The organism is Polyangiaceae bacterium (assembly GCA_016715885.1).
GTDB lineage: Bacteria > Myxococcota_A > Polyangia > Polyangiales > Polyangiaceae > Polyangium.
The window spans coordinates 1-115,343 of record JADJXL010000024.1; the positions used below are offsets into that span (position 1 = coordinate 1).

Genomic DNA, 115,343 nt, shown 5'->3' on the forward strand with positions numbered 1-115,343 from the left:
ATCCCGGCGATATCGTCGAAGTGGACGAGGATCAGACGTATCCGGGAGGCGTCGTCTTCGATCGGCCCGGTACAGCGGCGCAAAAATCACCATTCGCGAATCCGCATCAATACGAAGAAAATCACGCGTTGACCGGAAAACAACACCATCGAAGCTGCGGCGAATCATTACCGTCTTCAGAAGGCTCGGTATGGGTGGTACGTCCCGCTTTGTTTTTATCATCGCGCGAATAACATCGTTCTACGTGATTCGGTGGTGCGGTCATCCCAAAGCAGGGCATCCTGGGGCCGACAACGACTCCGGGTCCTGCTGTCAGGCTCCACCGAAGTCCACCATTGCGGCGGAGGCACGTTCGACCACCAAATCTACATGCTACCAACGAGGTCGATTATCCCGGCTCCGTGTTCCGGATGCAGCATTGCTACGTGCATGATGCCAATGGTGGTAACTCGGTAAAATCGCGAGCGGAGCGCAACGAGACGTATTATAACTGGACCGAGGCGCCATGTACCACGAGCTCGGAGCTGATTGGGCCGGATCCTGCCGGGGAGTGTCGGAAAACACGGCGCGGGAGGACTCCGACGTCGTCGGCAACGTGCCGCGCAAAAGAAATACATTCGCCGTCGTCCGATTCGGGGGAGATGGGAACCGGCAGAGCAATGGTCGCTATCGCTTCGTGAACAACACCGTGATCACGCTGGGCGGCGGAAGCGCCCGTGTTTCGACTCTTCGACGGGCTGGAGAGCGCTTGAGGCCCATAACAACGTTTTTTCTCCATCGGCGGTTCTGTCAACATGGTCAGGAGGTCGAGGCGGACTGGAGCACTGGACGCAGCTCTTCGCGGGCAGCAACAACTGGGCAATCAATGGGAACGACGAACATCCCGGCCGATTGGAGCGGCACGATCCTGGGGACAACCCGGCTTCCTGAACATCGACGCCAATGACCTGTCATATCGACATGCAAAGTCGCTCGTCGATGCAGGTGCGAATGCGACATCGGGGCCACCCGGTCATGATTTTTCCTCAGCCGCTGGACAAACCGCTGTGGCATCCGCCGTCCCACACCGTCAAGCGAGCGGCGCAGCATCGTCACGGCCGAGCCCGGCGCCATCGATATCGGGGCCTGTGAATTCAATGCTGGTGGCGCTGGTGGGAGCGGTGGCGGCAGCAGCAGAAGCAGCAGTGGGGCTGGGGCGCAGGTGTGGGCGGTAATGGCGGCGGTGGCGGTGGGGGCGGTGATGGCGGTGATGGAGGCAGCGGAAAGAAGGCGGTTTCGGTGCGAGCGGTAATGAACCGGCGGCGTCATCGAGTTGCGGGTGCCCGTACGATGAGGGGATCCTACGGGGAAACGTTGCATGGGCGCTGTCCTTGTTGTCACTTTCAGCATTCGCGAGCAGGCGCAGGCGCAGCTCGTGATTTTGGTAGCGAAAGATCCCGGCCGTACAAGCGTGCGGTTCGAGCGGCAGGAGGATGTGCCGCAGGGGCTCGCTGCGGTCATTCTCATCACTGACGTTGGCGGTCGCGACCTCCGTGACAGACAGCGCATGCCCGCGGACGAGCGAATGCCGCAAGGGTGTGCGGCGGCTGCCCGACCAGGTCGAAGACGTCAGGGCGTGCCGCTGACGCCCCCCCATTGCCACGAATACAGCGCACGATGTCCCTCTTTGTCCTTCGGGCTCAGCGTCATCGTGGGCGAGCCCTTTCCGCAGAAAAACTGCATGACGGATTGAGGATCGTAATCGGTCAGCCTACGCCATTGGTTATTTTCGTAGCTACAGGCATTCACCTCGCCCACGTATTCGTGCCGGTAGCCGAGGATGTGACCCAGCTCGTGACGTAGAATTCCCGTCGAATGCCCTTCGGCCCGAAACCATGCCGGCATGATGTACAGGTACCGATGGCTGGCGAGCTCCCCAGGAAAAAAGGAAAGCGCGACATATTTCGTCGCAGGGTCGTACTTGACGACGAATGTCAGGTCATCGCCGGGTACGAGGCCTTTCTCACCGTCGCGCGGGTGTGGTTCGATGCGTAGACGGCAGTCGCGGCAAACAGCAACCCAATCGGAAGCTGCTTCTTGCAGTTCGCGCACGACGCGGTTGGCATCGAGTCCCCTTGTGGTGAACGAATCCCGATCGATCACGTACGGTGAGATGGCGGCTTTCCAATCCCAGAAATTCCAGCGGCCGTCTTTGATGTCGCCCTTCAATTTGATGGATTGCAAAGTTGCCGGGAGGAGCTTGCCAATCAAAGCTTTTCGTTTGTCGGCGCGCTCGTGCTTGGCCATCGCTCGCTTGATGCCGTGGAGGCGTTGTGCATCAGGGCCGCGGGTCGATGCGATGTAATGAGGGAGGTTTTCGATACCAAACGTCGCCTTCGGAAGACGAGCAACGGTCCGAAGGTGGGCAGAACGCTCGCGAGTTGCGCGATGTTTTGGGCATCAGAGGGATCGGCCATGGCTGCTTGATGCGCCTTGACGATGGGGTGTTGGTTCGCCCCGCATTGGACCCCCAGCATCAGCGCGCCGATGGCCAGCGCGCCGATGCTCGTTCGTGCAACCCGTTGGGTGATCATTGCGACGACCCTGAGAATTGGCTCACGCTCGTGCGGAGGAGGTTCACGAGCTCGGTCGACAACGTGACGCCTAAATAACCTCGAAAGAGAATGGTGTCTTGTGTTGGTGGCGCTTCGCCGGGCTGAAGAATCATGCCGGTTTCGTACGTATCCGCCAAGCGCAAGCCTTTGACGGCGGCAACGCCTCCACCAATGGCAAAACCTGAAATGGGCTCGAAGATGATCCCGGCATAGCCTTGCTCGGGCTTCGAGATGTTGAGATCGATGCCGATTTGCAGGCCGATCCAATCACCTGGTCGAGAGAAGTTGGGTTTGATGGCATGTTGAGGGTGACCTCCAGGGTAGATGTTCAGCGCGAGGGCTGTCTTGACCATGGTATCGGAGACCTGCGAAATGACTCGGTCGGACGAACCCGGCAGAGGGTTTGCGTAATAGTTGCGTTGTCCCATGATCACAACGGGCACCATCAATCCGAGATCGACGAAGTATCGGCCGCGTTCGACGGGGATGCTGAACGTTCGCTTGGAAATGAAGTCGCTGTCCGCATTCTCTTTGGACCGCAGCTCCACACGGAGAGATAGCATTTTCGCGGTGACGGTCATCGTCGTCTCCGCGATCACGGCGGGCGCGACAACTTCTGCTCCCGCGCCGCCAGATGCTCGTGCGAGCGAATCGGTGCTGGTGACACCATTGACGCTAACGCGCGTGAAGTTGGCCTTGTTGTTTGGACCAATCACTTTGATGACCAAGGTTTCGTCGGGCACGAGCTTGGGAATGGTTTCGTCGTCTTGAAAAAGATTGCCTTCGTTATCCATGCAGAAGATGAGGCGATCGCTGCACTTGGCATCGACAAAGGTTTTCCCGAGGTCCAGCTTTTCCGTTACCGGTGGACCGGCAGGGGTTGCCGATGACGCCGCGGGAGGAGCGGTGTTTGCCGATGGCACGTTGGTCGCGATGGGTGCGCTCGATGATGCAGCGGGCGGCGACGCGGACGCACTGCTTGCGGCCGACGAGCTATTGGCGACCGCGGGGGGCTTTTGGTTCGCTGGGGGGGTTTGTGCGTGGACGGCAGCGAGCGGCACGAAACACACGGCGCCAATGACGATGGCCACCGGAAGGCCGATGTTTCGTTCAGGATCCTTGACCGTATTCATATTCCACCTCCGCTACCACCATTGCCGCCCATTCCACCCGAATTGCCCCCGCTGCCCCCGCTGCCGCCACCGCCGCCCGATGAGCTCGATGAGCTCGATGAGCTCGATGAGCTCGATGAGCTCGATGACGACGACGCCGTCGAACTCGACGAACCATTGCCGCCGCTGCCGCCGCCCTCGTCGGGCTCATTCTCTTTTGCCGATGCGAGGCTGATTTTTTTGACGACGGAATAGACGCGTGTGCCGGTGATTTCGCAAATCAAGTCACCAGAAGGCTCTTTTGCAGGTTCGAGGGCTTCCTCCAGCAATTGCACTTCGAGCGATGCCTCTTGGTCGTCGGGGATCACGCTGAGCCGCGTGAGGGCGTAGGTATCGGCACCTGGTCCAAGCGGAATGCAGGATGCACGTTGGGCCGCGGTCTGTCCCGGCAGAACGGGGCCTTCTGCGGGTACGAACAGTCAATGTTTTGCCGCCGCGTGATTGAATGCTCACGTAACGACCGAGTTCCTCGGAACTTGGTTGAGCATCGTCGTTGCTCAGGGCAACGATGAGCAATGGCGCGTCGGACGTGGGTTCACTGCACCCAAGGATGATGCAAGCGATCAGGGGCAATCCCAAGAGCGGGATCATTCTCCTCATGGATTCCTCCAGCACGGCGAAGTCAGCGAGCTGCTTGGCTTCGGGGCATTCGGCGGAGATGCATTTGCATGCCGTGTGCCAATGGGCGCCTGTGTCGCCTCGAAGGGTGACCAAAGGCCGGACGTCGCAACTTGCGGAAAAAACGCGGGGCGGTTCGATGCATTGGCGTGGCCGAGGAATTGTCGGCGCAAAAGATGCGTGTAGCATGCAGGCCATGCGGGAGGTCGGTGTGCGTGGTTGCGCGTGGGGATTGGCATGGCGCCGACGGGCGGTGCTTCGGGAATGGCATGGCGCCGACGGGCGGTGCTTCGGGAATGGCATGGCGCCGACGGGCGGTGCTTCGGGAATGGCATGGCGCCGACGGGCGGTGCTTCGGGAATGGCACGGCGCCGACGGGCGGTGCTTCGGGAATGGCACGGCGCCGACGGGCGGTGCTCCGCCCTGCGCACTTCCGTGAGCGACGGACACCATCGTCGCAATCTGCAATTCTTCGCTGCGCTGTTCGAACCAACTCGAAACATCGTCGATTCGACTTCATGATTCCTTTGGGGGGAAGTCATGAACAGTCGACCTTACGAGCTCTACATTTCGCTCGATGCGCTACAGCAATCATGGCAGGCAACCACGGCGTGGGAAAACGAGGCGCATTTGCGAGCAGCCCTCGTGTCGCTCGAGTTGACGTTCTTGCTCATCGAAGAAACGTGGCGCGATACCCGACGATACGTACGCAAACGAGATCGAATCGACCGTTTGTGGAACAGCGCAACCATGCAAATTCGGCTCCTCGCCGACGTACTCGATAATGCACGTCCACCCGAAAGCACGTTTTCGACGTCGCCGTCGCATTCTACGAATTTATGTGTGCTCCGGACATTCGAGCATCCAAAGCGCAACGTGCGGCATTTTGTCGACGAATATGCCACGCTGCTCGACGAAGTGCCCATTCTGTTGGGATTGGAAGTGGAAATCGAACAATTCGCTGCCGCGTATGGTTTATCAATGCCATCCCGCTGCGCCGAGCGCTTGCAGTTGCCTTACGATACGTGGATCCAACCGGAGCGAATCGCCGCCATTTTCCGACGCCGTACGTTCAATGCCGAGGACCGCTTTGTTTCGCCACGACGCACCAAAGCATCGAATGCTGGATGTTCATCGTTCTGGGCGCATTGGCATCTGCCGAAACGTCGACCGAAAAACAGAATTATGCACAGGCCGCCATGGCGATCGAAAAAGCGACCAAAATCATGACTTATCTATCGGGCGCCATCATGATCCTCGAGACGCTGGTGCTGGCCGATTATCATCCGCTCCGCGTACGTCTTCGTGATGCAAGCGGCGCGCAATCACGCCAAATTGCCGATGCCATGGCCGCATGCCGGCGAATCGGCACGCAATTGAGCACGGACATGCAACGCCGCGAATTGTCTTTTTTGACCATGTACCAAGCTCCCGACGTTCATCCAACCGAACATGCTTTCGCGGAAGCGCTGACGACGCTCGAACATCGGTGCGCCTTATTCTTGTTCAATCATTATAAATTGGCCACGCGTATCCTGGGCTCGGGCAGCTTGGGTTCATTGGGGGTGGAAGTCGGAACGCTCGTGAATCGGTTCGTCGAACCCATGCATCCCGCTCTCGACCAAGCCCGTTATCGGTACAATGTCTTCACGAGTTTTGCGTATGGGCGCCATGCCGGCACCATGGTCAGCGAGCTCGAACGCGCCGACCCCGTATCGAGCCGTCTACCCGCCGCGGTCGATGAAAATCGCATTCGCGAAGTCACCAGCGTGTATTTCGCAGCCATGGAAACCATGGACATCGATCGTTGGGTTGCGCTGTTTTCGAAAAGTGGAACCGTCGAATCGCCCATTGGCAGCCGTCCATTTCGAGGTCATGCGGGACTTCGCGTCATGTTTCGCAATTTCATGAAAGCATTCGCGCCGAGCGTGGTCGTGACCGTACGCGCCGTCCGCATCGATGCTCCACGTGGTTATGCCGAAGTTGATTGGCAAATCGACACGTCTCATCAAAAAATGCCCATTACGTACGCGGGAACCGAATGTTTCCAATTCACGGCTGCTGGAGAATCGCACACGTCGTCGTACACGATGACCCCGAAGAAATTGCTTTGCAAATGTTGTCCCCGGAACGAACGACGCGCTTGTCCTTCGCAAAAAACATGAGTTTTTTCAACGAATTCGTTCGAGCGCTGCGCGAAGAGTCGGCAGTGTCTCCACGACGGCGAGATCGGCATCCAAACGGACGAGCTCTTTGGCCACGGCGCTACGCAATCCACACAAAACGACCTTGGTCCCCAGCAAACGAAGCGCCGCACACGTGCGCAAGAGATGACTTGCCGTCAAAGCGTCCACGTCGTCGAGACCGGTCAAATCCACGATGACGAGCCGAGTCGCTCGCTCGTGCACGCGCGTGAGCAATGCCTGGGTGAGCAATGCTTCGCGCTCGCGATCGATTGCGCCGATGATGGGCATCGCGACGACTCCATGCGCCACTTCGAGGATGGGCGCCGATAATGCCCGAATCGTCTCGGCTTGTTTTTCGACGACCGCCAACTGAGGTTCGAGCTCGCGCACGCTTTGGTTGTACACGTGCACCATTTTCTCGATGCGCGCCTCGTATTGCGCAGTCTCGTCCAATGCCGCCGCGAGATCTTGCTCGCGTTGACGCAATTTGGTCTGCGTTTTACGGAGCGTATGCGCGCATTGACGCAGGCGATCCAAAGTACATGCAATTCGGCCGGACCCGCGGTGAGCGCAGGGCAATCATCACAGGCGCCCATTGTATCGAGGAACTCCTCGAGGGACACGTTCGCCTGTGATGCAACTCCAAGCAAACATTCCGCGCAGCGCATCTTCAAGACCCGAGCAACACCACTGTGAATGTCGCGTCGTGACACACCGTCGTGTCGCGCACGGGGGAAAGCTCGCCATAGGTGTAAAATCCAACTTTGGGAATGGCAGCGTCGAGGGATCGAAACGCACGCCGTATTTCCTCTTGATACCTCGATCCGAGGATCAACTTGCGGCAAGCACAACCAAATATGAGGGCAACGTCGGGCTTGGGCACTTTCTCGAGGGCTTCATTCACGGCCATGCCGGCTGCTTCGAGCAAATCATCTTTGGTGGAACACGTCAGCCGGACCTTCGATCCGACCGCGATTTCGCTGCTCAAAAGCAATCCGCCGCGTTCTTCGTCGAGCTTGCGGACGACACGCACGACATTGGTGCGATCGTCGGAATCCATGTAATCGCCATCGAGGCTGGGTACGCACAAAAGGGGAAACTCGATGCCCACCATCTGCTGATCCCGCACGGTTTGTCCCAGAAATTCTTTGTAAATGCGCAATGCAGGCACACCATCGAGCTCGAGGATGAGGTTTTTTCCTTCCACACGCGTCACCGTACGCACGTTGCCGACGGGCTGAAAACCCGACTTTGCTGCAGTGGCAATGGTCATGTTGCCACGCAAGGCCAAAGCGACCGCGCCACCACTCAACACTTCGCGACCATGAATTTCGTACGTTCGCTCGAATGCCAGATGCTCGGCAGCCACGCCGCCCACGATTGGGAACTTCGTACCCAATACATCTTGCATTCCACGCACGAGATCCGCGGGACTCCCCATGATTCCGTCGGCAAATGTAATGAGGATATTCGGCTCGAATGCTTTGGCTCGTTTTGCAAGCTCGCGACCCGCAGCGCGGCCATCCGGCAACATATGGTCCACCTTGTAGGCAGCACAATCGATGTCGGTAAAACCCATTGCGGTGACCGACCCCGTGAGCGCTTCTTCGGCGTTGATTTCACCAAAACTCGAACACCCTACGACAATGGTATCGTCGGGCAATCGCCGGCCAAGTCCGTCCATGACGCTGCGCGGATCATGTCGGCTGGAGACGAAAAGAAGGATACAGCGCGGAGCTGCACCGAGCTCGAGAATCAACCCCTCGGCAACTTCTTTCCCAGCAATCGTCGATGATGGATGCACGATGGATACGGTCGCTACTCGCATGGTCATCCCCCCAAAAACCACAGCCATTTCGCGGACGACGACGACGCGCCCGGACTCTGCCATGGTCACACCAAGGTGACCGAAGCTCAATGGATGCGCAATGCTGAATTTTGGAAAATGGGAACAATCTGCAAGGCCACCGGAATGCCCGGGACACGTTCATTGCAATGCTTTGGACGTTTGCGCATGGCGGTCATATTGCGAACCGGCGAGAACCTCGGCTGCCATTTCGTTCATTGGTGGCGCCTCGTGCGTGTCGACCAGCGGCACGATGGGGGTAGACATGAGAGGCGCGAAAATGAGAACACGGCGTCGTCACGCCTGCGTACCCAAGGACACGCCCAATGCATTACTTCAACGTCCGATGCCTGAAGAAAACAGGCTCGGTGGTTCTCCTGCAAGCAACGCTCGTCCACCCCGACATCGACACCTTCGGCACCGAACGCCTCTTCGCCTGGAAACTACTTTCGGACTTCGTGTCGCCAGACGATGACGGCGATGACGTGACGCTCGCGCGCAAGTACATCAAGCACGTCGAGGTGGGGCCGCTCGCGCACGGCACGGTGAACAAGCGAGGGCGCGGCTGGTTCTCGATAACGCGTGCGACCGAAGATGTGGACGACGAGGACGCGGAACGTCCAGCCGTGGTGTACACGATCGAGGTGAGCGACCCGTCGCTGCTCTCACAGTTGGAAGAAGGGGACAGCGAGGAGAGCTTGGCCTACGTCGAGCACGACAAGGTGATCCTCGTGGAGACGAGCGCGGGGCCCGCGAATGCTCCGGGCAAAGCCAAGGCGAACAAGGCCAAGGCGAGCAAGGCCAAGGAGACGACGACCAGGGCGAGGAGCAAGGCCACCAAGGACGCCTCGGATCGGGCCGCGTCGCCGCGTGAGGTCAAGTCCTACGACGACCTGCGCAAGGTGTGCTTCGAGCTAATCCGTGACGGGCGCCACTGGCCGGATGCGATCATCGCCTTCCTGGTCCGGTGGGCCGAGGATGCCAGCGACGAGCAGGTCATGGCCTGGCTCGAGGAGCTCTCGGTGCCGGCACGGGCCGGCTCGGTCAGGTCGCCGGTCGGGTGGCGGTGCAGCGCGTGCTGGCCGGCAAGCTCGATTCGGCGCGGCGTTTCGTGGAGGCGGGCGAAGCCGCGCTGCCCGCGGAAGACAAGGCCGAACGCGCTCGCGCCATACAGGGCTCGTGGCCGCCTGGTGGCGTCTGGGCGACGGGGCCCGGGCCGAGCGGGCGTGGAAGGAGCTGTTGGCCGATCGCGAAAGCTACGTATCCGCGCAGGACCTCGGCTGGGTCGCCGCCTTGGGCGGCCAGGTCGATCGCTTCGTGGAGGTCGGCGAGATCGGTAGCATGTTCGACTACGCGACGACCGAAGGCCTCATGGCGCTCTACGCGGATGGCGCCGACGTGTTTTGTGACGCGATCGATCGGTGTACGAACAAGGACACCAGCGAAGAGCTCACCATGGCGCTGCTCCGTCGTGCGCTGAAGGATGGCACCCAGGGAGCGTTCATCGAGCTGGCGCTCCGATACCCCGACATCCTTCTGGGCCGCGGCGAAGGCGAAAGCTGCGTCACCGTTGCGCTGCAGTCGCTCGCGCAGGTGCGGCCTTCCGAGGCGGTGAAGCTGGCCCAGCGCGTGCTCGACGAAGAGCCCTTTTCCTTCGGCTATGGCGCGCACCCGCACGCATTCGCGCTCGTCGCGGCCCACGCACCGAAGGTGGCCGCGCGCTGGGCCGAGGGGCGCGAGGAATTGGCCGACGAGGACACCGAAGAGCGCTGGGCCTACTTCGCGGCGCTCGGTCGAACCGCCGAGGTTCGCGCGGCCCTGCCCAAGGTCAGCGACGGCGCGGTGCTGGTGAAGATCGCCTGCTCGACCCCCGATCGGCCGCTGGCCCTCGATGCACTGCGCGCCCACGTCGCCCATCGCCGAGTCAAGCTGGGCAACCTTGACCAGCCGGCGCTGCTCCGCCTCTGCGAGCTCGGCGAGCGAGCGCTGGTCGACGAGCTGCTCGAGCGGGAGCTGGCGCGGCTCGAACAGCTCAAGCCCAAGGACCGCGACTTGGACTGCCGCGTGTTCTGCCGGTATGCGGCGACGGTCGGCCGCGTCGACTTGGCCCTCCAGGCCTGCAAGCTCCCGACAAAGAGCGTCCGTTATTGCAGCGTCCAAGAGGCGGTGCACGGCTGTGCGACTGTCGGCGACTTCGCCGGTGCGCTCGCCGCGCTCGAGCTCTTCGACGACGACGACCACAAGCGCTCCGCCGTCACCATGAGCCTGCGCGTCACCGAGGCCGCATTCGCGAACGGGCCACGGGGCACGCCGTTCCGCGCTCTGTCCACGGACTGAAAGGGCGTTGAACAGAATCGACCGCCATTCGGGCAGTCAATTCGTACGGATTCAGCGTTACGAATCGCGTTATCCATTCTGCTGAATGACGGCAACGGCTTCTTCGCTCCGCCCGTATGTTATTGGGCGGGAAATGCCATCACGCGCCCATCCTCATTTGGCGGTCTCCATCGCACCCGCGCGTAATCGCTTGTTGTCACACTCGGACGGCCAGGGAAACAGATACGAAAGCGCCACACTGATCAGGATGCCATCCCGAAAACCCGGTTTTGATTCGAGGCTGCGCCCGAGCCACGCCCGGGGTTCATAAGGCGGTTCTTTTCCCTGTGGCAAGTTCGCTGGTCGCGGCCCCGGTCGCTGCCAGAAGCTCAGAGCCGCCACCCCACCATCCCCGGCTTTCCAATCGAATCCCCGAACTCCTCCCATACCCAGCACCGTCACATTTTGAGACCCGAAACGAGCCACATCCCCTGCCTCGCTTTTCAGTTCCCCCGCAAAAGCGTAATTGCTCCAAGAACCAATGGCGTCCACGTTCCATTCGCCTTTGGCATTCATTGCAGGCGACGCCCATTTGCAGCGCAACGCGAACCGCGGACCGTCGAATGCCGAAAACACCCGCGCGGTCTGGGTGGTGCGACATGCAGCCATCACCGTCCGACCTTCGATCTGGCCCCCAAACCCGAATCCGGTGCTCTCCGTGGCGCTCTCGGGCAACGCCAGCACGAACTTGATGCCATTCAACATCGTGTCCACTGTAACATCCCCCGTCACCACGCCCTCAGGAGCGTTTCCCACGCTCGACGACGCCTCTGTCCCGAGCACGCCTTCCGTGGCCGCACGCAGCTCGGCCAGTTGGGACAAGAATGCGCGGTAGTCTCGAATCAGCGCGTCGCCAAAAATCTTCTGCGTGGCCAATTCCCGTCGCAGCGGAGTTGCCGTGCCCGAAAGCCCGGCGACCTGGATGGAAGCCGAACGATCTTCCCCCAAGCCTTTCGGCTTCGGGGATTGCTCGGGATCACACTCGTAGGCATTAAAGCCCAAGGGGCCCTCGACGGTCAGCTCGGGCCCCTGGGACAGCCCCGGATCGAGCACGAACTGGCCGCCAGCGCAGCTCGAAATGCAAACGACTGCGCCTACGAGCCATCCCCACTGCAAGAAGTCTTTCACGCGACCACTCTCGCACGAGGCGAGGCGGGCGTACAGCCGGAACGTGGCGCCGCGAGAAAGATCTCCTACGTCGGGCTCCCGATCGTCATACGCGAACCTATCCGCCTGTCGCCGGCATAGCCGACTTCGCGGGCGGCGTGGGAGCGGAAACCGATGGAGGTGGCGAAGCTGCCGATGGCGCTGGGGTGGCGCCGGATGCTGGTGGCGAAGCTGAAGGTGGTGACGCGATGGCGGCCGATGCGGATACCGACGCTGCGGATGCCGATGCGCCAGCGCTCGTCGCCGTCGAAGGCGATCCTACGGAAGCCGGCGTATGCTTGGTCCGAGACCGAGGAGTGGCCATCGTCGACGCAGACGTCGACGCACTGGGGGCGGACGGCGCATGAGATGCTCGGTGATTCGACGGTGTCGTCGCCGATCCGGAAGACGGAGCCAATTCGACCGATTCCCCGTTTACGAGTCGCGTCCATATTCTTGTCCAGATCCATGGATCCATGACGAAGAACCCGCCGCCGATCAATGCAATGGTCATCGCAACCATGGCCGCCACGATGAGCCACCGCGACCGTTTCCGCGTGGATTTTGCACGGTAATTGGCCCACGGGCTACTCCTTGGGCGACCATCGCTGGGCATGATGATACGCTTTGGAGCTTCGTTTGCGCCGTCTCCCAGAACCTGCTCCCCTGTTTTGGAATCGAGCACGACCGGCGCGGCGGGGGCGGCCGCTTCCAATGCTTCATTGCGACTGGATGCATTGACGGTAATCGTGTCGTCGACCGCTTCCGACGACTGTCGAATGCTCGAATCCTCGACACGCGACACCACGGGCACGACCGATGCCGTTGCCAACGGCTGCAAAGCCGTCATCAATTCACGAACCGACTGGTACCGGTGTTCGGGTTGTTTTTCCAAGCAACGCAATACGATCTCCTCGAATTCAGGAGGAATGCCTTCGCGTAAGTGGCTTGGTGGAACGGGATGAGCGTTGAGCACTTTTTTCAGGATTTCCACCACGGTCTCGCCGGGAAATGGCATGTGTCCGGTGGCGAATTCATACAGAATGACCCCGAGTGCCCAGATGTCGCTGCGCGGATCCGTCGCGTTGTCCAGTCGTTCGGGCGACATATAGAGCGGGGAACCGACGAAATTGCCCGTTGCCGTCACGCTTGGCGTCTTGCTGGAGCTGTGATCGAGCTGCTTCGAGATACCGAAGTCGAGCACCTTGACGCACGGCGTTCCATTGGGCCGCCGGGTCAGAAACAGGTTCGACGGCTTGAGATCTCGATGCACGATACCCGCCGCGTGTGCTTCCGCGACGGCCTCGCATGCCTGAAGCACATAGAGAGCGGCCTCGTTGTAAGGGAAAAATTGACGTGCGCGCAAAACACCATCCAGGTCGTCCCCATCGAGGTACTCGATGACCATGTACGGCGCGCCGTTCTCGAGACGCCCGACATCGTGGACGCGCGCCACGTGTTCGCCCTTGAGCTTCGCACATGCGCGCGCTTCGTTCAGGAACCGTGTCACGGCATCACGATGCTCGAGCACCTCGGGCAGCATCAACTTGATGGCAAAAAGCTCGCCCAGCTCCTCGTGCCGCGCGGCGACGACGTACCCCATCCCTCCCTCACCAAGCACCTGCTCGACGCGGTATTTCCCCAGCAAAATCGTACCTGGCTGCACAGGTTCCATCATCGTCGTGCGCTTCGAAGTAACGAGTTGTCGCGACCGGGGCCATCGTACCAACACATGCGGCATCGCTGCAAGGAAAGGGATGAACGAGCGAGCCGAAAGAGTCGAGTGTACGGCCCCAGCCGGATGAGCCACGTTCGACAAGCTCGAAATGTGGCCCGCTCACTTCCGCGGGATCGGCATTCGGATTGACGATCCCCCCTGACCGAGAGCGATTGGCCCGAGGTCGATCGCGCAGCGCACTTTGCACGATAACGCAGATTCTGCAGGCGTCATGTTCGGCGATTGTTCGGTTTTCGAGCGTTTCCAGCCTGGCATGGCGATTGAAAACGGGTCGATCCGCAGGAGCGTCGAATCATGAACCGATCGTTTTTGCCGGCAGCCATCGTGAGCGCACTCCTGGTGAGCGCGTGCAGCGGACGTTGCGAGTACGATGCACGTATCATTACCGCGCGCGTCACCCTTTCCCCGCCTTCATCCGACGAACTTTATAATTGTATCAATGACCCCGTAGCGGTCGAGCTCACGTGGGACGGCGGGAGCGATTCATTCAGGACCACCAATTGGGAGAACCCACCACGCGCATGCATCGAATCACTTGGACTCGTCGACGGCGCGGAGGTGAGAATTCTACTTACGGAGAACACCGGTGGAGGAGGCGCGACATGGAATGGCCTCGTGATGTGCGAACCCTACACAGTGACCTTGATGGATATCGATCCCGCAGCTTGCGATGAGGCTTGTAATGCAGCGCCGGTATGCCCTGCGTCCCCACCCAAGGCCGGCGACCGTTGTTTTGCGGATGTGTTGTGTCATTACGGTTATCCCGTCGCCTGCGAGCCGGGACCAGGCACGAGCACGTATCACGAGTGCAGCAATGGCATCTGGACGGTCTCGGAGAAAGAGAATTGTGTCGTGTGTGGCGTATCCTGCGACCCACCGTGCCTCTATTGCGCAGACAAAGCCTTTTTCACTCCTGCCGAACCGGGTCCATTCTGCACGGACACATCGGAAACGCTCTATGCTGCATTGATGACCTGCACGTGTACGCCCGGCAATCCATGCGAACCGGTATGCAACACAGGGTATTGCGTCGGCGCCCCAATGACGGCGGAATGCGAAAACTGCCTCACGACGGTGCCGCAACCCGACGGCTGCCAGACGGAGTTCGAGGCGTGCATGAACGACCTCTGACTCGTGCAACTCGTGTCAACCACATAGAGAGAAAAAGCTCGCTGTTTACGTGGTGAACACGTCCGCCGCGGACGTGGCTGTCTTTGCGCGGAGCAGCCATCGCTGCAGGACGGCGGGATCATCGCAAGACATGAGGACTGCGCGAGCATTGTCGGGGCAATCGATCCCGCGCACGTCGAGCAGCGTGGAGATGGCGTCGCGTAATGCAGTAACGGCCTGGTTGGCCTTTGCCTCGGCCTCGTTGGCCTTTGCCTCCGCCTCGTCGGCCTTCGCCTCCAGATCCTCCACCATGCCCGTCAAACGGCCGATCAAATCATCCGACCCGAAGAGCTCGGCCATCCCCTGGAAAAACCGCAGCGTGCCGCCCTGAATTGCAAGGTCGAGCCCGAGCACCTGCGAGCTGTACCGGCCCCCTTGCGGAACGATGCGTGTATAACGCGCCGCTTTCGGTTCCTCGAGCCGGTATCCGTGGATCCTCTGCTGCGCGCGATCATAAATGAAATACTCGGGGATCCCGAGGCGCGCGTAACGCTCGACGTTGTCGACGAGATCCTTCCGTCGGTCACCCCTGTGCAACACCTCGAGCACGAAATCGAGCCCCCTGCCCTCGTCGACCACCACCCACGCCATCCGCTCGTCATCCTCGATTTGGGGCACATCGAGCACGGCAAGGACATCCGGGGAAAACGATTCCTCGCCGGGATAGAGGACCGCCATCTCCTCGGCCAAGTAGATGACGCGCCCCATCGTCTTGAAGTGCAACCCGAGCATGTCGATGGCCCGGACCTTGGCCTTCTTGTGAGGCCGCCCTTCGCTCATCATGCGGACGGGATCCGACAGGGCGTCGTTGACGTCGACAAGGAACCGCTCGCGCTCGTCCGGCGTCATCGAGCGCCAGGTTTCCTTGGTGGGGGCGATCGGAATCGGACGCGGCTGACCCGCTTGTGCGCGAACGTTGGTGGCCATCGGCCGCGAGCTTAGCAGACGGCTCGCGCGGCCGACACGTTTTTTCGATGACATCGCAGCTCGCGAACCGTGGCGTGCCCAGAAAAGCAACTCGAAGGTCTAGTTCGTTTTGTGCGTACTTGCCAACGAACACAGTGTTGACTCATGTCCGCTTGGAATGCGACACGGTCCAGCCATGCGCTTCGTCGCCCCAGGTCGTCACCTCGTCACCTCGCTGCTCCTCCTTCCGATTGCCTTCTTCCTCTCCGGGTGTACCGAGCGAGCCATGCCCACCGACGACCATGGGTTGTCGTGCATATTCGATTTTCGCGTGAACGAGACGGTTTGCCGTGGTGTGCCCGCGCGGAGCCGCGTGCAAGATCCTCCGCTCACTCGCACCAAAGAGCTCGTCCTGCGTGCCGTCTCTGCAAGCCGAGTCGACGCCACGCTGCTGCTCGACATCGAGCTCGAGGGGCGCTTTCGGAATGCCGCCGACCAGAACATCTACGTATTCATCGGTGCAAGCGGTCATGGTTCCACGCGTTATGCGCTCACCGCGGATCCCAAGTATTTCGACGATTTGTCCTACCCGGTGCGTGGTGCAGTCGAATTTCCCCATGGTAATGACGTACGTGTCGGCATCATGGCCCCCGAGCCGAGCAACTACACGCCACAGGTGTACGCGACGGATTTGGTCAAGGCTGATTTCGTCGGAATCGATGCGGGGATCGTGCAGACGACACGCGACGACGGGACGCTTCATTTCGAGATTCCGCTCGATCGATATTATGCGCTGAAGAATCAATCGATTCCCGAACGCATCGCAGCCACCGTGGCGACAGCGCGCGATTATGTGGGATTCGTCGATCAAATCACGACACGCGAGATCGGCTCCGGAGAAGCTTGCCGCGTGACCGAGCGGCCAGCACCGCCCATGGCATACCCAGACCTCGATCTGGGATCACACCATTTCGATGCGATCAAGCTCGTGAAGCGCGACGGCTTGTTTCGGGTGGAAATCGATACGGCGGCGCCCATTCGGGATTGGGGACAAACGAATGCGCATGTATTCTTCTTTCCCGCGCCTCCCTTTCGCTCGGCCTCGCCCCTCGCGGATCCGTCCGGCCAACTGCGATTTCCCTACAAATGGTCCTATTATTGCGGCGTGTATTCGCCGACTCGCATTTTTTGCAAAACGTCGCGAGGCCATGATTTCACGTTCGACCGAGCCTACGCCGAGCGCGACGAGCTCGAGGCTGCGGATGGCGTGCGTTCCCGGCAGGAGGATGGCAGGAAGATCGTCCTCGAGCTTCCTGCGGACCTCGAGCGCACGTGGCGGGCAAAGCAGGCGACGTTCGCGGTTGGCGTGCTTTTTGGGCAGAGACGGCAGCGGGCCGACGTCGTGGTATGGAATGGCCGACGACGCCGGCCCCCGTTGAGGAGCCCGTAGCTAAAACAAGTAGGAGACGATCTTGGGTTCGAGCAGGTGCGCGGCGTGCTTCTGATTGATGCGAGCGCCCGATGTCCACCCGGCGGGCAATGTCAGGAATACGCCCGCACAAAACTGTCGGGAAGGTTCGTCCAAGTAATTGAACCCGTTGGAGGCCCTGAAGAACTCGCTGGTCGTTACCGTCACGCCGGCAAGCTCTGGAGCACAGCCGCTCCACGTGCAATCGGTGCCCTTGAACCGCCTGTCGAGGATCACATTGGCTGGCGTGGGTGAACAGTAGCCCACGCCACAAATTGCGGGGTACTGCTGACCGCCGTAGGCCTTGTTCAGGTGCACGGTGGCAGCCTCAGGTACCCAATCCGGGAGGCGAGTGGCGAACGTGAGGCAATTCGTGCTCACATTGGAACTGTCGACGACCTGACAGCTCGACGAATGCGTCTCTTCAACGTGCGATATTTCGTCGTGCAAACCGAGGCAACGAAGGCGCGGGTCGCGAGCCTTCCCGGCGTGCGCCTCGTTTCACCGCCCGGTGAATGGGAGCTTTACGCATTCGACGATCCAGCGCCTGGTCATGCCGTCGTACCGAGCTTCGCGCCCGTGCTCACCTTCGCAACCTTCAGCGTCAAACCGCGCCCGGACGACAGCCTCGATTTCGTGCGGCTCGGCGAAGAAATGTTCGCCGCGGGTAGGCTCGATGTGCCTCTCGTGTCGTCCCCGTGCCGCGAAATCGACACGTGCGCCGATTGGAATCGCTTTCGCACGGCGCTCCTCATCGATCTCCGCTATCGCGACCGAACGCACGCGCTCGCCACCATCGAGCGATTCACGCGCGACCGGCACCTCGTACTCGTCGCGTCGGACGATCCGCTCGTCACCGACCTCGTGGCGCTTGCGCGGGAGCGCCAAACCATTCACATCGTCGAGCGTTCAGCCGCGCCCGAAAGCTCACGTGCCGCTCGCCTCGTTTGGACCCGAGACATGGTGAAACGCCTTCTCGACGTCATCGACGCCATTCGAGAACGCGTTCAAGATGGCCCGATCGTCACGAGTGCCACGATCGAGGGTGATTTCGTACGCGTCGAGCTCGACCGCGACCCGGATCGCGCGTTCCCATTATGGATTCGTCAAACTTATTTTCCGAATTGGACGACTCCATCGGGTGAACCGGTGTACATGGCTACCCCCACGTTCCAGCTCGTCTTCGCGACCAGCCGCGACATCGAGCTCCGTTTTTCACGCAGTCGAGCCGAATGGGCTGGTCGGTTGGCGAGCCTCATCGGATTGCTCGTCATCGCCGTCGTTTTTCGTTCGTCGCACAATTGATCGTATCCTCGATCATGGCGCGAGACACGGCGTTCAGCGGGCGGTTGAGCGTCATCTTGTACGTTGGATAAGCGACGACATCACGTTGCTCGAAATCGGGGAGCACTTTCTTGACGGCTGCGCCATGCACCGCGATGATGCTCGACGTGCCCGGGGGCGGTTCGTAGTTGCCCGGAGTAAAGTGGTACGAAGCCCACAAGCCATCGTCTGGCGATGCTGCACTGCCGAGCAGCCCGCCTTGTCAGCCCGCCGTGCGTGCGTCATGCGTGCGCACGGTGGAAATTTCATGGGTGCCGCCACCACGGCTGAGGTGCCTGCTTCGCTTCCGGCCGAGGTGGTGCTAAGGTTCGCCCGCGAGCACGTCGAGCCATGAAAATTCCCTACGCCAAATGCGATTTTGCGGCCATCCGTCGCAGCGGGTCCTTTTACGTCGACAAGACCCCGTTTTTCCCGCACCTGGAGAACGCCGGCGGCGAACATCTGATCTTCCTGCGGCCACGCAGGTTCGGCAAATCGACCCTGATCAGCACGCTCGAAAACTACTACGACATCGCTCTTGCCGACAAATTCGACGAGCTGTTTGGCGGACTGTGGGTCCACGAGCACCCGACGCCCGAGAAAAACAAGTATCTCGTTCTGCGTTTCGATTTTTCCCCGGTGGCATCCGAGGGGACCGAAGCGGACATTCGCAAGAGTTTTGCCGTGCAAGTCAAGGCATCGATCCGGTCGTTCATCTGGCGGTACGAAAAACTCCTTCCCAGGCTGGCGACGCTGGAAGCAACGGTCCGATCGGACGAGGAAGATACCGCCGCGCTCATGACGGAGCTCTTTACGGTCGTCCGCGACGCCGAGCACCAGGTCTATTTGCTGATCGACGAATACGACCATTTTGGCAATCGGCTGCTTTCGGACGGCTTGATCGACACCTACCAAGGCATCGTGCGCAGCTCGGGATTCGTGCGGAGCTTTTATGCCAATTTGAAGGCATTTACAATCACGAGCACGCTGGCGCGGATGTTCGTCACGGGCGTGTCGCCCATCATGCTGGACGACTTGTCGAGCGGGTTCAATATCATCACGCACGTGTCGCAGCACGATGCGTTGAATGCCTTGGCTGGGTTCACGACGGCGGACGTCGAACGCGCGGTGGACCTGATGCTCCGGGACAGGCCCGACTTGGCGGCCGATCCGCGCATTGGTGATCGCAAAGCGCTGCTCGAAACGCTGGAGCGGTATTACGACGGGTATCGATTTTCGGTGTACGCGCAGGACAAAATGTACAACTCGACGCTGGTCCTGTATTTCGTCGGCCAGGTCTTGGCGACGGGCAGGTACCCCCGGCAAATGCTCGATTTGAACGTGCGTACCGATTATGGGCGCCTCTACGGCATTGCTCGAAATACGAGCGGTCAAGAGACCGGCACACGGGAGCTGTTGGAAGAGATCTTGACGAATGAATCGGTCACCAGTCCCCTGGTCGAGCAATTCGGCACCAGGATGCTTTTTGGCCGAGCGCAAATCGTGTCGCTCTTTTACTACATGGGGATGCTGACCTTCTCCGCTGATGCGATGACCAGCTCGGATCCCAAGCTCGTCATCCCCAACCGCGTGATGCGCGAGTTGCAATGGAGTTACATCGCGTTTGCCATGGCCGATCACGAGGGCTTGCAAATCGACTTGACCGATGTGTCGAGCGCGCTCCGGAAGATGTCGGTGGACGGCGAGATTCAACCCTTGCTCGACTTGTTCCACAAGCAGGTCCTTGGACGCATCAGCAATCGGGACCTCATCCAATTCGATGAAAAAACGATGAAGCTGATGCTGTTTGCGTATTTGTCGCAAACCAATTCGTTTTACTTGATGAGCGAAAAAGAGGTCACGCAGGGTTATTGCGATTTGTTGCTGGCGCTCCGAGGCAATGCATCGGCGGCCAAGTACGCGTGGATCATCGAGGCGAAATACGTGAAGACCGACGCGACGGACAAGGACATCGAAGCTGCAGTTGCAAAAGGTTTTGCGCAGATCGAGCGGTATGCGGCGGACGCGGACTTGGTCAAGATGCTGACGCTGGGCAACCATTTGCGAGCTGGCGTCTTGGTGTTCGTCGGGACGAAAGACGTGCGCTATTGGGCGTGGGAGACGGCCGCATCGAGCGCTTTGCGATCATAGAAACCATCGACGGTTTTCGAGCAGACGAATGTTTCCCGACCTTCCATTCTTCCTCGCACTCGTGTACAATCGCCCGCGTGGAACTACGTGCGGGTGATCGCATCGATCGATATACGCTGGTCCGGCCGCTGGGCAAAGGCGGGCAAGGATCGGTTTGGCAAGTCGTCGATCCGCTCGATGAAGGCTCGCTGCGCGCACTGAAGATCGTGCAGCTTGCGGATGCGGGTCAAGCGGCCTTCGTGCGAGCTCGGCGTGAAGCCAAAATCCTGGCGCACTTGACGCATCCGTCGCTGTGTGCGTGTTACGGGCTCTTTGAAGACTTGGATCGCGGCCTCGTCGGCGTCGTGCTCGATCTCGTCCAAGGTCGTCCGCTCGATGACCTCGTGCACGAAGGCCGGCTCGATCAAGCCCAGCGCATGGCCATTCTGCGCCAAGTGGCGGAGGTGCTCGCGCATGTACACGCAGCGGGTTTGGCGCATCGGGACTTGAAGCCGGGAAACATCCTCGTGACCGACGGCTTTTGGAGTCGGCCGGATTTGCCGGGCACCGTCAAGCTCGTCGATTTCGGCATTGCCGTGCCCCTCGGCAATCCGCAAAAGCTCACGTCGGTGGGCGGAGTGATTGGGACGATTCCGTATTTGTCGCCCGAGCTGTTCGATCCGCGGGGGCGAGCTTCGTCCGAAGAGAGCTGCGCGCGAGATGTGTTTGCGTTTGGCGTGATTGCGTATGAGCTGCATTTCGGTGGGCATCCGACGGGACTTGGGCATTCGGCGTCTTTCGAGGTCGTGGCGCAGCGTTATCGCGAACTGCTTTCGGGAGCGCGGGCGTGGCCGCCGCGAAGCATGCCTGGGGCGTGGGGTTTGGCGATGAATGCTTGCTTGGCCTTGCGACCGGAGGATCGACCGCGCAATGGAGGCGAATTGCTGGAGATTTTGCGGACGGGCCGCATGCCTGCGCGGCCCGTGATTTCCCGCACGGAAACGCATACGCCAGCTCCGGGGTCATTGTCGCCGAGCTCGCCGCGGGTTGGCAGATCAATGACTCCCGCGACGGAGCCGATGACGGCGCCGATGCCCATGGTTTCGCCCGGTCCGCCTCCGCCACCGGTCCACGAGCGTCCTGTGGCAAAGTCGATTCACGGGCCGCTGTATGCGTTGGCGCTGGCCATCGTGGCGCTCGCGGCCGTCATTTATTTCAAGGATGCGGGCAAATCGACGGATGCCGAATCACCGCTCATTCCGCTGCCGCAGGCGACTTCGGTGGCGCAATCGCCGGAGCCCCCGGCACCGGCAACGAAGCCTGGGTATGAACGTGCGACCTCCCGTCCAGAAGCAGGGGGAATGTTGCGGCGGTCCGGAATGCAAGGAGCCGCAGAAAAATATTAAAAATACCTATTGCGAGCACACCGAGAAAACGAAGTGTACACGGTGCAACTCCGGCCGGTCGTACGTGCCGGAGCGTTGTGCCAAACCCCTCGACCCCAATCGATCCTTCATGCTTCGACTCGCGAGCGTACAAGCAAACTCGCTCGGCGCCAAGGTTTGCTTTTGGCGGGCAACGGATCCTCAGACCAGCGCCAAATGCGTGCGCAAACGCGACGCTTCCGACATTGCTGCCCCCAATCGCGGCGTGGCATACGTCGAACGGCTACCGGTGACGACGCGGGATCTGTTGGAGGGCAATTTGTACGTAGAGGTCGAGGAGGGCGGACACGTCTCGGCGCGGGGCAAAACCAATACCTCGAAAAGCTTGTTGGTTTCCACGTTATGCGTGGGACTGAGCCGGAAGTTCGGCAAAGACAACACTGAAATAAAATTTTATCTCGACGATCCATGACCACGACGACCACCCACGACCATCGCGTTCCTCCTCCGCCCGATGCAAAACCAGGCGAGCCCGTACTGATTTGCGTCTTTCCCATGCTCGTGGTGTTTCCGGTGCCAAGCTCCGGTAATACCATCGGGCGCAAGGACTTCGCCGACCGCGGAATCCTCGACAAGGAAATCTCCAGCCGACACTTGCGCTTCTCGCGGCTCGGCGGCGTGCATAAAATCGAAGACGTCAAATCCCGCAATGGCACGTTCGTCAATGGTCATGCGATTGGCGCGGAGGAGCCTGTCGAAATGCCCGAAGGTGCCGTGGTTCGAATTGGCTGCTCGCTCTTCGTCTTTCGCAGCTCGTTTACCGGCTCTTTTCAGCCGGATGCTCCTCTCGGCGAGCTGGTCAGTCCTTTCGGATTGCGGAGTTTGCGCCAAAACCTCGAGAAACTCACGAATCAACAGGGGCGCAGCGTGCTCATCGAGGGAGAGACGGGGACGGGCAAGGAGCTCGTCGCCGAGCAGATTGCCATCCTATTGCGCGGCAAAAACAAAAGCTTCGGGCCGGTGAACGTGGCAGCGATTCCCGCTTCGGTGTTCGAATCGCATCTGTTTGGGTGGAAAAAGGGGGCCTTTTCAGGAAGCGAAGGAGGTGGCGAAGGGGTCATTCGGGCGCACCGGGGAGGGACGGTATTTCTGGATGAAATCGGCGAGCTGTCGCTCGATTTGCAGCCGAAAATCCTGCGGCTCCTCGAAAAACGCGAAGTGTGGCCGGTAGGTGAAAGCAAGGCAATCAAAGACATCGACGTGACATTCGTGGCGGCGACGAATCGGCCGCTCGATGCCATGGTGGAGGCGGGCACGTTTCGATTGGATTTACGGTCTCGGTTCGCGCCGCGCCTCTACATTCCGCCGCTGCGCGAGCGCCCCGAGGATATCTTCGCCATTCTGCAAACGCTTTATCAACGTCGTAAAGAGACACTGGAGCCGGAGGGCATCGAAATCGAGGCGCTCGAGAGGCTCTTGCTATTTCCGTGGAAGGGCAACGTGCGGGAGCTCGACTTGCTGGTGACGCATCTAACGCCGTCGCGAGAATTGCGGTTGCGAGCGATCGCCGAGGTGCTGGGGCCGAGCGCGGATGATTTGGGCAAGCGTCCGCTGACGCGGGAGCTGGTGAATCGGGTGCTGCGGGAATGCAGAGGTAATCAGATGGAGGCGGCGCGGCGGCTGGGAGTGGATCGGGCGAAGCTTTTGAGGTTGCTCAAGAAGGTGCAGGCCGAGGGCTGAGTGAGCGGGCTTCTCGCCACGCCGAACATTGAGCCTCATCGAGCTACCCGAGCAGCTTTCCGAACGCGACCCGTCGAAATCCAGTCCATTTTCTTCGTGCTTGCCAACGAAAACAGTTGACCATCCCGCAAATTCCGTGTGTTCTTGCATCCCACACTCGCGAGGTGCACGATGTATACGGAAGAAGATCGTCGACGTCTGCTCGAGTCACGCCATGATATCAGCGCGGTCGCAAGCCCCGTCACGTTGACTCCCAATGCAACATATCAAATGGCCATCGTCGCATCTCGCGACGAATTGGCCCAGGAACGCGTTTCCCTGCAATCAGCCGCGGGACGCGTCGTCCGAGAGCGCGGCGAAACCGATGCCGAACGCGCCAAGCTCGCCGATTCCATCGCGGCCCTCGTGCGTCGCTATGCATTCGTGCGCGGTAAAGTTCAAGATGCTTTGCTGAACGTCGATCCGGACGTCGCCATCAATGCGACCGAAATCGAACGCCGCAAACGTCTCGTCGATCGGACGTTCCGTTTGTCGCAATCGGACCTCGAGCGACTGTCACAAGGTGACATCATCGAATTCGTCGGTACGGTCGTCGAAGCGCTGGGAACCGAACCGGACCTCGTGCCGCTCGGTTATGCCGATTCTTTCGGCGCCGTTCATCAATCGGCCAAGAATGACGCCCAGGAATTCAGCCGGGAGACCAAGGAAGACGCGCAAGCAATAACTTTGCTGCGTGCAGCGCGCGATGCTTTCGACCGAGCGGCCTATGCGCATACATTGCTCGTCGAATCGATCCTCGTTCGGCACAATCGCAAGGAAGAGCTCGGCCAATTCATTCTCAGCCGCAATGCGTCCTATGCCGCTCGTCGCGCCGCCCGCGTGCCCCTGAGCGACGAACCCGGTGGCGGCGACGTGGATGCCCCCCTACCCTCGCCGACGTGACCCTGAACCATCATCGGCGTTGAACTCCTGTTGTCTCCAAGATGACCAGATGATAGACCTCGATGGTCATGAAACAGGCCGCGCGCAAGTCTCCTGCTCCTCCCCCTCGTCCTCGACGGCTCGGCATCGCGGAAGCCAAGAGCCGGCTTTCCGAAATTCTTCGCGATGCGGCTGGAGGGCCAACCATCATTCATAGTCGCGGTCGCGATGTCGCTGTCGTCCTCGCCGTCGAAGAATACGATCGCCTCACGGCAGGGCGAGGCAGCGGAGAACCAGCCGGCGCACGGTTTCTCGAACGCGTGGAGGCACTGAAGCAGCAACATGACGGTGGTGTCGAGGACTTCGCGCCCGAGCCAATGTCGTGATGCAGCGCTGGCAAGCGCAGAGATCGAGGTTGAAGCGCGTCGGCAAGGCCGTTCGGTCGAACATCGCGATTTGCTGATTCTCGGAACGGCCAAAGCGCATTCATTGGGAATCGCCACGAGAAACGTCGCTCACCTCCACGGGCTCGGCATTCCGATCTACGATCCCTTCGAAGACGCTCATATCCTGTGAGCGAGGGGAAGCTGAACAGCTGCGCGCCCCAAATGCTCACGTAACCACTCGCTTCCCTGGTCCTTGTTCTGCTAACTTCGCTTGCCATGAACAAGGATCAACTCGTTCGACTTCTCTATGCAGCCATCTTCATGCCCGCCACATTCACCATCGCTTCGTGCACCGAATGCCCGTACACCGAGGTCGTGGAGAGCAAGAACGTGCAGCTCGATGCAGCCGCCGCATGCGACGCCGCACAATTCGTGACCTTCGGCTACTTTGGGTACGGTTTGCAGTCGTCAGCCTGCACGGACCTCTGTGGGAATGCCAAGTACAATCGTTGTCACCTCGAGTATCAATACATCCAAGCTTATGAGGATGCGAATCCATCGGGTGCAGGCGGCGGAGGGGGCGGCGGAGGCGGACCCACCTGTCCCATGCGAGGGGCCTCCGTGACTTGTGAAGTGACCGAATCGGGAACGGAATACACGACGGAGTGTGCCGTTCCAGGGCGGCGCCCCGCGGGCCTCGTCGAGATGACGCTGGATACTCGAGCGATCGGGCGATACTTCGCGACTTCGGCCTATTTCGAGGCAGCCGCGGTCATTGCTTTCGAAAAGCTTCGCGCCGAATTGGAGGACCTGGGTGCCCCGAGCGATTTGTTGAACGATCTGGCCGATGCCGCTCGCGAAGAGGTGCGCCACGCCGCGCAAATGACGCATTTTGCCGAGCGTCATGGGATTCGCGTGGAGAATCCGGTGGTCGAGCCTGTTGCCAAGCGATCGGCGTTCGACATTGCATTGGAAAACGCCGTCGAGGGTCTCGTCAATGAGACATTCGCCGCAGCGACGGCATTGTTTCAGGCCGAATATGCGGAGGACCCGGAAATCCGCGCAGCAATGGCGCGTATTGCCGACGAAGAGTGTGGGCACGCAGCGCTTGCGTTGCGAATTGCCGCATTCCTCGACGGTCACCTCGATCCGATCCAGCGCGAAATCGTCGAATCACGGAGACACCAGGCCATTGAAGCCCTTGCAGGGTCGTTGCAGGAGCCGAGCCCCGACGTGCGGCGATGCGCCGGTGTTCCGACGATCGCGGAAGCGACGGGATTGGCTCGACGATTGCGCCGGAGCATCTGGGGGGAAAACGTGGCGGCGAAATACCGTGGCAATGACGTGAACCCCCTCATCGACGGATGATCAACGCGACGGCGGCTGAGGAGGCATTTCCGAAAAGACGATGACGAGTGTCCCGGAAAAACTGGACTTTCCCTCATCGCTCGACTACCAGCCTCTTCGTGGGCCAACTCGACCAGTTCGCCAAACGAAAATTTGCCGAAGAAACCCCCGCCGCCACTCGCGGGGCCATTGCCTTTCAGGTTGGTCCCGAGCTCGGTTTGTCCGACGTTCGTCTCGACGGACTGCTCGTCGTGAAAGACCCGCTGCTCGTCGATGCACTGATTCCACCATGGTCGCTCGCAGCAACACACGGCGAAGTCGTGCTCGAAATCAAGATGCCGGGTGATCACGTCGATTTGCAAGCAAAAGAGCGTGCGCTTTTGCGAAGGCAAGCTCGTCAGGTCAAACGCGTCGAGCATCCAGACGAACCTTTTCGAGGTCAAGTCCCCTTATGGTTCGTCGCGCCGATCCTTCCAGGCTGGATTCGCGAAGTGCGCCAAATTCGTTCGGTTGCACAAGGTTGCTATCGCATCGAGCCTGCTTCGTTCGACTTCTTGTGGATCGCTGCCAACGAGCTCCCGCTCGCGGACGAGCTCATTCCCTTCCTCGTCGCTCGCTCGGGACGACCCCTCCAAGAGTTTGCCCGTTGGGTCGCCCGACGAAAACCTTCCACCTGGGTCGTCGATCTGCTAGACTCCCTTCCCATGGGGATCACGTTCGAAGAAGTCATGGACTACTTGCAGAACACGCCGGCACGCGATCCGCAAAGCCGCCGACTCTTCATCAAGAAGTACTTCGGCTTCATCGCCCCAGACGTCATCGAAGAAATCCGCAACGATGGCCACGACGCTGGGCTCGCACCGTTGGTGCACCTGTTCGAGCGGCGCCTTGCACGACGCTTGTCCGACGACGAGCATGCGATCCTGCGCAAACGTCTGAAGGCCGTGGGACCCGAGCGCTTGGGTGATGTCGTCCTCGACCTGTCACCCCAAGAGCTCGCTGTGTGGCTGGCCGATCCAAACGCCAAGTAGCATCGTTCAGCGGCGGCGGCCAGTCCGTCACCGGGGCGACGTCGAGCAGCGCGGCAAAACGCGCCCGGTCATCCAACTCGGCGCGGGTAAGCTCGATCGTGCAGGGATGAGCTCCAGACGTGGGGTGCGGACACGAAACGGAGCTGCCATACGTTTTGTCTCCATCGACGTTCGAATGATGGTGCAGGCGCTCGCATGAGCGACGTTTTCGCCGTGGGCACGATGTTCGGATTGGTGCGGCTCACGAAGGCACGTGAGCGGGGATTACGGCAACGTGCCCGTGAAAACCCTCACGGTGAACGTGCCCGAGCAGTCGTCGGCAGCGGTGCCCGAAACATGCCGAGCGCCGAGGACGACGGTCTGCGGAACGCCGGCTGTTACCGCAAGTGTCGTTTCTGCGCTGAAGGATTCCGAGAAGTCGATTGAGGTCGGCACTCCGCCGGGAATGCGGATGACGCCCCATTCCTGCACGGGTGTGTTGAACACCGTGGCCAGAGTCGGGCCGATGCCGATATTGACTTCGCTCGTGCTCGCGGCGAGACCGATGACGTTGCACCAGCCTCGAGCTGAAAGGAGCGCCGTTCCACTCACGGGGGGCGTAAATGTGAGCGTCGCCAGTTGACCATTCCCGCCGCCCGTAGCGGGGACGTTGGCGAATGAAAAGGTCACACGCTTCATCAATGTTGGGCCGGCGGGTCCTTGCGGACCCTGAGGACCCGTCGCACCGGTTGGACCCATCGCACCAGTTGGGCCCATCGCACCGGTTGGACCCGTCGGACCCATAGCACCCGTGGCACCTTGCAATCCCATCGGCCCGATTGCACCGTCGATGCCTTGCGGGCCGGTTGGTCCAATCGGTCCCATTTCGCCTTGCGGGCCGGTTGGTCCTACAGGCCCCACGAGTCCCGTCGAATCGCCAATCCATTTGCCTTGGTCGTCGATGATCGTGGTCCCATTGATGGAAATGCTATTCGGGTGGATATCGCCAACGGCATCGCCTGCGACGAGCGCATAAGGGACGCTGCGAATGGTCGCTCGAGGAAGCATTTCCGGATCCGAACCCACGGTAATGCCCATTTCGAGCGAAGGATTGTTCCACACGTCGGCCGGGAACGGCGCTTTGCTGCCCAGCGCGATCGAGTAGTAGCCGTCGTCGAACGTGACCGTATGCGATTCGCTCCAGACCTCGGTGCCACCGGCGTCGTAAATGCGAAATACCATGGTCGTCGCCGAGGAGATCGGCTGTCCATCGGCATTATAAAGACGGCCCTGGTGCGTGAGCGTTTGCGGCACGTCGGCCCATGCGACGTTGGCGACGCCGAGCGTCGTCGCCAGGGCAGCCACCGAGATCATCGAAAAAAACAAGCTATTCTTCATGGCAAGCTCCCATTGGCTCCAATGAGCCCTCCCTGCAGTCGATACCCTGGCGAAGACGATTTCGATTGGTTGGTCGTGGATTGCCCAAACGTCCACTCGAGCCGATAACCGGGGCTTTTCGATACGTTGCCCGCGGTGACGAAGTCTTGTCCCGGTGGCCCGTAATTGACCATGCCACCCGTTCCTCCCGAGCCGCCCATGCCTCCCGAGCCGCCCGAGCCTCCCGAGCCGCCCATTCCACCGCTGCCGCCTTCCCCTGCAGAGCCTCCGCTGCCACTTCCGCCCGTCGTCGTCGGGGGGGGTTCGTCGCTACAGCCGGCAAAGACAAGGGTTATTGCGGCCATGATGGCTGCCAATCCCATTGCACGTAACATCCTGCCTCCTGAATCGAAGCGCGTTAGCACGAACCATACCGTACGCATTACGGGGCAATGAGAGCGGACGATGCTTTGTGCGAGCGCACGATATGCGTGCGAGCGCAGGGAATGCACGACCATCGTCGTGGCGCGATTGCGGCGGCGCGGTTTCGATTTAGGGTGCCGGGTGGAGTTCGAATGGCCCCATGCCGCCTTGACCCTGAACCGCCGTCGTGTCGCCATCATCACCGTCTGATGTCCGCTGATCAGGGCAAGTTCCGTGCCGATTTGCCGTTCTTGTCTCGGAAATCGACCATGTTGACGTCTGCATGACCAAAATTTGGCAGGAGAACGCCTGATCGGAGAGGTGAAACATCGTTGCCGAGGGTCGACAACGCCAAATCGGACGAGTGAGATGGCGATCCTTGCGGCCGGATCGCGTGATCAGGCGTCCTCGAGGGCGAAGGGGTGGCGGAGGAACGGCGGATCGGACGGGTGAGGGAGCGATTTGCCATTGTCCGGAGCGAGATTGTCGTAGATCTCCGTAACATCAAGTCTAACGTGGGAACGCTGCACATTTACCGGCCTACGCCCAAATTCCTCTCGCCAACGCCTCTGCTCTCGCGATCTCCAGAATGTGGATGGTTGTCGGTGAGGCGCGAGCGGGTGGTATGATGGGCTTGGCAAGCAGCAAACGACGCAGTGAGCTGCACGCACGGCTGAGTCGTCGTCTGTACGTGCATGAGCATGCCTTGACAAGAACTCAAAACCGAGGTTTCGTAAGTACACGAGGAGCCACGGCCGATGTACGCCCATAAAATTCGAGTCATCGTCGAGCCAAGTGCGGATCTCGTCGTAAAACTTCCGCCCGACTTTCCATCCGGGGTCGCGGAAGTGATAGTTCTCTCGGAAATCGCCTCGAACGTTGCGAGTCCCGCCGAAACACCGTCGGCTTCCGGTGCAACCCGGACCGAATTGCTGGAGAAGCTCGCGCAACGCTTGCCGCAAGATCCTGCGCTCGGCCGGATTGTGTTTTACGATGATCCTGTAGCTCCCCTGGACGAGAGCGATTGGCCCGAGGTCGATCGGCCATGAAATTGTTGCTCGACACGTGCGTCTTGTTATGGCTGATGGGCGACCGGGAAAAATTATCGAACGAGTGCATACGCGCATTGTCCAGTGAGGATGCGGAGCTTTTCGTTTCGGCAATCAGCGCTTTCGAAATTGCCGTCAAGGTCCGTAAAGGGAAACTCGTATTGCCATTGTCGGCACGTGAATGGTTTTCGGCAGCATTGCGAACACATCGAATCGTCGAGCGACCGATTACGTCGGCCATTGCCGCATTTTCATGCGAAGTGCCTCTTTCACATAATGACCCCGCCGACAGAATGATCGTCGCGACAGCAATGCTCGAAGGTTTGACGTTGATCACATCCGATAGCCTCATTCAATCGAGCCCAGGCCTCTCGATCATCTGGTGAGACGTCGAACCTGGCGAATACCACCCCACCGTGACGCGCACGATAGTTCGTCATCCGCCCATCCGTCGACTATGGTCCGCCGCGTGCGACCTCGGTTTTCACTCGTAGTGCTCCTGTTTCTCGTCTCGGGCTCCACCGGCTTGCTCTATGAGGTCGCGTTCGGAAAGCTGCTCGGGTACGTCTTCGGCGCCACCGCGTACGCCATCAGCACCGTGCTCGCGTCGTTCATGGGCGGCCTCGCGCTCGGCGCTCACATCGGCGGCAAACACGCCTCCAAGCTCGGCAAACCGCTCGCCGCGTACGGCGTGCTCGAAATCATCGTCGGCATCGTCTGCGCCGTCTCGCCCGTCGCGCTCGAAGCACTCACGCGCGTGTACGTGTCACTCGCGCAAAACGCGCCCGACTCGCTCGCCACGATCACCGCACTACGCGCCGCAATGGCCGTCGGCATCGTCATCGTGCCGACCGTCGCCATGGGCGCAACGCTGCCAATCCTGTCGCGCGTCGTTGCTGGTGAAAGAGAATCGGGCAGCGAACGCCGCTTGTCGATTCTGTACGCGATCAACACCGCCGGCGGAGCCCTCGGTGCACTCACGAGCGCCTACGCGGTCCTGCCTGCACTCGGCGTGCGCGGAACGATCTGGGCCGCCGCCATCACCAACATCGTCATCGGCACGATCGCGCTCATCGTCGGCAAACGCAGCTCGAGCGCAGCGCACGCATCGCTGGAGGTCAAACCTTCCAAGGATGAACCAGTTGTCGTAACAAACGCACCCGATCGCGAAGGCACGATGCTCGCGTTCGCGTTCGCGTCGGGGTTTGTCGTGTTCGCCGCTGAGGTCGTCGAGACGCACCTGCTCGCGCTGCTCATCGGCAACAGCGCCTACGCATTTGGCCTCATGCTCGCCGTGTTCCTCGTGTGCCTCGCCGTCGGAGCTGCCCGATCGCACGCATTCGCCGCTCGTCACGGCGACCGCGCCATGGCGCTCGGTCTCGGAGCTGCAGCGCTGTCGCTGGCCCTCACGATGCCGCTTTGGGCCGAGCTTCCGCGCTTGTTTCTCTTCGCCGGCAAACACGTCCATTCGTGGGCCGGACGCGAAATCGTTCGAGCCATCGCGGCGCTCGCCATCCTCGTCGTGCCCACGGTTTTTCTTGGAACAACCTTCCCACTGCTCCTCAGCCGCGTTGCAGCTCGGCACGACGTCGCTGTACGCGTCGGAAGACTCACCGTCGCCAACACGATCGGCACCATTTTCGGCTCGATCCTCACCGGCTACTTCGTTCTTCCGCTGCTCGGTTCGCAAGGGACGCTCGTCGCCGTCACCGCGCTGCTCGCGATCGCCGCCGTTGCTGCGTACCGCGTGTTCGCGGACAAACCCATCACGGAACCCCGCGGATTCGCGCTGCCTGCCGTTGCAACGGTCATCGTCATCGTCGCTCCCACGTGGAACATGGCTCGGATGACCAACGGCGCGAACGTCTACTTCACCGCTGGTCCGCCGCCGGATTCGATCGACGCCATGTGGGAGGACGTTCATGGCGGCGTCACCAGCGTCGCGCGAAAAGGCGACGTGCTGACGCTCTACACGAACGGCAAGTTCCAAGGTGACAACGGACCCGAGATGCCTGCGCAGCGGCGTTTCGCGCACTTTCCGTCGATGTTCGTGAAAAACGAAGACCGCGTGCTCGTCATCGGCCTCGGCACCGGCACGACGCTCGGCACCATCACGGCGTACCCGTGGAAACGCATCGAAGTCGCCGAAATATCGCCGTCGATCGTCGACGCGTCACGAAAGTTCTTCGCGGGACCGGCGCGCAATTCGCTTGCGGATCCGCGCGTCGTTCTCGCGCATCAGGATGGGCGCAACCATCTGCTCGTTTCTCCTGGAAATTACGATCTCGTCACGATGGAGCTGACGAGCGTGTGGTTTGCGGGAGCCTCGAGCCTGTACAGTCACGAATTCTACGAGCTGGTCCGCGCACGATTGGCCAAAGGCGGGATTCTCCAGCAGTGGGTGCAGCTTCATCACATCCGACGCCGCGAGCTCACAGCAATCGTGCGCACGCTGCGCGGCGTGTTTCCCCATGTCGCGCTGTTCGTCGGAGGCGCTCAGGGCATCCTCGTCGCGGGCATGGAGCCGCTCGTCGCTTCGCGTGAGCGTCTCGAGCGCCTTTCGACGGAGCCGGGCATTCGCGAAACGTTGAATGGCGCGCCGATGCTGAGTTTGTTCGACGAGCTGGTCGCGTCCGAGGAGGATCTCGATCGGTTCATTTCCGAAACACCGGACAAACCGTTCGTATCGACGGACGACAACTTGTTTCTCGAATACGCAACGCCGAAAGGCAACGTGCTCGATTATCACCAGTCGCTGCGAGAAACGATCGACATGCTGATGGTTTACAAGACGAAGGATGCCATCGCGCGGCACGTTGGTCCGTGAGGCTTTCGAGAAGTATCTAGAACGACGTCACCACACCACGGTGGTCGGCAAACTGGTGCCCATGGTCGTGCCATTGCCGAGCTGACCGGTACCATTGCCGCCCCAGCATTGCACCGTCGCGTTTGCATCCGAATGCCACACGCAGGTATGCCAGTCGCCCGCTGCGATTCCGACCGCGCCAGGTTTGTTCATCGCGGCCTTCGGGAGCGGCTGCGAACCGGGCGTCACTCCGGCGCCAAGCTGCCCATCCGCGCCGCCACCCCAACAGAGCGCCACGCCGTCCTTGTCCAATGCACACATGTGCAACACACCACCGGCGAGCCATTGGATATCGGCCAGGCCAGCGACTTGGGTGGGGTTCGGTTGGTCCACCGTCGTCCCGTCGCCGACTTGACCAAACGAATTGCTACCCCAGCACGATACGCTTCCCGCGACCGAGCGTGTGCAACCGGCATAATGGCTGAGCTCGATTTGCGCTGCATTCGCGATCCCGGGGACGGGCGACGGCGTGAGCTTCTTGACCCCCGCGCCCGACGTCCCGTCGCCGAGCTGCCCCGTAGATCCATCGCCCCAGCATTTTACTGTCTCATCCTGAAGCAATGCACAGGTGTGCCTGCCGCCTGCTGAAATGGCCTTCGCCGTGGTCAAATCGACGACTGCGACGGGCGTCATGGAATTGGAGACGTTGCCCGTGCCAAGCTGGCCAAATTGATTCAGGCCCCAGCACATTGCAGAATTGTTGGTGAGCCACGCGCAGGTATGTGAGTGGCCCCCTGTCACACCGGCAACGTCCGTAATTCCTGCGATGTTTACTGGAAGCGGGCTACTCGTGAACGTCCCGTCGCCAAGCTTGCCGAAGCCATTGTGCCCCCAGCACTTCGCAGTACCGTCGGCAAGCGTCGCGCAAGTATGCTCGGGTCCCGATGCGAGATGCACCACAGAAGTGAGATTGAGCACCGGCCCAGGCTTTGGGCGCATGGTACCGGCGCCGATCGTCCCGTCACCCAGTTGCCCGTATTCGCTCCCGCCCCAGCACCGAACCGTGCCGTCGGTCAGCAGCGCGCACGAATGCGAGTTGCCCAAAGCCATTTCGGCGACCTTTGTGCACGCGTCACCATTGCAACCAAGCGCGCAGGCTTCCGAAGCTCCCCACTGCCCAGCCGAATCACAGGTCTCTTGCCCGTCGTTCATGCAGCGCGTGGTCCCTGGCGTGCACACGGCCATGGCGCCCCCTTGCCCTCCTTGGCCGCCCTGACCCCCTTGCCCTCCTTGACCCCCTTGCCCTCCTTGACCCCCTTGCCCTCCTTCTCCTGCTTGGCCTCCCTGGCCGCCTTGGCCTGCTTGGCCGCCTTCGCCCCCGGCGCCGCCTTGGCCTGCTTGGCCGCCTTCGCCCCCGGCGCCGCCTTGGCCTCCCTGGCCCCCCGTATTCGTGCTCGCCGACGAGCCACAGCCCGTCAATACAACCGCAACAAGTGTGAGCAAGCAACGGTACATGCAAAACATAAGTATTCTCCTTACATCAACGACGCAACGTGCATCGATGCGTGATCGTCTCGTGGCGCCCGAAATGGCGCTCGGTCATTTCGATTCTGAATCCGATGCCGTCGGCCCATGATTGAACACATACACGATTCGGCGTCCTCGCCGAAATGAGAATTTTCAAATTCGCCTTCCTCGAAGCCGAAAATGGTGTTCCGTACCGTATCGGAACGGCATTACCCAATGAGATGCCCGCCTCGCCCAAGCAACCACCATCCTGCGTCATGCAATGCCGCCATGTTTTGCCAACAACATACCTCATTGCAGGCATCATTGTGATTGACACAACGCGATGGCGCCGTGGTAGACTTCCGATTCATGTCCACGTTCAGCCAAGCCGAGGCCGCCGTACGTCGCGCGATCATCGCGGCAAGCGACGGCTTGATTGATCGCCGCGCACTCGTCGAGCTCATCGCCATGGCCGCCATCGCAGGCGAACACGTGCTCGTGATAGGTCCACCGGGCACGGCGAAAAGCGAAGCGGTGCGACGTATTGCTTCGAGCCTCGGGGGCACGTACTTCGAATATCTACTTGGACGATTCACCGAACCGAGCGAAATCTTTGGTCCCGTGAGCCTGAAACGGCTCAAAGACGGCGTCGTCGAGACCGAAACGGCGGGCATGTTGCCCGAAGCCGACATTGCATTCCTCGATGAAGTGTTCCTCGGCTCGACGGCGATTCTCAATACGCTGCTCGGGATTCTGAACGAACGCCGATTTCGGCGCGGTCACACGTCGATTCAATGTCCTTTGCGCGTATGCGTGGGCGCGTCCAATCGATTGCCCGAAGACGAAACGCTCGCGGCCTTTGCCGATCGTTTTCTCGTGCGCGTCTTCGTCGGCCCCATTGGCGATTCACGCCTGGAAGAATTGCTCGACGCGAGCTGGCAGCAGTGGCAGCCGGAAAAAGGGAAAATCGCATCCATCGACGATATCGATGTTTTGTCTCGTGCGGCTCGCAGCGTCGATGTGACGCACGTTCGTTCGGCATTGGCGCAGGCCATTCGGATCGTGCGAGGTGTGGGCGTCGAATTGACGGACAGGCGAGCGGCCCGTGTGCAAAGGCTCGTGGCTGCTGCGGCCGCCATTGCGGGAAAAAACCGAGCCGATGAACGAGACTTGTGGCCCATCGTGTACGCGATTCCCACGGAAGCAGGTCAGCAGCTCGCACGAAATGCATTGCGTGATTTGTTGGCCTCGTCGGAAAACACGAGCTTGTCGGCAGCGGCCGAAGAGGGGTCATCGGGTCCGAAAGCGCGTGCGAATCGAATCGTCGCGCACGCTCGCGGGTTGCTCGATACGGCTGCAAGCACGGAAGACAAGGCGGCATTTCGGCTAAAATTGGAAGGCGTGGCTCGAGAAATCGACGCGGGATTTTCGCCCACGACCATGCCTCCCGAGCTTGCGGAAGTCCGTTCACGCATCGTCGCTGCATTGGCCTCTGCAAAATGAACGCGGGTTTTGTCACGTGGTCCGATCGCGAGCCTCCGCTCGTCGCGTGCGCTGTCGCGGCACAGGGCAGCGTCGCGAAAGAATTGGCGAATCGGTTGCTCCATCTCGACGACGCGGCGCTTTTGCGACTTGCGGGCGTTGCGGGGCCAAACACGATCGTCCTTTTGGGTGACGAAGCGGATTTGCCGTGGGTGGATGGCGTTTTGTATTTGGGGCGCGATCCATTGGCGCCGTCGTTGCTCTTGCCGACCCGAATGGAGCCGCTCGTGCCCACGGCCAATTTGCTCGAACGTGCAATGAAACATCGCTTTGAAACGTTATCGCCTCCGCTGGCGATTCTGCCTGAAACGCTGACGGTCATTTCTTGTAACAAGGCATTGCGCTTGCGACGCGACCGCATCGAAGCGTTTCTTTCGGAGGGAAAACGCTGATGGATTTGCCTCGCGCGTTATTACCTTGGAGACAATCGTTATCGATTTTCCCAGAGGATTTGGCCATTGCGCTCGGCGGCGTCATCGACAAGCTCGCGCTGCTGATTGGTCCGCTCGTGTCGCCGGACGGCGGAGGGCGCGGTGAACCGGATGGAGTCGACGGCGTTGGCCGACGCGGATCGTTCGATCGGCTTTTGGCGACGGAATGGGCGCTTGCGGAAGAAGCGCCGCTCGAATTTTTGCGCCGGGTGAGCACGGGGGAGCTGTCGTTTCTCGACATTGCGCACAAAAAACCCGCAGTCGCAAGGCAATGTGTCGCGCTGTTCGACGTGGGCCCGGATGGGCGCGGCGGGCCGCGCATCGTGCACCTTGCAGCGCTCATTTTATTGGCACAACGTGCACGGGACGGCGGCGCGAGTTTTTCATGGGGCTTCTTGCAAGATGAATCTGGTGAATTGGTTTCGGACGTCAATGAAGAGAGCGTTCGCAAGTTGCTGAAGGCATCGAGTAATCGCCGGATGGTCATCGACGATGCCATGCGCTTTTATCAGGCATTTCATGAAGAAGAGCCCGAAGTGTGGTTCGTTGGGAGCCCGAGCACGACGCAGGTCATTTCGGAAATATCTCCGCATCGTGTCGAAGTCGAGGACAGTTTCGACCCAGACAAACCATTCGATGTCATCGTGAATGTTTTTGGCAATCAGAAAAAACCTCGATCGGTTCGATTGGAATTGCCTCCCAAGCAGGAGTCGGTGCGGCTCATTCGGGATCCGTTTCAAGTTGCGCGCGTCACGCCGCAGAAGTCGAAAACAAGCATCGATCCGCGTACGAACATCGTTTTCTGCCGGACCAATCGAAAGCTTTTCTTGCGCGGAAGCGAGGGCGAATTGCTGACGATTCCGATCCCGAATTCTCCCAATGCGACGGAAGTGCCCAAGCCGCGTGTTTTTCGGCCGCCTTCGGGCCAATGGATCGTGGGCGTAGGACGACATCAGAAGTCCAGTACGCTCGTCGTGGCTGCGCAAACCGACGACGCGCTCGTGCTGCATCATCTGTCGAAGCGAGGGTGCACGTCGATGCGTCACGAGCAATATCGTACGCTCGCAGGCACTTCCGTGCCCAACGCTCAGTATATCTTGCCCGTAGACGTCGCCTCGCGTGAACGACCAAAACTCGGTACACTTTTTTTCGTGGATGACACCAGCGGGTTTTTGTACAACGAATATGACGAAGTTTTTTCATTCATGCACGAGAAGCATACCGCGATAGTGCTATCCAATACTGCCCGCGCAGCATTCGAGCATGACTATCATTTTTGTATCTTGTGCAGAGTATCGCAGACGTTGATGCGTTCATTTCCGCCCAAACCACGTGACGACATCTTCCTGAATGTTCCGTTCGACAACGCGATCGTGGCGCCTTCTGGTCATTTCGGCCTGCAACGCGGCAATGAAGCTTGGATTTTCATGGACGCGGCGGGCAAGAGGCTAAGCTCCAAAAGAATCGAGGACGGTCATACCTTGCTCGCAATCGTCGATGCGGCGCAGCCCTGTTTTGTTTCGCTGGACGAATCGCGCACGCGAATCGTGCTTGTCGGTGGGGAACGCCCCGAGACGTGGGTCAATTCGCCCGTACCCATTCGAGCCGCAACGGCAAATGTGCGCGCGTGGCTGGCCGCATTCATCACGGAGGAAAACGAGCTGTGCGTGTATTCGCGCGAGCACAATACGCTCGTGCTTCGCCTGCGATTGGGTGAACCATGAAACCGCGGCGGCTTTTGCATCGAGGCACCGTGCAAGCGTCGGCATTTTGGATCGATGAATCGGTCATTGGCACCGAAGTCGCCCGGCGCCGGATCCTCGAAATGCGCGGCGTCGAAGAAGTGCGGCGTTTGGCGGGCGGGCTCTTCGTGCGCCTGCTGGCGCCTGCATGGGTCGCCGCCTCTCATGCGCCAGGCGTGCCGCTCGTCTTTTGTCGCGGCATTCTCGTAGGAGCGCCGCTCGATCCAGACGAGCTCGATATGCTGGCGCCCACTGCAGATGCGATTGTTTTGGTGCGCGGCGGGGAGACCATCGTCACGACGCTCGAATCGTCTGCGCCCGAAGATTTGGCAACATGGATTGATCTTTCCGATTGGCACGCTGAAGACGTCAAACCGCTTGGCAAAGTGCTAGCTCGGCCGCTTTTGGCGCCACCAGCAAAAGAGATCGACCCGCGCAAGGTTGCTGGAATTGGTCCGCCATCGCCGGAAGCGCTCGCGTTCGCCGAATCATTGGCCAAGGGGCACCAATCATTGGCAACGACAACCAAACCAGGGTTCGCGTCGTCGCTTCTTGGCTCCTTCTCTGCTGTTCTGTCGTCAATGGCAGCATTGCTTGGACGCAAGCCGAAGCGCGTTTCGAGCAATCATACGCAAAGCCGAGCGCTCGTTGCAAGGCCCTCGGAGCGTGAACCGAAGGAAAATTGGACGGACAAACTACGCATGGCGCTGAATACGGCGGCAGCGAAGTTTCTCTTATGGGCAGGGTTTGCGTCGTCGATTGGTCGTCGTCAAGCAGATTATTTGGCAAAAACGTTTTCGATGTTCGACTCGGGGGACCTCGATGAAGCATTGCGACATGCCATTCCACTAGGTGATGGAACGGGCAAGCCCAAACCGCTGGCGCTCGGCGTGCCCACGCCTCGAACGGACCTTTCCATTCACACGACCAGGGGCGAAGCATCTTCGACGCTCGGGTTTGGCGGGAACATATTCGAGGAATTGCGTATTCGTTATCGAAAGGCAATCGAGCAACTGGAGAAGCAAGGGCGAATCAAGGAAGCTGCGTTCGTTTTGGCAGAATTGCTCGGTGCGAGCGAAGAAGCGGTTTCCTTTTTGGAAAAACACCACGAATACCAATTGGCTGCCGAGCTTGCCGAAGGGCGCAATTTGGATCCGGCGCTCGTCGTTCGTCAATGGATCCTTGCTGGTGATCGTGATCGAGCTCTTTTGCTTGCACGTCGTACGGGTGCGTTTGCTGCGGCCATCGCGCGACTCGAACAATCGCATCCTCATCATGCCGAGGTATTGCGAGTATTATGGGCCAATCAATTGGCCTCGTCGGGCGCTTACGCGGCGGCGGTTCAAGCCATCTGGCCCGTCGAAGTGGCGCGGCACATCGCGCGCGATTGGATCGAGCGGGGCATCGAGGTCGGCGGGGTTCCCGGAGCGCGCCTTTTGGCAACGAAAGCGTGGCTCGTGCCGGAAGAGTTCGATTCGGTCGTTTCCATCGTTCGAGCATTGCCGCGGGACGAATCCGAAGAATCGATCGCCACGTGGACGGCGCTCGGTCAATCGGTTCTCACGAATCCGTCGTCCAAGACGATGCGCATTCTCGCGCGAGCGTGCGTCCGCGCACTTCTCCCGCACGAGAGCGACCGCAATACGAGAACGCTCGTCGAAAAGCTCACCACGGCCGCAGAAGATGCCGTGCTGCTCGCGGATATTCGTCGACAAGCGCCGAGCGAGACGCATGTACCCAACGTTCGGTTGTGGATGGCTGCGTTATCGGATGTCGGGAAGGCTCGAACCCAGAACGAGGACGGTTATCTCATGGCGATGGTGGAAGAATCGACGTGCACTCCGCACGCGAACATCGTCCAGGAACGACCCTTGCCGACGCGAGGTGCGCTTTTCGCCGTCGCGGATGGGATGGGCGGCTATAGCGCTGCCGAAATCGTCGATTTGGCATTCAAGACGCTTTCCCGGTCGGTGCAAAGTGCAAATTTCAGCCCGGAATCGATCGGCACGAACCTCGTCCGCGCAGTCGAAGATGCGAGTGCCGCCATTTATAAAAAGACAACCGATGATCGAAAGTTTTATGGGTGTGGATCCACCATTACCGCGACTCGGCTTTTTGGTGACGTGCTTTGGGTTGCCCAAGTCGGGGATACTCGGGCATACATCTTCCGCGATGAAAAAATCAAATTGATCACGAAGGACCATTCACTCATCAACGAATTGATCCTTCAGGGACAACTCTCGGCCGAAGAGATTGAAAAGTTCGAGCACAAAAGTATCATCACGCGAGCGCTGGGGATCGTCGAACGGGCGAAAGTCGATCTTTATCGCGTGCGATTGCTCGATGGAGACCGCATTCTCTTGTGCACCGATGGCGTGCACGGAATGATCGATGACGCTGCCATCGAAGCGTCGCTGCGGGACGCGCCGCATGAAAAGCGCATGGCCGTAAAGTTGATGAAGGATGCCATGGTCATAAAAGGAAAAGTTTACGACGCAGGCGCCGACGACAACATGGCAATGGTGATCGCGGATGTCCGCATTCGAAATGCTCGCGCGGCTGATTCGCGCGAAGTGATTGTCGAACAGATCGAAGTCGAAGTGGAGGAAAAACCGGCGCCGACCACACGCATCATTACGCGAGCTGCGACCGACATCGGGACGATACCCGTTTACGATGCAGTGGTTTTACCGGGCGGACGGTTGCTCGTGGCCCTGGGCGAAGCGGGCGTACGAATGCTATCGCCGGAAGGGAAAACGCTGGTGCAATTCGATCAGCCGGCGCAGCGGCTCGTCATTTCGGATCATGGTGATCGAGCGATTGCGATAACCCCTCGCGGCCGCTCGTGTCGCACGGCGCGAATCGATCTCGTACGAAAGCGTGCGCAGCGATGGATCGACGCAACGCTTCATGAATTTGCAAGCAATTTTGATGGGTCCATGTGGTTTGTTTCAAACAATGAGGGTATTTACGCGATCGACGCGCTCGAGGAGAATTTTCAATCGATTTGGGACATGAGGGAGCCGGGCAGTTGCCCGGACATGGTGGCAAGATCTGCAAATACAGCGAGTTTCTATAGCGCGCACGAATTTTGGACGCTCGAGCTACCGTCATTCCGATTGCGTGCACGACGCCCTGTCCCCATTGAAGACGGACATTCTTTCATCAACCTGGAGCTCGCCGCGAATGGGACCGCCATCTGCACGCTCATCCATGGAGATACCAAACGACGCAGCTTCGCCGTCCTCCATGCCCACGAGACGAAGTGGTCCACTCTGGGCGAGCACGACGCGGGCGATTTCCCGAGTTTAGCAATCGATGATTTGGGGCATTACGGGGCCTTCTGCTTCGACACTGACCGCGATTGCATCTTGAAAGTGTTCGACCTTCGCGACAAGCGATTGCTGCTCGAAATGCACCTCGAAGCTGCTGCCAAGGTGCACATTCGTTTTCAAGCAGGGAACCTCGTCGTAGGCGACGCATCGGGGCGCGTGCTCGTCATCGACGTCGCGCGCGGCAAGGTCGTCAGCGAGTGGCGCGTGTAGCGACGCGATCGTTTGCACACAAACTATTCGCTCGACGACGAACCCCGATCGTTCATCCTCGAAGCATCGGACAAACGTTCGTCGAGACAAACTAGCTCGAATCGATCACTTCGGCTTGCCTTGCGTCGGATCGATCTCGATCTGCCCGCCGGGCACCTTCTTCACTTCGTTGCCCGTCGGCTTCCACTTCAACGTCGGCGGGGCCGCCGCCGGTCCTCGCTTCTTGCGCTCTTCTTCCTCGCGCTTGCGTTCTTCCAAGCTCGGGACGTCGAGCACGAGGCCGCCCGCCGTGGGATCTTTGCCCAGGTACGGTTTGCCATCGATTTCGGCCACGTGAAATTCGGTGCGCCGGTTCTCCGCTCGTCCTTCGGCAAGTTCGTTGGGGCCCAAAGGTTTCGATTGGCCAAACCCCACCGCCAAGAGGCGCAAGTGATTCACGCCGTTGTCCACGAGCCAGTTGCAGACGGAGAGGGCGCGCTGCGCGCTGAGCTCTTGGTTCTTTTGTTCGTCCCCGCGATCATCGGTGTGCCCCTCGATGCGAAAGCGTGTGACTTCGGGATGATCGTTGACGAACTGAAGGAGCGTCTTCAGCACCTTCTCGCTCTCGCCGTACTTGTGGATCGTGGCGCTGCCCGTATCGAAAACGATCTTGCCCTGAATGTAGATCTGGCTCTGGCCTTCCTTCGCGGTCCAGGGTTTCTCCGGGTACCACTTGGGCAAATTGCCATTCAATTCCGCCTTGGGAACGGGCAACGGATCCAAACGGTTGCTCGAACATCCCACGGTCAAAAGCGCAGCGAGCGCCAGCGAACTCACGAGTGAAGAGCGGACGAGGCGGGCGAGATTCCGGTTCATGGGCGATGCCAGCGTGGCCCATTGTGCCTGCGTTTCGCAAGTAGCTCCTTGAGCCCTTCGAATTGCTGCGCGCAGAGCTTGTATTTCGCGGCTGTTCCATGCACCGTCGAGGGCACGTACGGAGGCTGCCATGGCGCTGTCCGGTAAGTTGGAAGTCACGATCAAGATTAACCAGCTCCCGTCGGAAGTTGCGACGACGAAGAACGGCTGGAAAGAGTTTCAGATCGACTTCGGCGGTCGCAGTGCGGTCGTCGCGATGCGCCCGCGCTTGTGGACGCGCATCGAGACTGCGGGGCAAACGTTTCCGCATTGGATCGCCGTGATCACGGGTCAGATGGGCGAGGATGTGTCGAAGGGCTGTTTCCGGCTGCTCGAACCGAACGTACAGGTGTTCGAGTACACGCCGAAAACGCCAGCGCCTCAGCCCGCGGCTGCCGCACCAGCCGCACCGGCCGAAGCAGAGCGCAAAGAGACTTGATGCGACCTCGTGGCTACCGCAGCCACGCGTTGTGATCCATCCTTGGCGCATGGCTCGATCAGCCGCGATTCAAGACAAACTCGTTCGCCTGCGTGCTCGGCTCGCAGAGCTGAAGTCCGTTCTCGTGTGTTATTCCGGCGGCGTGGACAGCGCGTTTGTCCTGGCCATCGCACACGAGGTCCTCGGTGCGCGCGCCGTCGGGATGACCGCGGTCTCGCCAAGCCTTGCGCCGCGCGAACGCGAAGAGGCCATCGAGATCGCGAAGCTCATCGGAGCCGATCATCGTCTCGTCGAGTCACGCGAGATCGACGATCCAGCGTACGTCGCAAACAACCCCGATCGCTGCTTTCACTGCAAGAGCGAGCTGTATCGTATCGCCACGGAGAAGCGCATCGAGTGGGGGCTCGACGCGGTCTTGAACGGCGTCAACCATGACGATCTTGGCGACTACCGTCCCGGCATCGAGGCCGCGAAGCTCGCGGGCGTGGCAAGTCCTCTCGTCGACCTGGGTTTTACCAAGGAAGACGTCCGAGCTGGAGCGGCGGAGATGGGTTTGCCCATCTGGGACAAACCGGCGGCGGCGTGTTTGTCAAGCCGCATTCCGTACGGCACGAGCGTGACGCGTGAGAGGCTGGATCAGATTGGTGGTTTGGAGGCGGCGCTGAAGGCGCTCGGATTTCGGCAAGTGCGCGTGCGGTACCACGGCGAGCTTGCACGGATCGAGCTGTCGCTCGAGGAAATCGCGCGAGCGACCGAGCCTGCATCACGCGACGCGATCGTCGCAGCGGGCAAGAAACACGGCTTTCGTTACGTGACGCTCGACCTCGGCGGATATCGCATGGGCAGCCACAACGAAGTGCTCGTGGGGAAGAGTTTGCGCGTGTTGAGCTGAAAGGTTTGTCCCGATGGGCAGGTTCAATCACCTTGCTACGCAGCCGGCGCGAGGCGTCGCGGACATGATTCGTTGGCGCATCGTCGAGCCGATCAAAGGCAACGCCGCGCCCAAGGATTCGACGTCGGGTCCGGTGACGCGTCCGCACGACAAGGACATCGTTGCGAGCGCCGATGCGAGCCTCGTGTGGATCGGTCACGCGAGTTTTTTGTTGACGCTCGGGGGCAGACGCATTCTGACGGATCCGGTGCTCGGCAGGCGCGTGGGGCTCATCGAGCGGCTTTCGGCGCCGGGGATTCCGATTGGCGAATTACCACCGATCGATATCGTGCTCGTGACGCACAATCATCGTGATCACTTGGACCCGTGGAGCATTCGCCGAATCGGCGATCATCCGACGTACGTGGTTCCCGCAGGAAATGGCGGGCTGATTCGTTCGATCGTGCGTTCGGCCAAGGTCGTCGAGCTCGATTGGTGGGAAACGACGGGAATTGGTTCGGTCGAAGTGATGCTCGTTCCCGCGCGTCATTGGTCGATGCATTGGCCGTGGGATCGTAATGAAGGGCTTTGGGGTGGATACGTCATTCGCGGTCCCGAGGGTACTGCGTATCATTCGGGGGATACGGCGTTTTGGGATACGTTCGAAGAAATCGGGCGGCGTGCGGGTGGAATCGATTGGGCGATGCTCCCGATTGGAGCGTACGAGCCGCGGTGGTTCATGGAGCCGCAGCACATGGACCCGGATGAAGCGGCGGCGGCGGCGCGGCTGCTTGGCGCGAAAAACTTCGTTGCGATGCATTGGGGAACGTTCAAATTGACGGACGAACCCATTGCCGAGCCACCTTCGCGCGCGCGAAGTGCGTGGGCGCGCGAGGGAGGTAAAGAAGAAAGTCTTTGGATATTGGATCCAGGTGAAACGCGACACTTGAGGTGAACCGTGCGGCGAGACTTGAATCGAGGCTGTGCGGCGTGTCGATTGCGTTATTCGTCGCTTTTGACGCATTGCCCGGTTTGTCGCGCGCCGGCGCTGACCGTTGTTGATGCGACGAGCAAAGTACAGCCCACGTCGCGTGCGGCGTGGCTGGCGAAATGGGCCATCGTATTGACGACCATTCCGGCGCTCGGTTTTGTTGCATGGGCAGGCCTGTCGCTATCGCTCAAAGGCTGGCCGCCGAAAAACGCCTTCGACATCGTCATGTACGTGATGGGTGGTATGGGCGCGGGCCTCGGCGCAAGCCTCGCGGTGGGCATTCCTCTGGCCGTCTGGTTCGGGTTCGTGGCGACCGTTCGTGCTCTTCTCAAATTCATCGTCGATCGACCTCGGCGTGCATTACGAATCACCATCGAGCGAGGTACTCGACCGTCGGCTTTGCATGGGAGCCATCCGATGCATCGCGCGTGGAACAAATTGGAATCGTTTGCACGAAAGCAGATTGATTCACCCAAATTGCTCATTGCGATCTTTGCCGGATCGTTCATCGGCGCTCAAGCATTGGCGGAGGTCTTCGGCGCACGACCCACGGTCAAGGTGTCGAGCCTCGAGAAGTTTGGCGAATCGATGGTCGTGCTTGCGGTCGTCAATGGCATGAGTGCATTGCTTTTGCCCCTCTTTCTGGGCGTATTTGGTTGGTTTCTCGCGAAAGCTCATGACTTTTTCACGACCCCACCCAATCTTTTTGGTTACAATGCTGCACCGCCCGACGTGCAAAACGACGAATGTCTCGAATCGTTCCGGCAGGATCGTCAAGAAATCCTGGGGCACGTCGCTATGCTCGATGAAGCCGAACGAGCGGCGCTTGGAGCGCAAACCATCCAAGCGTTGCGCGCGCCCTTGTCAGGACAAACGTGCTTGGCGTTTCGCATCGTCGGTGAAGCGGATGGGCAACCGGTGGACGATGCGGATGCGATACATTTTGCAGTGATCACAAGTGACCAAAAACGATGCATCGTGGTCAACACCGACGTCGTGGTTTCACTTATTGCAGAAAAGGAAATTCGTGCCGAGGGCGCGCATGGGTTTCTCCAGGAACGAGGTTTGCCCGAGAAAAAGATTTCGGCACGGGAAGCTGTTCTGCGGGAGGGTGATTTCGTACGGGTCGTTGGTCGGCGGTCGGAATTTCGCGTGGGCGCTGCGGGTTATCGCGGTGACGACCGGCGAATGATGATCGATGCAGGCGATGACAAACCGGTGGTCGTCCTATCGGCAGGCGAAGGTCGTTCATGAAGGTGTGCATTTGTGGTTTTGTCCCCGCGCGTCGGTCGTGCTAAGAGGCCGCTCGTGCCGTTCTCGCACATCCTCGGTCAAGACGAAGCCATCCGGACGCTCGTGCGGGCGCTGGACGGCAACCGCGTCCATCATGCGTACCGGTTCGAGGGCCCCGACGGTGTGGGCAAAGAGATGGCCGCGTTTGCGCTTGCGCAGGCGCTCGTGTGCTCGGCCGGCGACAAGCTTGGTTGTGGAAAATGCGACGCGTGTCGTCGTGCGGTGACGCTAGCGGCCGAGCGGCCCGAAGTGCCGCTGCATCCGGACGTGATCGTGGTCGAACGAGGGCTCTATCCTGCGTCGGTGATTGGCAAAGACGAAATTGCGCAGATATCGGTCGAGCAAATTCGTAAAGTGGTGCTTTCGCATGCATCGTATGCGCCGCACGAGGGACGCGGGCGACTCTTCATCATCCGGCGCGCCGAAGAATTGGCAGGCGCGAGCAATGCAAGTGCAGCCAATGCATTACTAAAATATCTCGAAGAACCAAGGCAAGGAACGCATTTTGTGCTGCTCACGTCGCGTCCCGATCGAATGCTCGATACCATTCGATCGCGAACGCAAAAAGTGAGATTCGGTCCCCTGCCCGATCCGGTGATGCAGCGCATTCTCACGGAAAAGGGCATCGCCCCGGACAAACACGAAATGGCCATCGACTTGGCCGCGGGAAGTGCTTCGGCCGCGCTGGCGCTCGTCGATGCGGAACGTACGACGAGCCGAGACGAATTCGTCGCGGCGATGATGTCGGCGATGCGCGCTCCAACGTTGGGTCCCGCGGTGAACATTGCCGAAGGGCTCGATACGAAAGACAAGGACCGACTGAAGGAAGATTTGCGGGCGCTTGGTGCGACGCTGGCTCGATCGGCGAAAAAGCGGCTGGAGACGGAGCCTATCGGTGCGAGCATCGATGCGCGGCGTTTCGAGGCCGTGCTGCGAACCATCGGGTATCTCGAGCGGAATGCGTCGCCGAATTTGTCGATCGTGTCGCTGGTGCTCGAATTGCGCGCCGCCGTGCCGTGACGTTCGTCATTCGCAGCAGAAGGTCACGGCGCCGGTAGGCGTGACGGATCCGGTGGAATTGCCGCCGGTTGGCGTGCAGGAACCACCGGGAACTGGCAGATTCGCTCGCACGGACCAAGTGCCACCGTCAAGCAATTGAGATAGATCGACGCACGCCATATTGTTTACGGTAATCGGAGGATCCATACCGCTGTCGATGCATTCGTCGGCGTCATAGAATGTATACGATCCACCGGAACACGTCGGCGAGGCATTGCATGCACAAGCGGAACAACTGCGATTGTCATCGGCACCTTCGTAAGCAACCACTTTGCTCGGCCATCCTACTGGGCAAGACTGGTCACCGTTTTGCCGAATGCACATGCTCGCATTTGCAGGCGCTTCGGGCACGCAGGCGGACGCCGGACCGCACCCGCCGCCGTTTTCAGTGACGGCACACGCTCTTACCCACCCCCCAAACATATCCTTATTTGGAAAATCGACGGTCGAGGGAGAGCAATCACCAGGTATTTGAACCTCTGCGCCGATCGTGAACTGGCAGGATAACTCGTTGCTTCCACCGAGCATGCTGGTGGGTTTGACGCAATTTCCACTCGCCACGGATGACGTCCAGTCGGACTTGCCAAACGAGCACGCCTTGTTAGTAGTGGAGCACACAATGATCGGCGGCGCGCACGTCGTTCCAGTCAATTGTCCGCACTCGCATTTCGTGCACTCAGCCGGTCCCGCGGGCTCCGTAAAAACCACGTCGGGCGCGCTGCCGTCGTCGCAAGCTCCGGCAGGTGGAGAGCTGCCAGTCCCTTGTTGCACGATTGCTAGCGTCCAGCCATTGGGCAACGCAGCGACGCAGGTATAATCGGCAGCACAGTCGGAATCCGCGCAATCGATGTCGACATCGCTATCGTTGTCGACGCCATCGAGACAATTCTCGGAACCGCTTTGGCCACTGCTCGAGCTTGACGAACTACTGCTGCTCGCTTCACTCGAGCTCGAAGCGCCACCACTGCCGCCCGTGCCCCAAGGCTCTTCTTCTGGCGTCGTCGTCAACTCGGGAGCGCACCCGTGCGCGGCAGCAGCGTAGAAAGCGATCGTCGACAAGAAAAACACGACTTTGCGTGCCATGGGAAACCTCGTGCGAAGTGATGAGCCTCAGGATAGTCGTTAGAATACTGGATCGGCGCCGCACCGAGTAACTCATTCGTCGAGCGACCGGCCCATTCGGTCGTAGTCGCTCGAATCGATGCGACGGCCAGACCAGCCGAGGCATTGTTCGCCGCTCGTGAGCACGATGGCCACTTCACGCGCTCCGGCGGTGTAGGTGGCAAGGATTCCGGTCGAGCCGATGTTCGGAGCGCCTTGGCCAATCCGCTCGAAGCGCACGGGGAGGCGGTTCTTGCGCTGCATCGTGAGGCCATCGATTTCGAGCGTCGCGGGAGGTTCGGCAGGAGAAACCACTTCGACCGGTCGGAGCCAGAAGATGTCTCGTTCAGGCAGAGGAAATGCCGCCACGACCCAATGCTCGCGACCTTCGGGCGCAAAAAATAGCGCTGAGATCACGGTTTGTTCCCGAGCAACCAAGGCCCCGGAGAGCCAGCGTTCTTCGCCGCCGGATGATATGACATCGCCAAGTTCGAGACCAAAACCATCGAGCGGTTTGGGCGCAGGCGGCGCAGGTTTCACGTTTTTTTTCGCCAATGTATCGTCGGAGTCGTCAAGCTCATTTTTCACGCCGCGACGGCGACTGGCCAAATACCCCGCTGACGCTGCAACGACGGCGGTTACGACGATGATGGTGATGGTCATTCGGAGCTCCTCGGCGACGCAAGAACGATGGCTTCGTGCAATGCTTTTGCACGATCCCGAGCTTCGCGTAATGCCGCAGATCCACTCGTTTCGGGCAAGAGTCCACCAATGATGGCGGCCGCATCGACGATGCTACCGATGAGCCCGGCCTGTTCGATACCGATGCCGCCAATTGCGACGATCGGTCCAGAAAAACCAATCCTTCGCGCACATTCCACAAGCTCACGAAGTCGGGTCACACCAAGGGTAGGATTCGGGTTGGTTTTGTTTTGAGTTCCAAAAATGGGACCCATCGCCAAATAATCAGCGCTATCCTTTACACCACTGCGAATTTGCTCCTCGTTCGTCGTGGACAAACCGATTGACAGCGTCGACTGCGCGCGCTGAGCGAGCGTACGTACGAGACGCACGGGCAGATCGGTTTGTCCTACGTGAACGCCAGGACATCCCGTGACGAGCGCCAGGTCGGGTCGATCGTTGACGTAGAGCGGAACTTCGTGGGCCGCTGCGATGGGCGCGAGACGGGAAAGAAGCTCCAGTGTGCGCCGGATGCCGGAGCTCTCGGATGGCTTGTCGCGGAGCTGGATGGCTGCTGGGCGCGCGGAAAGGACCGCTTCTGCGAAGGCAATGACGTCGATGCCGCGCAGATCGAGGGCGGCCGTGTCGACGATCGCATAGAGACCTCGCATACATGTCCTCGACATTCGCGCACGTTCGTCCGAAAAAGAGCTTCGGGCCAAAGATGCAAGCGTACGCTAAGGTTGACGCGCTCGAAAGGAAAGCGGAAATGCTTGGGGCAGAAGTGCCCTACACTCGCTCGCCACGGGAGCCATGTCGTGATGCGTATCTCATCTGCCTTCGTTACTGCAGCCATCTTCGCGTGCACGTTTGCGACATCGACCGTGACGCAGGCGCAAGCAAAGCCTGGAGCCGCAAAGGGCGCAGCCAAGAAAGAGGCCGAGCCGCCGCCGCTGCCTCCGGCCCAGGCACGCATGTGGCTCATCGCTCCGACGGTGACGGGTCCGTGGACGTTACGCATCGAAAACGAGGGCTCCGTCGCAGTGCGGATTCCGGCCGACGGACGGCTGCTTCGACTGGAAGTGCACGCGGATGAAGCGAAAAAACCGGTGAGCTGCACGCTTCCGAAGAGTTTGCGTCCGTCGGGTTTTCCCGAGGATCGCGCACTGCTGTTGGCGCCTGGCCAATCCTATGTCGAATCGTTCGATCCACTGTTGTTTTGTTTTGGCAAGAACGCCGCGGCCCTTGGTCCGAATGCCACCGTGAGGTCACGGTTCGGGTGGGATCCACCGAAACAGAAGTCGAAGCCGAAAAAGCCGCCGACGGGACCGTTCGCGGTCGAGAGCACCGAGCGTGAGGCTACGATTGCGCCGCTCTGGGAATTGCAGGCTCCGGCGATTCTCTTGGGTCCAGCCGCTGCACCCATCGCAGCAGACACGAAACCTCTGCCCAAAGACGCCGATTCGGACACCAAACCTGCGCCCGTAGACGCCGAAACGGAAGCAAAACCCGACTCCCAAGAGGGTGCTGCGGATTCGCCCAAGGCAGCGGCGCCGGCAAATGCAGTTCCGGTGGACGAACGAGCCGGGCGGCTCGAGCTTTCGAGCACGGGGTTTGTCGAGGCATCGGCGCCTCGAACGATAACGGTCACCGTGACTGCGAAAAACGCTGGAATGCGCCCCATCATGGTGGCTCTTCGGCCATGGATGCTTTCGTTTCGTATCGATGGTCCTCAGGGTGAGCCACAAATGTGTTATGGGGACAATTCGCGTCGAGTGCTCCCGCGTGATGCATTTCGTAAACTCGCGGCTGGCGCATCGACGTCGTTCAGCGTGCTGCTTGCCGAGGTTTGTCCGCGGAAATTATTTACCAAGCCGGGTCTATATCGTGTGACGGCATCGATTGCGGCCCAAGAAATGAGCAGCGGGACCGACGTTCAAACGACGGAGCTCAGTGCACGACAACCGACGCTCGTCCGGCTCGCAACGGCAGACGATCCGTTTTACTCGGAACCGCCCAAAGCGGTTTCGCCAGCGCCGGTCGAGGCGCCGGGCGACTGAGGTCGACGTCATCATCGGCCCGGCCAAACGTATTATTTTTTGCGTTCGGCTGCCCGTTTCTCGACCATATCCATCGAGGACACGTGTTTGAGGGGGCGACCGGTGAAGTTTTGCCGGACAAGCTCCGCGTCTGCGAGGGAATCGATGGAAAAGCGTGCGCTATGACAATGTACGCAGACGTCGCGGACCATTTTGTCGCGCGGGCGCAGGTTGCTGTTTTGATTGTGATCGACCAGCGTGAGGCCGCTTTCGGGGTTTTTCCGGCGCGGGAGGTGGCACGTGGCGCAAGAAACGCCCGTTCCGGGGGGAGCCTTGCCCGACGCTTCCGCTGCCCACGTCTTGTAATGAGGCGAGCGGTCATAATTGCGCGTATGTTCGTCGGTGTGGCAATTGGGGCAGGAGCCTGCGGCCGCCATGCGCGCGTCGTATGCGTGCGCCGTATGGCACGATCCGCAACCAATTTGATGCTCCTGGAGTTTGGGATCCATGGGCAAACGCGCCAAACCTGGTTTCATGGGCTCGAGGCCCACGGCCAGGCGCATGCCGTGCCTACCCAGGCGAATCTGTTGCCCCTGGTCTTCATGGCATCGTTCGCACACGGTCGTGGAAGGATTTCTCACCCACGGTGATGCGATTCCTCCGTGGCAACCCGTGCAATTGACACCGCCCCGAGCATGTGCCGATGCCGCCCACTCGTTCACGAGCACCGCGGCGACGGCGACGGTCGGCGGAGTATCGGCATCTTTTGCGAGCAATGCGTTTGGCGGGTTTGTCTCGGGCTTGGGTCCGCGCTGGGGGACATGCGCTGAAGCGAGCGTGGCCGGCGCGCCGATGTGTTGTTTGAGGTAGTCTTCCCAGAGGCTGCGATTGTCGTGGTAGTTGTGGCATCCGACGTCGTTGCACGAGAAAAACGACATGCCGGAATGGCTCGGACGCTCGTTTCCGACGTCGGCGTGGCATTCGACGCAGAAGTCGACGGGCATCGTGTACCCCTCGGTGTGCGTCCCGGCGGGCCAATGCTCGGCATGACAAGTGACGCAGCGGGTAGCGTCTATTTTTGCGAGCTGCGCGGCATTGCGCGGATCGTCGAACTTGCTTTTGGGGTGTGAATCAGCGGCGTCGCGAGCTTGCCCGTGACACTTCAAGCAGGCGTCATTCGATACGCCCTCGAATGGCGTATGACACTGATTGCACGCCATTTCGATTTGGTAATGCCCATGCGAAGTCGCGCCAGGCAAATAGATCGTTTGGTCGTTCGACCGTAGGCGATACGCACCGAAGCCACCCACGAGCCCCGTGACCAAAAGCCATAGGAGAATGGAAACGCGTGTGCTCATGGGTCAGGCATCAATAGTAGTACACCATGAGAACATGGAGCGCGATGAGTATCGGCAAGGGCCAGATTACGAGAACGTGCACCCACGCAGCACGTAATCGACGGTCACGCGCAGCCAAGGCCGACCATCGGTCACTCAGGGCAAAAACCGTCCCGGCAACGGCACCGACGACCATGGCCGCGAGAAACACCACGGTCAGGACGAAGTTCAGCCCATGCCCAACGCGGAAGCCGGTGTGCGCGAAAAACACGACGAGCGAAGCGGCCGCGACGACGCCATGGATGGCGCGGAAAAACGCCACGTCAGCAAACTGAAATCGCTTCCAGCGCTTGCGTAATGAAATGCCGAGGCTGAGCAGGACGACAGCCACGAGAACATAGCCGCTGACTTGTTTCCACACGCTGTCACGCGTGAGGGCATCGAGCAGCGCGCCGGCGCGCACCGAACGCGCGGGCGGAATCGCCGGCGCAAAAACGAGCACCAGCGCCCAAGACACCGCAACGATCGACGCCACGAGCAACGCTTTGCGACCGCGCTCGGGCGGCAACGACGAGGGCAGCGCAGTGCGCGGCGGCGGAGAGCTCGATGTGGTGAGCGTCCCCGGGGGGTTCGACAAATTCTTCGGCGGTACCCACGTCCGGCGCGACACGGGCGCGCGATCGGCGGCGGGAATCAACGATTCGCGGCCAAGAACCTGCACGATCTCGGACTCGTCGACAGCCGAGATGAGAGACACCCGCGATCGCGGTCGCGACGGCTCGTTGGGAAATTCGCTGTTACCAACCGGTGCTTCTTCACTGCTGACAGGGCCCGGTCGACGCACCGACTGCGGTGCCCGATCGCTTTGCGTTGCAGCCGCAATCGCACCCGGATCCGACGCACGCACGCTCGCAAGAGCAAGTCCGCTTCGGCTCTGAATTGGCCTCGATCGGACACTCGGCGGCGCAAGATCACTGCTTCCAGGCGCCGGCGTGCGCCGATCCGCCGCCGCACGCTCCGACGGACGCTTCGACGCCGTATCCGAGCTCGGCTCGAATCCCGTTGGCGCCGATCGCGGGATGGAGAGCTGCGAGTACGCATCAGCGCCGAGCTGCGCCTTGTCGAGCACCATCCCCGATGCGGGAGTTCTCGTCGACAGAGGTTCGGCATTCACCACGCGCACCGAAGGAGCCACGCGTCGCGAGCGAGGCGGCAGAGGACTCGCTTCGACGACGGTCACGTTGCTGATGGGTGTCCCTGACGAACCCTTGCGCGAGCTCGCTGCGCTCGCCGGAGGCGGCGCGGTGCTACGTGAAGCCTGCTTCGCTTCGACGACCGGCATTCCCGTTGGAGGCGTTGCGGTCGATGCGCTCATCGATGCGCTCGATGGGGTCGAATCGAGCGGTCGTGGCGGCGGCGCGACGCGTGCGACGAGCGGCATGCCCGTTGGCGGGGTCGGATCCGCCTTTCGTTCAGTTGCTTTGTTCCCCAACAATTGTGGCCCGAGGTCCATGCCTGTCGGCGGCGTAGGCGCGTGCGTACGTGGCGGCTTGGCTGGCGACGAATCCATCTCCGCGACCTTTGCCGCCGATGCCGCATACGCACGCAGCGCAGGGCCGAGCACCATGCCGGCTGCGGGCGTAAGCGTCGATATCGCAGCGTCCGGAGCGAGTGGCATCGCGCCACTCACGATGAGAGGCAGCGCAGCTTCGAGTTGCCTCGACGAATTGGCCGGTTCGTCACCAGCCGGAACACCTCCCGATCGCGGGGTCGCAGGACCACGACCGAGAACGGCTTCCGTGCGCAGCTTCGCCTCTTCACGAGCTTTCGCCTCTTCGCGCGTTTTCGCCTCTTCACGAGCCTTCGCTTCTTCGCGAGCTTTCGCCTCTTCCTTGCGCAGTTTCGTGTCGCTCTTGCGCGGCGATTGCTCTTCGATGCCGTAACTGAAGTCGCCATGAAGGGCTGCAAGCACCGCGAGACTTCTGGGGCTCGGCTTTACGTCCGGAGGAGGCGATGACGTCCGCAAGACGGCGGCGAGCGCAGTGGCAGTCGTCGTGGATGTTCGCTCAGCATCGGGATCGGCTGCTGGCGCGTCGGTTTTTCGTGGAGCTCGAGACCGGATGGAAATGGGTGCCGACTCGTCTTCCGTGTCGTCCGGCGTCGTGCGCAGCCCCGTGCGTTGCGTCGAGGCTCCCGTGACTTCGCGCGCCACTTGAGCAAGGTCGAGACGCGAACGCGATGCTTCGCGGCGCGACCGGATTCCTTCGCGACGCGACATCGGAGGAGCATCTCCGCGTTGCGACTGCGGGCCATCGCTACCGCCATTCAGAGAGGCCGGCGCATCGAGTCCCATGAGCTCGGAAATGAGCGGTTTGCATGAACCGCAAAGCGTACCGGCTTTCGTTTGTGCACAAACTTCATCGAGCGTTGCGCAACCCTCCGCGATGACTTGTCCGATGGCTCCACGCGTTACGCGAAAGCATCCGCAAACGACGGCTTCGGCGGGCCATTCGGCAACGGGTGGAGATTCGGACTTGGCCCAGAGATCGCCCGTGCCGCGGAACCGGCGCATGTCCCAAAACGACAGAGGCAGCGGAGACTTGAGCAGCTCGCGGATGCGCTCGAGGTTCTCCCAATCGCCTATCGTCACGGCTCCGATGAGCCGCCCGTTGCGCACGACGAGCTTGCGGTACAAACCGCCGCCGTTGAACACGTGCGCGTTGGTTCCGAGGCGTTTGTCGCCGTCGTATTCACCAAGCGCGGCGACGGTGACGCCCATCAGTTTCAGCCTGACGGAAGCATCTGCAGATTCGAAAATCTGGTTGCTGCCAACCAGATTCGATGCGAGCACGTCGACCATCTGATAGCCGGGTAAAACCAGCCCATAGCCAATTCCACGATGCGTGGCGCAATCGCCGATCGCGTGGATCTGCTCGTCCGGCTTGCCGGTCTCCTTGTCGATGGCCTGCAAGCGTTCGTCGACGATGATGCCGCCAAGCTCGCTCGTCGACAAACCTGCTGCCGTTGCAAGCTCACCCCTCGGGCGCACGCCTGCAGCAAACACGAGCATACCCACCATGAGCGGGTCGCCTTTGTCGAACGTCAGGCGCAGTCCCGTCAGGTTGCCTGCGTCGGGCATGTGAAACGGCAGCGCTTCAACCTCTTTGAGCGTTTGTCCGCAATGAACGTTCACTCCAATCCGCTCGATTTTTTCGCGTAACACTGCAGCGCCGTCGGCATCGAGCTGGCGCGGCATGAGCCACGGCGCCACTTCGATGATGTGCACGTCGAGCCCGAGGTCATAGACAGCCTTGGCCGCTTCGAGGCCCAAGATTCCTCCCCCGATGACCGCTGCGCTCTGGAACGGCGTGCCCAAAAGCTCATCGGCACGGTCTTCGATGTCGTAAACGTCGTCGATGGTTCGGTACACGAACACGCCCGGAAGAGCTTCGCCTCCGGGCGAAACGACCTCGACTGGCGGGACAAACGGTTGCGACCCCGTGGCAAAAACGAGGCGGGTGTAGTTGATCGAGCGACCCGACTTGGAACGCACGACGCTGTTCGCTCGATCGACCTCCACGATGGGATCATCGAGGTAGAGCTCGATTCCGTTGTGCGCGTACCAATCCGCGGGAGCGAGCAAGAGACGCGTCGACGGCGTACCGGAGAGCAGATCCGTGAGATGAACGCGATCGTAGGCGGGCCGCGGTTCGTCGCCGAAAACGACGACGCGTTTGTCGTCGATCGCGTTGTACTCCACCATTCGCTGGCAGAGCCTGTGGCTGACCATCCCGTTGCCGATGATGACGAGGGTCTGATCAGCGTCGTTGCTCAGGTCCACCGTGTTCGATCTCCGCTTCTCAGCGCTCGGGACGCCGTCGAACGGGCTGCCGAAAGCTTATAGCGCATCCGTGCTTCTCCAGCGCAGCATCCATTGCTCCGTCGCAAGAGGCCGACGGCATGCGAGCATCACGACGAACACCTTCATAATTGCGCGTTTGCCGCAGCACTTCGGGCGCCCTGCGCATCGAATGGCACCATGCATCGCGTTCAGTGAAGTCCTTACAAACATCGTTCATCGAACCGTCAATCGACTGACGGAATGGTGGCCTTCATCGACGACGGCGAACCACGAGACGCTGCTGGCCCACGAAATGCCGCAGCAGACAGTTCTCTGCGCATGCAGTTCGCCGCGCTCTCATGCCGAGGATCGACGGCAACGGCGCTGATGGATGACGGTACGATGTTGCCGTCTTCGTCGACTCGGAAACGCAAAACGATGGCATCCGGGGGAAGAATGCGACCATCCGCATCACGGCAACGCATGACGAGCGGGTAATAGATCTGCGCTCGAGCAGTGCGCTCTGCTGCATGCGCCGGTAGCGATTGAACCTCGATCATACCGCTTTCGATGAGCCCCGATTTGTTGGCTCGTGCCGCGACCGCCACACCCTTTGACCTCAAAGTAGTTGCCGCCGCGCCGTCGCGTTCACCCGTCTCCGTTCCAATGAGCGTCCCGCCATCCGGATCCGTCGGCTTGGGCAACGACTTCGGCGCGGATGCAAGGATCTCCGCGAGCACCCCGGGCTCGGGTTCCTTCGCAATCGGCGGTCCACCATCGGCGCTGTCGACCACGGACAAACCCATTCCCGCGTCCGCCGAAAACACCGACGAAGCTGGAGATGGAGCATCGTTCGCCGGTGGCTCGGCACATGCGACACCAACGACAGCGATGCCAACGAGCGGCAACACACGCACGATGCGTAGCGTCTCGCGAAAGGACGGCGCTTGCAACCACCTGCCCTTTGTCCTGTAGCATCGCCGCAACGTGCGCGACCTCTGGGCCATCCTCGGCATCGTTCGACGCTCTTTACGCGGCGGGCCGCTCCTCGGCTTCGCCTTCGCCATCAGTCTCGCAGCCGTTGCAGGCGCGACCGCCGGGCTTCTCCCAAGCCTCGTGGGCGTCTCCGTTGGCGCCATCATCGGACGATCACCTGCGCCAACGCCAGGCATCGCCGGAGCCTTTGCACACCTCGTGTCCGGAGCGAGCGCGTGGATCGTCATCGGTCTGACGCTCATCGCCACGACGATCACGGTCGGCATCGCCATGGCGCAGAGCCGAAAAAGCACCGAGCTTGCAGCCGAAGTCACAGCCGCCCTCCGCATCGAGCTCGTGCGCTCCGCTCTCTGGGCATCGCCACGCGCCGTGTCTGCTGCTGGCGCCGCAGCACTCGCTCCCAAAGGAGGACCTCCTGCTCCACCAGGTGCCAAGGCTCCCGCGGCGCGAGGGTTTGACGCGGTCAAACTCGTCATCGCCCGCGACGCTGCCGCCGTGGCAGATTTTTCCGTCGCCGTACTGACGGGACTGCCCCAAGCGCTCGTCACGCTCACGGTGCTCGCCGTCGATCTCGCAAGCGGCGGTGCCGGGTTTGTCCTCATCGGCACGACCGTGCTTTTCGTCTTGTCACGCGTGCTCTCCGATAAAGCATCACGACGCGTCGGCGAACGCATGCAAGCGATGCAGCGCGCCGATACGAGCGTCTTCGGTTCACTTGGGGAAATGCTCAACGCGACCGAAGAACTGCGCCTGCTCGGCGCACGCTCGACGGCACTTGGCGAGTTTTCTGCATCTGCTCACGGAGCTGCCGATGCTCGACGAAACTTCGCCGCTGCACTTGCAATGTCGGGACAAATCAAGAGCGTGCTGACGGCGATGTCGCCGCTCGTGATCCTCGTGGCGCTGAAGATTTCCGGTAGGTCCCACGATGCAAGTGACGTGGCGAAATTGCTCCTCGTCGTTCCGCTCTTGCTCGGACGCTTCGAAGCCATCGATGGCTTGCGGTCGGGTCTGCTCGAACGCGGCCCCTTGCTCGCTTCGCTACGTGAATTCTTGTCGATGCCGCCGCATCCACCCGAGCCGAAAGATCCCGTCCCGCTCGCAAGCGTGGAGAGCAGCGCGGTGGTGCTCGAGAACCTTCGGTATCAGCCCGAAGGCACCGATCGCGCCGTGCTCGATGGTGTGTCGCTCGAGATCCCGCCGGGCGCAGTCGTCGCCGTGTGCGGAGCATCGGGATCGGGCAAGTCGACGCTGCTCCGCATGCTACTTCGTCTCGACGAACCCACGGGCGGGAGCATCCGCGTGGGAGGTGTCGACATCGGACGCATCGCACCGCGTGACCTACCAAAACTCTTTGCCGTGCTCGGTCAAGCTTCCGTGCTGCTCGAACGAACCGTGGAGCAGAACCTCGCGCTAGGTCTCGATGACGCACCAACGGCCGAGTCGATGAAAACGATGCTTGCGAAAGTTCGTCTCGACGAACTCGTCGAAGGTCGCGATGGGCGTGGTTTGTCCACGGAGGTACGGAAAGTTCCGCCGAACTTTTCCGGCGGTGAGCAGCGTCGTCTGATGCTTGCTCGGATGCTGCTACGCGATGCTCGCGTGCTGGTGCTCGACGAGCCCGAAGCTGGTTTGCCCGGGGCGACGGCGGAGGAGCTTTTGAAAAACGTGATCGAATTGTCGGCGGGTCGAACGACGATCGTCGTCACGCACGCGCCGCACCTCGTGCGTTCGACGTGGAACGTGGTGCTCGACAAGGGCAAGATCGCCGCGATGGGCACACACGACGAGCTCGTGCAATCGTCGGAGATTTATCGTTCGCTGCTTGCGGAAGGAGCTCGCAAGGCGGCCGCAGGCCCTGCGCCGAGCGCCGCCAAGCCGCCGGGAGTGGGCGGGCCGCCGGGCGCGACGCCGCCCATGGCAAGGCCGCCGATGTAGCTCGTGCGGATCTGCGGAGTCATTTCGACATCGCGGACTGCCCACGCACGGCGACCGAATAGAGAATGGCCGCAAGCGCGCCGAACACGAGAATGCCGGAGACGTTGCTCGAGCTGAATCGAGCAAAAAGGTGGCCCAGCTCGAACTTCGATTCCATGCCGACGCCCGCGACGAATGCAGCGCAAAGGCCCGCAATGGCGCCGCCCGCAATGTAGCCGGAGCTGAGCAGCGTTCCAGGACTGAAATCGGCATCGTCCGCATTGGCGCCACGACGCTGATCGACCAGCCATCGCACGATGCCGCCCACGAAAATGGGCACGCTCGTCGAAATGGGCAAATACACGCCCACGGCAAACGGGAGCGATGCAACTCCGCAAAGCTCCATCGTGAGCGCCAACATCACGCCGATGAGCACCAATCCCCACGGCAATTTTCGCGTGAGAATGCCGTCGATGATGAGCGCGAACAGACTCGCCTTCGGTGCGTCGAGCTTCTTTACTTCACGCATGCGATAGACGAGTTGTCCGTCGTCCGCCAAATACCGCGTCGCCGCACCACCCGCAGCAGAGGGGACTTCGACGACTTCGTACGATTTCCTATCCGGGCCGAGCATCGATCCCTTTTTGGCCGCAGATTCGGGCACCGGCGACGGCGCGTCGACCTTTTCGGGTTCGTGCGGAACGCGCCCGCCAATGCCCGGATCGATGACGAATGCTACTTTTCCAGCTTCGTCCACCAAGTATTTACCTTGCGGAATGGCCGCCCCGGATTCAGCTTGATACGCGACTCGATAATCTTTCCCGTCCGGTCCTTTCTCGAGGATCGCCGTGATCGACGCGGGAGGCATGGGCGCTTCGTAGGTTTCTGCAGCACGCGTCGTATACGATCGATTCAGAAACAAGAGCGTCGTACCAATGACGAGCGCGCTCGTCACGACGCCCACGAGCAGCCCAATTTGTTGACGATACGGCGTTGCACCAACGAGATATCCGGTTTTCAGGTCTTGGCTCGTCGCGCCACCATTCGATGCAGCAATGCACACGATGGCCGCGGTGGACAAAGCCATCGCACGGTAATCGACGCCCACCCAGCCCATGGCCAAAAACAAGAGACACGTGATCAAGAGCGTCGCCACCGTCATGCCGGAAATGGGATTCGACGACGAACCAATCTCGCCACAGATGCGTGACGACACGGTCACGAAGAAAAACCCGAAAAGCATGATGAGCACGGCAGATGCGAACGTGATGCCCAGCATCGGCGCCAGCCAAATGGCCAGCAGAAGCGCGATCGATCCGTAAAGCACCACAGAAAAGGGCAAATCGCGTTCGGTACGCGGCGCAGCCGATTGGCCCGCCCTGCCCGCTCGAAAACTCTTGATGCCGCTCCGAAATGCTTTCACGATCGTCGGCAGCGCTCGGCCCAAACTAATGAAACCACCGGTCGCCACGGCGCCGGCACCGATGTAGAGCACATAACGGCTGCGAATTTCGTTCGGCGTCATGTCTCGAATGAGCGTCGTTGCTGGAAACAGCGGGACATCGAGGCCATCGCCAAAAAAAGCAATCAAAGGGATCAAAATCAAGTATGCTAGCACTCCACCAGCCATCATGATGCTCGCGGTGCGCGGGCCGATGATGTACCCCACGCCGAGCATCTCCGGCGACAATTCGCCTCCAATGCTCGCGCCCCTGAATCCCGTAAAACGATGGTCGGGATTCATCTGAAAAAGCTTCAGGGGATCGCCCAGAAGTTTGTAGAGAAAACCCAATCCAAAACCGGAGAACACCGTCTTCGCATTCGTGCCGCCCGTTTCGCCCACGATGAGCACGTCGGCGCAAGCCGTGCCTTCGGGATACTTCAATTTGCCGTGTTCCTCGACGATGAGCCCATGCCGCAGCGGAATCATCATGAGCACACCGAGCAGCCCGCCCAGCACACTCAGGACGAGCACCTTCGCAACCGGCAGATCGTATCCCATCAAGAGCAACGACGGCAGCGTGAATGCCACGCCCGCCGCGATGGATTCGCCCGCAGATCCCGTCGTTTGAACGATGTTGTTCTCCAGAATCGTCGCTCGACCGAACAAGCGAAAGATCGTGATTGACATGACGGCAATCGGGATGGATGCCGACACGGTCAAACCCACCTTGAGCGCCAAGTACACCGACGATGCGGCGAAAACGATACCCAATAGCGCACCGAGCACCACGGCTCGCACGGTGAGCTCGCGAGGGCTGTCTTTCGCAGATATGTAGGGTTCGTGAACGACGTGTTCGGCTGCAGGGGGCGATTCTACTGGGGCCTGATCGACGGAAGCGCTCATGGGACGATGACCCTACCAGAAAGTCGGAGCTCCGAGCGAGATAGAAAGTCGAGTTTACTTATCGAAGAGCGAAAGCTGCTTCTCTGGCCGGCGAAACGTGGTGGGACCGCCTGTCGTAATACGTTCCTTGTTCAGTCCGAGCCGTGCGCAATGCGCTTCGAAGAGCCGCTCGATCATCGCCCACCGCGGACCTTGTCCGGAAAAACGTGCACCGAATGCGCTTTCGTTCATTTTGCCGCCGCGCATTTCGATGATCGCGTTTTTCACCTTGTTCACGCGCAGCGGGTATGCGTCCTCGAGCCGCTCTTCGAACACGGGCAAGACCTCCGCCGCAAGCCGCAAAGGCTGCGTGAATGCGACCGTTGCCCCCGCTTCGCGCGCTCGTTCGAGCAATTCCGGCACGTCGGGGTCGTTGAGTCCCGGAATGACGGGTGCAATGGCAATTCCCACGGGAATCCCTGCATCGGCCAGGATGCGCATGGCAGAAAACCGCAACGTCGTCGTGGCCGCCCAAGGTTCGATTTTGCGCGCGTCTTCGTCTCGGGCAAACGGAATGCTGAGAAAAACCATCGCTCGAGCTCGCCGTGAAAGCTCGGCAAGAAGGGAAGCATCGCGCGCGACCAGACGACTCTTCGTGATGATGGAAATCGGGTTTTGGAATTCCAAACAGACTTCGAGACACCGGCGCGTGATCTCGTAATTGGCTTCGAGAGCCTGATAACAATCGGTATTTCCTGAGAAAACGACATCGTCGCCTTTCCACGATGGGCGAACGAAGGCTTCGCGCAAAAGCTCCGGCGCATTCGTCTTGACGACGATCTTGCGATCGAAATCGGTGCCTGCTCCAAACCCCAAATATTGATGGCTTGGCCGAGCATAACAATATGCGCAAGCATGAATACAACCCCGGTACGGGTTGACACTGTAACGAAAAGGTAAATCGGGACTATCGTTTTCGGAAAGAATGCTGCGCGCTCGCTCCTCGAATACCTGAAGCGTGGCATTGGGCGGCTCCTCGAGCCACTCCACCTGCGTGGACGACCAAGGATTGGGAGGATTTTGGACCGGGCGCGGCATACCCCCTCGTCAATCTACCATCGCGCGGCGAACCACGGTCTCCAATGCATCGATGAACCGCGGCCGATCATTGACGGCTTTTGCGCGCAAGATCCCTGAAAGACCCGCTTTTTTGGCGATCAATGGAGCCTCGATGTCCAAATCGTACAGCGTTTCGATGTGCTCGGCCACGAAACCAATCGGAGCGACGAGCGCGCGCTGCGCCCCGCTACGCGCAAGATCCGCAAATGTTTCGCCAAGATCCGGCCCGAGCCAAGGCTCGCTGCTCGCCCCTTGGCTCTGAAATGCGACGTGCACGGAAAAACCACGAGGCACGAGCCGCGCGGCGACGGCCCCGGCCATTTCGCGGAATTGCGTCTCGTATGCATCTCCTGCCGCAATCACGCGTCGAGGCAAACTGTGCGCCGTGAGCACGATCGGAATGTTCGTCGCGTCCTCTCGCGGCACGCCGTCGAGCGCCTCGTCGATGGTTTGGACAAACGCGTCAATCAACGCCGGTTCCATGCCCCACGGAGGCACGGCTCGTACGGACAGTTCAGGATGATTCGCCGCAGCCTCGCGAATCGCCGCGTGATACACGTCGACGGATTGCGGCGCGAGAGGCAGCGAAATCACCGTGCGAATGCCTCGTTCGACGAGCTTCGGTAAAACCTCGTTCGGGTACGGATGCCAAAGCCGCCCGGCAACGGCCACCGGAATGCCAATGCGCGCTTCGAGCGCCACCGCCTGCGCTTCGGTGATCCTCATGAGTGGCGAGCCGCCAATCAATTCGAATCGATGCTTCACTTCCGCAATGAGCTCGGGAGGCGCCGGACGGCCCCGACGGATGTTGCGAATGAAGGCAGCCGTGTCGTCCACGTTGGAGACAGTGCCATGACATGACACGAGGACAGCGATGGACATGCTTTGCCCAGCATAGCGTGACATAAGGTAAGCGCCAGGCGATTTCAGGAAATTGTGGGCTTGGACGAACCAAGAAGCTTTTCAGCTTGCCCGCGCGCTTGCCACGTATTCGCGCAAAAATTCCACAAGCGGCCCATTGACCACTTCGGGATGCGTCACGTTCGCCGCATGCGCGGCCCCCGGAACTTCGACAAAACGCTTGGCATTGCCGAGTTTTTCGTACAGCATTCGCGCCCGGTCGATGTGAATGGACAGATCGGCCGTTCCATGAAACACGATGGCCGGCGCGCTGATTGTTCCAACGCGCTCCGTGATGTCGTCACGCTCGAGCAAGCACAACGTCGGGTCTACCATCGCTTCCTGCGGCAACGTCGCCCATTTCGATATCCACGGCTCCCAATGCTCGCGCCCACCGAGAATGAGCGTCGCAATGGCTTCGCGAAGTGGCACGACGAGACCAAATTGGCGCCACGAATCGAGCATCTGGCGGTATCCCGCGAGCTTTTCGGCATCGTCGACGCCGGCTTGCGTCGATATCAGTACCAGTGCTCTGACCCGGTCCGGATAGCGAAGCGCCACGCGAAGCGATACGAAACCACCTTGGGACATGCCGCCAAAGACGGCTCGCTCGATCCCGAGATGATCGCAAAGCCGCACGGCGTCGTCGGCGCAATCCCAATACGTAAACGGTTTGCCATCGGTTTGAGTTTGCCCGAAACCGCGCTGGTCGTGACGGATGACACGGTATTTTGGAACAAGTACGCGAACTTGCGCATCGAACATCGTGTGATCCATGAGAAACCCGTGGCCGAATACGATGGCCGGACCATCGCCACCAGAGTCCTCGTAAAAAATTTTTTGCCCATTCAATTCAACGTGAGGCATGGTGCAACCTGCAAAGCAGATTTTTGGTAGGGTGTCAAGCGTGTTTGTCTAAACGAACCAGCTCGCCCAAGGCCCGCCGGGCAACTTCGGCATCCACGAGCCGACGAGCGCCCGATGCGAATACTTGCTCGGTCTCGGGACCTCGACCGGCAATCACCACCACGTCGTCGACATCGGCACCACCCAATGCATCAAAAATGGCTTTTTCACGATCGAGCACGACGGACACCGCGGGATGATCGCCAACTCCACGCCGAATCGCCGCCGCAATGAGCGCGGGATCTTCGCGGCGCGGATTGTCGCTCGTAAGCACGATTCTGTCGGCAATGCGCGCTGCTCGTCCCATCGCTTCACGCTTGCCTCGATCTCGCTCACCTCCCGCACCAAACACCACGATCAATCGCCCCGCACAAAGCGAACGCGCCGTGGCAAGCGTTCGTTCCAGCGCGTCGGGCGAGTGGCCGTAATCGACGACGGCCCGCGGCCCCGCCCCAATGACCTCGAATCGCCCCGGTATCGCCGGCGTCTTCTCGATCGCGTCGACGGCATCGTTCGCCGAAATGCCGGCTTCCATGGCCGCCGCCAATGCAGCAAGCGCATTCTCTGCGTACACTTCGCCAATTGCACGCAAATGCATTTCCCGGTCAAACCCCGCCAGACGCGACGACGGCCAAAGCTTTACACGCGTACCATCCCACCCGACGATCACGCGCTCGGCAGCGATGTCCACATCCATGACCGGCGGCCCGGACGAACGCGACGACAAACCATAACGCAACGTGCGCACCGACTTTGGAATCACCTCCGCGAGCAGCGCCGACGCAGGATCGTACGCATTGAGCACGGCTGCACCTCCGGGCGGCAAATGCACGAAGAGCTGCGCTTTGCTCGCCAAGTAATGCTCGGCAGATCCGTGACTATCGAGATGATCACGCGTGAGGTTCGTGAAGACCCCGATGGAAATCGGCCACGCTTTGGCGAACCCCACCGCGAGCGCCTCGCTCGTGCATTCCAAAACCGCCATTTTCGCCCCGACATCGAGCGCCCGCTTCATTGCTTCGACAAACCCGTCGTAATCGTCTGCCACATCGATTTTTTCTTGGCCCAAGAACGAACCGACCGTCGTTATTCTCAGCACCGGCCCATGCAAACATCCAAGTGCCGATGCGAGATAACTCGTCGTCGTGGTCTTGCCATTGGTTCCCGTCACACCAGCAGTAAACAAGCGGTGTGACCACGGCGGAGGCGGCGGAAGCATCGAAGACGCACTGTAGCGCAGCGACTGCAACGTGCCGTAAGTATTCGTCAAAAGAATGAACCGCTTCCGTTCCCCTCGCCGCTCGTGGTAGTGTACTCGTCGCGCCCCACTCGCGCGGCGCAAACCGGAGACATCATGAAAACACGCTTCCTTGCCCTCACGCTTTTCGCACCTTTCGCTGCAGCACTGGCCTGGCCAAGCGACGCTCGTGCATGCGGCGGATGCGTCGTCGCTCCCGAAGACAATACCATCGTCAACTCGCACCGAATGGCGCTCTCGATATCGCCCAAACAAACCGTCTTGTGGGACCAAATTCGATACAATGGCGACCCGGAGAGCTGGGGCTGGCTCTTGCCCGTCAAACCCGGCGCCGTCGTCGAGCTCTCCACGGATGCCTGGTTCGAAACGCTCGACGCAGCCACCACCACCAGCGTCTTCGCGCCGCCCATTAGCTGCAACAATGGCTCGGGCATCGGTTGCGGCTTCGCTCAGGCCGATTTCGCCGGCGCCCCTACGAGCGACGCACTTGGCGGCGGCGTGACCGGTCGTTCATCGCGGAACCGTTGGGCCCTTCGAAACCGTCACGCTCAGCACGCAAACTCCCGGAGTCCTCGACGATTGGCTCACGAACGCCGGCTTCAACGTCCCTGCGGATTCGGCCCCCGTCATCGATGCCTACGTCGCCGAAGGTTACGACTTCATTGCGCTGAAGCTCTTGCCCGAAAAAGGCGTCGACGAAATGAAACCCGTGCGCGTCGTCCAGCCCGGAGCGGTCCCCACCTTGCCCCTTCGAATGGTCGCCGTCGGCACGGGCGCAAATGTCGCAATCACGCTCTACATCATCGGCGAAGGACGCTGGGAAGCCAATAACTTCCCCAACAAACAAATACCCGTCGACCTGCTCTCGTGGGATTTCGCCACGAATACATCGAACTACAGCATTCTGCGGGACAAAGTGATGGATCAAGAGGGCGGATCCGTTTGGCTTACGACGTTCGCCAAAGAACGGGCGCTGATGTCGCCCATTACGGGCAGCAATGGGACGCGATTCTTCAACGTCGGCAACGACTTCAATTTCGTCGACAACATCGGTGAAGCCTACGTGCAACAGGGCCTAAAGAATGGCGAAACGATCGACACGGCCTGTTCGGGCACCTTCAAACAATTTGCGCAGAGCAGCCAAATCGTTTCGGATCCCTGTCCGGCTGGGGTCCCCTCGTATGATCCATCGTGTAGCGAAGTGGCCGCCGGTGAAATCGACGCACGCATCTTCGAATGCGGCGCAACCGATGCCATCATGGAAGCGACGCTCGACGACATCGCAACGGCGCTCACGGGCCTTCACCCCAAAGACGTGTGGGTCACCAGGCTGGAAGCCGATTTGCCGCGCGCAGCACTCGCCAATGACCTGATTATCGCGGCTGCTGCAAGTCAGGTCGAAGTCGACGCCGATCTGCAAGCTCGTTCCGCGACGAACATCGAATCGCTGTGCGGCTCGGGCGTGGTTTCGCCGATGCCCACGATGCCCTCGGATGGCGACAAGAGCCGCATGCTCGTGCTCGTCTCCACGCTCGCCGCGGGCTTATTGGCGTTTGCACGCAAGCGTTTGCGCAACGTCGAATTGCCGACCGTTGCTTAGTTTTTCGCGTCAAACGACGCGCGTTTCGTGCGAATACAGCGTAAAACGCCCCTCGCGTACGAACGCCGCCAGCGTCAAACCCGCTGCATGAGCCGTTTCGATGGCGAGCGAGCTTGCCGCCGAAACGCTTGCCACGCACGAAAAACCCGCCATCGCCGCTTTTTGCACGATTTCAAAACTCGCTCGACCGCTCACCGCAAGTACAAGCGCGGGATCGTCCGTGGTGCCGTCGCGCGGCAATCCTTTGGCAAGAAAAAGTTTGCCCACGACTTTGTCCACCGCATTGTGTCGCCCGACATCTTCGGCATGAGCCAACACGCGACCCGATGCGGTAACGGCACACGCAGCATGCAGCCCGCCCGTCCTCGCAAAATTGGCCTGCCCGGTAGCCAAAAGCGAAGGAACACGCGTCAACAGATTCGCATCGATTCGCGTGCGTGAATCCAAAATCGGCACGCGCTGCAATAAGTCGTCGATGCTGTCGCGCCCGCATACCCCGCACGAGCTTTGCGTGATGCCCACACGTTTCGTCCGTGAAAGGACATCGACATCCAAGCTCACGCCAGGCCCCGGAACCACTTCGATCACATTGCCATATCGAGGTTCTCCCAAGCGCCCGCAATGATGCACGCTGGCCACGTCGTCGAGTCTCTGGAGAACGCCTTCGGCAAACAGAAAACCAAGCGCCAAAAAGCGGTCTTCCCCCGGCGTGCGCATCGTCATTGCGAGCGATTCCCCAGCCACTCGAATTTCCAGCGGCTCCTCGACGACGACATCCTCCCATTGACGCAGCACCGCTTCGTCCCGCACACCCACGGCTTCGGCACGGCGAATACCTTTGTTTATGGTCACGCCCGAGCCTCGATACGAACTTTGGTATTGTAATCGGGAACGAGGCCACCCGGGTCGACGATGCCCGAAGGCAAGAGCACGTTTGCTTCGGGCCAGAACATTTGCACGTTCCGCCGCGTGATCGCCGCCGGAAATGCGCGTCCTTCGAACGTTCCATGATGACTTTTGACCACCAAGGGTTGGTCCGGACGAAGTCCCAATGCCTCCATGTCTTCCGGATGCAAAAGAACATGGTCACGCGATGCACCCGTGAGCGGATCCATTTCAGCCTGAACGATGCTGTTGAATTGTTTTCCTCTGCGCGTGGCGAGCCAAAATTCACCTGGTTTCAAGCTTCGCTCCGGAACGTCTCGCAATTCGAAACGCGCGCGCCCACCCGGCAAAGGAAAATGGCCTCCTTCACAAAGCCGCGGACCGCCCCATTGGAATTGGTCACCTTGTTTTTCGAGTTTTTCGATTCCTTGATAAGCGGGCACGTCACACGCAATTTCGCGACGTAATTGCGCCGCAACTTCGACATGCAATATCTTGTCGTGCTCGGACTTGGCCGCTCGCATGATTTCGAGCGGGATCCACCATTCTTCTCGAGCTTCGGGAATTTCGTGCCCAGGCACGTGCGGACTGAATACGACGCGCCTTTCAGTCGTGGTTTCCGTCACGCCCCCTCGATGTTCGTATCGCGTCCGCGCTGGCAAAATGTAAACGACTTCAGCGGGATCCACGAGCATTGGATGCGTGAGCACGATGTCCTGATGCACGCGCACGGGCACGCGCGCGAGCGATTCTTCCACGCGCGCCGGATCCGGCAACGTATCGCGCAAATTGCCCCCCATGATGTAGAAAATATCGAGCTTCCCCGCGTAGGCTGCTTCGAGCATTTCCGTGGTGCTCATACCTATCCGCACCGGAGGGCGCACGCCCCAATTCCGTTCGAATCGGTCGGCATTTTCATCGTTGATGGCCACGCCTCCAGGATACGCATTGGCGTACGCGCCCATTTCCGCGCCGCCTTGTACCCCAGAATGGCCGCGGATCGGCATGACACCGCATTTGTCCCGCCCCACGAATCCACGTGACAAAGCAAGACACATGAGCGCAGCAACCGTGTCGCTTCCATGCACGTGCTGCGTGAGGCCCATGCTCCAAACGAACACACCCGTCTTCGCATTCGCAACGATATCGGCAAATCGCTCCACATCCTCGGCCTTTGCGCCCGACGCGCGCACGAGCGCTTCGAAGTCCTGCGCGAGCAGTTTGTCCTGGTATTCATCGAATCCCTCGGTGTGGGCATCGATGAAAGCTCGATCGATGGCGCCCTTTTCGATGAGCCGGCGCTGGACGGCATGGAAAAACGCCATGTCGCCGCCTGTATCGACCGAGAAAAACCCATCGCAGATCTGACTGCCCCACAATGCAGATTCGGGCGTCGACGGAATCCAATAGCGATCGAGCCCCGGTTCTACGAACGTATTGATTGAATAGACTCGCGTGCCTCGCTTTTTGGCTTCATGAAGATATTTCATGGCCACGGGTTGATCATTGGCTGGGTTCGAGCCGAAAAACACGACGATGTCGGCCCCATACCAATCTTTGTACGAACACGTCGATGCAGCGACACCCATCGTTCGCTTCATTGCGGCCGTGGAAGGACTGTGGCAAAGTCGCGCAGCATTGTCGATATGCGGCGAACCATACACGCGCATCGCTTTCTGCGCCGCGTAATACACTTCATTCGTGATACCGCGAGACGTCATGAACATGGCGACTCGATCCGGATCCGCCTGACCGAATCGACCACCCAATTCGCGCAGCACGTCGTCCCACTCGATACGGGCAAATCCACGCTCGCCTTTTTTGCGCCGAAGCGGAAAAGGAATTCGCCCAAGGTCGCGCAGCGCCTGACCATTCTGCCTTCGCAGTGCATCGACGTCTGCAAAAACTTCGGCACGCGCGGGGCCCATCGTGTTCAGCCGCAGGAGATTCAAGCGAACGAGACACAAGTGCGTGCCGTCGATCGTCCAATCACGCATGCCCGTCGTTCCGAGCGCACAGCCGTCGCAAACGCCCTGACTGAGCACGCGATACGCATGCCCCAAGTTATCGCGATTTTCCCAGGCGATCCGGAGCATTTCCAAAAAATGCCTCGGCTTCTGGAAACCCAGACCGAACGGCGACAAACTCACGCGTTGGACGCCTTTTTTTCGGAGCGGCACGAGCGCGTTGGACATGATAGCGCAGGAAGTTACCCAAAATTGCGGCGGTTGTCATGAGGTTTGTCGCAGGACGCGCACACGCCCAGGACGCGCTCGTTATCGCGCAGTGCGTCATTTGCAAGCGCTCAGTGACGTCCGACGTTCTCGTACACCGCAAATCGTCCGCTTTTGGCCAAGAGGCGCACGTTGTGCCGAGCTCCTGGAAAGCTGCTCGAAGGCTCTGTTTTTTCGGGCCAGAGAACCAAAAATAGATCGAACGACGACCCTACGTCGGCATATTTGAATGCAGTCGATGCGACATGCGGAAATAAGCTTGGAAGTGGTGCGCCGCGCCATTTGACAGGCGTGCTCTCGTTGACGAGACCGTCGCTCGTCGCGCCACCTTTTTGCACTTGGTAATACGTGAGAAAATGCCAAAATGGACTCGCCTCGAAAGCGGGGTGCTCCTTTTGGTAAACCAAACACATCACTCGTTTGTCGGCAGGCATTGCCGCAATGACCGTATCGAGGTGCCGCGCTTGGCGATCGAAATCCGCCATGGCTTTTCCAAGTTTTGCGTGACCTGCGAGCATGACGGTCAGTGCGGGAATCAAAAGTGCAATGCGGATACCTCGAAGGTCGATGCTCGGCAATCCCAAGAGCAGCAAAAGCCCTGGAATGACGACGCGCCCGCCCGTTCCCCAATGATCGATGGGCTGTGAAATGTGGGAGGGAAGGAGAAAAAAAGCCGTCAAAAGGCCAATGCCCGCCGCTGCCATGGAAAAACTTCGGCGTACGCGAATGGGACGCCGCGCGACGAATGCTGCGCATAAAAGAATCGTCGCCACCACGGCCACGAGCACGTATTCGTCCGTATCGCCACGAAGCACGTTGATCGACCAATTCACGAGCTCCACCATGTTCGCCGTCACCGAGGAAAAGTGAGCCGCGAATGGTTTGCCGCTCGAAGAGCGCCGGGCCCATAGCAAGAAAATGGCGAGCGATGGAAGGACGAACAGCGAACGACGCAAAATCCGTAGCGGGCGCCATTCATGCGAAAAGAACACGATGGGCGCGGCGATGGCAAAACAAAGTGCCGCCAAACCATGCGTAAAATAAAGCAAAACGACGAATGCCGCCAAGGTCGCTTCGCGGCGTAAACTGGGAGCATCGAGATACCGCTTGAGAAGGCCGATGCCAAAGATGACGAGCGGTATCGATACCAGACTCGAAAAGAAGCCCAGCACGAATTGCCGATTGAAGATGAATGCAAATGCAAGGAGCGAGAGCCGTGGATCACGCCCGAAACCTCGAAGCGTATATGCCACGGAAAGCGGCAAGCTCGCGGCATACCCGAAGAGGACGATCTTGCCTGCATCGTGCAGCGAAACGACGTGAGAAAGCAGTCGCAAGAGCCCGTACGTGACGATGTACGGCGAATGCGTTTCTCGTGCGGCGTACGTTTGCCCGAGAACCGAATCCGTCCCAATTTCGCTCCAAATCCGCACGATTGCGAGATGCGCGGGCATGTCCTGCATCGGCAGATATTTGAATGCAAAAATCGGATATAGATAAACAACCAAGAGGAGAACGAATACGATCGCAAAGAGCTTGTCCGCAAAGCCCAAGTCGTCACGCAAAAACGTGAGCGCCCACGCGTGAATCCGCGCCAAACTCGATTTTCTTCGCCCTCCATGCGCGAGAGTCGAAGCAGACGATGCACCATTCATTCGACTTGATACAAGCAATAATCGGCGGAACACCCCTCGGTAATGCACGTCATCATGTTTCGTCGATTCCTGGACGTCACCGACGACACCAAAGCTTGGCATTCACGCATTTGCAGACGTCCCCCGCAAGCGCGAACGATGGGCGCGCACGCCGCCTGCGTGGAAGGCTCGATGCACGCTTTCTGCAATGCCACGAGCCCACATTGATTCGCCAAATCGAAGTCGCAAACGGATTGCTTCCCCGACTTTGCCAAAATGCAATCGACGACTTGTTCGGCCACACGCGGGCGCAGCCCCCGCGCGAGCTTTCCGCACATGGCTTTCGTATCGGAAAAACTCTCGCAGTGCGGACCAGGTGCTCGGAGCGTTCCGCATCCCGTCGGCGGAGCGCCTCCCTCGTCACACGTTCCACCATCGTCGTCCGCTGCGGATGGCGGCCTATCGAGCGCGGCCAGCGCGTCGTCGTCTCCCGACCCCATGACCGTCTGGCTCGACTTCACCGGTGCCGACGCGCCTGAAGATGCCGGCGCCCCATCGCCTTCTGCAGGAAGCGCAATGATGGGCGCAGCCACGACGACTGGGCCGCTCGAAGACGACGCGGAGCTCGAACTGCATGCGCCGCCCGCAATGCTCGCCGTGAGAAGAAGAAACCGAGACCTGTCGATGTGCATGACACCCGCCGCCAATCGAGCACCGCACGGCGCCCGACGCAAGCAGATTGGAACCTCGAGCCGCCGTCAAGTAGCAGAAACATGTAGGTGCGAATCGTCAGAAGACCCGACGACCAAAGATACCCGCATTCCTTGGCCGCGGCACGAAAGGCACGATGAACGGGTGCTCACGATGCAGAGGCGGGTTCTTCGCGTTTGCCGCCGCGTGTTCGCGGAATACGACGACGTCTTCTTCGATGCTGCGGCCAAGACGCGGATCCTGGTCGAGACAATCCCGGAAAAGGTCGAGCCGGCAGGGCGCAACGAACGCGCGATCCACAATCGCCAAGTTGCATTCACCCTCGTATTCGAATCCCCGATCATTCACGTTGCAGCTACCCACCATCAGAAATTCGTCGTCGACGATGAGCAGCTTGCCGTGGTTGTCTATCCGAAGATCGCAACGTTTTTCCCGACAATCCACGCCGGCAGAATGGAGTGCGTAGAGCTCGAAATCCGGGAGCGCGTCGCGAATGATATCAAAACAAACTCGATTCCATTGTCCGGTGATGGGACGATTGGCATGTGCCTCGTTGGTAATCACCAGCACCGACAATCGCGGGTTTTTCTGGACGGCTTCCGCAATGGCGCGACTCACGATGACCGAACGGAAGTATTGATCTTCGACATAGATGAGCCGTTTTGCGGCGGCAATGGCGCGCAGCCACACGTCCAAAATGCCTCGTTCTTCGAATGGCGCGGGCATCGTGCGAACCACCTGCACCGCGGACGAACCGACGGGAGCGCATTGCGGCGGTTTCGGTACTTTCGTCGAATGCTCCGCATGCTCCACCCCTTTTTCGATGAGACGATTCCAGCGCTGCCGAAAGTTGTCCTCGAGATGTGCAACGCTGGGGCCTTCGATGCGCGCCATGAAATCGTGTCGCGGCGGGTGATCCGCGCTTGCCAATGAGTCGAATACTCGTTTGCGATAAGCCCGCGGGCGTGAAAACCGACAACGAGCAGGGTCGAATATTCGATGGAGGCGCGTGTCCCAGTCGTTTTGCTTCAAATTCATGCCTCCGCAATATCCGATGCGTCCATCGATGACGACGGTCTTTTGATGGTAGGAACCGATGGGCAATCCGCCGAGGAGCAAATTGGGCAATTCGAGTCTTTCATCGAACACGGGCACCGGCGTCGGGTTTTTCTCGGACAATACCTCGAAAAAGTCGTCACCCATCCCCGCCACTGCAAACGTTTCACGCGGCATTGGCAAAAGCGGAGGATCCCAAAGGAGGAGCTGCACGAGCACGCCGTCCGCTGCACGTTGCCCGAGCATGCGATGAATCGTGTACGGCACCCGTGCAGCCGGATCGGCCAGCGGGTCCGGACGCAAAAGCTCCATTCTCGGATCGTACACCCACGTTGCAATTCGAATGGATTGCTCGGCCTTTTCAATGGTACGCGCAACCGCCCCCCACCCCTCCTCACCATCGACGAGCAGCTCCACACGGTTACCAAGCGTCGGCGGAAATCCGATATGTGTGAACCAACGATAGTCGAGAATCACGTCAATCAATTGACGCTCGGCATCCGCCGATACGAGGTGGACTCCGCGCCTTCGTTCCACCTCGTGCCCCGATGCAGCATGTGCGTGCGAAGGGGCAGGTAAAAATTCTCGAACGACCTGGCACTTTCGTTCGGATGGTGAAATATGTAGAATTCCTCGATAGGTTTCGCAATCGAAGGCTTTTTTGTGATCTTCGACTTGGATTTCGTATTCGCCACGCTGCGTCAGGCGAAATCGGTGCGTTCCCGCCCCAATCTCGCGGCCATGAAGCGTCCCGGAAGGTCCGACGACCCGGACAAATGCCCCCTGGACAGCCGCTCCGTGCGGCGTCTGAACGCGCAGTTCGAAATCAATGGTCGTTCGCCCCACCTGGAACGTGTAAAGCCAACCGAGCAGGCTCGAAAGCCCTCGGCGTCGCAAAGCGGCTACATCTGCGAAATACGTTTCACACCATTTGCGGGTGGAAACTAGAATCGAAGGAATGGCTTCAAGCGCCGCCGACTTTGTATTATGAAGAGAAGAGGAGATTGCGAAAAATGAAGGCGAGCGATCACAGCGCGGGGGCGCAACAATTGGACGTCCCCGGCACGATCCCGCCTGGTTCCGGGGCGGTCGCCAAGTCGGGCACGTGGCTCGATGATCTCTTGCAGAGCGATCATCTGCACGTCGCGTTTCAGCCCATCATCAACCTCCATACGGCGGAAATCATCGGGCGCGAAGTCCTGGGACGCATCGGTCCCGGCGCCGTCGATGCGCGAGCGCATGGGGTAAACGGTCCCGCGGCGCTCATCGAGATTGCGCACGCCCAGGGAAAACTGCTTGCGCTGGATCATCGTTTTCGCGAGATCGGCATCCAAACGTTTGCCCGTGCAGGTGCAGATGGAACGTTTTTCCTGAACATCGATCCCCGTGTGATCGACGATCCGGCTTTCAGCGCAGGTTTTACCCGACACGTGCTCGAGGAACACGGCGTCGCGCCAACTCGCATCGTCCTCGAGCTGACCGAGAGCGGCGCGGTGCTCGACAGCGAACGGCTCGAGCGAATCGTTCGACACTACACCGACCAAGGTTTTCGAATTGCGCTCGACGACGTGGGCGCCGGGTATGCGTCGCTTTCTGCCCTTTTGCGCGTAAGACCGCACTATTTGAAGATTGACAAGAATCTCGTGCGGCATGTGGCCATCGATCCGATGCGCATGCACCTTCTGCGCGCAATCGCGGACTTTGGAGCTCGCGCAGGAATGCAGGTGATCGCGGAGGGGATCGAAGACGAACAAGATCTCGCGGCGCTCGTCGCGTGCAACATCGAGTTTGGCCAAGGCTACTTTTTTGCGCGACCAACGCCCGAGCTCGGGGGTTTGCCGCCGCACGTGCAAGAAACGGTAAAAGGCATCGCGCAGACGACGAGTCGGACGAGCTTCCCAACGCGAACGCTGGGTACCATCGCGCAATCCCACCCCGCGATGCACCAGAGCATGGTGACGGAAGAAGTTGCGAGTTTGCTTCGACGCAAGGTTTCGTACACGGCTCTGGCGGTCGTCGATTCTCACGGACGAGCCATCGGCCTTTTGTCGCGCGAGCGACTGTTTGCGGAAATGGCACACGCACATCGAGGCGGCCGGCGCGCGTCGGAATTGATGGATCCGCATCCACTGCGGCTCGACGCGAACACGAGCATCGAAGTGGCGGTGCGCCTTGCAGGATCGCGTGACGAATCACGCGCGTACGACCCGGTGATCGTCGAGCAGGCGGGGCATTATTTGGGCATGGTTTCGATTCCGGCTCTCATGCGCGCCCTCGCTGACGGGCATCTGGTTTGAAGCCAGGCCTGGATTTGGACGCTCGCTTCGCGCGCGTGGGACGCGCGCTGCGCGAGGCCTAGTTTACGATGGGGGGGCCGAGGCTCGCCTCCCGGTGTTTTTGCGCTTCGCACAAAAACAGGGCGAGGCTCGGCCCCCCCATACCCCCCGAATCAACCTTATTTCAAACTGAAGCCTCGGGGCCATAACACGCTCCGACAAACCCGCATCGAAGCTTGCGACAGCGATCGAGCGGCACCGGATCGAATCGATCAGCCCAGCGCGATTCGGCAAATCGTTCGCCCAAATCCGCAAGATGCTGGCAAAAAGCGTCGTGCTCCGCGTCGGAAATCGTGCCGTCAGCGCCCTGCGCCTCCAAAAAGACGGGCTCCGCCGACGATCCTGCCAAAAACAGCACACCCGCGCGAATACGCCGTTCAGGCTCCCGACGTACCATGCTCAACGCATACGCATGAAGCTGAAATGCGTAGCCACTCAGATCCGACCGCGGCCGCGACAGCTTGTAGTCGATGACGTCAACCGTTCCATCTGGACGGAACACGACGAAATCAACGGCACCACGCAGGCCAAGCACGCGTGGTGAACCATCGGGCGCCGGGGACAAACCGATCGTCAAAACGAACGGCTCCTCACGCAGCAAGCGCAAGCCTTGTGCACGAATCGTCCGCGCGTACGGACCATCCAAAAATCGCGCGATTCCTTCGGCAATACGTGACGCTTCGGGTACGTCCGGGCGCAATCCTGCCAGCGCAAGCCGCCGCGCCACGTCCGCCGTATCCGTCGGTTTGCCGAACGCTTCTCGCGGCCATCGCTCGAGCACTCCGTGGGCCGCGAGACCTCGAATGCGCGGGTCGAGATCGACAGGTTCGAGCACCGGTACGTCCGTGGACAAACCATCCGCTGGAGGCGCGCCGGGCAAGTCCACCCACCCTGTGCTCAAGGGTTCGTCGAAGCCGAGCAGTTGGCGCAGACGGAAACGCCGCGGGCACCCTTGAAAAAGCGACAAGGGCGTCGTGGCGATGGCAATCGTGCGCGTGGGAGGTTCTTCGGGCCAATGAGGCGCCGGGCCCGTCAGCGTCGCGATACCGCGCCGAGGGTCACGCGGCTGCGCGTCCGGATCGGCGAGCAAGTCCGATGCGCGGAGATTCGTGGTGATGGCCCCCTTGATCTGCGAGTCGGACAAACCCAGCTCGAGCGATTCGAACGCCGAACCTCCCTTCGAGCGACGGCTGCCCTCCGCGGGCTTTGGCACGCCGACGAGCGCGAGCATTCGTTTGGGGCGCGTCAATGCGACGTAGGTAAGGCGCTGTCGTTCGGACAATTCCCGTGCACGGTTCGTCGCGTCGGCGAGCCGCAAAGCGGCAGTACGAAGCGTCTCCCGCGCCGGAATCTCGCCCGCTTCGAGCGTCTCGAGCGCCGACTCCGACAGCGGATCCGGTCGCGTCGACGAGTGTCTAAGCACGAGCGTCGGTTTGTCCCCGCCAATCGACGCAATTTGTACGCCCATGGGCCGCGGCGAAATCCCAGCATCCAGGTCGACGACGATAACCACGGGAAAGTCGAGGCCCTTGCTTGCGTGAATGGTCAGCAGACGAACCGCGTCCTCTTCTTCGGCAAACGTCGCGTCTTCTCGATCGTCCGTATCTTCGCGCATTCGCCGGTCGAGCCATCGGACAAACCCCGGCAACGTGCCGCCGCGACGACGCGCCACACCGAGCAACCGATCGACGTTGCCAATGCGCATTTCAGGGCGAGGCATCGCGGCGAACACGCGATCGAGGTCGAACGCCGAAACGGCCGCTCGAATGGCTTCCCCGGATGCAGTCGCATGGCCGCGCGTCGCAATTCGACAAACCGCCGCACGAAGTCTTCGAGCCGCGTTCTGTCCGCAGGCCCGAGGTGCGGCCAACCAGGATGCGACGGCAACAGGCGCGGTGCGTCCGAACGCTCGAGCGGCAGCGACAAACCAAGCCCCGGAACGGCGAGCCACGCGAGCCCCGTATCGGACAAACCTACCGCGGGCCCACGCAGCACGGTCGCGAGCGCAAGCCTGTCGCGCCTGTCGACGAGCAGCCGCAAAACAGCCGCAACGTCGCGCACTTCCGCGGTGTCGTACAACGCGCGGCCCGCGACGACGTGCGGTATGTCGAGCCGCGCGAGCGCAAGCTCGAGAAGCGGCAACGTGCGACGCCGGCGCGCAAGAATCGCGATGTCACGAAACGCGCACGCCCCCGAACGGACTTGCTTGGACGTGAAAGCGGCCGCGACAAACGCCTCGCGCATCGATCGCGTCGCACCTCGCACCACGGGTTCCGCATCCGGAGGGCATCCCCCGTCGTCCTCGATGAGGACCACGTCCCCTTGATCCGCCGCCGAAGCGATGGGAACCAAGTGATCCGCCGGTCCATACACGACCTCGAAATCGCGCGGATGCTCGCCACTTTCAGCTCGAAAATCATGTGCGGAGAACGCATTGACGAACGAGAGGATGTTCCCGCCGCTACGCCGGCTTTCGCGCAATGCCACGAGGTCCGCTCGAGCGATCGGCGCGCAAATCTCGGGCGCAAGCGCGAGCGCTCGTTGCGCCAAAGGTCCACAAAGCTCGCCCGTGATGCGCGAGAAAACGGCCACGTCCGCGCCGCGAAATCCATAAATGGATTGTTTTCGATCGCCGACGAGAAATAGACCGCTCGCCTTCAATTCATCGGCAACCGGCGCCCGCCCCGATACGCGTCCACTGTCCTGGCGTTCGCGCAAAAGATACACGATGTCCCGCTGCGCACGGCTCGTATCCTGAAATTCGTCCACGAGCAGTGCATCGATGGAATCACGCACCGAAGCCGCCACCTCTGGTCGATCGCGCAATCCATCCCGCGCAATGCGCAGCATGTCACCGAATCCGAGCACGCCTTCGCGCCGCCTCATTGCAGCCAGGCGCGCCCGCGCATCTTCGAGCAGCCCCACAATGGCCCGCTCACGCACCGACAATTGCAGCCCTTCGCGCAAAAGCGCAATCACGCCCGACGCGCGATCGGCATTCGAAGTGCCCGCGAACTGCTCGCGAAATGCACCAAATGCCTTGTCCGCATCGCTGGTTTTTCCTCGCAGCGATACCTCGAAAAACGCGCGAAGCTGCCCTTCTGTCCCCGACGGCAAAAGAACGGACGGATCCGCGGCAGAAAGCGCCGTAGCAAGCGCATCCGCCGCGTCCTTGGTGCGCACACCACCATCGCGGCAAAGCTTTACCATTTCGTCGATCGAACGACGCAAATCCCGCGCGCCTTCCGCGTGCTCCGCAAGCAGCAATTCGGACGGCAACAGCCCTTCCTCGTCGAGCCTGTCGCACAGGCGCGCCACTTGCCTGCGCGCGCCCCAAACGCCTCCCGCTGCCGCTACGAGCGCCCTTGCCGCATCCGCGCGCTGTCCACCCGCTTCGAGCGCCGCGCCGAGCGCCTCGTCGACGGCCAAGTCCGCAAACGCCTGCGCTTCGTCTTCGTCCACCACGCGAGCTTCCGGATCGACGCCGAGCACCAAGGCGTGCGTCCGGACAACCTGCTGCGCCAAACCGTGCAGCGTGTCGATACGCGCTCCCGCCGCACGGCTGAGCGCATCCGCAGCTCGCCGCCGAATTTCCGGCAAAGCTGGCGGATCCCGCAAAACGGCGCGCCGCGCAGCAATGACCTCGGCAAGCTCGGGAGGTTTGTCCTGCTCATCCCACGACGCGATACCCGTGAGCGCCGCCTGCACGCGGGCCGCAATTTCTTGCGCCGCTGCGCGGGAAAACGTCGTCGCGACAATCCGCTCGGGCGAGATTGGCTCCAGCGGTTCGTCCCCGGATTGCCCCATCGACGTCAAACCGAGCGAAAGCAGCACGTACAGCGCCGTCAGCCGGTACGTCTTGCCCGTACCCGCACTCGCCGCAACGACGATGTTGCGACGAAATGCGTACAAAAGCGCATCTTCGGGCGGCAAAACAAAACTCATCCGCCCGCCTCCTCGTCGCCGTCTTCCGGTACGACCGCGGGCCTTCGACAAACATCGCGCGCATCACACCGCTCGCACATCGAGCTCGCAACGGGACGCGGTTCGATGTGACCCGCCCACAGTTGCAAAATCACGCGCCTCGCCGTTCTTGCAGCATCTTCGCGTTTGTCCGCAACCGCACGCCGATCACCCTCACGCGCAGGCGAAGCCTTGATCGCACCTCGTTTGTCCGCACCCAAATACAACGCCTGGATTTCTTCCGCCCCCGTAGCACGCGCCGCAACGGCCGCATACAGAGGTAGTTGGAGGTGCAACGTTCCTTGCTCGGTTTGTCGGGGCACTTGTCCTGTCTTGTAGTCCACGACGCGTACCGCCTGCTTACCATCAGCCTTGTCGATGCGATCGATCTTGCCTTCAACGAACACGGGTCCTTCGGATCCAGGCACTTCCGCCGTGCGCTCGTCGTCCCCATCCGCTGGGCGATCGAGCCGCAACGCGTCCCACACGCCACCCACCGAAGGCCCAAAGGGTTGTTCCGCGAATGCAAAGGAAAACCCTACTTCGCGAAGTCCATGCGCGACGAACCCCATCGCAACGTCGACTGCACCCATGAGCAGCTCGCGCCGCAGCGGCGTTGCTTCTGCATCGGCCCCCACCGCGCGAATCGCCGCATCTCGCGCAGCTTGCAGCGCCCTGCGCACGTTCGTTCGACCGCCCGCCTCCCATGCCGCCTGAAATGCCGCCGCAGCCGCTGCATGCACATGCGTTCCACGCTCGCGAGGGTCCGCCGCTTCGAGAGCATCTTCGACTTTGCGCGTACGCCACACGCGACGGGCAAACCCGGCAAACGCGCAACTCGCCGCCTTTTCGATGTGCGTCACACCAATCGGCTTCGCGGGCAAACCTCCACCCACGCACGCTCGAACGTGCTCGGCCACCGCCGCGTCCACCGTTTCGATGCGCCCCGTGAACGGCCCCGCCGATGCACGCGGATCCAAGAAAAACGCAAGCCGTGACCGCTCGATCGCGACGCGATCAGCGATCAGCGGCGCAGGCAACGTCCCGGCCGACAGCGCAACCAGCTCGGAACCTCGCGCATCGATGCGTGAAGCTGCACGCGAAACACGCGACTGAGGCTCCACGCGTTCGGGCACACCCGCACGACGCGCACGCGCGATGATCGGATGCTCGACGCCGTTTTCCTCAGCGGCCGAAACCGAAAGCACCACTTGCCTCGCAGCGCCCATGGCCCACGCCAGTTCGGAACGACGAACCCTGTCGCGTTCACGCGCCGATGGAGGCCGCGCGATGGGCGGAAGCGATGAGCGCAGCCTTTCACTGATGAGCGTCGCGTCCGATTCAGGGCCGTACGCGCCCGCGGACAAACCCGTCACGATGAGCATCTCGTGCCGAATTCCGCAAAGCTCCCCCGGCCGTGCAACGCGCACGGCACTTGCGCGACTTCCGCCACCATCGGCGCGTCCTTGCAGCGCCCCCGCACGCCGCACCTCGGCGTAAAACTCCGCGACCGTCGCGGGCGCACTGTCGTATCCAAGGATCGCGGCAGCATCGACGACGGCGCGCGCAGCATCTCGAATCGCACGCACCGCGGCTTGTCCTTCGCCAATTGCTTTGAGTGCAAGCGATCGTCCACGCAAAGCTTCGACGCGAAGTGCCATCCCAAGCTCCAGAATGGATGGCATCCCAAGATCGAGTTTGTCGCAAAGCGCGCCGAAAGCGCTGCCGATCTCACCGCGGTTTTTCCCATTCGCAACGAGCGCAACGTCCGCGAGAAGCCGTTCGAGCGCCGCGGGCATCCATGCCTCGTCCGCATGTCCTCCCGTCGTGATCGTCGTGCGCAACCCTTCGACGAGCAGACTTCCCGTTCGATCGATCTCCACGGGAACATCACGCAGCCGATGCGCCAACAGTGCCGCTTTCGCCTCGGCGTCACGTTCGTGTCGTTCTTCGACCCAGAGCCCCGCATGCAATCCCGGCGCACGCAACAGATCGATCACGCGCTCGCGCGCAATCGGTCCCGCAGCAAGCGCGAGCAAACTCAGCGCCGCTCGACCTTCGGGAGATGCATCGGGCGATGGTCCTCGCGGTTCGTGAAAAGGAATTCGCGCATCACCAAGCGCTGCGCGCAAAGGATCCAGCGTCGCGTCATCCAAGGAAGGAACGACGATCGCGATGGTCTCGGGAGGAAGCCCACTCCCAAGCGCCGCGAGGATTTCCGCTGCAACACCGCGCGCTTCGCCATCGGCACCACCTGCACGAAGCACCCGCCGAGCAGGAGTATCCGACAGCGTCGTCCAATCGATCGTCGGTCCATGCGTCGATTCGGACCAGCGTTTCTCGAGGATCGTGGCGACGTCACCGATCGCTTCTTCATCGCCTTCTGCGGGGGCAAACAGCGACGAACCCGCAAGAAGTGGCAGCTCGACGACCAAACCCCGACCGCCTGCTTCACGCGCTCGACCATGCAGAGCTTCGAGCCACGACAGATCATCGGCTTCGAAACCGAGCATCCCGGAGACGGTGATGTCGTGCGCGGACAAACCTTCGAGCAACGCATCACAAGGGCTACGCCTGAGCGCGCGTGACAGGACAAACCCACCGCCGCGCGAATCGACGAGGCTTCGAGTGGCCAGCAGTGCATCGGCTCGGCGCATGACTTCACCGAGCAGCGCGGCTTCCGATCCTTCGGCCCCAAACAAATGATCAGGTCGGCATCCCGCGCGGCGCAGCGTTCCGATGGCCGAGTCGACGACATTGGCAAAGGCCACGCGTTCGGCAGGCTCGTCGGGCAGCGTCACGCCTGCGATGGGTGCGGCTTCGAGCGCTGCGCGAACGACGAGCCTGGTCATCGCGCTCGTCGCCCAGCCCAGATCCGGCTCCATCATCGCGAGCGCGCCCTGGACGAAAGCCCGCAGAGTCCTCGCCCCGCGCCTGGATCCCCCGGGCAAGGCGAGCGCAATTTCGACGTGGCGATCGGTCGGAGCGAGAAACAGGGCGCGAGCGTTCTGGCAGTCACGGCCAGGCGCTGCAAGAGTTTTACGCTGCGGATTCCGGGGCGACGTTCATTCCAGATGATCGATGTATTCCGCCGGCAAGCTCAGGCCAAGGTATGCCAAAGCTTCGCTGGCCTCCGTGAAGACGCCCACGGTCAATTCATCAACGCGCATATGTCGGGACACTTGGAGAACGCCGACCGCGGTCTGAACGATGATGGCAATTTTCTGAAAATCTCGAAGGAAGTGTTTTCGCAAGCGACCGAATTCAGCCTCGAATTCGGGATCGTTGCGTGCTGGTGCGCGGCGTGAATCGATGAACAGGACCGTCCGCTGGCGGGGAAGATGCGCAACGGCCTCGTCCAAGTCGTGGAACGTTTCGCGCAAAGCGTCGATGCTGGGATATTGCGTAGGAATGCGCGTGAGGACGAGCAATCGGCGGCCGAGGTCGTGTCGCAAGACCGCGTACGGATTGCGAAAGATTTCACGCGGGCCCATGCGAGTCGAAGGTACCCCTGTCACGTAATCACCTCGATGCGCTACAGGATCACGCATGTCCGCGCCTTTCCTCAACCGCTGCTACGCGGGACGGTACGTCCCCCCAGCACCTCGATGATACGACGCGTCGCAGCGTGAAGCCAGTCGAGCCGCCTCATAGAGCGGACACGGGCTGCACATTTGCCGGGCCTTCGTTGTAGGGATTGTTGACCCGCGGCGCAACGGGCGTGGTCACCAGATCCTCGCCGTTTCGGTGGTGAATCAGTGGCAAGAGTACATCGGGGCGGTGTTCTTCAGGGTCGAGCCACGTTGCATACGAATCGCGAGATAAAATGGCGGGCATTCGGTCGTGAATGGGCGCCACGATGGGATGCGGGTCGGTCGTGAGAATGGTGAATGTATCGAGCTCGACGGGTTGTCCATCGGACGCAACGCCTTTCCATCGAGCCCAAAGTCCGGCGAATCCCATGGGTGCGTTGTCGCGGCGATGAATCCAATACGGCTGTTTTTTGCCCCCGGTCTTTTTCCACTCGAAAAAACCATCGGCGGGCACGATGCATCGCTTCGATTTGAAGCTCGACCGGAATGCAGGTTTTTCGGCAACCGTTTCACTGCGGGCATTGATCATGCGATTGCCGATGGACACGTCATCGGCCCACGACGGCACGAGCCCCCAGCGAACGACATCCATTTTGGGCGGCGCAGCTTTTGCGAGCACTCGGACGATCGGGACGTTTTGCGTGGGCGCAATGTTGAATCGCGCGGAGAGCTCGGGAATTTCGAGCTCGGGAATGCCAAACATGCTGGCGAGCAAATTCGGCGCGACGTTGGTCAGGGTATAACGTCCACACATGCTGGTCGGGAACTTACCACAATTTCAAACCATCGCCCAACGACTCACTCGCGGCTTTGCCGAGCAGCCGAGCCGAAAATGGCCTTCGCCATGAGGCTCGTTTCACCCTCGGCACGTTTGTCGTAAATGGTCGCACGAACCATACGTACGGCTTCATCTTTCGGTGCCGCGCGATAGGCCATTTCGACGAGCTCCGTCGCCACGCGCAAGCTGCCCTGATTGGCAAGCACGAGCGCCCGTGCCGCAAGCTGCTCGGCGCCTCCCGCCATCTCCACGATCACCCGCGCCAAGTCGGCTTCGCGCGCCGGCTTCAAATGCGCAGGATTGCCATCGTACCAGCCACCATAAAGCCGCCAAATGTTTCGCACGATGAATTCGGGATCGTCATAGATGGGTCGCAGATACGGCCGTTCGAGCAGCCTTTTGTTCGGGACGACGCTCGCCAAAACCTCGTCGAGCGGGGCACCTTGATTCATGTAATCGAGCGTTTGTCCCACGAGGTCTTCCAAGAGCGCTGCGGTATCCGTCAAGGCTTGCTTCACGCGATGCGCGCCGATTATCGGGGGGCCGTGCCCGGGAAACAGTTTTTCCGCGCCGAGCTGATCCATTTTCCGCAATGCCGCCGCCCATTCACGCGGATACCGCTGCGCCTTTTGAGGATTACCACAATTCGGCGACGCCCAAATGAACAAATCACCCGTGCAAAGCGCCCGTTTTTCGGGAATGTACACCCACGTATGATCGTCGGTTTCCCCGAGGTCGTGATACAATTCGAAACGCACGCCGCCAATTTCGAGGACGAAATCGTCGCGATACACCATGTCCGGATCACGAAACGAGTCCGGGAAAATCGGCGCAGGCAGATTGAATTGCCGCTGATTGATGCGACCATTGTAGCCGTTCGTCAACAAATACCTGGCAAACCGAGCGCGCACATTTTCGTGCGCAATGACTTCGGGCAGCGGCAACCCCTTTGCCTTCGCTTCGGCATCGAATGCCAATATGCCAAACACGTGGTCCACATGGCCATGCGTATACACCGCCGCGCGCACGGGCGCCGCGGACATCTCACGCACCGCAGAATGCACCATACCCGCAAAAAAGGGACTCGACGTGTCAATGAGCACGAGACCATCCTTGGTCTCGACGACGGTCACGTTCGCAAATGCCGATACGAATCCAATCCCATCCCCCATGTCCTCATGACCGCCGAACGACATGGCCGGATGCACGTTGTAATCGCCCAGATCCCCGTTCCAAGCATTCTCGGCAAGGTCCCATCGCGGTGACACGTCCCATCGAGTTTTTCTCTCCTCGATGCAAACTTCTATCAGCTTTCGACCTATCCGGAAGCACCTATTTCTCACAAAACCGTTGGGAGTCGCCGCCCGTCGGCGCTAGCGTCCTTTCGATCTTCGATGCTGGGCCGATGTCCGAGCTCTTGCCATGTCGTGAAAAACGGCCTTCTCGGAATGGTCTCCGCGCTCGCGCTCGCATCGTGCTCGCCGACCGAGCAACCATCGAAGGTCGCGCCGCAACTCACGCGCCCTCCAGCAAGTGCGCGTCTGGATTTGCCGCCCGAAGGACCACCGCGGCTCTTTCACACCGCCATCGACGAAGCATTTTGGGTCAGTCACACGGCAGACCGCGATCGCCTGATCAGCAGCGGCGTGCGGCTCGAAGTGTCCCCAACGAACGGCGAGGTTTTCGCGGCTGCTTGGGACATCGATACCGAACTGAAGAGTGAGCCGCTCATCGGCGCATTGGAAGTCGCCCCGCACCTGGGAGGTGGATTCGTTCATTGGAGCAGAAAAGAATTGTTTCGCTCCGAAACGTTCACTGGACCCCTGCGGCCCGTCGCGACCAAAAGCACGCTCGGAACCGAAACCATTCGCGGCGCGCGTAACGGCCTCGATGGCGTCATCGTCTTCGGAGACAACTCGAACGCAAAACTCGTAGGAACGAAGGTCGAAGCACCGCCCTTCGTGGGCCTCGTGGATTTCGCCGCCCTGGACGACAAACGTGCCGTCCGCACGAACCTGCTCGGATCGGTCTACTCGACGATCGACGGCGGCAAAACTTGGCGCGATGCATCTGGCACGGCCGGAATTTCGCTCAAGCAACTGCTCGTCGAACCCGACTCGCTCAGCGTGGCGACGTGGCAAGGAAGGCTGCGCCTGGGCGCCGACGGCGACTTCGGTCCACTCGAAACGGTGTTTGTCGGGGCACGCAGAGGATCGAATTATTCGACGATTTTTCGCGGATCGCGCGCCGAAAACACGAATGCATGGTGGACCTGGCGTGAGATCGCTCCGGTTCAAGCTGCTGTGATAGGGGGAGCGCGCACGGACGAACGACATGCCGTGGCGTTTGCGACCGGCGCGATGGGCGAGGTGGATCTCGCGACGGCCGAGCTTTCCCGCTCGATCACCGATTGGCCTCAAGCGGGTTTGTCTTGCTCGGCCGTCGGTGGTTTTTCCGAGCCGCTCTTCATTTGCGGGTGGGACGTGTACCAGGGGTACGGCTCGTACGTGCTACGCGCCGAGCGCGGCAAGTGGCCTCCCGTGGTCGAGCGAGCCTTCAGTGACGACGGGTTCTACGTTGCCGACGAGCACGGCGCGTTGGGGTTTGTCGGCTCGTGCGGTTTGTCGCCACGGTACATGGACCCGAACGATTCGTCGCGCATGGAGATGGGCAACGAAATGAGCCGCATCACGCCGAAGTTTTGCGTGCGTCGCGGCCCAAACGACTGGATCGAACACGACGTCGACATCGAAGCCGACGAGCAGTTGCAGGCATGGGTTCCGAAGCGCGATGGCAATGCAGTGGCGCTCGTCATGAAAAACGAATCGGTGCTGCTGCCCGATCCGACGAACGATCCGAAGCGAGTGTCGACGCAAGGCGGCGTGCGAATCGTGCGAATTCCTCGAGAAGTCGGTGGGTTTTCCCTGGTACGACCCACGTGGAACCCGTACGGATCCATGGGTCGAGCGCCGGCAGGACCGCTCGTCGATCGCAGGCTGCATGCGCACGACGATGGGTCCGTTCAGGCGTGGTTTTCCGCGGCCAACAGCACCGATCCGAGCGCTGGGCTTCACGCCGGCGTGGTCATCGACCGTCGTGGCAACATCACGATGTTTGCGCCTCCAGCGCGTGTCGTGACGATGATTGCTACGGGCACGTATGGCTTGGCGCTGCTCGATGACGGAACGCTCGCCGAAACGCTCGATCACGGTCGCACGTATCGTTCTGGAGGTTCGTCGCCGCTGCCTTCCTCGGGCTTTGGAGGCTACTGCTCCGTGCTGGGATGCGTGATCGGGTCCATCACGCGCGTTGGATGGGGTACGCCTGCGACAAACCCTACGGTGCGCAGCGCAAGACTCGACGCAGAAGCGCCGCCCTCCCCTGCTCTACGTCTCGAGTGCTCGCGCATGGGAACACCCGAGGTCGTCGATGACTCGTTGCTGCACAAAACATCGCGTCTTGCGTGGTTGACTGGGACGGGTGATGCGATCTCGCTCGTACGCGAAGTCGAAAACGTCCCCGATGCGCCGCCGCAACGCGCGCCCCACATCGACGGTGATCCGCCGGATGCCGTCGCACCTCGAGCGAAACCCGCGCGTCCCACGACGAGGACGCAATCGTTGCTTTTTCGAGCGCCGTTCGATCCGGACGCCCTGCCCAAACGCCTCGATGCGACGAGCTCGGAGCTCGACAACGTGCGTCGCTTGGGGGTGATCCCGCTGCTCGGCAAAGACGGCGACGTGGGGCTGCTCATCATCTCGGACAAACACGAGCTCGTCGTGTCGGGCGAAGCGCTCACGCCGCTGCCACTTTTCGAAGCGCGCAGGTACATGCCCGACGACGGGCGTACGACACCAGGGTTGCTGCTGGCTCCGAATCAAGCGCTCATTTTGGGAGATATTCGACGCCGCATGGCGCTCGAGGAACATGGCATCGGGACGCAGCGCGCTCCGGTATTCCTCGCGCAGGAGCGTGACTCGTCCTCCCGCAAGCCGATGGCTCTTGCACGGCGTGACGACGGCACGGTCGGGCTGGTCGTGTGGGAAGGTTCTCCGCCGCGCATTGCCGCAGTCTCGGAGCTCGATGGTACTGCACGAGCGTTTGGCGACTTCTCGCCGCTTGCATCGTGGACGACGGCAACGATGGGCGACGACCCGCGTTGCAAGAAAGAGCGCGGATGGAACGTCCTCGTCCCGCTCGATCCAACGTCATGGTTTGACGTCAAAGCAATTGCGGCCGCGGGCATCGAGCTCAGCGGGGTCGGATCGATGCTGGTTCGATGGAGCGCCGAGCGCTTGTGCATCGATGCGATCGATGTCGGTGTCGCGACACGCATGGGCTACGACTGGCGTTACGACAATCACTTGGTGGTGCGCTTTCGGCCAAGCGGCAAGAAGCGTCGGGGCGGAGCGCTTCTCGCCGAAGGAACGCGCCGGCCCATCGACTGTCGATTGACAACGGCCGAGGTTTCGGGGCCATGAGGAAGCTGGTCCCGCTCGTCGCAACGTGTGCCTTGTGGTTTGGGCTGTGCGCCTACGCCAAAAGCAATCACTGCGCAGAAGGCCACGCCTCCCAAGACAAACCCACCGCTCGTCGCAACCGCCTCCAAGCCACCGCAATGGTTTGTCGAGGACGCTTCGTTCTGGATCGATCCGACCGAGTCGGGCATGCATCGCGGGGTTGCCGGCGTACGCTTCGAGACGCAGGGGCGACGCATCGTTGGTGTCGCAGACGAGCCCACGAACCTCGACGGCGCCCACAATGCGCCCCCTTGGTCCGCGCACGGAAAGGAGCCATGCCGGTACGTTTTCTGGCGCGACAACGAAGTGTTCGGCGCGGCAGAATGGCTTGGAAAAGCGCGATCCGTCGGTACCTTGCCTACGGCCGTTTACGGCACCTTCGATTGGCTCCGCGGAGTAGGGCTCATGTCCGCGAGCGGCATGTTCGTCGTGCAAGCAGAGACCTGCGCAGTGGACAAACTCGAGATCAAGAACGCCGCGGCCGCGTTTGCTTCGAGCACAGAGCGCGCGCTCGTGCTGACGGCGCTGGGCCACGCACGGCTGACCGTCGATGGAGCCAAGACATTCAGCGACGTGACGAACGAGCTACCCAGCGCAGTGCTCCTCGGACGTGCAGGCGGAGATCTGCACGTATCGACTGGCACCGACGAGCTCTTCGTCGTGAATGCGCAAGGCATCAGCCGTGCGGGGAAACGTCTCGAATACCGACCGCACAACGAACCTCCGCCGGATCCGGAAGATCGCTGGCCTGCGGAGCACGGCACGACTTCGCCACTCGAAGCAGCCGTGACGAATGGACTGCTTTTGCCGAGCGGGGAAGCACTTGCCGCCGACGGTGGCCTCGTTGCACGTGTCAGTCTCGAGACGGGTCGAGCCACGGAGATCCTGCGGTTTGGTTCGGAAGGTGAAACGTGCATGCCGGTTGCCGTGAGCGACCGCGCGCTCGTCGTGTGTGAAGTCGGCAGACGCGCAAGCGTCATCGATGCGGGTAGCGGGCAAGTCGAGCGATCGTTTGACATCGAACGAGAGGTCGTTTGGGACAGGTTCGTCGCGGTCGATGGCGAAGCGCTCGGATTCATCGGTTCGTGCGATGGGCGAAATCCCGCGCCGCCCGTCGACGTGGTGTCATCCGCTTCGGCTGCGAGTGCATCGACCCAGCGCAGCCCAATCTTTTGTGCACGTACGACTTCGGGCACGTGGGTCGAACACACGCTCGAAGCAGCCGATGCGACCGATCTCCTCGCGTGGATTCCGCGATCGGATGGCGGTGCAGTTGCGCTCGTCGCCGTACCAGGAACGTTCCTTCATGGCGTGGCAAGCGTCGAAACGCGCGGGAGCTTGCGCGTCGTGCGCGTGGCGCGAAATGCGCCGCCGCTCGATGTCTCCACGTACATGTACGAAACCCCGAAGCTGGTTTCTCGAGCGCTGCGCGTGCTTCCAGATGGCAGCATCGAAGGATGGCTGTCGTCGGGGCATAGCGCAGCGGGGCAGATGGCCATCACCATCGATTCTGCCGGCCGCGCGCGGCAACACCCGCTACCTGCGAGAACGTCGACCTTGGCGGCATCGGGCAGGTTTGCCCTCGTGCGTACGGATGACAATCGGTACTTCGAATCGACCGACTTTGGACGATCGTTTCAACCGATCGATCCTCCACCGGGTCGGCAATCGGAACCGGTGGCCGCGAGTGCCGTGGGAGGCCAAATCGGATCGCTGCTTCGCATCGGTTGGGGCGCGCAGACGCAAGCGACGCCGCCCGAGCCGACCGCAGTGGAGCACACTCCGATGTTGTCGCGCCGCATTCCTCCCGTCGTTCGTCTTGGTTGCCGTTTTTCCGGACCACCTGCATCGAGCCGAATTTCCGACGGGTTTGGCCTTGGTTTTACCAAGACCCCCATGCCGCAAATGGCCCCCGGCCGAATCTCGTTAGCGGGCGCGTTTTACGTCCCGTGGCGAAACGTTCCGCACTCGCTTGCAGGCAACGCGGAGTTTGTCTTCGTGCCACTGCTCGACCTGGCCGCTCCCGTGCAACGCGCATCGGTGCCGCTCTCGCGACTCGAAAGCAACGAGCGCATGTCCTACGAAATCCGACTGGGTTTCGTGCTCGATGGGACGACCGCGTGGCCCGTCGCGGCGGAACGATTTTCTCGTTGCCCCGCAGCGCTCGTCGACGAAGCGGGTTTGACGGTGCCGTTTGGCGAGTGTGTCGACGACCCCACGGTAGGCGTCGCGGTGGATGGCCGCGTTTTTTTCATGCATGCCGAAACGACGAACACGACGCGGGGTCGAGCCACGATCAAGATCTCGACGGCTGCCTTGACAGCCGATCGTTCAGGAAAAACCAACCGACGCGGGACGAACCTAGAACCGCTCGCAACGCATTACGTCTCCGTCGGCATATATCCGTACAAATACGCGGCGGGCGTGCGCGGTAAAACCCCCGTGCTCGTGGCCATCGATGCGGCGGGCAGCGCAACTCTCGCGCCCATCGATCCCGCGCGCGGAACGCTCGGGCCGGAAGAAACGCTTGTTTCGCTCGACAAACTGAAACCCGGTAACGATGCACAATGCTCGGAAGCGCCGGACGACGTGCGCGTTTTGTTCCCGTTCACTTCGGAGATCGGGCTTGCCGCGAAGGGGCTACCCGGCGTTCGTGATTCCGAACATGGGGGCCTGGCGATCATTCGCTGGTCGAGCCGCCGAGCGTGTCTCGATGCGATCGACATGAGCGTGCACGACGAAAGGCACGAAGCCGACTTTTCGCTTCACATCGCGCAAGGTCCGGTGCGAAAGCTCGTAGCTCGTTTCGACAAACCCCATCAAGGCAAAGGAACGTTGGCGATCATCACGTATGGCACCGAAGTCCGGCAGCCAGTCGTGTGCGAAGGAGCGTCGCCGTGAGAGGCCGCGGGGTTTTTCTGGGCAGCATGGTCGTCGCAGCCGCCGCTGGGGCTTGCGTGACGCAAACCAAGCAGGTTCGCGTCGACAAGACACCTGCTGCAGTTGCTCCAGTAAAACCGAAAGCCCTCGAGCCCGTTCGTCCCGCACGGTTTGTTCTGATGAACACCGTGGGCGTGATGTACGACGAAACGGGTGAAGGATCGCCGATTCGCTCGCGTGACAACGCCATCGTTGCGGGAAAACGGCTCGTGCTCGATGGCGGCACGATCGTCGAATCCGCTTCATTTCCCGATGAGCTCGCGGGGTTTCGATCGTTGCCCTCACGCCTTGGCGGTGGGTACGTCATCTGGTCCCGCGAGCACGTCTACCGTGCATCTACGTTCCTCGGAAAACTCACGCCGTTTGCGAACATCGGCGCGCGGGGCGGCGTGCGGCCTTGGTTCGATTCGTTCGTCCTGCGCACGGAGATCGGGCCGCTCGAAGTGAACCCTCGATCCCTCGAGGTTCGTCGCACCGAACTCGCGCGTTTTTCCGAAATGATTTCCCTCGATGGAAAGATCGGTGTGCGCACCGCTCCGATCGGGCGCATGGAGGCGTCGGTCGACGGAGGTAAAACATTTCGACCCCTCGGGTTCGACGACGGAACGAAGCTTGTCGGCCCCACGCCAGGGCCTTCGGACGCGCTCGTATTTCGCCGTGAAACGTCGAGCGAGGGGTTGGGCATGCGCGATGGACGGCAACCGAGCGACATGCGCGTGCTGAATGCATCGGGAGCGCTCGTTCCATTCGATCCGTGGGCACATCTGCCGCTCACGCTCACGCCGCAGAGTTTGTCCGCACCGCCCGAAGAACCGGCCCTCACGCGGAATTTTGCGCCGGCAGAGCTTGGGCAAGCCGTCGTTGTAGGAGCGGTCGTTCCGGGGAATCGGATCGTGTTCGTGCGCGAAACGTCGCTGCGTGTCCTTTCGGCAACGACGGGCGAATTCATTCAGGATGTGCCGTTTTCGCTCGGTTCACACGACTTCGGACGTTGCCAACCGATCATGCTTGGCGAGGACTTGTTTCTCGCGTGCACGCATGCGTCGGGTGCGCACTTGCTCGCGCTCCGAGGGACCCCGACGACGGTGGAGCTCGAGGCGACGTTTCCCGAGCCGAGCGGGTTTGTCGCGGGACTGGGGCAACGTTTTGCGTTCCTGGGCCGTTGTGGCTCGACGCCGCCGACGGTGCGTGACTTTCCCGGGTACGCATCCGCGGATGAAGCCGCAGATGGAGGCGAGCCCGATCCGAATGCTCCGCCACCTCCGCCCGATCCTGAAACGACGCCGGAACCGCCGCCTCCGGGTCCGCGTGACGAAGCTGCGGTGTGTGTGCGCTTGAAGGACGGCACGTGGGTCGAGCGTCGTATCGAGGGACTACGCGACCGTGACAAAGCGTTTTTCTTGCCAGACGACGACGGCAACGTGACCGTCGTTTTGTTCGACAAACCATCCCTGGACAAACCCACGACGAAGGCGTCCGAAGGCGTGCGCTTCATTCATGTCGACCCGCATGAAACGGGCTTCAAAAGCTCGAGCTTCTTCGTGCCTTACGTGCCATCCGACCCCAAAGTGCGAACGATCTTCCGCGACGTGTGGCTCGATGAAAAAGACGGATCGGTGCACGGGTGGGAGGTGCAATGGCCCGAAGACGAAGAACGATCGGCCATGGAAGTGCCCGACGACGGACCTGTGATGGGTACTGCGGGCATCGAGGCGCGTGGGCGAATCGTTGGCGTGCAAATCAAGCCCGACGGAACCCTTACGAAGCACTCGCTTCCCGATGCCGTCGACACCGTGGTGGTGAGCGGGCCTTACGCGGTTGCTCGAACCAAGGCGGAGGACGGGCCAAAGTATTACGAGTCGGTCGATGGTGGGAAAACGTTTGTCCCGGTCGCGGTTCCCGTTCCTGGTGAGTTCATCGAAAGCGCGGGGGGCGAAATCGAAGGGTGTTCGATCGCAGGGTGTGCTCTTGGTGGGGGCCTCGTGCGGCTTGGTTGGGGCGATGGTTCTTCCGGAACAACCGCATCCGCGAACGAGGGCGAGTCGATCGACCTGGATGCTTTGACGGCCAACGTTTTCGATCCGCACACGCTGGTTCCGCCGAAGCCAATCAAGCAGATCCATTGCCGCGTGGAAGACACGGGCGTCGCCTTCGACAGGGCTGCTCCGTCCGCCGTGACGACACAGACGCGCGTCGAGGTGAACGTAGGAAGCGTGGTCGATCGGAAGTGGACGGCGCTTGGAACCACACCGTTCGAGCTGCGGCCGCCGCATCAGGTGCTCTTCGAAGACGTGGATGTTCGCGACCTCAAGGGTGAAGGCGTGCCCGTGCTCCGTTCGACCGCGACGAACCCCGTTGGTCTCGTTTTTCGCGCCGACAACCATCGCTTCGACCTTACGCCTGGGCCGAAGCGCAAGCCGGTTGCCGTGGCGCCGAGAGGTACCATCGCGGCGGAGATCGATCGTGATACGTTTGTCTTTTTCGACCCTCGAAGCGGCGAATTGCACCTCGTGAAAGGCTCGACTGCGCGACAGGTCATGGACATCGACGAAGTTGCAGACGTGACCCATGCAGGCCTCACGCTGGCGCGACGTGCGACAACGGGGCCGGATGTGCTGGCGCTGGCGATCGTGCAGTCCGGCTCGGGCGACATTTTGCTGGGCGATCTCGACCTGGGTCGCATGGTCGTCGGTCCTTTGCGCGTCGTTGGAAACATGCGGAAGCTCGTCACGGGCCGTTCCTGCGTGCGTACCCCGCGTGATTATCGAATGGTGATACCCGACGGCGCAGTGTTGGAGTTCGAGCCTTCGGAGGGGCGCGGGGGTCTGTCTGGCTCGAGCCTCATCACGGTCGGTTCCGGGGACGCGTGCCTCGAGGCCACCGAATTCGAGCTCCCATTTCGAGGCATGGCGGTCGTTCGTTTTTCCGAAGGTGGTCCTGACGGCTTCCCCGCGATGGTGCACGAGCGCGGAAAGTCGCTTCGAGCACGCTGTGTTCGCAAGTAGGCGTGATACCTTCCCTTCCATGCGCAACGCGTGTGGTTTTTCTCGGGTTTGTCTTGGTGTAGCAAGCTTGTTTGCAGCAGCGTTTGGCTTTGCTGCATGCGCGGCGCCGAACTATCCCGATCGTCCCGACGTGGCGAAGGCGCAAGCGGGGTGGTGCGAAGCGCTGGCAAAGTCGGCTGGATCGGACGCGTCGTGGGATCGGATGAGCGACTGCAAGGGCGCGTCTCCGGCTGCGTCTCCGGCGTACATCGCGGGCATGGCGAAGTGTTATGCCGAGCGGTACGAAGAGGCCAAGAACGCCAAGGATGCCGCGGCTGACGATCGCAGCCTGCTCGTTGCGGAGTGTCGCGACAGGGTGCTCATCGAGCTGCCGGCATCGAGTCCTGGGATGGACGAGCTCATCGGGGCGAAGTGTGAACGCGCCGTGAGGTGCGAGAAGAACGTCACGATGGACAATTGCAAGCAGACCATGATGAACCTCGAGCCGGCGCAACTGGCGATGTTCACGACGGTGTACAACGGAGCCGCGCTGCACGAAGTTGCCCGGTGTTTGTCGAGCGGGTGCGAAGAGAACGAAGAAGAGGCGACGACGAAGTGTTACGAAGACGTCAACGAACGGCTTCTCTGGTTCCCATGAAGTCTCTTCGCGGACGGCGAATCCTGATACGTTGTCCGGTATGAGCTCAGTTTGCATGTCATCCGCGCCGCGCCGTGCGGTGCTCCTACGCGCGTTTTTCACGGCGATCGCGTTGGCGTTCGTCTTGTTCGTACCGTCGCATGCGTTCGCGGTCGGTACCGTTACTTTGACCACCCGAGAGCCCGAAGAGTCGGATGGTAGGTGGAAGCTGGCCTTCACGATCAACTACGGGAGCAAGCCGCACATTGCGTACATCCCGATGATCTTCAGCTTTACGCCGACGATGCTTTACGAACGATCGCTGACCGATCAGTCCCCGGAAAAACCGGTCATCACGCGAATCCCGCTGCAGAACCAAATCAGCATGAACGAGAGCATGGACGTCGGGTTCTCCAACGCGAAGGGCGAGATCTTCACGACGACGAAGTTCGACTTCGTGATCAAGCGCGCGAAGGGTTTCGAGGCGGGTGAATACGATCTGAAGATCACGCGTGCAGATGACGGCGCGACGATGGGTCAGGTGATCAAGCTGAAATTGAAGGGGGAAAACCCCATTGTCGATCGCCGGGCAATCGTGTTTGCAGGCGAAAAGAAAAAGAAGAAGCCGGAAGAAAAGACGGAAGAAAAGACCGAGGAAAAGACGGAAGGCGAAGGAAGCGACGCGTCGTCTGCTTCGTCCGACGACGCTTCGAGTGCGAGTGAAACGCCGACGGAAGCTCCTCCGGCGACGCCGCCGAAGCAGGGTGGATGTGGATGCCGCATGGCGGATGCGCCGGCCGGATCTTCATCGGCGCTTGGTCTGCTGCTTCTCGGTGCGGCATTTGCGTGGCGAAGGCGCGTTCGCAATTGAATCCGCGCTTTGCAGTTTCCTAGGAGACTCGAGGTCCCGGGAAATGCACTATTCCTTCTAGCTGCCTCACTTCCATCGCTAGCGCGCGCTTTTCCGTGGTATCCTGGGGCTTGCTCGCCCGCATGTCTGGGCGACGGAACACCCATCGGAGTACGGCATGCGTAGACGCTTTGCATTCCTTGGTCTTGTCTCCACGCTCGGCGTGGGCTTTCTGGCCTACGGTTGTAGCGGAACGGGCGATCGCACGAACTTCACTGGCGGCTCCGCGGGCGACGGCGGTAGCTGGACGACGTCGTCGGGCAACGCCGGTGCAGGCGGGGACGGCGGTTGCTTCTTGAACTGCACGGGAGGCGGTTCTGGACAGGGCGGCAACGGCAACGTTCAGCAGCTCATCATTTCGCCGACGAATCCGACCCTCAACGTCGTCGATGCCAACATTCCAACGCAAGGCTTTACGGTCACGACGCAGGCCGGCGTCGACGTAACGGCGAGCGTGCAATGGGTGTACGAACGCCCGGACATTGGGGACATGACGGGCGGGACGTTTACGCCAACGGGCCAAGTTGGTGGCGTCGGCGTGCTGACGGCGAAGTATCAGATGGCCGAAGCGTCGACGAACGTGACGGTGTCGGTGAAAACGACGAACAATTCAGCGGGTATCGGGCCGGCCGAAATGGCGGCATTCGACAATCCCACGCTCGGAGCAGATCCGGGAACGATCGTTTATCCGTACAACGAAACGGTTTTCCCGCTCGGCGTGCTCGCGCCCGAGGTGCAAATCAACAACGTTCAGGGCGGCGTCTACCGGCTGAAGGTCACCGAAAAATACTTGGAATACGTCTCGTATTTCAATGCGAATACGCCAGTCAGGCATTTGATTGACCAGAAAGCGTGGGAAAACATCGGCGCATCCGGAACGGGTTCCATCAGCGATCCGGTCACGGTGCAGATTTCGCGATTGCAAGGTGGGCAGGCGTATTCCCCGATGACGCACACGTGGCACATCGCCCAGGGCAAGGTTCGGGGCGCGATCTATTATTGGGAATTGCCGGGCGTCTGTCCGAATGGATCGAATGACGGCAAGATTCTCAAGATCAAGCCGGATTCCGCGACGCCCGAGGAATTTTTCTTCCCGGGTGAATGCTGGGGCTGTCACACGGTCAGTCGCGATGGCACGAGGATGATGGCGACGCTCGATACGCCATTCCCCTTCCCGCAAGTGACGATCGACCTCACGCAAACCCCGGCGCAATATAGCTCGATCACCGTCAACACCGGCTTGCGTGGCACGTTCGGTGCCTACAACAACACGGGCGACAAGCTCATCGTCAGCAATGACGATTCGGGGCAGAACAACCAGAACAAGATCTTGCGCATCGTGGACGCGGCGAATGGCGCCGTGCTCAACGGCAATGCAATGGGCAACGGTTGTATCGAACCGGCGTGGTCTCCCGATGGTATGAAGCTCGCCGCCATTTGCGGCGCATCGGGCTTTGGTTGGGGCTTCGATGCAAACACCGGACACCTCGCCGTCGCCGACGTGGCTGCGGATGGTTTCACGGTCGGCGGGGTGACGCAGATCGTGCCGCAAGCAGGTGCACAAGGCCGCCCGGCGTATCCGAGCTTCACGTCGGACAGCGCGTACATCGCATTTGGTCGGCCGACGAGCGGCTCGCGCTCCACGGGCAATGGCGACCTTTGGCTCGTCAAACCCGACGGCAGCGACCTCAAGAAACTCGGAATCGCAGCGAGCGACAACAAGAGCTTCAATCCCGTTTTCGCGCCTCAGCGCGCAGGCGGCTATTATTGGCTCGTGTTCATTTCTCGCCGCGACTACGGCAATACGCTCGTGGGCGCGAATCGCCAACAATTGTGGATGACGGCCATCGACGATCCGCCGACGGCGGCGGATCCGTCGCATCCGCCTTTCTACATTCGCGGTCAGGAAGGTTGTGGTCTCAGCGAAAACGCCTACATGGCCAAGGAGCCTTGCAAAGTGCAGGGCGAAAGCTGCGTGACGGGTGCCGATTGTTGCGAAGGGCAATGCGTCAAGGATCCCGGCGGCAGCGGCATGTACATTTGTGGCGAGCCTCCGCCTCCAGGCACGTGTTCCGAGATTGGCAACGCATGCACGACGGCGGCCGATTGCTGCGCCCCAGATGCGCTCTGCATTGACGGCTTCTGCTCGCTGCCCGTCCCGAAGTAATTCCGCCCTGAAAAACTTTACGAGCGCCGGGCAAACCATGTTATACGGCGCTCGTCATGCCCCTTCGTCCCTCCAAACTCCGCACATTCGCCTCACGCCTACGTCTCGCTCCGCTCGCCCTCGCAGCGCTCTTGGGCGCCGCGTGCGAGCAGCCGCCTGCGCCAGCTCCGACGACCGCTCCCGCGGCCAGCGTGAGCGCCAAGCCGGCTGCGCCGACGGTCGACGAAGCAAAAGCGTTCGTCGCTCGCGTCGACACGGACTTGAAGAAGCTGTGGACCGCTGCGGCGCGCGCTTCGTGGGTGAACCAGACGTACATCACGGACGACACGGTTGCGCTCGCGGCCGCAGCGGACGAAGCGACGATGGAGTTTTTGGGTCGCGCGGTTGGAGAAGCGAATCGTTTCGACGGGATGAAGCTCCCCGACGACGTTGCGCGGCAGATCAAGCTGATCAAGTTGTCGCAAACGCTGCCGGCGCCACGTGACGAAAAGAAGCGTTCGGAATTGGCTGGAATTGCGGCATCGATGCAAGCCGATTACGGCAAGGGCAAATATTGTCCGGCTCGTCTCGAAGGCAAATGCCTGAACTTGGACGAATTATCGAACATCATTGGAACGAGCCGTAAATACGACGAGCTTTTGGATGCGTGGACGGGCTGGCACAGCATTTCGCCGCCCATGCGCGAGCGATATCAGCGTTATGTGGAGCTTGGCAACGAAGGCGCCAAGGAGATGGGTTTTCCCGATATGGGGGCTCTCTGGCGTGCCGGTTACGACATGACGCCGGAAGAATTCGAGGCCGAGGTGGAGCGGCTGTGGACGCAGGTCAAACCGCTTTACGACGAATTGCATTGCTACATGCGGGCGCGGCTGCGCAAAGAATACGGCAATGACAAAATCGGCGACAAAGCGCCGATTCCCGCGCATTTGCTGGGCAACATGTGGGCGCAGGATTGGTCGAACCTGTACGACCTCGCGGCTCCATACCCCAAAGAGAGCAAATTGGACGTGACGAAGGCGCTCGTCGACAAGAAAATCGAGCCCAAAGAAATGGTCAAGATGGCCGAAAAGTTCTTCACGTCGCTCGGCCTCGACGAATTGCCCAAGACATTTTGGGAGCGATCGCTCTTCACGCGTCCGCGCGATCGTGATGTGGTTTGTCACGCCAGTGCGTGGGATTTGACGTACGGCGGTGACATCCGCATCAAAATGTGCATCGAGCCCAAGGAGGACGATTTCATCACGATTCACCACGAGCTCGGGCACAACTACTACTACGTGTACTACTACAAGATGCCCGTGCTTTTCCAAGCGGGTGCCAACGACGGGTTTCACGAGGGAATCGGCGACACGATTGCGCTCAGCGTGACGCCGGGGTACCTCAAGACCGTGGGGCTGCTGGACGAAGCGCCGCAAAATGAAAAGGCGGACGTCAATTTCCTGATGAAGCAGGCATTGGCGAAGGTAGCGTTTTTGCCGTTCGGCAAGCTCATCGATCAATGGCGGTGGGACGTATTTTCAGGAAAAACCGCGCCGGCCAAGTACAACGAGGCGTGGTGGACGCTGCGCAAGAATTATCAGGGCATTGCGCCTCCCGTGGAACGAACGGAGAAAGACTTCGATCCGGGGGCGAAGTACCACGTGCCCGCGAATACGCCTTACATGCGATACTTCCTTGCGCACATCTATCAATTCCAGTTCCACCGAGCGCTCTGCAAGGCGGCGGGTCACACGGGGCCCCTGCATTCGTGTTCGATTTACGGCAGCAAAGCGGCCGGGGACAAGCTGAAGGCGATGCTGGCGCTCGGCGCGAGCGTGCCGTGGCCGAAGGCGCTGGAAGCGGTATCGGGCGAATCGAAGGCGGACGCGACGGCGATATTGGATTACTTCGCGCCTCTGCGGAAGTTCGTCCAGGAACAGAACAAAGGGGAAACGTGCGGTTGGTGAAGGCCTAGAGCGTGTTGAACAGGAAATCGCCCACAGGTATCTGTTCAACACGCTCCAAGGCGGAGACTACTTCAAATCATCCGCCGTGATCGGCAGGCGCCGAATACGTTTGCCCGTCGCGGCAAAGACGGCATTCGCGACCGCCGGCGCAATCGGCGGCGTCCCAGGCTCGCCCGTTCCTCCCGGCGCTTCGCCGCTCGGAACGACGTACACCTCGATCGCTGGTGCCTCGTCCATTCCAATCAGCTTGAAGTTGTGGAAATTCGCCTGCTTGACCTTGCCCTCTTCAATGCGAATGGAGGACTTGAGCACCGCGGTCAGACCAAAAATGATCCCGCTCTCCATCTGCGCTTCCACAATGCCGGGATGCACGAATTCACCGCAATCGACCGCGCAAATGACTCGGTCGACCTTGACCTTGCCACCAGCGACGGTGACCTCGGCAACTTGCGCGATGTAGCTACCAAAACTGTGATGCACGGCAACGCCACGACCACGACCCTTTTCGAGCGCCGTGCCCCAACCAGATTTGTTCGCGACGACTTCGAGCACGCGCTTCATTCGCGGAGAATCCGCCAATAACTTTCGGCGATACTCGACCGGGTCCATCTTGGCCATCGTTGCCAATTCGTCGAGCAGGCTTTCCTGGACAAACGCATTCGTCGAATGCCCCACGGAGCGCCAGAAACCAACGGGAACTCCTTCCTGTCGATGGTATTCGATTTTCAAGTTGGGCAGTGCATACTCTTCACCAAGTCCCTCGACCGATGATTTGTCAATGCCATCCTTGAAGTTTTGCGGGAAAACCCGAGCCATGACGGAAGCCCCGACGACCTGGTATCGAACGGCGAGCGGCATTCCATCGGCGCCCAGAGCAGCTTTCACCGCGCTGTACGTCGCGGGCCGATAATAATCGTGCCGAATGTCGTCCTCGCGCGTCCAGACGACTTTGACGGGTCCACCAAACTGTTTGGATGCCTCGATCGCCTCCAGGACGAAGTCCATCTCGAAACGCCGGCCAAAACCACCACCCAAATACGTCGTGTGCACCTTGATGGCCTTCGGTTCGAGGCCCGTGACCTTGGCAGCCACCATTTGCACGATTCCCGCAGCCTGATGCCCCGCCCAAATGTCGCATCCATCGGCACGTACGTGCGCGGCTGCATTGAGAGGCTCCATCGGCGCGTGCGCTTGAAACGGCTGTTCGTACGTGACTTCGAGCTTCTTTTTGGCCTTTTTCCACGCAGCATCGAAATCGCCCTTTTGCTGAGCGACGAGGCCCGGTTTCTTCACGAGGTTCTTGGCGTCTTCGAGCAGTTTGTCCGTCGAAACCGCCGCTCCAGCTCCCGGATCCCACGTCACGGTGAGCGCTTCGGCGCCTTTTTTCGCAGCCCAGAAGTTATCGGCGACGACGGCAATGCCCGACGAAATCTGAAAAACCTTGCGCACGTTGCGTACGGCAAGCGCCTTTTCAGCGTCGAATTTCGCTACTTTGCCCCCAGGCACCGGCGACCGCACGACGACGGCCGTTTTCATGTCCGGCACCTTCACGTCGATCCCGAATTGAGCTTTCCCGGCACCTTTGGCGCGCGCATCGATGCGCTGAGGGCGCGTGCCGATCAATTCGTGCTGATTACGCGCTGCAAGCGGCGGATCTTGCGGAACCTTTTGTTTTGCCGCAAGCTCGACGAGATCTCCATAAGGAATTCGCTGGTTCGTCTTCGCATGGAGCACATGCCCGGTTTCGGTCGATAGTTCGTCCGCCGAAACCCCGAGTTTTTCCGCGGCCGCGGCGACGAGCATCATGCGTGCGGCAGCGCCCGCTTTGCGCATGGGCACCATATCGCCACGAATGGTGGTGCTGCCGCCCGTCGCCTGCATCCCGAAAAGCTTGTTTTTGTACGCAGGATCGGCCGGTGCCCATTCCGTCTTCACGCTGGAGAGCGCGACGTGCAATTCTTCCGCGGCAAGCATCGCGAGGGCCGTTTCCACGCCCTGCCCCATTTCGGCCTTGTCAATGACGACCGTGACGGTGCTATCGGGCGCGACGCGAATCCATGCATCCGGGACAAACGGAGCCTTGGGCGCCTCGACCTTCGCCTCCTGCGGCTTTTCATTCGTCGCGACCTTGGGCGGGAGCGTGGGCGCCGTAGATTCGCAACCAATGGCAAATCCCGCGCCCGCACTCATGACGAGCCCCAAGAAGAAACGCCGGCTGACACCTTGTTCCATCGTGTTTCGATGCTCGGAGGCCATGGCTCATCCACCTTTCTGCGCGGCCGCGTGAATGGCCCGACGAATGCGAGGGTACGTGCCACAACGACATAGATTACCACTCATGGCCTTGTCGATATCGGCATCGGTCGGTTTCTTGATTTGCGTTAGAAGTGCCGCCGCAGCCATGATTTGCCCAGGTTGGCAATATCCGCATTGCGACACGCCTTCCTCCATCCACGCCTGCTGCACGGGATGATCGCCGTCCTTCGACAGCCCTTCAATCGTCGTGATTTTCTTGCCCGCTGCTTCGGCCGCCGAAACTTGACAACTACGCGCTGCTGCGCCGTCGATGTGCACCGTGCATGCGCCACACGAACCAATCCCACAGCCGTATTTGGTCCCCGGAAGGTCCAGGACATCGCGCAAAACCCATAACAACGGCATGTCGGGATCGTCGCGATAGGTGCGCTTTTCTCCGTTTACATCCAAAACGATGTCTTTCTGCTCCACCGTCCTCTGCCTTTCCATTCGAAGCAACGTCAGTTGTTCAAGAACCCGCAAAGCGAATTGCCCGGGCAGCACAAATCATAACCGCCGGCAATCTGCTTTGTGTGTACACAAACATACGATCCTTGACTGGGATAATAATATGCCCAGAAAAAGCACATTTCGTCGTTTGCGGATTCGCCAAAACCCACCTGCTGATCGCTCGTGTTGTTGTATTCGCACGTGAAGCGAAACCCGCCGCCCTGCGGAATGGCAAAGGGCGGATCGTGCATCACTGTCTCCGGTTCGCTCCAAAGCCATCCCGGCACATCGTACACCGATTTGTCCGGGCCATCTTTGGTTTCCGCCGCGGCGACGGTGACGTTGGTGCCATATTGATGCGTATGACCCGTGATTCCGAAAAAGTTCACGCCGAGGAGATCATCCGGTATATTGAAGAATGTGGGACCGAGCGTATTTTTCGAATGCGGGGCGATGTTGATGTCGGGGTTGCCGATGAACAAGAAATCCGCCTCGTGCTCGTAGTCTTTCGCAGGAATCGTCACGAACGTGGACTTCGCCGACACTTCGAGCGGCGCGGACGTGGTATTGATGTAATGCATTTCGAGACGCACCATTTGTCCCGCAGGCATGGAAAATGCCACACCCTTTGGAAGCGTCAACGTCTCTTCATGCTTTTGCGTGACCATGATCGTCGAACCCTTCGACGGGTCGAGCGAATCGAGAAACGGCGTGCAATCGTACGGATCGAGCTTCTCCTCGGTATCAGCCGTGCGATAAATGATGAGGTGATGCGAGCCCGCCGGCAGCGAATTGTGAATCTGATGCACACGAATGAGCTCGTCATTGCCAAGGCGTTTTACAATGCATTGCGTTCGCTCGGTTCCAGGCGCAATCGTGAGTGCAGGGAAGTCCACGATGTACGTCGACGACGTGAGCTCGCCTTCGATGGGCTTGTTTGCCGCATCATCGACGGACGAACCGCACCCAAGGGCCAAAACGCAGCAAAATCCGGCTGAAATTCGCATAATAGCCACTCCCGTTGCCGACAAGGAACCGCTCCAACACGCGGCAGTCAGGCTAGCCTGGAATCTCCGTGCTTGTCCACTCCAGATTGCGCGCCGCTGCCGAGATTCGTTACGCCCGTCGAAACGCGCGCCGCACGGCCAGCTCGAGCTCGGCGCGATGCCGCTCGACGCTCTCGAACAACGACAACTGCCCCTGACCTCGAAGAAGGTTGTGTTCGCCACGGGCGGGAAAACGCTGCGCGTCGAAGCCAAAGTACCGCTCGTGAAGCGCGTCGGCCAAAAATCGCGCCGAAAGAATCACACAAATCGTCGCGAGGCCCGAGACGAGCGCTTCCATTTCCTCCACCGAAACAAGCTCGCCACCCGCCGCGATGTCACCATATCCAGACAATGCCGCGACGAACGTATCGACATTGACCGCAGACAGTGCCTGATCCTCGCCAGCCGGGTTCGTCCACGACCGAAGCGCGTCGCCCATTTCGAATGGCCAAATTATACGGCCCAGGGTATCGAGATCGACCAAACAATGGCCAATTCCGTCGCGAAATAACAAATTCGATATTTTCAGATCACCATGCGCATGACGCTTGGGCAAACTCGACAAATCCGGTAATCCTTCAGCAATTTGCCATATTCGATCGGAGAGCCTCGATACGTCGTCGAACAATCGATGTCCAGGGTGCTCGACCAATGCACCGCGCAAAACATCAAAATGGCGCCGAGCATCATGGACGCCCGTGCGCACGTGCCGATATTCGTAATCGAGGTCCGCGACGGCCAAGTGAAATGTGGCCACGAGCTTGCCAGCTTCGCGCGCCATCTCGGGCGATGCAATGCGATCGAACGCCTGTCCCTCGACAAATGTAAGTGCGCGCCAAATGCCGACCCCATCGTCGACCCATAACCGTCCCGCGTCCGTTCGCACCGGCCGAGGCGTGGTCAAACCCTTGGATTCAATGTGCGCGGTAACGGCATCGATGTCTTCGTTGACCGATCCGCCAAACACCGGATGCAATCGCTGCACGATGACAGGACCTTTTCGCCCATCGACTCGGTACGTGCGATTGATGAGGCCTCCGCTTTGAACCGTCACGGGCTGGCCCGCGAGATCGCGATAGTGGGCGAGAACGGAATCGGGAATGGAGGCAAGGGTGTCGCGCATGCTAAATATAGGATATTTTTACGATTTCCAGTTCCAGTGCACCCGCCGGCCTTTGCACGACGACGACGTCGCCCACGCGTTTCCCAAGCAAACCATGTCCGACGGGCGAGCGCCAACTGATTGCACCGGATTTGCTATCCGTTTCGTCCTCGCCAACGATGCGATACACCGCCCGGCGTTCTTCTTCGTCGAGCACCTCGACCGTGGCGCCGAAATACACCTTATCGCTTTTTTGCGCTTTCGGATCGACCACGACGGCGCTTTCGAGCCGTTTGGTCAGGTAGCGCATGCGCCGATCGATTTCCCGCAGCTTTTTCTTGCCGTAAATGTATTCCGCATTTTCACTGCGGTCGCCCTGGGCGGCGGCATCGGCCACTTCCTGTACGACGCGCGGACGCTCGACGGACCTGAGCCGCCCGAGCTCTTCGGAGAGACGTTTTGCGCCATCAGGGGTGATGTAGTTGGGGTTTGCCATGATGAAAGGTGTTGGTCTCGACAGCCAGCAGCTTAGTGCTGTTCCGGCGGTTTTCCACCTTTTTTGCCAGCCATGACCTTCTGAAACGTTTCCTTGTCGATGGCCTTTTCGATGGCCACGTCGGGCGTGATGGTGCCCTTGTCCACGAGCCGCTCGAGCGACATGTCCATCGTCTGCATGCCTTGCGATTGGCCGACCTGCATGATGTTCGGAATTTGATAGGTTTTACCTTCGCGAATCATCGACGCGAGGGCGCTGTTGCCGATGAGGATTTCGTGGGCCGCGACGCGTCCCTTGCCATCCGCCGTCTTCAGCAATTGCTGCGCCACGATGGCCACGAGACTTTCGGCGAGCATGCCTCGCACCTGCGGCTGTTCGTCCGCGGGAAACGCATTGATGATGCGATCGATCGTCGCCGCCGCGCTGTTCGTGTGGACGGTGCCGAAAACCAAAATACCGAAGCTCGCGAGCTGCAATGCAAGCTTCATGGTTTCGTTGGTCCGAAGCTCGCCGATGAGAATGACGTCGGCATTTTCACGTCCTGCATTACGAATGGCCGCGGCAAACGAAGGCGCATGTTGCCCAACCTCGCGATGCGTGACTTGCGACTTTTTCGACGGATGGACGAATTCGACGGGGTCTTCGATGGTGAGAACGTGTGCCTCGCGCGTCGAATTGATGTGATCAATCATCGCGGCGAGCGTCGTCGATTTACCGCTGCCCGTGGGTCCGGTGACGAGGATCAAACCATTGCGCTTGTCGGAGAGCTTGCGAATGACAGGCGGACAGCCAAGATCGTCGAGCGTGAGTATTTTCGTGGGGATGATGCGGAATACGGCTCCAAGACCCGCGTGCTTGTACAAGTAATTCGCACGAAAACGCGCCTTGTCCCCATATTGATACGCGAAATCGAGGTCGAGCTCGCTCGTGATCTTGCCGTGCTCTTCGGGCGTCGTGATCTCGAAAAGAAGGTTCTCCATTTCCTCGGCATCCATGGGCGTGTCGCGCAACGGCACGAGCTCGCCACGAATGCGCAAGAGCGGAGGATAACCAATGCCGAGGTGCAAATCGCTGGCTTTGCGTTCCAAAAGCTCGTCGAAAAAACGGTCGATGCGTGCCATCACGAGCCGCCTTTCTTACCAAAAAGTGCCCCCGCTCGACCAAGAAGCCCCTTCGCAGCCGCCGCGGCGCTCGCTGCAGGATCGGGCGCGGAAGCTGCCAACTGCGGGGGTTTTACCGCGTCCGCGACGATGGGCGGCGTCGCCGCCACGCGCTTTCCAGAAAGCGTCGCTTCGAGCTCCTCCGCGTTGTCGGCCACGAGAATCGCATCTTCAGCCGATACTTTGAACGTATTGACCAATTCCGCGAGTGAATCATCCAATCGGATGATGCCAAACCCTTTGCCGCGCTGCTGCAAGCTGGGAATTTGATACGTCTTGTTGTCTCGAATCAAATTCCAAAGCGGCACCGATCCCGGTAAAATTTCAGCCGCCGCCACCATGCCCGGACCATCCTTGCGCGGCAATAAACGCTGCGACACGATGAGCCGCAATCCACCCGCAAGCGTCACGCGAACTTGCGCCTGATCCCCCGGCGGAAACAAATCAATCAATCGATCGATCGTCTTCGCAGCGCTCGGCGTATTCATCGTGCCCAGCACGAGATGCCCCGTTTCACTGGCCGAAAGCGCCATTCTCACCGTCTCCGTGTCGCGCAATTCGCCTACGACGATGACATCAGGATCCTCACGAAGCGAACCCTTCAATGCCGCCGCGAATGATTTTGTATTGGTTCCCACTTCGCGTTGACTCATCATCGCTTTTTTGCGAGGGTGAATGAACTCGATGGGATCTTCGACCGTAATGACGTGGTGTGTCGTATTGGAATTGATGATATCGACGATCGCGGCCATGGTGGTCGTTTTCCCATGCCCCGTGGGTCCCGTGATGACGATGAGCCCCTGGTGATGATGGGTGGCATTGCCAATCGCCTCGGGCAAACCGAGCCCTGCTAGCGTCGGAATGTCGTTCGGTATGATGCGAAATGAACCCTTGAGGCCCGTGCGCTGGCGCGTCACGTTCACACGCGCTCGACCAATGTTCGGCGCCTGAAGCGCAAAGTCGCACGACCCATCCCGCTCGAAATGCGGAAGCAGGCGCGGCGGAATGCGCGGCATGAGAATACGTTCGAGCAGCTCCGGCGCAATGGGTTCACCTCGAGGCACCAAACGACCCGCGAGACGAAATAGCGCCGGACGCCCTGCAACGAGATGCAAATCGCTCGCCCCTTCGCCGCGCGCCGCAAGGAGCACGTCGTCAATCGAATCGTCGATGCGAAATTCGATGCGTACCGGGGCTCGACGTGGCGGCGGAGCTGAAGCCGCTGCCGCCGCGGGCCGATGGTCCGTCGCAAGATCCACGATGAACGGGTCGGCGGGCGCGCTTGGCAGCGGAGCACCAGCCGGCGGAGCCTGCGTCGTCGGCGGTGCCATTCGCGCTTCGAAGTCGAGCTCGAACGTTGGAGCACCAAGGTCCACGGCAGACGGTGCAGCCGATCGCGTGGACGGCGCAGAGCCCGGCGCGGAAGGAACGGGAGACGACGCTGGTCCAAAGAGCGCGGGCCCCGATGAAACAGGCTGAGCGCTCGATGGTCCAAGCATGTCATCCGCAGACAAATCGATCTCGAACGATCCCGATGGATTCATCGCAAGGGGAACGTCCTTGAGGGGCGACGCGACGCCCACATGCGCCACGGCAACGTTTTGCGCAGGCGATGTGAGCGGCAGGCTTCCAGCAGGCGCAAGCGATGCATCCGCGAGCCCGGATTTCCGCTCCGCTTCGGGGTTCATCCGGGTGAACCGAGCTTGCACGGCGCCCTTGACGAGCACGGCAGCCACGGCGACGGCACCAACGCCTTCGACTTTGCACGCCCACGTGAGCGGCTTGTTTCCAAGGTTGTCGACGTGTCGCGCACCGCCGGCGACCATGAGCATCATCAGGATTTCGTCGGTCGACAGGATCGTGCGATCGACGATCTCGTACACGCCGTTCACTTTTACACAAGGATTTCGCGCGGTTGCGAGCGCAAGCTCGGTGACCTCGGAACGGATCAGATGGTCGAGCAGTTCTTTGATGTATGCCATCGAGGTTTCGTCGAAAAGACGCCGATGATAGAGAGCCAAGCGTCATCGTAGCGGATACCGGCGCGACGACGCAAGCTCCCGCGTTTCAAGGGCGCGGACAAACGTCGAGGTGGTCTTTCCAAACGGTTTCGTGCAAGATGCCGGGTCGTAACGCATCGTGCGCGGAGCACATCATGAACGTCGACATTCCTCGAGCCTGGCACCCACGCGTCGCAGACGAGATCAAGAAGCCGTACTTTCGGAAGCTCGAAGCGTTCGTCGACGAAGAGCGGCGCAAGCATGCGGTGTTTCCACCCGAAGCGGAGATGTGGACGGCATTCGCGCTCACGCCGTTCGACGCTGTTCGTGTGGTGTGGCTCGGGCAAGATCCGTATCCGACGGCGGGTCAAGCGCACGGGCTGAGTTTTTCCGTGAAGCACGGGCAAAAGACGCCGGCATCGCTGGTCAACATGTTCAAGGAAGCCGCGACGGACGTGCCGGGTTTTTCTCGGCCGCCCCATGGATGTCTGGAATGCTGGGCAAAACAAGGCGTGTTGTTGCTCAATACGATCCTGACGGTGCGTGAAGGTGAAGCAGGCTCGCATCGCGGCAAAGGTTGGGAGACGTTCACGGATGCGGTGATCTCGACGCTATCGGGCCGAGACAAACCGATGGTGTTCGTGCTGCTCGGGCTCATCGCGCAAAAAAAGGAAGTGCTCATCGACACGCGCAAGCATCCGATCATCAAGGCGGTGCATCCTTCGCCGCTTTCGGCAAATCAAGGATTTTTTGGGTGCAAGCCGTTTTCCTCGGTCAATGCGGCGCTGCAGAAGATCGGCGAGCCCGAAGTGGACTGGCGAATCGCGTGACGGATTGGTTGTTTTACGCGGCGGGTAAGTTCACGGGCAACGTAACGATGAACGCGGTGCCTTCACCCGGTTTCGAACGGCAATCGAGTTTGCCCTTGTGGCCCTGCACGACGATGTCGTAACTGAGGGACAAACCGAGACCGGTCCCCTGCCCCGTCGGCTTCGTCGTAAAAAACGGTTCGAAAAGCTTGTGCACGATGGACTCGGGAATGCCCGTTCCGTTATCTTCTACGACGATCTGCACGCCCGTGTCGACAAGGCGCGTCGCGACACGCACGGTGGGCACGTAGTCGGTCGCTTTTTCTTTCTCTTCCTTTTGCCGGGTCACGACGGCATCGATTGCATTGTCGATCAGGTTCACGACGACACGTCGAATTTCCGGAACGACGACCATGATTTGCTCAATGCTTTCGTCGTACGTACCACTGACGCGAACATCGACGCGCGCCCGGCTTCCTCGCGCGCCGTGCATTGCAAGTTTCACGACGTCGTCCACGAGCGAATTGATGTCGACGAGCGAACGCTGACCGGCGGCCCCGCCCGCATGACGCATCATCGTTTGTACGATTTCGTCGGCTCGCTTCGAATATTGCACGACCTTTTCCGCGGACACCTTCAGGTCACCCAGAATGTCACGCACTTCCTCGATGGGGGTGCTGGGGTTTTCGTCGGCGACCTGGATGATTTCGTTGGCGAGATCGATATCGATCTTCGCGAAATTATTGACGAAGTTGAGCGGATTTTTGATCTCGTGGGCGACGCCCATCGTGAGCCGCCCGAGCGACGCCATTTTTTCACTTTGCACGAGCTGCGCCTGCGTCCGGCGTATTTCTTCGAGCGCCGCTTGCAACTCCGCATTGCGCTCACGCAGCTCGGCCGTGCGCTCCGATACGCGCTGCTCGATCTCTCGATAAAGGAGCGCATTTTCAATCGAAACGGCGATTTGCGAAGAAAGAAGCTGGAGCAGTTCCAGCCGTTCGCGCGTGAACGCGCCCGCCGTCAGATCGTTTTCCAAGTAAATGATACCCAAGAGCCGTCCCTGGCTCGATATCGGCGCGCACAAGATCGATTTCGCCTTCGTACGCACGACGTAGGGGCTCGCCGCAAAAACGCTCTCGCGAGCGGCATTGGACAAGATGATGGTTTCGCGGGTACGCGCCACGTATCGAATGATTTCTTCCGAAGCATCTTGGTACGCGGAAAGCGCGATCGATCGCACCGTGGCAATGAAGGTTCCATCGATGCGTGCTTCATCGAGGCTCGCGTCGACGGCGACTTCGAGCTCACCGGCCTTGTCGAAGATGACCGCGCCTTTTTGGGCTCCGGCATTTTGAAGCAGGATTTGCATCAACTTGGTGAGCAATCGATCGAGAAGAAGCTCGCCGCCAATGGCTTGAGAAGCCTTCAAGACGCTGGCAAGATCGAGCAATTGTCCGCGCGCACCACGTTCGGTCGTGGTGATCGACGTATGCGTGGTGATTGCTTTGCCGCTCGCTTCGAGTGGGTCGGTTTCTTGAATCAAGCTTTCGTGATTTCGGTCGATGAGCCGCGCTTTTTGAACGGTCCCGCGAATGCGATGCGCATGCCGCGCCTCGCGTAAATACGCGGCCGCTACGTAAACGCGACCTCGCGCGAGCCACAATTTGCCTGCAAGCTCGGCCGCCAGCGCCACATGCTGGACAAACCCGCCGCGGCGCGCTCCCGCCATCGCTTCTTCGTAATGCTCCGCTGCCTCCAAATGCTTTCCGTCAATGCGCGCAACCTCGCCTTTCACGAGCGCCGCCAGGTGGGCAAAGTTATCGGGGCTCGCTCTCGCCCACGATTCCCAACGCTCCAGCAGCGATCCGAGTTTGTCGCGGATCTGCACTTTCGCAAGAGCGTCGGCGCCATCGTATCGAGCTGCCAATGCGAGCGCTTGGTACAAGGCATGATGCGCGGTCGCGACGTTTCCCATGACGACGATGAGCAGTGGTTCGACCTTGTCGCACGTATCGAGCGCGCCTTCAGGATCGTCGTGCAAGAAGAGCGCTTCGGCCTTGAGGATCAGGTAAAAGCAAAGCGCCATGGTGCTCTTGTTCGCTTCGACTTCCTGCAGAAATGCCGCTTCGTCGATGGTGCCCGCAGAAAAATGCCCGGTCGCATCCGTCCGCGCGCGAAGGTTTTCCATGACAATCTGCGTGCCGACCAGAATGTCGATGGCAATTTGATTGCGGGTTTTTCGAGCAAATTGTAGTGCGCCCTCGAGCGACGTCATGACCTCGGACAATGGTCGTCCCTCGTAAAACTTGTTGATCGGCTGGTAGATCAGCGAGTATCCCGAATAAATGAGATCCCCACCTTCGAGACCTGCGCGATAGGCCATTTCATTGAGCGGCCCGCTTTCGTACAGTGGTCTCGTCCATGGCGAAATGAAGTTTGCCAAGTGAAACGCACTTCGACACGTACCATCCGGCCGGCCAAACCGCTGCGTGAGCTTGATCGCGAGCTCTCCGAGCTGATACCCGTCGACATGACGGCCGAACATGCCGCTGAGCAAGTGGCCATAGTTGGAAAAGAGGTCGGCCGAAACGGGCGACGGGCCATATTGCAGGCTCATTCCAATCGCCTTGAACACGACGACGATGTAGAGCAGCGGATTCGTGAAGAACGCCGCTGGCAACATTTTGAGTAGCAATGAGGTGCTCATCCGCGCCACCGGATCGGCCATTTCCGGAGCATCCGCGAGCGAGCCGATGGTTCTGCCACCCAAAGCGGCCTCCGCCTTTTGCAGCTCGGTCATCATCGTCGCTTGCAGCTCCGAATCGGACAAACCGAGCGGAACATCGACGCCGAAAAGCGAAAGAGCTTCCTTGGCGGCGGGCAAAGCATCGGCGTAACGCGCACGAATCGTGCGCTCGGCGACGAGCGTGAGGTATACCTCGGCCTTGTCGAAGCTCGATTGCGCTCGTTTCAGCGTATCGTTTCCGTGCGCTTCGCACGCTTCGTAGTCGCCATTCAAGTACAGCGCTTCGACGAGGTTCCGGTGCAGCTCGAATGCCAACTCGTAATGGTCATTCCACGCCGATTCCCCGACGCATGTCATGCCGGCTTCAAGATACCCTCGCGCGGCGGAAATTGCGAGTGACGACCGTGCGCGGCGAGCTGCTTCGATGTTCAGTCGAGCCAATTCGAGGCGTTTGTCTTGGTCTTCGATGCGTGCGAGACCTTGGTTCAAATGATCCACGATCCTGAACAGGCTGTCGCTCCGATTGACCGATTCATCGGCGAGAAGCAATTCTCCAATGCGCAGGTGCAACTTCGCGCGCTCGGTTTCATCGACGAGGTTGTAACTCGCCTGCTGAACGCGATCGTGCACGAAGCGAAATTCGCGTACGACGAGCGCTGGATCGTCGCTCGTGCCTGCGAGGACGAGTCCCGAGGTTGCCGCGACGAACCCCTCTTGCACCGCAGGCAAGATTCTCTGAAAAGCTTCTGCCGGGGAAACGCCGAGCACGATGCGCAACGTCTCGAGGTCGAATTGATTGCCGATGCATGCCGAAAATTCGATCGCTCGCTGGGTTTCTTCCGGCATTCGGCGGAGTTTTTTCACCACGAGATCGACGACGTTGTCCGCAATGCCACGAGCCGCGATTTGCTCGACGCTAAACGCCCAACGACCTTTCGCGCGATCGAAATACAAAAGCCCTTCTTCGTAGAGAGATCGAAGCAATTCGCCGATGAAGAGAGGATTCCCTTCGGTTTTTTGCCGCACGATTCGAGCCAAATCTTGCACTTCGGAGATGGGCCTTCCGACCGCATGCGCGACGATTTGCGCGACATCGGGAAGCTCGAGCGGCAGCAAGGGAATACGTTCGATGGGGACTTGGGCCGCGTCGAGTGCGGAAATCGTAATCGCGAGCGGGTGCAAAGCGTCCACTTCGCCATCGCGATATGCAGCAATGACGAAAAGGCAAAGTGATTGGTCATTCACGAAGAGTCGTTCGAGCAAGCCCAAGCTTGCTTCGTCGGCCCATTGCATGTCGTCGAGCAAAATCGTGAGCGGGTGTTCGGGTGTCGCAAAAACTCGAATGAGGCTCGCGAATGCGTGATGAAATCGATTGCGTGCCTGCTCGGGCTCGAGCTCGGCGACCGGGGGCTGCTCACCGATGACCAGCTCGAGATCGGGGATGATATCGACGAGGAGGCGTGCGTTTGCGCCGAGAGCTGCGAGGATGTTGCGGCGCCACGCGTCCACGGCATCGGCACGTTCGCCCAAGATTTGTTGAACGAGTGATCCCAGCGCCGCAGCGAATGCGGAGTATGGGGTTTGTCGTTGAAACTGATCGAATTTACCTGAAAGAAAGTAACCTCGACGCTCGAGAATCGGCTTGTGAAGCTCATTCACGAGCGTGGTTTTTCCAATGCCGGAATATCCGGTGACCAGGCAAATCGTCGCTGATGATTTTGCATCGGACGCAGGAGCGCTGACGCTGTCGAATGCGCCGAGCAACTTGGCAAGCTCGCGCTCGCGACCAAACATCTGCTCGGGAACTCGAAACCGTTCGGTGATATCGTGTTTTCCGATCTCGAATGGTTCGATCGTCCCCAGACGCCGAAGCGTGGACAAGCAATCTTCGAGGTCCGCTTGAAGCCCGAATGTACTTTGATATCGTGCATCGGGGTTTTTCTCGAGCAGACGCATGACGATATCGGAAACGACGCGGGGAACATCGGTGCGCCGCGTATGAAGATCGACGGGAACACGCGCGATGTGAGCATGGACGAGCTCCATCACGTCGGTCGTCGGAAAGGGCGGCGAGCCCGCAATGAATTCGCAGAGCGTTGCACCAAGCGAATAAAGGTCGGCTCGATAGTCGAGCGCTTGATTGACGCGGCCCGTTTGTTCGGGGGCGAGATAAAGAAGCGTGCCTTCGATGTGCCCGGGGCTTTTGGCTAGAGGACGTTCGCGCGAGAGCATCGTCGCAATGCCCAAATCGATGAGTTTGACCGTGCCCGTCGCCGGATTCCACACGATGTTCGCAGGGCTCAAATCTTTGTGAATGATGTTTCGCGCGTGCAGCTCTCCGAGGCCGCGAACGATTTCGATGGCAACTTCGAGTCGTTCTTCGAGCACCCACGGCCTTTCGACTTGCAGAGCGTCGAGTGATTGTCCGCCGAAATCTTCGAGCACGAGTGCCCACTGCCAACCCTGGTTTTCGAGCGCATGAGCCTTGATG

83 protein-coding genes and 1 pseudogene (1 of these 84 running past the window's edge) are annotated in these 115,343 nt (G+C 60.4%); 40 read left to right on the plus strand and 44 right to left on the minus strand.

All coding sequences use genetic code 11. The features are described from left to right. Positions 1-1,069: 1,069 nt before the first annotated feature. The 4 genes from IPM54_34550 to IPM54_34565 form a co-directional block, all read right to left on the minus strand. A complete protein-coding gene (locus IPM54_34550) occupies positions 1,070-1,573 on the minus strand; it encodes a hypothetical protein (protein MBK9264889.1) in 504 nt (167 codons plus the stop codon). 35 nt (positions 1,574-1,608) lie between these two features. Next, positions 1,609-2,286, minus strand: coding sequence for a hypothetical protein (locus tag IPM54_34555; GenBank protein ID MBK9264890.1), 678 nt, complete (start codon positions 2,284-2,286; stop codon positions 1,609-1,611). A gap of 283 nt (positions 2,287-2,569) precedes the next feature. Continuing rightward, positions 2,570-3,727 carry a hypothetical protein gene (locus IPM54_34560; protein MBK9264891.1) on the minus strand — a complete coding sequence of 386 codons (1,158 nt, stop codon included), beginning with the start codon at positions 3,725-3,727 and terminating at the stop codon, positions 2,570-2,572. Next, on the minus strand, positions 3,724-4,074 hold the full coding sequence (locus IPM54_34565; protein ID MBK9264892.1) for a hypothetical protein: 351 nt from the start codon (positions 4,072-4,074) through the stop codon (positions 3,724-3,726). Before IPM54_34565 ends, IPM54_34560 begins: the two co-directional genes overlap by 4 nt. An 850-nt stretch (positions 4,075-4,924) precedes the next feature. On the opposite strand from IPM54_34565, the gene IPM54_34570 reads away from it, so the two are divergent. After that, on the plus strand, positions 4,925-5,614 hold the full coding sequence (locus IPM54_34570; protein MBK9264893.1) for a hypothetical protein: 690 nt from the start codon (positions 4,925-4,927) through the stop codon (positions 5,612-5,614). After that, positions 5,512-6,549, plus strand: a complete 1,038-nt coding sequence (locus tag IPM54_34575; GenBank protein MBK9264894.1) for a nuclear transport factor 2 family protein — start codon at positions 5,512-5,514, stop codon at positions 6,547-6,549. The genes IPM54_34570 and IPM54_34575 overlap by 103 nt, the downstream gene beginning before the upstream one ends. A gap of 6 nt (positions 6,550-6,555) precedes the next feature. Here IPM54_34575 and IPM54_34580 read toward each other — a convergent pair whose 3' ends face one another. Beyond that, positions 6,556-7,056: an STAS domain-containing protein gene (locus IPM54_34580; GenBank protein MBK9264895.1), complete on the minus strand. Its 501-nt coding sequence runs from the start codon at positions 7,054-7,056 to the stop codon at positions 6,556-6,558. A gap of 184 nt (positions 7,057-7,240) precedes the next feature. Then, on the minus strand, positions 7,241-8,461 hold the full coding sequence (locus IPM54_34585; GenBank protein ID MBK9264896.1) for an FIST C-terminal domain-containing protein: 1,221 nt from the start codon (positions 8,459-8,461) through the stop codon (positions 7,241-7,243). A 281-nt stretch (positions 8,462-8,742) separates the two neighbouring features. Here IPM54_34585 and IPM54_34590 point away from each other — a divergent pair, with 281 nt between their 5' ends. Together IPM54_34590 and IPM54_34595 are read left to right on the plus strand one after the other, a co-directional pair. Further along, positions 8,743-9,756, plus strand: coding sequence for a hypothetical protein (locus tag IPM54_34590; protein MBK9264897.1), 1,014 nt, complete (start codon positions 8,743-8,745; stop codon positions 9,754-9,756). Then, positions 9,656-10,753: a hypothetical protein gene (locus IPM54_34595; protein MBK9264898.1), complete on the plus strand. Its 1,098-nt coding sequence runs from the start codon at positions 9,656-9,658 to the stop codon at positions 10,751-10,753. The genes IPM54_34590 and IPM54_34595 overlap by 101 nt, the downstream gene beginning before the upstream one ends. 153 nt (positions 10,754-10,906) lie before the next feature. On the opposite strand, the gene IPM54_34600 is transcribed toward IPM54_34595, so the two are convergent. Together IPM54_34600 and IPM54_34605 are read right to left on the minus strand one after the other, a co-directional pair. Next, a complete protein-coding gene (locus tag IPM54_34600) occupies positions 10,907-11,920 on the minus strand; it encodes a hypothetical protein (protein ID MBK9264899.1) in 1,014 nt (337 codons plus the stop codon). Positions 11,921-12,017: 97 nt separating this feature from the next. Beyond that, positions 12,018-13,616 carry a serine/threonine protein kinase gene (locus tag IPM54_34605; protein MBK9264900.1) on the minus strand — a complete coding sequence of 533 codons (1,599 nt, stop codon included), beginning with the start codon at positions 13,614-13,616 and terminating at the stop codon, positions 12,018-12,020. Positions 13,617-13,970: 354 nt separating this feature from the next. Between IPM54_34605 and IPM54_34610 the strand changes: the two genes are divergently transcribed. Next, a complete protein-coding gene (locus tag IPM54_34610) occupies positions 13,971-14,807 on the plus strand; it encodes a hypothetical protein (protein MBK9264901.1) in 837 nt (278 codons plus the stop codon). Between the two features lie 45 nt (positions 14,808-14,852). On the opposite strand, the gene IPM54_34615 is transcribed toward IPM54_34610, so the two are convergent. Next, on the minus strand, positions 14,853-15,773 hold the full coding sequence (locus tag IPM54_34615; protein MBK9264902.1) for a Uma2 family endonuclease: 921 nt from the start codon (positions 15,771-15,773) through the stop codon (positions 14,853-14,855). A gap of 265 nt (positions 15,774-16,038) precedes the next feature. On the opposite strand from IPM54_34615, the gene IPM54_34620 reads away from it, so the two are divergent. Then, on the plus strand, positions 16,039-17,202 hold the full coding sequence (locus IPM54_34620; protein MBK9264903.1) for a hypothetical protein: 1,164 nt from the start codon (positions 16,039-16,041) through the stop codon (positions 17,200-17,202). Here the strand turns inward: IPM54_34620 and IPM54_34625 are convergent, their stop codons facing one another. After that, positions 17,203-17,538 (minus strand): hypothetical protein, encoded by a 336-nt coding sequence (locus IPM54_34625; protein MBK9264904.1) that lies wholly within the window; start codon positions 17,536-17,538, stop codon positions 17,203-17,205. A 96-nt stretch (positions 17,539-17,634) separates the two neighbouring features. On the opposite strand from IPM54_34625, the gene IPM54_34630 reads away from it, so the two are divergent. Further along, on the plus strand, positions 17,635-18,525 hold the full coding sequence (locus IPM54_34630) for a hypothetical protein (protein MBK9264905.1): 891 nt from the start codon (positions 17,635-17,637) through the stop codon (positions 18,523-18,525). Here the strand turns inward: IPM54_34630 and IPM54_34635 are convergent. Further along, a complete protein-coding gene (locus IPM54_34635; protein MBK9264906.1) occupies positions 18,491-18,724 on the minus strand; it encodes a hypothetical protein in 234 nt (77 codons plus the stop codon). The genes IPM54_34630 and IPM54_34635 overlap by 35 nt on opposite strands. A gap of 170 nt (positions 18,725-18,894) precedes the next feature. Between IPM54_34635 and IPM54_34640 the strand changes: the two genes are divergently transcribed. From IPM54_34640 to IPM54_34675, 8 genes are all read left to right on the plus strand, one after another. Beyond that, positions 18,895-20,694: an AAA family ATPase gene (locus tag IPM54_34640; GenBank protein ID MBK9264907.1), complete on the plus strand. Its 1,800-nt coding sequence runs from the start codon at positions 18,895-18,897 to the stop codon at positions 20,692-20,694. A 77-nt stretch (positions 20,695-20,771) separates the two neighbouring features. Beyond that, positions 20,772-22,079, plus strand: coding sequence for a serine/threonine protein kinase (locus IPM54_34645; GenBank protein MBK9264908.1), 1,308 nt, complete (start codon positions 20,772-20,774; stop codon positions 22,077-22,079). 109 nt (positions 22,080-22,188) lie between these two features. Then, positions 22,189-22,530, plus strand: a complete 342-nt coding sequence (locus IPM54_34650; protein ID MBK9264909.1) for a hypothetical protein — start codon at positions 22,189-22,191, stop codon at positions 22,528-22,530. Beyond that, complete coding sequence (locus IPM54_34655; protein ID MBK9264910.1) at positions 22,527-23,798, plus strand: sigma 54-interacting transcriptional regulator; 1,272 nt, start codon at positions 22,527-22,529, stop codon at positions 23,796-23,798. The genes IPM54_34650 and IPM54_34655 overlap by 4 nt, the downstream gene beginning before the upstream one ends. A 171-nt stretch (positions 23,799-23,969) precedes the next feature. Next, positions 23,970-24,740, plus strand: coding sequence for a hypothetical protein (locus IPM54_34660; GenBank protein MBK9264911.1), 771 nt, complete (start codon positions 23,970-23,972; stop codon positions 24,738-24,740). A gap of 68 nt (positions 24,741-24,808) precedes the next feature. Continuing rightward, complete coding sequence (locus IPM54_34665) at positions 24,809-25,105, plus strand: type II toxin-antitoxin system Phd/YefM family antitoxin (protein MBK9264912.1); 297 nt, start codon at positions 24,809-24,811, stop codon at positions 25,103-25,105. Between the two features lie 276 nt (positions 25,106-25,381). Then, entirely contained in the window at positions 25,382-26,473 is a 1,092-nt protein-coding gene (locus tag IPM54_34670; protein MBK9264913.1) for a ferritin-like domain-containing protein, read from the plus strand. A gap of 98 nt (positions 26,474-26,571) precedes the next feature. Continuing rightward, entirely contained in the window at positions 26,572-27,483 is a 912-nt protein-coding gene (locus tag IPM54_34675; protein MBK9264914.1) for a hypothetical protein, read from the plus strand. Between the two features lie 264 nt (positions 27,484-27,747). Here the strand turns inward: IPM54_34675 and IPM54_34680 are convergent, their stop codons facing one another. Then, positions 27,748-28,860 carry a collagen-like protein gene (locus tag IPM54_34680; protein MBK9264915.1) on the minus strand — a complete coding sequence of 371 codons (1,113 nt, stop codon included), beginning with the start codon at positions 28,858-28,860 and terminating at the stop codon, positions 27,748-27,750. Beyond that, positions 28,857-29,096 carry a hypothetical protein gene (locus IPM54_34685; GenBank protein ID MBK9264916.1) on the minus strand — a complete coding sequence of 80 codons (240 nt, stop codon included), beginning with the start codon at positions 29,094-29,096 and terminating at the stop codon, positions 28,857-28,859. Before IPM54_34685 ends, IPM54_34680 begins: the two co-directional genes overlap by 4 nt. 924 nt (positions 29,097-30,020) lie before the next feature. Between IPM54_34685 and IPM54_34690 the strand changes: the two genes are divergently transcribed. The 3 genes from IPM54_34690 (at position 30,021) to IPM54_34700 (ending at position 33,138) form a co-directional block, all read left to right on the plus strand. Further along, complete coding sequence (locus IPM54_34690) at positions 30,021-30,311, plus strand: hypothetical protein (GenBank protein MBK9264917.1); 291 nt, start codon at positions 30,021-30,023, stop codon at positions 30,309-30,311. After that, positions 30,308-30,697 carry a type II toxin-antitoxin system VapC family toxin gene (locus IPM54_34695; protein ID MBK9264918.1) on the plus strand — a complete coding sequence of 130 codons (390 nt, stop codon included), beginning with the start codon at positions 30,308-30,310 and terminating at the stop codon, positions 30,695-30,697. The genes IPM54_34690 and IPM54_34695 overlap by 4 nt, the downstream gene beginning before the upstream one ends. A gap of 71 nt (positions 30,698-30,768) precedes the next feature. Continuing rightward, complete coding sequence (locus tag IPM54_34700; protein MBK9264919.1) at positions 30,769-33,138, plus strand: fused MFS/spermidine synthase; 2,370 nt, start codon at positions 30,769-30,771, stop codon at positions 33,136-33,138. Positions 33,139-33,165: 27 nt separating this feature from the next. Here IPM54_34700 and IPM54_34705 read toward each other — a convergent pair whose 3' ends face one another. Continuing rightward, on the minus strand, positions 33,166-34,620 hold the full coding sequence (locus IPM54_34705; protein MBK9264920.1) for a hypothetical protein: 1,455 nt from the start codon (positions 34,618-34,620) through the stop codon (positions 33,166-33,168). 375 nt (positions 34,621-34,995) lie between these two features. On the opposite strand from IPM54_34705, the gene IPM54_34710 reads away from it, so the two are divergent. Genes IPM54_34710 through IPM54_34725 form a run of 4 tightly spaced genes read left to right on the plus strand, consistent with a single transcriptional unit; the run spans position 34,996 to position 41,886 of the window. Further along, complete coding sequence (locus IPM54_34710; protein MBK9264921.1) at positions 34,996-36,129, plus strand: AAA family ATPase; 1,134 nt, start codon at positions 34,996-34,998, stop codon at positions 36,127-36,129. Beyond that, positions 36,126-36,560 carry a hypothetical protein gene (locus IPM54_34715; GenBank protein MBK9264922.1) on the plus strand — a complete coding sequence of 145 codons (435 nt, stop codon included), beginning with the start codon at positions 36,126-36,128 and terminating at the stop codon, positions 36,558-36,560. Before IPM54_34710 ends, IPM54_34715 begins: the two co-directional genes overlap by 4 nt. Beyond that, on the plus strand, positions 36,560-38,323 hold the full coding sequence (locus tag IPM54_34720) for a hypothetical protein (GenBank protein MBK9264923.1): 1,764 nt from the start codon (positions 36,560-36,562) through the stop codon (positions 38,321-38,323). Before IPM54_34715 ends, IPM54_34720 begins: the two co-directional genes overlap by 1 nt. After that, the gene (locus tag IPM54_34725; GenBank protein ID MBK9264924.1) at positions 38,320-41,886 is read left to right on the plus strand and encodes a serine/threonine-protein phosphatase; all 3,567 of its coding nucleotides are present in this window, start codon (positions 38,320-38,322) and stop codon (positions 41,884-41,886) included. The genes IPM54_34720 and IPM54_34725 overlap by 4 nt, the downstream gene beginning before the upstream one ends. A gap of 105 nt (positions 41,887-41,991) precedes the next feature. Here IPM54_34725 and IPM54_34730 read toward each other — a convergent pair whose 3' ends face one another. Next, entirely contained in the window at positions 41,992-42,741 is a 750-nt protein-coding gene (locus tag IPM54_34730) for an OmpA family protein (protein MBK9264925.1), read from the minus strand. Between the two features lie 130 nt (positions 42,742-42,871). On the opposite strand from IPM54_34730, the gene IPM54_34735 reads away from it, so the two are divergent. From IPM54_34735 to IPM54_34755, 5 genes are read left to right on the plus strand one after another with little or no spacing between them, the layout of a single operon-like run. Next, positions 42,872-43,219 carry a fertility inhibition FinO-like protein gene (locus IPM54_34735; protein MBK9264926.1) on the plus strand — a complete coding sequence of 116 codons (348 nt, stop codon included), beginning with the start codon at positions 42,872-42,874 and terminating at the stop codon, positions 43,217-43,219. A 49-nt stretch (positions 43,220-43,268) separates the two neighbouring features. Beyond that, entirely contained in the window at positions 43,269-44,111 is an 843-nt protein-coding gene (larE, locus tag IPM54_34740) for an ATP-dependent sacrificial sulfur transferase LarE (GenBank protein MBK9264927.1), read from the plus strand. Positions 44,112-44,124: 13 nt separating this feature from the next. After that, entirely contained in the window at positions 44,125-45,045 is a 921-nt protein-coding gene (locus tag IPM54_34745) for an MBL fold metallo-hydrolase (GenBank protein ID MBK9264928.1), read from the plus strand. Between the two features lie 3 nt (positions 45,046-45,048). After that, positions 45,049-46,335 (plus strand): hypothetical protein, encoded by a 1,287-nt coding sequence (locus tag IPM54_34750; protein MBK9264929.1) that lies wholly within the window; start codon positions 45,049-45,051, stop codon positions 46,333-46,335. Between the two features lie 54 nt (positions 46,336-46,389). Beyond that, positions 46,390-47,394, plus strand: a complete 1,005-nt coding sequence (locus tag IPM54_34755) for a DNA polymerase III subunit delta' (GenBank protein ID MBK9264930.1) — start codon at positions 46,390-46,392, stop codon at positions 47,392-47,394. Between the two features lie 6 nt (positions 47,395-47,400). Here IPM54_34755 and IPM54_34760 read toward each other — a convergent pair whose 3' ends face one another. The 3 genes from IPM54_34760 to IPM54_34770 all read right to left on the minus strand — a co-directional run bounded on the left by IPM54_34760 (position 47,401) and on the right by IPM54_34770 (position 49,886). Then, positions 47,401-48,516 carry a hypothetical protein gene (locus IPM54_34760; protein MBK9264931.1) on the minus strand — a complete coding sequence of 372 codons (1,116 nt, stop codon included), beginning with the start codon at positions 48,514-48,516 and terminating at the stop codon, positions 47,401-47,403. A 72-nt stretch (positions 48,517-48,588) separates the two neighbouring features. Next, positions 48,589-49,197, minus strand: coding sequence for a hypothetical protein (locus IPM54_34765; protein ID MBK9264932.1), 609 nt, complete (start codon positions 49,195-49,197; stop codon positions 48,589-48,591). Beyond that, the gene (locus IPM54_34770) at positions 49,194-49,886 is read right to left on the minus strand and encodes a thiamine phosphate synthase (protein ID MBK9264933.1); all 693 of its coding nucleotides are present in this window, start codon (positions 49,884-49,886) and stop codon (positions 49,194-49,196) included. The genes IPM54_34765 and IPM54_34770 overlap by 4 nt, the downstream gene beginning before the upstream one ends. Before the next feature lie 150 nt (positions 49,887-50,036). Here IPM54_34770 and IPM54_34775 point away from each other — a divergent pair, with 150 nt between their 5' ends. Then, entirely contained in the window at positions 50,037-51,275 is a 1,239-nt protein-coding gene (locus IPM54_34775) for a hypothetical protein (protein MBK9264934.1), read from the plus strand. 32 nt (positions 51,276-51,307) lie between these two features. Here the strand turns inward: IPM54_34775 and IPM54_34780 are convergent, their stop codons facing one another. From IPM54_34780 to IPM54_34790, 3 genes are all read right to left on the minus strand, one after another. Continuing rightward, a complete protein-coding gene (locus IPM54_34780) occupies positions 51,308-52,612 on the minus strand; it encodes a cytochrome c3 family protein (protein MBK9264935.1) in 1,305 nt (434 codons plus the stop codon). Positions 52,613-52,622: 10 nt separating this feature from the next. After that, positions 52,623-56,432 carry an FAD-dependent oxidoreductase gene (locus IPM54_34785; protein ID MBK9264936.1) on the minus strand — a complete coding sequence of 1,270 codons (3,810 nt, stop codon included), beginning with the start codon at positions 56,430-56,432 and terminating at the stop codon, positions 52,623-52,625. A gap of 245 nt (positions 56,433-56,677) precedes the next feature. Next, positions 56,678-57,385: a hypothetical protein gene (locus IPM54_34790; GenBank protein MBK9264937.1), complete on the minus strand. Its 708-nt coding sequence runs from the start codon at positions 57,383-57,385 to the stop codon at positions 56,678-56,680. A gap of 34 nt (positions 57,386-57,419) precedes the next feature. Between IPM54_34790 and IPM54_34795 the strand changes: the two genes are divergently transcribed. After that, a complete protein-coding gene (locus IPM54_34795; GenBank protein MBK9264938.1) occupies positions 57,420-59,366 on the plus strand; it encodes an ABC transporter ATP-binding protein in 1,947 nt (648 codons plus the stop codon). 19 nt (positions 59,367-59,385) lie between these two features. Here IPM54_34795 and IPM54_34800 read toward each other — a convergent pair whose 3' ends face one another. From IPM54_34800 to murE, 5 genes are all read right to left on the minus strand, one after another. Next, positions 59,386-61,587: an oligopeptide transporter, OPT family gene (locus IPM54_34800; GenBank protein MBK9264939.1), complete on the minus strand. Its 2,202-nt coding sequence runs from the start codon at positions 61,585-61,587 to the stop codon at positions 59,386-59,388. A gap of 159 nt (positions 61,588-61,746) precedes the next feature. Further along, a complete protein-coding gene (locus IPM54_34805; GenBank protein ID MBK9264940.1) occupies positions 61,747-62,769 on the minus strand; it encodes a PA0069 family radical SAM protein in 1,023 nt (340 codons plus the stop codon). Between the two features lie 9 nt (positions 62,770-62,778). Then, entirely contained in the window at positions 62,779-63,672 is an 894-nt protein-coding gene (gene hemH / locus IPM54_34810; protein ID MBK9264941.1) for a ferrochelatase, read from the minus strand. Positions 63,673-63,753: 81 nt separating this feature from the next. Further along, positions 63,754-64,557: an alpha/beta hydrolase gene (locus tag IPM54_34815; GenBank protein MBK9264942.1), complete on the minus strand. Its 804-nt coding sequence runs from the start codon at positions 64,555-64,557 to the stop codon at positions 63,754-63,756. Positions 64,558-64,591: 34 nt separating this feature from the next. After that, positions 64,592-65,866 (minus strand): UDP-N-acetylmuramyl-tripeptide synthetase, encoded by a 1,275-nt coding sequence (gene murE, locus IPM54_34820; GenBank protein MBK9264943.1) that lies wholly within the window; start codon positions 65,864-65,866, stop codon positions 64,592-64,594. A gap of 84 nt (positions 65,867-65,950) precedes the next feature. Here murE and IPM54_34825 point away from each other — a divergent pair, with 84 nt between their 5' ends. Both IPM54_34825 and IPM54_34830 read left to right on the plus strand, forming a co-directional pair. Beyond that, positions 65,951-66,685 (plus strand): DUF2330 domain-containing protein, encoded by a 735-nt coding sequence (locus IPM54_34825; GenBank protein ID MBK9264944.1) that lies wholly within the window; start codon positions 65,951-65,953, stop codon positions 66,683-66,685. Continuing rightward, entirely contained in the window at positions 66,597-67,454 is an 858-nt protein-coding gene (locus tag IPM54_34830; GenBank protein MBK9264945.1) for a hypothetical protein, read from the plus strand. The genes IPM54_34825 and IPM54_34830 overlap by 89 nt, the downstream gene beginning before the upstream one ends. 9 nt (positions 67,455-67,463) lie before the next feature. On the opposite strand, the gene fdhD is transcribed toward IPM54_34830, so the two are convergent. From fdhD to IPM54_34855, 5 genes are all read right to left on the minus strand, one after another. After that, complete coding sequence (fdhD, locus tag IPM54_34835; GenBank protein ID MBK9264946.1) at positions 67,464-68,306, minus strand: formate dehydrogenase accessory sulfurtransferase FdhD; 843 nt, start codon at positions 68,304-68,306, stop codon at positions 67,464-67,466. Continuing rightward, positions 68,303-70,534 (minus strand): FdhF/YdeP family oxidoreductase, encoded by a 2,232-nt coding sequence (locus IPM54_34840; protein MBK9264947.1) that lies wholly within the window; start codon positions 70,532-70,534, stop codon positions 68,303-68,305. Before IPM54_34840 ends, fdhD begins: the two co-directional genes overlap by 4 nt. 110 nt (positions 70,535-70,644) lie before the next feature. Next, the gene (locus tag IPM54_34845; GenBank protein ID MBK9264948.1) at positions 70,645-72,171 is read right to left on the minus strand and encodes a hypothetical protein; all 1,527 of its coding nucleotides are present in this window, start codon (positions 72,169-72,171) and stop codon (positions 70,645-70,647) included. A gap of 53 nt (positions 72,172-72,224) precedes the next feature. Beyond that, a complete protein-coding gene (locus tag IPM54_34850; protein ID MBK9264949.1) occupies positions 72,225-72,899 on the minus strand; it encodes a hypothetical protein in 675 nt (224 codons plus the stop codon). A 97-nt stretch (positions 72,900-72,996) separates the two neighbouring features. Next, complete coding sequence (locus IPM54_34855; protein MBK9264950.1) at positions 72,997-74,820, minus strand: phosphatidylserine/phosphatidylglycerophosphate/cardiolipin synthase family protein; 1,824 nt, start codon at positions 74,818-74,820, stop codon at positions 72,997-72,999. Positions 74,821-74,987: 167 nt separating this feature from the next. On the opposite strand from IPM54_34855, the gene IPM54_34860 reads away from it, so the two are divergent. Beyond that, on the plus strand, positions 74,988-76,271 hold the full coding sequence (locus IPM54_34860; GenBank protein ID MBK9264951.1) for an EAL domain-containing protein: 1,284 nt from the start codon (positions 74,988-74,990) through the stop codon (positions 76,269-76,271). Between the two features lie 163 nt (positions 76,272-76,434). On the opposite strand, the pseudogene IPM54_34865 reads toward IPM54_34860, so the two are convergent. From IPM54_34865 to IPM54_34885, 5 genes and pseudogenes are all read right to left on the minus strand, one after another. Then, positions 76,435-80,255, minus strand: a pseudogene (locus IPM54_34865) (UvrD-helicase domain-containing protein). Beyond that, positions 80,252-83,161, minus strand: coding sequence for a PD-(D/E)XK nuclease family protein (locus IPM54_34870; protein MBK9264952.1), 2,910 nt, complete (start codon positions 83,159-83,161; stop codon positions 80,252-80,254). The pseudogene IPM54_34865 and the gene IPM54_34870 overlap by 4 nt, the downstream one beginning before the upstream one ends. A 177-nt stretch (positions 83,162-83,338) precedes the next feature. Continuing rightward, the gene (locus IPM54_34875; GenBank protein ID MBK9264953.1) at positions 83,339-83,824 is read right to left on the minus strand and encodes a hypothetical protein; all 486 of its coding nucleotides are present in this window, start codon (positions 83,822-83,824) and stop codon (positions 83,339-83,341) included. A gap of 97 nt (positions 83,825-83,921) precedes the next feature. Then, complete coding sequence (locus IPM54_34880) at positions 83,922-84,620, minus strand: SOS response-associated peptidase (GenBank protein ID MBK9264954.1); 699 nt, start codon at positions 84,618-84,620, stop codon at positions 83,922-83,924. 44 nt (positions 84,621-84,664) lie between these two features. Beyond that, entirely contained in the window at positions 84,665-85,912 is a 1,248-nt protein-coding gene (locus IPM54_34885; GenBank protein MBK9264955.1) for an MBL fold metallo-hydrolase, read from the minus strand. Positions 85,913-86,071: 159 nt separating this feature from the next. On the opposite strand from IPM54_34885, the gene IPM54_34890 reads away from it, so the two are divergent. From IPM54_34890 to IPM54_34920, 7 genes are all read left to right on the plus strand, one after another. Beyond that, entirely contained in the window at positions 86,072-89,125 is a 3,054-nt protein-coding gene (locus IPM54_34890; GenBank protein ID MBK9264956.1) for a hypothetical protein, read from the plus strand. 39 nt (positions 89,126-89,164) lie between these two features. Beyond that, a complete protein-coding gene (locus IPM54_34895; GenBank protein ID MBK9264957.1) occupies positions 89,165-92,065 on the plus strand; it encodes a hypothetical protein in 2,901 nt (966 codons plus the stop codon). Then, positions 92,062-95,109, plus strand: a complete 3,048-nt coding sequence (locus tag IPM54_34900; protein ID MBK9264958.1) for a hypothetical protein — start codon at positions 92,062-92,064, stop codon at positions 95,107-95,109. Before IPM54_34895 ends, IPM54_34900 begins: the two co-directional genes overlap by 4 nt. A 19-nt stretch (positions 95,110-95,128) precedes the next feature. Further along, the gene (locus IPM54_34905; protein ID MBK9264959.1) at positions 95,129-95,746 is read left to right on the plus strand and encodes a hypothetical protein; all 618 of its coding nucleotides are present in this window, start codon (positions 95,129-95,131) and stop codon (positions 95,744-95,746) included. A gap of 55 nt (positions 95,747-95,801) precedes the next feature. Further along, the gene (locus IPM54_34910; GenBank protein MBK9264960.1) at positions 95,802-96,596 is read left to right on the plus strand and encodes an MYXO-CTERM sorting domain-containing protein; all 795 of its coding nucleotides are present in this window, start codon (positions 95,802-95,804) and stop codon (positions 96,594-96,596) included. 157 nt (positions 96,597-96,753) lie between these two features. After that, on the plus strand, positions 96,754-98,802 hold the full coding sequence (locus tag IPM54_34915; protein ID MBK9264961.1) for a hypothetical protein: 2,049 nt from the start codon (positions 96,754-96,756) through the stop codon (positions 98,800-98,802). A 56-nt stretch (positions 98,803-98,858) separates the two neighbouring features. Continuing rightward, a complete protein-coding gene (locus tag IPM54_34920) occupies positions 98,859-100,748 on the plus strand; it encodes a M2 family metallopeptidase (GenBank protein MBK9264962.1) in 1,890 nt (629 codons plus the stop codon). Positions 100,749-100,814: 66 nt separating this feature from the next. Here the strand turns inward: IPM54_34920 and IPM54_34925 are convergent, their stop codons facing one another. The 7 genes from IPM54_34925 to IPM54_34955 form a co-directional block, all read right to left on the minus strand. Beyond that, a complete protein-coding gene (locus IPM54_34925; GenBank protein MBK9264963.1) occupies positions 100,815-103,004 on the minus strand; it encodes a xanthine dehydrogenase family protein molybdopterin-binding subunit in 2,190 nt (729 codons plus the stop codon). A 3-nt stretch (positions 103,005-103,007) separates the two neighbouring features. Next, positions 103,008-103,493: a (2Fe-2S)-binding protein gene (locus IPM54_34930; GenBank protein MBK9264964.1), complete on the minus strand. Its 486-nt coding sequence runs from the start codon at positions 103,491-103,493 to the stop codon at positions 103,008-103,010. Between the two features lie 11 nt (positions 103,494-103,504). Further along, entirely contained in the window at positions 103,505-104,500 is a 996-nt protein-coding gene (locus IPM54_34935; GenBank protein MBK9264965.1) for a hypothetical protein, read from the minus strand. A gap of 109 nt (positions 104,501-104,609) precedes the next feature. Next, entirely contained in the window at positions 104,610-105,662 is a 1,053-nt protein-coding gene (locus IPM54_34940; GenBank protein ID MBK9264966.1) for a phosphotransferase, read from the minus strand. Between the two features lies 1 nt (position 105,663). Beyond that, positions 105,664-106,137 (minus strand): transcription elongation factor GreB, encoded by a 474-nt coding sequence (greB, locus tag IPM54_34945; GenBank protein MBK9264967.1) that lies wholly within the window; start codon positions 106,135-106,137, stop codon positions 105,664-105,666. Between the two features lie 32 nt (positions 106,138-106,169). After that, positions 106,170-107,258, minus strand: a complete 1,089-nt coding sequence (locus IPM54_34950; protein ID MBK9264968.1) for a type IV pilus twitching motility protein PilT — start codon at positions 107,256-107,258, stop codon at positions 106,170-106,172. Continuing rightward, positions 107,258-108,985 (minus strand): PilT/PilU family type 4a pilus ATPase, encoded by a 1,728-nt coding sequence (locus tag IPM54_34955; protein MBK9264969.1) that lies wholly within the window; start codon positions 108,983-108,985, stop codon positions 107,258-107,260. The genes IPM54_34950 and IPM54_34955 overlap by 1 nt, the downstream gene beginning before the upstream one ends. A 467-nt stretch (positions 108,986-109,452) precedes the next feature. On the opposite strand from IPM54_34955, the gene ung reads away from it, so the two are divergent. Continuing rightward, the gene (gene ung, locus IPM54_34960; protein ID MBK9264970.1) at positions 109,453-110,127 is read left to right on the plus strand and encodes a uracil-DNA glycosylase; all 675 of its coding nucleotides are present in this window, start codon (positions 109,453-109,455) and stop codon (positions 110,125-110,127) included. Positions 110,128-110,140: 13 nt separating this feature from the next. On the opposite strand, the gene IPM54_34965 is transcribed toward ung, so the two are convergent. Further along, positions 110,141-115,343, minus strand: the 3' portion of a protein-coding gene (locus IPM54_34965) for an AAA family ATPase (protein ID MBK9264971.1). The gene runs 203 nt beyond the window's last position; only the last 5,203 of its 5,406 coding nucleotides appear in the window; its start codon lies beyond the right edge, outside the window; its stop codon occupies positions 110,141-110,143.

Excerpts from the sequence above, each read along its gene's own strand:
- IPM54_34555 (MBK9264890.1), bottom strand. The coding sequence starts at position 2,286 with ATGGCCAAGCACGAGCGCGCCGACAAACGAAAAGCTTTGATTGGCAAG.
- IPM54_34560 (MBK9264891.1), bottom strand. The coding sequence starts at position 3,727 with ATGAATACGGTCAAGGATCCTGAACGAAACATCGGCCTTCCGGTGGCC.
- IPM54_34570 (MBK9264893.1), top strand. The coding sequence starts at position 4,925 with ATGAACAGTCGACCTTACGAGCTCTACATTTCGCTCGATGCGCTACAG.
- IPM54_34575 (MBK9264894.1), top strand. The coding sequence starts at position 5,512 with ATGTTCATCGTTCTGGGCGCATTGGCATCTGCCGAAACGTCGACCGAA.
- IPM54_34585 (MBK9264896.1), bottom strand. The coding sequence starts at position 8,461 with ATGGCAGAGTCCGGGCGCGTCGTCGTCGTCCGCGAAATGGCTGTGGTT.
- IPM54_34590 (MBK9264897.1), top strand. The coding sequence starts at position 8,743 with ATGCATTACTTCAACGTCCGATGCCTGAAGAAAACAGGCTCGGTGGTT.
- IPM54_34605 (MBK9264900.1), bottom strand. The coding sequence starts at position 13,616 with ATGATGGAACCTGTGCAGCCAGGTACGATTTTGCTGGGGAAATACCGC.
- IPM54_34610 (MBK9264901.1), top strand. The coding sequence starts at position 13,971 with ATGAACCGATCGTTTTTGCCGGCAGCCATCGTGAGCGCACTCCTGGTG.
- IPM54_34615 (MBK9264902.1), bottom strand. The coding sequence starts at position 15,773 with ATGGCCACCAACGTTCGCGCACAAGCGGGTCAGCCGCGTCCGATTCCG.
- IPM54_34620 (MBK9264903.1), top strand. The coding sequence starts at position 16,039 with ATGCCCACCGACGACCATGGGTTGTCGTGCATATTCGATTTTCGCGTG.
- IPM54_34630 (MBK9264905.1), top strand. The coding sequence starts at position 17,635 with ATGCGTCTCTTCAACGTGCGATATTTCGTCGTGCAAACCGAGGCAACG.
- IPM54_34640 (MBK9264907.1), top strand. The coding sequence starts at position 18,895 with ATGAAAATTCCCTACGCCAAATGCGATTTTGCGGCCATCCGTCGCAGC.
- IPM54_34650 (MBK9264909.1), top strand. The coding sequence starts at position 22,189 with ATGCTTCGACTCGCGAGCGTACAAGCAAACTCGCTCGGCGCCAAGGTT.
- IPM54_34655 (MBK9264910.1), top strand. The coding sequence starts at position 22,527 with ATGACCACGACGACCACCCACGACCATCGCGTTCCTCCTCCGCCCGAT.
- IPM54_34660 (MBK9264911.1), top strand. The coding sequence starts at position 23,970 with ATGTATACGGAAGAAGATCGTCGACGTCTGCTCGAGTCACGCCATGAT.
- IPM54_34665 (MBK9264912.1), top strand. The coding sequence starts at position 24,809 with ATGAAACAGGCCGCGCGCAAGTCTCCTGCTCCTCCCCCTCGTCCTCGA.
- IPM54_34670 (MBK9264913.1), top strand. The coding sequence starts at position 25,382 with ATGAACAAGGATCAACTCGTTCGACTTCTCTATGCAGCCATCTTCATG.
- IPM54_34680 (MBK9264915.1), bottom strand. The coding sequence starts at position 28,860 with ATGAAGAATAGCTTGTTTTTTTCGATGATCTCGGTGGCTGCCCTGGCG.
- IPM54_34685 (MBK9264916.1), bottom strand. The coding sequence starts at position 29,096 with ATGGGCGGCTCGGGAGGCTCGGGCGGCTCGGGAGGCATGGGCGGCTCG.
- IPM54_34690 (MBK9264917.1), top strand. The coding sequence starts at position 30,021 with ATGTACGCCCATAAAATTCGAGTCATCGTCGAGCCAAGTGCGGATCTC.
- IPM54_34695 (MBK9264918.1), top strand. The coding sequence starts at position 30,308 with ATGAAATTGTTGCTCGACACGTGCGTCTTGTTATGGCTGATGGGCGAC.
- IPM54_34700 (MBK9264919.1), top strand. The coding sequence starts at position 30,769 with ATGGTCCGCCGCGTGCGACCTCGGTTTTCACTCGTAGTGCTCCTGTTT.
- IPM54_34710 (MBK9264921.1), top strand. The coding sequence starts at position 34,996 with ATGTCCACGTTCAGCCAAGCCGAGGCCGCCGTACGTCGCGCGATCATC.
- IPM54_34715 (MBK9264922.1), top strand. The coding sequence starts at position 36,126 with ATGAACGCGGGTTTTGTCACGTGGTCCGATCGCGAGCCTCCGCTCGTC.
- IPM54_34720 (MBK9264923.1), top strand. The coding sequence starts at position 36,560 with ATGGATTTGCCTCGCGCGTTATTACCTTGGAGACAATCGTTATCGATT.
- IPM54_34725 (MBK9264924.1), top strand. The coding sequence starts at position 38,320 with ATGAAACCGCGGCGGCTTTTGCATCGAGGCACCGTGCAAGCGTCGGCA.
- IPM54_34730 (MBK9264925.1), bottom strand. The coding sequence starts at position 42,741 with ATGAACCGGAATCTCGCCCGCCTCGTCCGCTCTTCACTCGTGAGTTCG.
- IPM54_34735 (MBK9264926.1), top strand. The coding sequence starts at position 42,872 with ATGGCGCTGTCCGGTAAGTTGGAAGTCACGATCAAGATTAACCAGCTC.
- larE (MBK9264927.1), top strand. The coding sequence starts at position 43,269 with ATGGCTCGATCAGCCGCGATTCAAGACAAACTCGTTCGCCTGCGTGCT.
- IPM54_34745 (MBK9264928.1), top strand. The coding sequence starts at position 44,125 with ATGGGCAGGTTCAATCACCTTGCTACGCAGCCGGCGCGAGGCGTCGCG.
- IPM54_34760 (MBK9264931.1), bottom strand. The coding sequence starts at position 48,516 with ATGGCACGCAAAGTCGTGTTTTTCTTGTCGACGATCGCTTTCTACGCT.
- IPM54_34765 (MBK9264932.1), bottom strand. The coding sequence starts at position 49,197 with ATGACCATCACCATCATCGTCGTAACCGCCGTCGTTGCAGCGTCAGCG.
- IPM54_34770 (MBK9264933.1), bottom strand. The coding sequence starts at position 49,886 with ATGCGAGGTCTCTATGCGATCGTCGACACGGCCGCCCTCGATCTGCGC.
- IPM54_34775 (MBK9264934.1), top strand. The coding sequence starts at position 50,037 with ATGCGTATCTCATCTGCCTTCGTTACTGCAGCCATCTTCGCGTGCACG.
- IPM54_34780 (MBK9264935.1), bottom strand. The coding sequence starts at position 52,612 with ATGAGCACACGCGTTTCCATTCTCCTATGGCTTTTGGTCACGGGGCTC.
- IPM54_34805 (MBK9264940.1), bottom strand. The coding sequence starts at position 62,769 with ATGCCGCGCCCGGTCCAAAATCCTCCCAATCCTTGGTCGTCCACGCAG.
- hemH (MBK9264941.1), bottom strand. The coding sequence starts at position 63,672 with ATGTCCATCGCTGTCCTCGTGTCATGTCATGGCACTGTCTCCAACGTG.
- IPM54_34815 (MBK9264942.1), bottom strand. The coding sequence starts at position 64,557 with ATGCCTCACGTTGAATTGAATGGGCAAAAAATTTTTTACGAGGACTCT.
- IPM54_34825 (MBK9264944.1), top strand. The coding sequence starts at position 65,951 with ATGAAAACACGCTTCCTTGCCCTCACGCTTTTCGCACCTTTCGCTGCA.
- IPM54_34840 (MBK9264947.1), bottom strand. The coding sequence starts at position 70,534 with ATGTCCAACGCGCTCGTGCCGCTCCGAAAAAAAGGCGTCCAACGCGTG.
- IPM54_34850 (MBK9264949.1), bottom strand. The coding sequence starts at position 72,899 with ATGCACATCGACAGGTCTCGGTTTCTTCTTCTCACGGCGAGCATTGCG.
- IPM54_34860 (MBK9264951.1), top strand. The coding sequence starts at position 74,988 with ATGAAGGCGAGCGATCACAGCGCGGGGGCGCAACAATTGGACGTCCCC.
- IPM54_34870 (MBK9264952.1), bottom strand. The coding sequence starts at position 83,161 with ATGATGGAGCCGGATCTGGGCTGGGCGACGAGCGCGATGACCAGGCTC.
- IPM54_34875 (MBK9264953.1), bottom strand. The coding sequence starts at position 83,824 with ATGCGTGATCCTGTAGCGCATCGAGGTGATTACGTGACAGGGGTACCT.
- IPM54_34880 (MBK9264954.1), bottom strand. The coding sequence starts at position 84,620 with ATGTGTGGACGTTATACCCTGACCAACGTCGCGCCGAATTTGCTCGCC.
- IPM54_34905 (MBK9264959.1), top strand. The coding sequence starts at position 95,129 with ATGCGCAACGCGTGTGGTTTTTCTCGGGTTTGTCTTGGTGTAGCAAGC.
- IPM54_34910 (MBK9264960.1), top strand. The coding sequence starts at position 95,802 with ATGTCATCCGCGCCGCGCCGTGCGGTGCTCCTACGCGCGTTTTTCACG.
- IPM54_34915 (MBK9264961.1), top strand. The coding sequence starts at position 96,754 with ATGCGTAGACGCTTTGCATTCCTTGGTCTTGTCTCCACGCTCGGCGTG.
- IPM54_34920 (MBK9264962.1), top strand. The coding sequence starts at position 98,859 with ATGCCCCTTCGTCCCTCCAAACTCCGCACATTCGCCTCACGCCTACGT.
- IPM54_34925 (MBK9264963.1), bottom strand. The coding sequence starts at position 103,004 with ATGGCCTCCGAGCATCGAAACACGATGGAACAAGGTGTCAGCCGGCGT.
- IPM54_34930 (MBK9264964.1), bottom strand. The coding sequence starts at position 103,493 with ATGGAAAGGCAGAGGACGGTGGAGCAGAAAGACATCGTTTTGGATGTA.
- IPM54_34935 (MBK9264965.1), bottom strand. The coding sequence starts at position 104,500 with ATGCGAATTTCAGCCGGATTTTGCTGCGTTTTGGCCCTTGGGTGCGGT.
- IPM54_34940 (MBK9264966.1), bottom strand. The coding sequence starts at position 105,662 with ATGCGCGACACCCTTGCCTCCATTCCCGATTCCGTTCTCGCCCACTAT.
- greB (MBK9264967.1), bottom strand. The coding sequence starts at position 106,137 with ATGGCAAACCCCAACTACATCACCCCTGATGGCGCAAAACGTCTCTCC.
- IPM54_34950 (MBK9264968.1), bottom strand. The coding sequence starts at position 107,258 with ATGGCACGCATCGACCGTTTTTTCGACGAGCTTTTGGAACGCAAAGCC.
- IPM54_34955 (MBK9264969.1), bottom strand. The coding sequence starts at position 108,985 with ATGAACCCCGAAGCGGAGCGGAAATCCGGGCTCGCGGATGCATCGCTT.
- ung (MBK9264970.1), top strand. The coding sequence starts at position 109,453 with ATGAACGTCGACATTCCTCGAGCCTGGCACCCACGCGTCGCAGACGAG.